The sequence below is a fragment of the Mesorhizobium sp. M0500 genome (assembly GCF_040321165.1).
In the GTDB taxonomy this organism is placed as follows: domain Bacteria; phylum Pseudomonadota; class Alphaproteobacteria; order Rhizobiales; family Rhizobiaceae; genus Mesorhizobium.
The window spans coordinates 57672-169363 of sequence record NZ_JAMYRB010000009.1 but is presented as its reverse complement, the minus strand read 5'-3'; the positions used below and the strand labels follow the sequence as shown (position 1 = coordinate 169363).

The 111692-nt window shown below is 61.8% G+C and carries 114 protein-coding genes, 2 tRNA genes and 2 pseudogenes (1 of these 118 only partly in view); 72 read left to right on the top strand and 46 right to left on the bottom strand.

Annotated elements, in window-relative coordinates:
- Positions 1 to 179 precede the first annotated feature (179 nt).
- Entirely contained in the window at positions 180 to 1295 is a 1116-nt protein-coding gene (ald, locus tag NKI70_RS18710; RefSeq protein WP_352698825.1) for an alanine dehydrogenase, read from the bottom strand.
- Positions 1296 to 1452: 157 nt separating this feature from the next.
- Between ald and NKI70_RS18705 the strand changes: the two genes are divergently transcribed.
- The gene (locus NKI70_RS18705; RefSeq protein WP_023675099.1) at positions 1453 to 1926 is read left to right on the top strand and encodes an Lrp/AsnC family transcriptional regulator; all 474 of its coding nucleotides are present in this window, start codon (positions 1453 to 1455) and stop codon (positions 1924 to 1926) included.
- A gap of 13 nt (positions 1927 to 1939) precedes the next feature.
- On the opposite strand, the gene NKI70_RS18700 is transcribed toward NKI70_RS18705, so the two are convergent.
- Positions 1940 to 2596 carry a 5-formyltetrahydrofolate cyclo-ligase gene (locus tag NKI70_RS18700; protein ID WP_352457505.1) on the bottom strand — a complete coding sequence of 219 codons (657 nt, stop codon included), beginning with the start codon at positions 2594 to 2596 and terminating at the stop codon, positions 1940 to 1942.
- Positions 2597 to 2776: 180 nt separating this feature from the next.
- On the opposite strand from NKI70_RS18700, the gene NKI70_RS18695 reads away from it, so the two are divergent.
- From NKI70_RS18695 to NKI70_RS18665, 7 genes are all read left to right on the top strand, one after another.
- On the top strand, positions 2777 to 4042 hold the full coding sequence (locus NKI70_RS18695) for an NAD(P)/FAD-dependent oxidoreductase (RefSeq protein WP_352698827.1): 1266 nt from the start codon (positions 2777 to 2779) through the stop codon (positions 4040 to 4042).
- Positions 4043 to 4173: 131 nt separating this feature from the next.
- The gene (locus tag NKI70_RS18690; protein WP_352636696.1) at positions 4174 to 6153 is read left to right on the top strand and encodes a bifunctional 2',3'-cyclic-nucleotide 2'-phosphodiesterase/3'-nucleotidase; all 1980 of its coding nucleotides are present in this window, start codon (positions 4174 to 4176) and stop codon (positions 6151 to 6153) included.
- Between the two features lie 368 nt (positions 6154 to 6521).
- Positions 6522 to 6656, top strand: a complete 135-nt coding sequence (locus NKI70_RS18685) for a hypothetical protein (RefSeq protein ID WP_352577845.1) — start codon at positions 6522 to 6524, stop codon at positions 6654 to 6656.
- Between the two features lie 102 nt (positions 6657 to 6758).
- Positions 6759 to 7046 (top strand): Dabb family protein, encoded by a 288-nt coding sequence (locus tag NKI70_RS18680; protein ID WP_352698829.1) that lies wholly within the window; start codon positions 6759 to 6761, stop codon positions 7044 to 7046.
- Between the two features lie 96 nt (positions 7047 to 7142).
- Positions 7143 to 8030 carry a VOC family protein gene (locus NKI70_RS18675; protein WP_352699025.1) on the top strand — a complete coding sequence of 296 codons (888 nt, stop codon included), beginning with the start codon at positions 7143 to 7145 and terminating at the stop codon, positions 8028 to 8030.
- The gene (gene kdsA, locus NKI70_RS18670; RefSeq protein ID WP_352698831.1) at positions 8027 to 8878 is read left to right on the top strand and encodes a 3-deoxy-8-phosphooctulonate synthase; all 852 of its coding nucleotides are present in this window, start codon (positions 8027 to 8029) and stop codon (positions 8876 to 8878) included. The genes NKI70_RS18675 and kdsA overlap by 4 nt, the downstream gene beginning before the upstream one ends.
- 122 nt (positions 8879 to 9000) lie before the next feature.
- Positions 9001 to 9366 (top strand): PRC-barrel domain-containing protein, encoded by a 366-nt coding sequence (locus tag NKI70_RS18665; protein ID WP_023675091.1) that lies wholly within the window; start codon positions 9001 to 9003, stop codon positions 9364 to 9366.
- A 76-nt stretch (positions 9367 to 9442) separates the two neighbouring features.
- On the opposite strand, the gene NKI70_RS18660 is transcribed toward NKI70_RS18665, so the two are convergent.
- Complete coding sequence (locus NKI70_RS18660; protein ID WP_084642452.1) at positions 9443 to 9565, bottom strand: hypothetical protein; 123 nt, start codon at positions 9563 to 9565, stop codon at positions 9443 to 9445.
- Between the two features lie 202 nt (positions 9566 to 9767).
- Here NKI70_RS18660 and eno point away from each other — a divergent pair, with 202 nt between their 5' ends.
- The 11 genes from eno (at position 9768) to NKI70_RS18605 (ending at position 19985) form a co-directional block, all read left to right on the top strand.
- The gene (gene eno / locus NKI70_RS18655; RefSeq protein ID WP_352698833.1) at positions 9768 to 11042 is read left to right on the top strand and encodes a phosphopyruvate hydratase; all 1275 of its coding nucleotides are present in this window, start codon (positions 9768 to 9770) and stop codon (positions 11040 to 11042) included.
- 134 nt (positions 11043 to 11176) lie between these two features.
- Entirely contained in the window at positions 11177 to 11497 is a 321-nt protein-coding gene (locus tag NKI70_RS18650) for an FtsB family cell division protein (protein WP_023675088.1), read from the top strand.
- A 222-nt stretch (positions 11498 to 11719) separates the two neighbouring features.
- Positions 11720 to 12709, top strand: a complete 990-nt coding sequence (pdhA, locus tag NKI70_RS18645; RefSeq protein ID WP_245274631.1) for a pyruvate dehydrogenase (acetyl-transferring) E1 component subunit alpha — start codon at positions 11720 to 11722, stop codon at positions 12707 to 12709.
- 15 nt (positions 12710 to 12724) lie between these two features.
- The gene (locus NKI70_RS18640) at positions 12725 to 14128 is read left to right on the top strand and encodes a pyruvate dehydrogenase complex E1 component subunit beta (protein ID WP_352698835.1); all 1404 of its coding nucleotides are present in this window, start codon (positions 12725 to 12727) and stop codon (positions 14126 to 14128) included.
- 18 nt (positions 14129 to 14146) lie between these two features.
- Entirely contained in the window at positions 14147 to 15523 is a 1377-nt protein-coding gene (locus NKI70_RS18635) for a pyruvate dehydrogenase complex dihydrolipoamide acetyltransferase (RefSeq protein WP_352698837.1), read from the top strand.
- Positions 15524 to 15540: 17 nt separating this feature from the next.
- The gene (locus NKI70_RS18630; protein ID WP_352698839.1) at positions 15541 to 15960 is read left to right on the top strand and encodes a hypothetical protein; all 420 of its coding nucleotides are present in this window, start codon (positions 15541 to 15543) and stop codon (positions 15958 to 15960) included.
- Positions 15957 to 16595, top strand: a complete 639-nt coding sequence (locus NKI70_RS18625) for an SGNH/GDSL hydrolase family protein (protein ID WP_352698841.1) — start codon at positions 15957 to 15959, stop codon at positions 16593 to 16595. The genes NKI70_RS18630 and NKI70_RS18625 overlap by 4 nt, the downstream gene beginning before the upstream one ends.
- 11 nt (positions 16596 to 16606) lie before the next feature.
- Positions 16607 to 18052, top strand: coding sequence for a dihydrolipoyl dehydrogenase (gene lpdA / locus NKI70_RS18620; RefSeq protein ID WP_352507415.1), 1446 nt, complete (start codon positions 16607 to 16609; stop codon positions 18050 to 18052).
- Between the two features lie 98 nt (positions 18053 to 18150).
- The gene (locus tag NKI70_RS18615; RefSeq protein WP_352724815.1) at positions 18151 to 18408 is read left to right on the top strand and encodes a GlsB/YeaQ/YmgE family stress response membrane protein; all 258 of its coding nucleotides are present in this window, start codon (positions 18151 to 18153) and stop codon (positions 18406 to 18408) included.
- 137 nt (positions 18409 to 18545) lie between these two features.
- Positions 18546 to 19511, top strand: coding sequence for a lipoyl synthase (gene lipA, locus NKI70_RS18610; protein WP_352457494.1), 966 nt, complete (start codon positions 18546 to 18548; stop codon positions 19509 to 19511).
- Between the two features lie 12 nt (positions 19512 to 19523).
- The gene (locus NKI70_RS18605) at positions 19524 to 19985 is read left to right on the top strand and encodes a type II toxin-antitoxin system RatA family toxin (RefSeq protein WP_352577850.1); all 462 of its coding nucleotides are present in this window, start codon (positions 19524 to 19526) and stop codon (positions 19983 to 19985) included.
- Here NKI70_RS18605 and NKI70_RS18600 read toward each other — a convergent pair.
- Positions 19961 to 20470, bottom strand: a complete 510-nt coding sequence (locus NKI70_RS18600; RefSeq protein ID WP_352577851.1) for a CinA family protein — start codon at positions 20468 to 20470, stop codon at positions 19961 to 19963. The two genes, NKI70_RS18605 and NKI70_RS18600, sit on opposite strands and share 25 nt — an antisense overlap.
- A complete protein-coding gene (locus NKI70_RS18595; RefSeq protein WP_352457491.1) occupies positions 20467 to 21687 on the bottom strand; it encodes a bifunctional 2-C-methyl-D-erythritol 4-phosphate cytidylyltransferase/2-C-methyl-D-erythritol 2,4-cyclodiphosphate synthase in 1221 nt (406 codons plus the stop codon). The genes NKI70_RS18600 and NKI70_RS18595 overlap by 4 nt, the downstream gene beginning before the upstream one ends.
- Before the next feature lie 180 nt (positions 21688 to 21867).
- Between NKI70_RS18595 and dusB the strand changes: the two genes are divergently transcribed.
- From dusB to hflX, 8 genes are all read left to right on the top strand, one after another.
- The gene (gene dusB / locus NKI70_RS18590) at positions 21868 to 22893 is read left to right on the top strand and encodes a tRNA dihydrouridine synthase DusB (RefSeq protein WP_352698844.1); all 1026 of its coding nucleotides are present in this window, start codon (positions 21868 to 21870) and stop codon (positions 22891 to 22893) included.
- Complete coding sequence (locus tag NKI70_RS18585) at positions 22890 to 24032, top strand: two-component system sensor histidine kinase NtrB (protein ID WP_023675075.1); 1143 nt, start codon at positions 22890 to 22892, stop codon at positions 24030 to 24032. The genes dusB and NKI70_RS18585 overlap by 4 nt, the downstream gene beginning before the upstream one ends.
- A complete protein-coding gene (ntrC, locus tag NKI70_RS18580) occupies positions 24029 to 25489 on the top strand; it encodes a nitrogen regulation protein NR(I) (protein ID WP_023675074.1) in 1461 nt (486 codons plus the stop codon). The genes NKI70_RS18585 and ntrC overlap by 4 nt, the downstream gene beginning before the upstream one ends.
- Positions 25490 to 25617: 128 nt before the next feature.
- Positions 25618 to 27903 (top strand): sensor histidine kinase NtrY-like, encoded by a 2286-nt coding sequence (locus tag NKI70_RS18575; RefSeq protein ID WP_352502927.1) that lies wholly within the window; start codon positions 25618 to 25620, stop codon positions 27901 to 27903.
- Positions 27893 to 29254 carry a nitrogen assimilation response regulator NtrX gene (ntrX, locus tag NKI70_RS18570; RefSeq protein WP_352724814.1) on the top strand — a complete coding sequence of 454 codons (1362 nt, stop codon included), beginning with the start codon at positions 27893 to 27895 and terminating at the stop codon, positions 29252 to 29254. The genes NKI70_RS18575 and ntrX overlap by 11 nt, the downstream gene beginning before the upstream one ends.
- Positions 29255 to 29342: 88 nt before the next feature.
- On the top strand, positions 29343 to 30206 hold the full coding sequence (locus NKI70_RS18565; RefSeq protein ID WP_352448933.1) for a D-amino-acid transaminase: 864 nt from the start codon (positions 29343 to 29345) through the stop codon (positions 30204 to 30206).
- A gap of 145 nt (positions 30207 to 30351) precedes the next feature.
- Positions 30352 to 30597, top strand: coding sequence for an RNA chaperone Hfq (gene hfq, locus NKI70_RS18560; RefSeq protein ID WP_006202172.1), 246 nt, complete (start codon positions 30352 to 30354; stop codon positions 30595 to 30597).
- Positions 30598 to 31989, top strand: coding sequence for a GTPase HflX (hflX, locus tag NKI70_RS18555; RefSeq protein ID WP_352724813.1), 1392 nt, complete (start codon positions 30598 to 30600; stop codon positions 31987 to 31989).
- Between the two features lie 6 nt (positions 31990 to 31995).
- Here the strand turns inward: hflX and mazG are convergent, their stop codons facing one another.
- Positions 31996 to 32820 (bottom strand): nucleoside triphosphate pyrophosphohydrolase, encoded by an 825-nt coding sequence (gene mazG, locus NKI70_RS18550; RefSeq protein ID WP_352724812.1) that lies wholly within the window; start codon positions 32818 to 32820, stop codon positions 31996 to 31998.
- Positions 32821 to 32956: 136 nt separating this feature from the next.
- The gene (locus NKI70_RS18545; RefSeq protein WP_352724811.1) at positions 32957 to 34141 is read right to left on the bottom strand and encodes an amino acid aminotransferase; all 1185 of its coding nucleotides are present in this window, start codon (positions 34139 to 34141) and stop codon (positions 32957 to 32959) included.
- Positions 34142 to 34359: 218 nt separating this feature from the next.
- Here NKI70_RS18545 and NKI70_RS18540 point away from each other — a divergent pair, with 218 nt between their 5' ends.
- The 4 genes from NKI70_RS18540 to NKI70_RS18525 are packed head-to-tail and all read left to right on the top strand — an operon-like array spanning position 34360 to position 36982.
- Entirely contained in the window at positions 34360 to 34893 is a 534-nt protein-coding gene (locus NKI70_RS18540) for a sigma-70 family RNA polymerase sigma factor (protein WP_502896622.1), read from the top strand.
- Positions 34890 to 35663: an anti-sigma factor family protein gene (locus tag NKI70_RS18535; RefSeq protein ID WP_352724810.1), complete on the top strand. Its 774-nt coding sequence runs from the start codon at positions 34890 to 34892 to the stop codon at positions 35661 to 35663. Before NKI70_RS18540 ends, NKI70_RS18535 begins: the two co-directional genes overlap by 4 nt.
- Before the next feature lie 24 nt (positions 35664 to 35687).
- Positions 35688 to 36395 (top strand): Bax inhibitor-1/YccA family protein, encoded by a 708-nt coding sequence (locus NKI70_RS18530; RefSeq protein WP_352448927.1) that lies wholly within the window; start codon positions 35688 to 35690, stop codon positions 36393 to 36395.
- Between the two features lie 32 nt (positions 36396 to 36427).
- Positions 36428 to 36982: a DUF2076 domain-containing protein gene (locus NKI70_RS18525; RefSeq protein WP_352724809.1), complete on the top strand. Its 555-nt coding sequence runs from the start codon at positions 36428 to 36430 to the stop codon at positions 36980 to 36982.
- Between the two features lie 102 nt (positions 36983 to 37084).
- On the opposite strand, the gene NKI70_RS18520 is transcribed toward NKI70_RS18525, so the two are convergent.
- The 9 genes from NKI70_RS18520 to NKI70_RS18480 all read right to left on the bottom strand — a co-directional run bounded on the left by NKI70_RS18520 (position 37085) and on the right by NKI70_RS18480 (position 46629).
- Positions 37085 to 37672: a hypothetical protein gene (locus NKI70_RS18520; RefSeq protein ID WP_352724808.1), complete on the bottom strand. Its 588-nt coding sequence runs from the start codon at positions 37670 to 37672 to the stop codon at positions 37085 to 37087.
- A gap of 202 nt (positions 37673 to 37874) precedes the next feature.
- Positions 37875 to 38693, bottom strand: a complete 819-nt coding sequence (locus NKI70_RS18515) for an MBL fold metallo-hydrolase (RefSeq protein WP_352724806.1) — start codon at positions 38691 to 38693, stop codon at positions 37875 to 37877.
- A 3-nt stretch (positions 38694 to 38696) separates the two neighbouring features.
- Positions 38697 to 39491, bottom strand: a complete 795-nt coding sequence (locus tag NKI70_RS18510; protein WP_352456774.1) for a TatD family hydrolase — start codon at positions 39489 to 39491, stop codon at positions 38697 to 38699.
- A complete protein-coding gene (gene metG, locus NKI70_RS18505; RefSeq protein WP_023675060.1) occupies positions 39491 to 41041 on the bottom strand; it encodes a methionine--tRNA ligase in 1551 nt (516 codons plus the stop codon). Before metG ends, NKI70_RS18510 begins: the two co-directional genes overlap by 1 nt.
- Before the next feature lie 153 nt (positions 41042 to 41194).
- Positions 41195 to 42250, bottom strand: a complete 1056-nt coding sequence (locus NKI70_RS18500) for a DNA polymerase III subunit delta' (protein WP_352646063.1) — start codon at positions 42248 to 42250, stop codon at positions 41195 to 41197.
- Positions 42247 to 42921 (bottom strand): dTMP kinase, encoded by a 675-nt coding sequence (gene tmk / locus NKI70_RS18495; RefSeq protein ID WP_352448921.1) that lies wholly within the window; start codon positions 42919 to 42921, stop codon positions 42247 to 42249. The genes NKI70_RS18500 and tmk overlap by 4 nt, the downstream gene beginning before the upstream one ends.
- Before the next feature lie 64 nt (positions 42922 to 42985).
- Positions 42986 to 44146, bottom strand: a complete 1161-nt coding sequence (locus tag NKI70_RS18490; RefSeq protein WP_352698861.1) for a D-alanyl-D-alanine carboxypeptidase family protein — start codon at positions 44144 to 44146, stop codon at positions 42986 to 42988.
- Between the two features lie 101 nt (positions 44147 to 44247).
- Positions 44248 to 45471 (bottom strand): septal ring lytic transglycosylase RlpA family protein, encoded by a 1224-nt coding sequence (locus tag NKI70_RS18485; protein WP_352698863.1) that lies wholly within the window; start codon positions 45469 to 45471, stop codon positions 44248 to 44250.
- Between the two features lie 273 nt (positions 45472 to 45744).
- A complete protein-coding gene (locus NKI70_RS18480) occupies positions 45745 to 46629 on the bottom strand; it encodes a GNAT family N-acetyltransferase (protein ID WP_352593883.1) in 885 nt (294 codons plus the stop codon).
- A gap of 307 nt (positions 46630 to 46936) precedes the next feature.
- Here NKI70_RS18480 and NKI70_RS18475 point away from each other — a divergent pair.
- From NKI70_RS18475 to rimO, 4 genes are all read left to right on the top strand, one after another.
- Positions 46937 to 47026: transfer RNA gene (locus NKI70_RS18475), tRNA-Ser, on the top strand.
- Between the two features lie 282 nt (positions 47027 to 47308).
- Positions 47309 to 47716 (top strand): DUF930 domain-containing protein, encoded by a 408-nt coding sequence (locus NKI70_RS18470; protein WP_352456770.1) that lies wholly within the window; start codon positions 47309 to 47311, stop codon positions 47714 to 47716.
- Between the two features lie 171 nt (positions 47717 to 47887).
- The gene (locus NKI70_RS18465; RefSeq protein WP_023675054.1) at positions 47888 to 48547 is read left to right on the top strand and encodes a TerC family protein; all 660 of its coding nucleotides are present in this window, start codon (positions 47888 to 47890) and stop codon (positions 48545 to 48547) included.
- A gap of 152 nt (positions 48548 to 48699) precedes the next feature.
- Positions 48700 to 50013, top strand: coding sequence for a 30S ribosomal protein S12 methylthiotransferase RimO (gene rimO / locus NKI70_RS18460; RefSeq protein WP_352698865.1), 1314 nt, complete (start codon positions 48700 to 48702; stop codon positions 50011 to 50013).
- 63 nt (positions 50014 to 50076) lie between these two features.
- On the opposite strand, the gene NKI70_RS18455 is transcribed toward rimO, so the two are convergent.
- From NKI70_RS18455 to NKI70_RS18420, 8 genes are all read right to left on the bottom strand, one after another.
- Entirely contained in the window at positions 50077 to 51144 is a 1068-nt protein-coding gene (locus NKI70_RS18455) for a BMP family ABC transporter substrate-binding protein (RefSeq protein ID WP_352568622.1), read from the bottom strand.
- Positions 51145 to 51191: 47 nt separating this feature from the next.
- The gene (locus NKI70_RS18450) at positions 51192 to 52166 is read right to left on the bottom strand and encodes an ABC transporter permease (protein ID WP_352698867.1); all 975 of its coding nucleotides are present in this window, start codon (positions 52164 to 52166) and stop codon (positions 51192 to 51194) included.
- Positions 52166 to 53278, bottom strand: coding sequence for an ABC transporter permease (locus NKI70_RS18445; RefSeq protein ID WP_352568624.1), 1113 nt, complete (start codon positions 53276 to 53278; stop codon positions 52166 to 52168). Before NKI70_RS18445 ends, NKI70_RS18450 begins: the two co-directional genes overlap by 1 nt.
- Positions 53275 to 54867: an ABC transporter ATP-binding protein gene (locus NKI70_RS18440; RefSeq protein WP_502897766.1), complete on the bottom strand. Its 1593-nt coding sequence runs from the start codon at positions 54865 to 54867 to the stop codon at positions 53275 to 53277. The genes NKI70_RS18445 and NKI70_RS18440 overlap by 4 nt, the downstream gene beginning before the upstream one ends.
- A 151-nt stretch (positions 54868 to 55018) precedes the next feature.
- Positions 55019 to 55996, bottom strand: a complete 978-nt coding sequence (locus tag NKI70_RS18435) for a quinone oxidoreductase family protein (protein WP_352698871.1) — start codon at positions 55994 to 55996, stop codon at positions 55019 to 55021.
- 18 nt (positions 55997 to 56014) lie between these two features.
- A complete protein-coding gene (gene pcsA / locus NKI70_RS18430; protein ID WP_502894951.1) occupies positions 56015 to 56791 on the bottom strand; it encodes a phosphatidylcholine synthase in 777 nt (258 codons plus the stop codon).
- A gap of 35 nt (positions 56792 to 56826) precedes the next feature.
- Positions 56827 to 57441: a DUF1326 domain-containing protein gene (locus tag NKI70_RS18425; RefSeq protein WP_352698874.1), complete on the bottom strand. Its 615-nt coding sequence runs from the start codon at positions 57439 to 57441 to the stop codon at positions 56827 to 56829.
- A gap of 13 nt (positions 57442 to 57454) precedes the next feature.
- Complete coding sequence (locus NKI70_RS18420; RefSeq protein WP_352456764.1) at positions 57455 to 58351, bottom strand: DUF2182 domain-containing protein; 897 nt, start codon at positions 58349 to 58351, stop codon at positions 57455 to 57457.
- Positions 58352 to 58454: 103 nt separating this feature from the next.
- On the opposite strand from NKI70_RS18420, the gene NKI70_RS18415 reads away from it, so the two are divergent.
- Together NKI70_RS18415 and hspQ are read left to right on the top strand one after the other, a co-directional pair.
- Positions 58455 to 59663 carry a UbiH/UbiF family hydroxylase gene (locus NKI70_RS18415; RefSeq protein ID WP_352698878.1) on the top strand — a complete coding sequence of 403 codons (1209 nt, stop codon included), beginning with the start codon at positions 58455 to 58457 and terminating at the stop codon, positions 59661 to 59663.
- Between the two features lie 221 nt (positions 59664 to 59884).
- On the top strand, positions 59885 to 60208 hold the full coding sequence (gene hspQ / locus NKI70_RS18410) for a heat shock protein HspQ (protein WP_023675043.1): 324 nt from the start codon (positions 59885 to 59887) through the stop codon (positions 60206 to 60208).
- A gap of 124 nt (positions 60209 to 60332) precedes the next feature.
- On the opposite strand, the gene NKI70_RS18405 is transcribed toward hspQ, so the two are convergent.
- Complete coding sequence (locus NKI70_RS18405; RefSeq protein ID WP_023675042.1) at positions 60333 to 60962, bottom strand: invasion associated locus B family protein; 630 nt, start codon at positions 60960 to 60962, stop codon at positions 60333 to 60335.
- Positions 60963 to 61193: 231 nt separating this feature from the next.
- On the opposite strand from NKI70_RS18405, the pseudogene NKI70_RS18400 reads away from it, so the two are divergent.
- Positions 61194 to 63014, top strand: a pseudogene (locus tag NKI70_RS18400) (extracellular solute-binding protein).
- A gap of 23 nt (positions 63015 to 63037) precedes the next feature.
- Positions 63038 to 63715, top strand: coding sequence for a DsbA family oxidoreductase (locus NKI70_RS18395; RefSeq protein ID WP_023675040.1), 678 nt, complete (start codon positions 63038 to 63040; stop codon positions 63713 to 63715).
- A 6-nt stretch (positions 63716 to 63721) separates the two neighbouring features.
- Here the strand turns inward: NKI70_RS18395 and NKI70_RS18390 are convergent, their stop codons facing one another.
- Positions 63722 to 64156: a hypothetical protein gene (locus NKI70_RS18390; RefSeq protein WP_023675039.1), complete on the bottom strand. Its 435-nt coding sequence runs from the start codon at positions 64154 to 64156 to the stop codon at positions 63722 to 63724.
- A gap of 627 nt (positions 64157 to 64783) precedes the next feature.
- Between NKI70_RS18390 and NKI70_RS18385 the strand changes: the two genes are divergently transcribed.
- Together NKI70_RS18385 and mgtE are read left to right on the top strand one after the other, a co-directional pair.
- Positions 64784 to 66673: an ABC transporter ATP-binding protein/permease gene (locus NKI70_RS18385; protein ID WP_352456759.1), complete on the top strand. Its 1890-nt coding sequence runs from the start codon at positions 64784 to 64786 to the stop codon at positions 66671 to 66673.
- 272 nt (positions 66674 to 66945) lie between these two features.
- The gene (mgtE, locus tag NKI70_RS18380) at positions 66946 to 68310 is read left to right on the top strand and encodes a magnesium transporter (RefSeq protein WP_352724805.1); all 1365 of its coding nucleotides are present in this window, start codon (positions 66946 to 66948) and stop codon (positions 68308 to 68310) included.
- A 57-nt stretch (positions 68311 to 68367) separates the two neighbouring features.
- Here the strand turns inward: mgtE and gor are convergent, their stop codons facing one another.
- From gor to rpiA, 3 genes are all read right to left on the bottom strand, one after another.
- On the bottom strand, positions 68368 to 69756 hold the full coding sequence (gor, locus tag NKI70_RS18375) for a glutathione-disulfide reductase (protein ID WP_352646081.1): 1389 nt from the start codon (positions 69754 to 69756) through the stop codon (positions 68368 to 68370).
- A 117-nt stretch (positions 69757 to 69873) separates the two neighbouring features.
- Entirely contained in the window at positions 69874 to 70452 is a 579-nt protein-coding gene (locus tag NKI70_RS18370) for a DUF2059 domain-containing protein (RefSeq protein WP_352568635.1), read from the bottom strand.
- Positions 70439 to 71170 (bottom strand): ribose-5-phosphate isomerase RpiA, encoded by a 732-nt coding sequence (gene rpiA, locus NKI70_RS18365; RefSeq protein ID WP_352448900.1) that lies wholly within the window; start codon positions 71168 to 71170, stop codon positions 70439 to 70441. The genes NKI70_RS18370 and rpiA overlap by 14 nt, the downstream gene beginning before the upstream one ends.
- 144 nt (positions 71171 to 71314) lie before the next feature.
- Here rpiA and NKI70_RS18360 point away from each other — a divergent pair, with 144 nt between their 5' ends.
- Both NKI70_RS18360 and NKI70_RS18355 read left to right on the top strand, forming a co-directional pair.
- Positions 71315 to 71998 carry a phosphoglycolate phosphatase gene (locus NKI70_RS18360; RefSeq protein WP_352593585.1) on the top strand — a complete coding sequence of 228 codons (684 nt, stop codon included), beginning with the start codon at positions 71315 to 71317 and terminating at the stop codon, positions 71996 to 71998.
- A 103-nt stretch (positions 71999 to 72101) separates the two neighbouring features.
- Positions 72102 to 72176 (top strand) — tRNA-Val (locus NKI70_RS18355).
- A gap of 277 nt (positions 72177 to 72453) precedes the next feature.
- Here the strand turns inward: NKI70_RS18355 and NKI70_RS18350 are convergent.
- Positions 72454 to 73119, bottom strand: a complete 666-nt coding sequence (locus NKI70_RS18350; protein ID WP_352724804.1) for a hypothetical protein — start codon at positions 73117 to 73119, stop codon at positions 72454 to 72456.
- Between the two features lie 175 nt (positions 73120 to 73294).
- The gene (locus NKI70_RS18345; protein ID WP_352724803.1) at positions 73295 to 73507 is read right to left on the bottom strand and encodes a hypothetical protein; all 213 of its coding nucleotides are present in this window, start codon (positions 73505 to 73507) and stop codon (positions 73295 to 73297) included.
- Positions 73508 to 73765: 258 nt separating this feature from the next.
- Here NKI70_RS18345 and NKI70_RS18340 point away from each other — a divergent pair, with 258 nt between their 5' ends.
- Together NKI70_RS18340 and NKI70_RS18335 are read left to right on the top strand one after the other, a co-directional pair.
- Positions 73766 to 74017, top strand: a complete 252-nt coding sequence (locus NKI70_RS18340) for a PepSY domain-containing protein (RefSeq protein ID WP_023675031.1) — start codon at positions 73766 to 73768, stop codon at positions 74015 to 74017.
- A gap of 124 nt (positions 74018 to 74141) precedes the next feature.
- A complete protein-coding gene (locus NKI70_RS18335; RefSeq protein ID WP_352724802.1) occupies positions 74142 to 74618 on the top strand; it encodes a hypothetical protein in 477 nt (158 codons plus the stop codon).
- A gap of 11 nt (positions 74619 to 74629) precedes the next feature.
- On the opposite strand, the gene NKI70_RS18330 is transcribed toward NKI70_RS18335, so the two are convergent.
- Both NKI70_RS18330 and NKI70_RS18325 read right to left on the bottom strand, forming a co-directional pair.
- Positions 74630 to 76522: a L,D-transpeptidase family protein gene (locus NKI70_RS18330; RefSeq protein WP_352724800.1), complete on the bottom strand. Its 1893-nt coding sequence runs from the start codon at positions 76520 to 76522 to the stop codon at positions 74630 to 74632.
- 219 nt (positions 76523 to 76741) lie between these two features.
- The gene (locus NKI70_RS18325; RefSeq protein WP_352724799.1) at positions 76742 to 77488 is read right to left on the bottom strand and encodes a 3-oxoacyl-ACP reductase family protein; all 747 of its coding nucleotides are present in this window, start codon (positions 77486 to 77488) and stop codon (positions 76742 to 76744) included.
- A gap of 98 nt (positions 77489 to 77586) precedes the next feature.
- On the opposite strand from NKI70_RS18325, the gene NKI70_RS18320 reads away from it, so the two are divergent.
- Entirely contained in the window at positions 77587 to 78201 is a 615-nt protein-coding gene (locus tag NKI70_RS18320) for a TetR/AcrR family transcriptional regulator (protein ID WP_023675027.1), read from the top strand.
- A gap of 34 nt (positions 78202 to 78235) precedes the next feature.
- On the opposite strand, the gene NKI70_RS18315 is transcribed toward NKI70_RS18320, so the two are convergent.
- Positions 78236 to 79144 (bottom strand): alpha/beta hydrolase, encoded by a 909-nt coding sequence (locus NKI70_RS18315; protein ID WP_023675026.1) that lies wholly within the window; start codon positions 79142 to 79144, stop codon positions 78236 to 78238.
- 47 nt (positions 79145 to 79191) lie between these two features.
- Here NKI70_RS18315 and NKI70_RS18310 point away from each other — a divergent pair, with 47 nt between their 5' ends.
- Positions 79192 to 79644, top strand: a complete 453-nt coding sequence (locus NKI70_RS18310; protein ID WP_352448891.1) for a MarR family winged helix-turn-helix transcriptional regulator — start codon at positions 79192 to 79194, stop codon at positions 79642 to 79644.
- Positions 79645 to 79671: 27 nt separating this feature from the next.
- Here NKI70_RS18310 and NKI70_RS18305 read toward each other — a convergent pair whose 3' ends face one another.
- A complete protein-coding gene (locus NKI70_RS18305) occupies positions 79672 to 80283 on the bottom strand; it encodes a pyridoxamine 5'-phosphate oxidase family protein (RefSeq protein ID WP_352636725.1) in 612 nt (203 codons plus the stop codon).
- A 159-nt stretch (positions 80284 to 80442) separates the two neighbouring features.
- On the opposite strand from NKI70_RS18305, the gene NKI70_RS18300 reads away from it, so the two are divergent.
- Entirely contained in the window at positions 80443 to 80871 is a 429-nt protein-coding gene (locus NKI70_RS18300) for a nuclear transport factor 2 family protein (RefSeq protein ID WP_352724798.1), read from the top strand.
- 23 nt (positions 80872 to 80894) lie between these two features.
- Here the strand turns inward: NKI70_RS18300 and NKI70_RS18295 are convergent, their stop codons facing one another.
- Entirely contained in the window at positions 80895 to 81248 is a 354-nt protein-coding gene (locus tag NKI70_RS18295) for a gamma-butyrobetaine hydroxylase family protein (protein ID WP_023675022.1), read from the bottom strand.
- A gap of 199 nt (positions 81249 to 81447) precedes the next feature.
- Between NKI70_RS18295 and moaA the strand changes: the two genes are divergently transcribed.
- Positions 81448 to 82443, top strand: coding sequence for a GTP 3',8-cyclase MoaA (gene moaA / locus NKI70_RS18290; RefSeq protein ID WP_031211306.1), 996 nt, complete (start codon positions 81448 to 81450; stop codon positions 82441 to 82443).
- A gap of 55 nt (positions 82444 to 82498) precedes the next feature.
- Positions 82499 to 82972: a hypothetical protein gene (locus tag NKI70_RS18285; RefSeq protein ID WP_023675020.1), complete on the top strand. Its 474-nt coding sequence runs from the start codon at positions 82499 to 82501 to the stop codon at positions 82970 to 82972.
- A 51-nt stretch (positions 82973 to 83023) separates the two neighbouring features.
- On the opposite strand, the gene NKI70_RS18280 is transcribed toward NKI70_RS18285, so the two are convergent.
- Positions 83024 to 83752 carry a DUF1579 family protein gene (locus tag NKI70_RS18280; protein WP_198023531.1) on the bottom strand — a complete coding sequence of 243 codons (729 nt, stop codon included), beginning with the start codon at positions 83750 to 83752 and terminating at the stop codon, positions 83024 to 83026.
- Positions 83753 to 83950: 198 nt separating this feature from the next.
- Between NKI70_RS18280 and NKI70_RS18275 the strand changes: the two genes are divergently transcribed.
- The 11 genes and pseudogenes from NKI70_RS18275 to NKI70_RS18225 all read left to right on the top strand — a co-directional run bounded on the left by NKI70_RS18275 (position 83951) and on the right by NKI70_RS18225 (position 92026).
- A complete protein-coding gene (locus tag NKI70_RS18275; RefSeq protein ID WP_352724797.1) occupies positions 83951 to 84307 on the top strand; it encodes a hypothetical protein in 357 nt (118 codons plus the stop codon).
- Between the two features lie 122 nt (positions 84308 to 84429).
- Entirely contained in the window at positions 84430 to 85350 is a 921-nt protein-coding gene (locus NKI70_RS18270; RefSeq protein ID WP_352698895.1) for a DMT family transporter, read from the top strand.
- Between the two features lie 58 nt (positions 85351 to 85408).
- Positions 85409 to 86038, top strand: a complete 630-nt coding sequence (mobA, locus tag NKI70_RS18265) for a molybdenum cofactor guanylyltransferase MobA (protein WP_023675016.1) — start codon at positions 85409 to 85411, stop codon at positions 86036 to 86038.
- A complete protein-coding gene (gene mobB / locus NKI70_RS18260) occupies positions 86035 to 86544 on the top strand; it encodes a molybdopterin-guanine dinucleotide biosynthesis protein B (protein ID WP_023675015.1) in 510 nt (169 codons plus the stop codon). Before mobA ends, mobB begins: the two co-directional genes overlap by 4 nt.
- Positions 86545 to 86757: 213 nt before the next feature.
- Positions 86758 to 87540 carry an ABC transporter substrate-binding protein gene (locus tag NKI70_RS18255; protein ID WP_023717637.1) on the top strand — a complete coding sequence of 261 codons (783 nt, stop codon included), beginning with the start codon at positions 86758 to 86760 and terminating at the stop codon, positions 87538 to 87540.
- A 118-nt stretch (positions 87541 to 87658) separates the two neighbouring features.
- A complete protein-coding gene (locus tag NKI70_RS18250) occupies positions 87659 to 88372 on the top strand; it encodes an ABC transporter permease (RefSeq protein ID WP_352568649.1) in 714 nt (237 codons plus the stop codon).
- Positions 88369 to 89196, top strand: a complete 828-nt coding sequence (locus NKI70_RS18245) for an ABC transporter permease (RefSeq protein WP_023675012.1) — start codon at positions 88369 to 88371, stop codon at positions 89194 to 89196. The genes NKI70_RS18250 and NKI70_RS18245 overlap by 4 nt, the downstream gene beginning before the upstream one ends.
- A 58-nt stretch (positions 89197 to 89254) precedes the next feature.
- A pseudogene (locus NKI70_RS18240) lies at positions 89255 to 90130 on the top strand (NAD(P)-dependent oxidoreductase); the annotation flags it as partial.
- 9 nt (positions 90131 to 90139) lie between these two features.
- On the top strand, positions 90140 to 90844 hold the full coding sequence (locus tag NKI70_RS18235) for a DNA alkylation repair protein (protein ID WP_254817259.1): 705 nt from the start codon (positions 90140 to 90142) through the stop codon (positions 90842 to 90844).
- Complete coding sequence (locus NKI70_RS18230; RefSeq protein WP_352568650.1) at positions 90804 to 91385, top strand: GNAT family N-acetyltransferase; 582 nt, start codon at positions 90804 to 90806, stop codon at positions 91383 to 91385. Before NKI70_RS18235 ends, NKI70_RS18230 begins: the two co-directional genes overlap by 41 nt.
- Positions 91386 to 91453: 68 nt before the next feature.
- A complete protein-coding gene (locus NKI70_RS18225; RefSeq protein ID WP_352724796.1) occupies positions 91454 to 92026 on the top strand; it encodes a DUF3299 domain-containing protein in 573 nt (190 codons plus the stop codon).
- Between the two features lie 11 nt (positions 92027 to 92037).
- Here the strand turns inward: NKI70_RS18225 and NKI70_RS18220 are convergent, their stop codons facing one another.
- The 4 genes from NKI70_RS18220 to NKI70_RS18205 form a co-directional block, all read right to left on the bottom strand.
- Positions 92038 to 92529: an Lrp/AsnC family transcriptional regulator gene (locus NKI70_RS18220; RefSeq protein WP_023675006.1), complete on the bottom strand. Its 492-nt coding sequence runs from the start codon at positions 92527 to 92529 to the stop codon at positions 92038 to 92040.
- Positions 92530 to 92730: 201 nt separating this feature from the next.
- The gene (locus NKI70_RS18215) at positions 92731 to 93348 is read right to left on the bottom strand and encodes a uracil-DNA glycosylase family protein (RefSeq protein ID WP_502894617.1); all 618 of its coding nucleotides are present in this window, start codon (positions 93346 to 93348) and stop codon (positions 92731 to 92733) included.
- Between the two features lie 13 nt (positions 93349 to 93361).
- A complete protein-coding gene (locus NKI70_RS18210; RefSeq protein WP_352724795.1) occupies positions 93362 to 93973 on the bottom strand; it encodes a glutathione S-transferase in 612 nt (203 codons plus the stop codon).
- A gap of 41 nt (positions 93974 to 94014) precedes the next feature.
- Positions 94015 to 94638, bottom strand: a complete 624-nt coding sequence (locus NKI70_RS18205; RefSeq protein ID WP_352698901.1) for a thermonuclease family protein — start codon at positions 94636 to 94638, stop codon at positions 94015 to 94017.
- Between the two features lie 75 nt (positions 94639 to 94713).
- Here NKI70_RS18205 and NKI70_RS18200 point away from each other — a divergent pair, with 75 nt between their 5' ends.
- Positions 94714 to 96228 (top strand): sensor histidine kinase, encoded by a 1515-nt coding sequence (locus tag NKI70_RS18200; RefSeq protein WP_352698903.1) that lies wholly within the window; start codon positions 94714 to 94716, stop codon positions 96226 to 96228.
- A 4-nt stretch (positions 96229 to 96232) separates the two neighbouring features.
- Here NKI70_RS18200 and NKI70_RS18195 read toward each other — a convergent pair whose 3' ends face one another.
- Entirely contained in the window at positions 96233 to 97231 is a 999-nt protein-coding gene (locus NKI70_RS18195; RefSeq protein WP_023675001.1) for a nicotinate-nucleotide--dimethylbenzimidazole phosphoribosyltransferase, read from the bottom strand.
- Between the two features lie 197 nt (positions 97232 to 97428).
- Here NKI70_RS18195 and NKI70_RS18190 point away from each other — a divergent pair, with 197 nt between their 5' ends.
- Both NKI70_RS18190 and NKI70_RS18185 read left to right on the top strand, forming a co-directional pair.
- The gene (locus tag NKI70_RS18190; RefSeq protein WP_031193575.1) at positions 97429 to 97662 is read left to right on the top strand and encodes a DUF1289 domain-containing protein; all 234 of its coding nucleotides are present in this window, start codon (positions 97429 to 97431) and stop codon (positions 97660 to 97662) included.
- 13 nt (positions 97663 to 97675) lie between these two features.
- Positions 97676 to 98380, top strand: coding sequence for a TIGR02281 family clan AA aspartic protease (locus tag NKI70_RS18185; RefSeq protein WP_352724793.1), 705 nt, complete (start codon positions 97676 to 97678; stop codon positions 98378 to 98380).
- 8 nt (positions 98381 to 98388) lie between these two features.
- On the opposite strand, the gene dusA is transcribed toward NKI70_RS18185, so the two are convergent.
- Together dusA and NKI70_RS18175 are read right to left on the bottom strand one after the other, a co-directional pair.
- Positions 98389 to 99381: a tRNA dihydrouridine(20/20a) synthase DusA gene (dusA, locus tag NKI70_RS18180; RefSeq protein ID WP_352724792.1), complete on the bottom strand. Its 993-nt coding sequence runs from the start codon at positions 99379 to 99381 to the stop codon at positions 98389 to 98391.
- Positions 99382 to 99577: 196 nt separating this feature from the next.
- Complete coding sequence (locus NKI70_RS18175; RefSeq protein ID WP_023674997.1) at positions 99578 to 100249, bottom strand: GntR family transcriptional regulator; 672 nt, start codon at positions 100247 to 100249, stop codon at positions 99578 to 99580.
- A gap of 140 nt (positions 100250 to 100389) precedes the next feature.
- Between NKI70_RS18175 and NKI70_RS18170 the strand changes: the two genes are divergently transcribed.
- The 8 genes from NKI70_RS18170 (at position 100390) to NKI70_RS18135 (ending at position 109210) form a co-directional block, all read left to right on the top strand.
- On the top strand, positions 100390 to 100977 hold the full coding sequence (locus tag NKI70_RS18170) for an amino acid synthesis family protein (RefSeq protein WP_023674996.1): 588 nt from the start codon (positions 100390 to 100392) through the stop codon (positions 100975 to 100977).
- Entirely contained in the window at positions 100970 to 102769 is a 1800-nt protein-coding gene (locus tag NKI70_RS18165) for an alpha/beta fold hydrolase (RefSeq protein WP_352698986.1), read from the top strand. The genes NKI70_RS18170 and NKI70_RS18165 overlap by 8 nt, the downstream gene beginning before the upstream one ends.
- Positions 102770 to 102774: 5 nt before the next feature.
- On the top strand, positions 102775 to 103833 hold the full coding sequence (locus NKI70_RS18160) for an LLM class flavin-dependent oxidoreductase (protein WP_352698988.1): 1059 nt from the start codon (positions 102775 to 102777) through the stop codon (positions 103831 to 103833).
- Positions 103830 to 105305: an aldehyde dehydrogenase gene (locus NKI70_RS18155; RefSeq protein ID WP_352698990.1), complete on the top strand. Its 1476-nt coding sequence runs from the start codon at positions 103830 to 103832 to the stop codon at positions 105303 to 105305. Before NKI70_RS18160 ends, NKI70_RS18155 begins: the two co-directional genes overlap by 4 nt.
- Positions 105306 to 105388: 83 nt before the next feature.
- Positions 105389 to 106408, top strand: a complete 1020-nt coding sequence (locus tag NKI70_RS18150) for an ABC transporter substrate-binding protein (protein ID WP_352698992.1) — start codon at positions 105389 to 105391, stop codon at positions 106406 to 106408.
- Positions 106409 to 106474: 66 nt separating this feature from the next.
- Complete coding sequence (locus NKI70_RS18145; protein WP_352699033.1) at positions 106475 to 107335, top strand: ABC transporter permease; 861 nt, start codon at positions 106475 to 106477, stop codon at positions 107333 to 107335.
- A 1-nt stretch (position 107336) separates the two neighbouring features.
- Complete coding sequence (locus NKI70_RS18140; protein ID WP_352698994.1) at positions 107337 to 108137, top strand: ABC transporter permease; 801 nt, start codon at positions 107337 to 107339, stop codon at positions 108135 to 108137.
- The gene (locus tag NKI70_RS18135) at positions 108134 to 109210 is read left to right on the top strand and encodes an ABC transporter ATP-binding protein (protein WP_352698996.1); all 1077 of its coding nucleotides are present in this window, start codon (positions 108134 to 108136) and stop codon (positions 109208 to 109210) included. Before NKI70_RS18140 ends, NKI70_RS18135 begins: the two co-directional genes overlap by 4 nt.
- A gap of 584 nt (positions 109211 to 109794) precedes the next feature.
- Here NKI70_RS18135 and NKI70_RS18130 read toward each other — a convergent pair.
- Together NKI70_RS18130 and NKI70_RS18125 are read right to left on the bottom strand one after the other, a co-directional pair.
- Entirely contained in the window at positions 109795 to 110832 is a 1038-nt protein-coding gene (locus NKI70_RS18130) for a phosphatidylglycerol lysyltransferase domain-containing protein (protein ID WP_352698998.1), read from the bottom strand.
- A gap of 275 nt (positions 110833 to 111107) precedes the next feature.
- Positions 111108 to 111692: the 3' portion of a glycosyltransferase gene (locus NKI70_RS18125; RefSeq protein ID WP_352448862.1), read on the bottom strand. It continues 138 nt past the right edge of the window; the window shows 585 of its 723 coding nt (coding positions 139–723); the start codon falls outside the window, past its right edge; its stop codon occupies positions 111108 to 111110.

Below are 111692 nucleotides of genomic sequence, written 5' to 3'. Positions count from 1 at the left end.
ATCGATTTGCCGACCGCGGATGAACCGGCGGGAATTTTCGACAACCGAGGAAGCGGGGCTTTGGCTCCGCTTTTTTGTTGTCCGGTTATTCCGCGCGCCCGACACTTTTCAGTTTTTCGACATAAGAAAAAACCCGTCGGACGAATCCGACGGGCACTGGAGAGGCAGATTCGGACAGCTCAGGCGGCGAGAACGGCCTTCGGCTCGACCAGGTCGTAACCGAGCGCTTCGGCCACTGCGCGATTCGTGATCTTGCCCTTGTGGACGTTCAGCCCGTTGCGCAGATGGTGGTCGTCTACCAGCGCCTTGAGGCCCTTGTCGGCGAGCTGCAGGCCATAATGCAGCGTCGCATTATTGAGCGCGTGGGCCGAGGTGACCGGCACCGCACCCGGCATGTTGGCGACGCAATAGTGGATGACGCCATCGACCTCATAGGTCGGCTCGGCATGGGTGGTGGCGTGCGAGGTCTCGAAGCAGCCGCCCTGGTCGATGGCGACGTCGACCAGCACGGCGCCTTTCTTCATGCCCGACAGCATTTCGCGCGTCACCAGCTTTGGCGCTGCTGCCCCCGGGATCAGCACGGCGCCGACGACGATGTCAGCCGAAAAACATTCTTCCTCCAGCGCCTCGACGGTCGAGTAGCGGGTGTGGACGCGGCCGCCAAAGATGTCGTCGAGCTGACGCAGGCGCGGGATCGAGCGGTCAATGATGGTGACGTCGGCGCCAAGGCCGGCGGCCATCCGTGCAGCATGCAGGCCGACGACGCCGCCGCCGAGCACAGTGACCTTGCCGGGGAGCACGCCGGGCACGCCGCCAAGTAGCACGCCGCGGCCACCATTGGCCTTTTGCAGCGCCATTGCCCCCGCCTGGATCGACAGGCGGCCGGCGACTTCCGACATCGGTGCTAGCAGCGGCAGGCCGCCGCGCTCGTCGGTGACGGTCTCGTAAGCTATTGCGGTCACGCCGGAGGCCAGCAGACCCTTGGTCTGCTCCGGATCCGGAGCAAGATGCAGATAGGTATAGAGGATCTGGCCGTCGCGGAGCTGAACCCATTCGTTGGGCTGCGGCTCCTTGACCTTCACGATCATGTCAGACTTGGCAAAAACGTCGGCGGCCGTTTTGGCAATCGTGGCGCCGGCGGCGCGATACGCGTTGTCATCGGCGCCGATGCCGGCGCCGGCGCCGGTCTCGATCAGCACTTCATGGCCATGCGCGACATATTCACGGACCGAACCCGGTGTCAGGCCGACGCGGTATTCATGGTTCTTGATTTCCCGGGGGCAACCGACGCGCATCTTTTTCTCCTGATCCGGCCCTTTTAGGACCTGTTCCCTGTCTAGAGATAGTGAACCACGAATCGTTCGGTAAGTGTTTGCGAATGCGCTTGCCAGAGAGGCCACTGTTCGATAATCGTTGCGCAAAACATTAGAATTCTCGCAGGAACCCGCAAAAATGCCGCTCGACAGGATTGATATCGCCATTCTCGAGACGTTGCAGAAAGACGGGCGGATACCCAACGCAGCGCTCGCCGAGAAGGTTGGCCTGTCGCAGTCGGCCTGTTCGCGGCGGCTGGACAATCTGGAGAAGTCCGGAACCATCCGCGGCTATCACGCACGGCTGTCCAACGCTGCACTTGGGCACCAGATGACGGCGATCGTGCATATATCGCTGTCCGGGCAATTCGAGAAGACGTTGTCGGATTTCGAGGCAGCGATAAAGCGCTGCCCGAACGTCCTGTCCTGCCATTTGATGTCGGGCGAATATGACTACATCCTGCGCATCGCAGCAAAGGATCTCGTCGACTACGAACGCATCCACAAGGAGTGGCTGTCGGCAATGCCGCATGTGACGAAGATCAATTCGTCTTTTGCCTTGCGCGAAATCGTCGATCGCACGGCCGTGGGAATGAAACCTGAACTCGCCTAGGCCCCGAACTCGCCTAGGTGTTGACTGCCTCGGTCACCACACGGTCCATCGGAATGTCGTGCGGCTGCGGGTAGATGGTGACGATGCGCTGCAGTTCGTAGCCGACGCCGATGACCAGCGGTTTGAAGGGCATCGCGGCAAGCGTGCGATCGAAGAAGCCGCCGCCATAACCCAGGCGAAACTGCCCGGGATCGATGCCGACGATCGGCGAAATGACGATGTCGGGCAACACCGGATCACCCTCGGCCGGTATCGGGATATTCCAGACGCCCTTCTCCAGCCGGTCTCCGTGGGCATAGGCGCGAAAGACAAGCGGCCGGTCTTTCTCGACGACGACGGGCATCGCCGTGCGCCCGCCCCGCGCGTTAACGGTTTCCATCCACGGGCGCAGGTCCGGCTCGCCGCGAAACGGCCAATAGAGGCTGACCATGCGGCCGGCGATGTCGCCGATCACCGCGTCGAGCCCTTCGGCAATGCGCTGCGACATGGCTGTGCGCGTGTCGGCCGAAACGGCAAGGCGGGATACGATCAACCGCTCGCGCTCGGCCTTGCGCCAGCGCCTTACGTCGGTCCAGTCGGATAGCGGCGCTTGGAACTCCGGATCGAGCTCGTGCATAAAACAAGGCGGCGAGGCGTACTGCGCTGGGTCTTCATCTTCATTCCTAGCCATGCTTCACCTGCAATGTACTATTCCAACCAAGTCGTATCTGGGACGTAAGCTATATCCGGGAATGAGTCTGCAGCATGCGTATTCACGACATCAAGAGACGAGTCCCAGGCAGTTGCAGCGCAGGCATTGCTGCACTGCACAACGATACTTACATCAGCCTTGGCGAGAGGGATGAGTGAGATGAACATAGCCAACCATCACGTCGTCGTCGTAGGCGCCGGTTTCGGCGGCCTCGAATTCACCCGCGCACTTGCCGGCGCGCCGGTGCGCATCACCATGATCGACAGGCGCAATCATCACCTTTTTCAGCCGCTGCTCTACCAGGTGGCGACGACGGCCCTGGCCACCTCCGAAGTGGCTTGGCCGATCCGCCATCTCCTGCGCAGGCGCAAGGACGTGACGACGCTGCTTGCCACCGTGACTGGCATCGACCGCACCGGCAAGCGGGTGCTGCTGCAGGACGGCGGCACGGTCGCCTACGACACGCTGGTGCTGGCCACCGGTGCGCGGCACGCCTATTTCGGCCATGACGAATGGGAGCCGTTCGCGCCGGGCCTGAAGACACTGGAGGACGCCACCACCATTCGACGGCGTATTCTTTTGGCTTTCGAGCAGGCCGAGCGGGAAACCGATCCCGCCAAGCGCCAGGCACTGCTGACGCTGGCGATCGTCGGCGGCGGGCCGACCGGCGTGGAATTGGCCGGCACCATTGCCGAACTGGCGCATGACACGCTGCGCGGCGAGTTCCGCAACATCGACACGCGGCAGACGCGTGTGGCGCTGATTGAGGCCGGCGACCGCGTTCTTGCCAATTTCGCGCCGGAACTCTCCGATTATGCAATGAAGGCGCTCGAACGGCTCGGCGTGACCGTCGAACTCGGCCGGGCGGTTACGCGCTGCGATGCCGAGGGTGTCGTCTTCGGCGACAGGCATTTGCCGGCTAGGACAATCCTGTGGGCGGCGGGCGTCGCCGCTTCGCCGGCCGCCGAATGGCTCGGCGCGGCAGCGGACCGCGCGGGCAGGGTGCTTGTCGAGCCCGACCTCACTGTACCGGGAAACCCGGAGATTTTCGTCATCGGTGACGTAGCGCACGTCCTGCGACCGGATGGCCGGCTGGTGCCGGGCGTCGCGCCCGCCGCCAAGCAGCAGGGACGGCACGTCGCCACGGCGATCAAGGCAAGGCTTGCCGGTGACGCGACACCGCGTCCTTTCAGCTACAGGCATGACGGCGATTTGGCGACGATCGGCAAGCGCGCGGCGGCCATCGATTTCGGCTGGATCAAGCTTACCGGCCGGCTTGCCTGGTGGCTATGGGGCTTGGCGCATATTTACTTCCTGATCGGCTTTCGTAACCGGCTTGCGGTTTCCCTGAGTTGGCTATGGATCTACTTCACCGGTCAGCGCAGCGCGCGGCTGATCACCCAGGGCGACGACGATAAGGGCTGATTGTTCGCTGCCGGACATTCATCGGCGCGTCACCTCCTCTTGATGGAATCGGCTTCTGGACTCGGCTGGATTTCGGCGCGAAGCTTTGCTTCGGGCAGGACTTGTCACGTCGTGGAAGGAAGAGAGAACGAATGTCCCAATTGCGCCACCTCGTCTCACGCCGCGATTTCCTCGCCGGCGTTGCCGCCAGCGGAGCGCTGATCATGCTGCACCCGTTCTCCGCCCGGGCTCAAGCCAATCAGGCGCATCTGAGGATTATGGAGACGACCGACATCCACGTGAATGTGCTGCCTTACGACTACTACGCCGACAAAGCTAACGACACGATGGGGCTGTCGCGAACGGCATCGTTGATTGAAGCCGTGCGCAAGGAAGCAACCAACGCGATGCTGATCGATAATGGCGACCTTCTGCAAGGCAACCCGATGGGCGACTACATCGCCTACGAGAGGGGGATGAAGGATGGCGATCTGCATCCGGTCATGAAGGGCATGAACCTGCTCGGCTACGAATGCTCGACGCTCGGCAACCACGAGTTCAACTATGGCCTGTCGTTCATGGACAAGGTGCTGGCCGGTGCCAATTTCCCGTTTGTCTGCGCGAACCTGATCCGCGGCACGGAGCTCGCCGCGAACCCGCGCGACGACAAGCTTTATCTCAAGCCTTACGTCATCCTCGACAGGAACATCAAAGACGGGTCGGGCGCCGAGCAACCGATCAGGATCGGCATCATCGGCTTCGTGCCGCCGCAGATCATGGTCTGGGACCTGAAAAATCTCGAGGGCAGCGTCAAGACGCGCGACATCGTCGAGGCGGCCAAGGCGTGGGTGCCGCAAATGAAGGAAGAAGGCGCCGACATCGTCATTGCGCTCTCCCATTCCGGCATCGATGTGAAGCAAAGCGACATGATGGAGAATGCCTCCTTCTTCGTTGCCGGTGTCGAAGGTATCGATGCGGTGTTCACCGGCCACCAGCATCTGGTCTTCCCCGGCAAGAAGGACTTTCAGTCGCTGGACGCCGTCGATACGGCGAAAGGCACGTTGCAAGGCAAGCCCGCCGTCATGGCCGGCTTCTGGGGCTCGCACATGGGGCTGATCGATCTGTTGCTGGAGCGCGACGGATCGACGTGGAAAATCGTTTCGACGACCTCTGAGGCCAGGCCGATCTTTGAGCGGGTCGACAAGACGAACAAGCCGACCGTCGCGGACGACCAGCGCATCGTCGACGCGCTCAAACAGGACCACGAGGCGACGCTTGCCTATGTGCGCCGGCCGGTCGGCAAAACCTCGGCGCCGCTCTATTCCTATTTTGCGCTGGTCGCCGACGATCCATCGGTGCAGATCGTCAGCCAGGCGCAGACCTGGTACTTGAAGGACATCCTGAAGAACACAGAGTGGAAGGATATGCCGCTGTTGTCGGCGGCGGCACCGTTCAAGGCGGGCGGGCGCAACGGCGCCGACTATTACACCGACGTACCGGTGGGCGATATCGCCATCAAGAACGTCGCCGACCTCTACCTCTATCCAAACACGGTGCGCGCCGTCGAAATCACCGGGGCAGAGGTGAAGGAATGGCTGGAAATGTCGGCCGGCATCTTCAACCGGATCGAACCGGGCAAAGCCGACCAGGCGCTCATCAACACCGACTTCCCGTCTTATAATTTCGACGTGATCGACGGCGTCACCTACCGGATCGACCTGTCGCAGCCACCGAAATATGATTCGAAGGGCGGGCTGGTGAATGCTGGCTCGACCCGCATCATTGACTTGATGTTCGACGCCAAACCAATTGGTCCCAAGCGGAAATTCGTCGTCGCCACCAACAACTACCGAGCCGGCGGCGGCGGCAATTTCCCGGAGATCAATGCCTCGAAGATCATCTACGAAGCGCCCGACACCAACCGCGACGTGATCGTGCGCTATATCGTCAGCGAAGGCACCATCAACCTGTCGGCGGATGCCAACTGGTCGTTTGCGCCACTACCGGGAACCAGCGTCGTGTTCGAGACCGGCGCCAAGGCGAGAGAGTTTATTGCGCAAGTGAAGTCGCTGACGATCGAGCCGGCGGGCGAGGGCGAAGCGGGGTTTTCCAAGTACCGCATCACGCTTTGAGGCAAGGATTTGAGCGTCGGCTCGAAACTGTCTCAGCGTTAAGATACTGTCCCGATACGGCCAATCCGTTTGAGACAGGGGGCCTCTTCAAGCAAGTGGTGCGAAACGCCGCTTGACGGCGGCATGACCAGATCCAGCGTGTCCGTCGAAATCCCACCGGAATAATCGTGTGGCAGTTGGTCGATCGAGGCGGGAAGCGGTCGTCGAAGCCGAGCGGGGTTATCTTTCCAAGGCGCCCTGCAGCGGTAGCGCCATTCTGGCCAGCAAGCATCGCAGCGGACAGACCAAAGGCCGTTAAAATTCGGGGAGGGTCCCAGCAGGGCCGGAATCACTATGGTTGCAAGCATCCATATGCGCTAGTTTTAGCCATGCGTTATGTCATCATCATCACGACCGTCACCTTTTTCCTGATCTGGGACGGCATTTACAACCAAGGCCGCTACCTCGACAGGATCATCAGGGAGGTGACCCGCGTCGTGCACTATGTAACCAGCATGGTGTAGTTTCTCTTTTTCGCCACGGTTCGCCGACGCGACATCCTGCCGATTGACGGCACGCTCCCGCTGACACAAAAGAACGCCGGTCCAACGGTCCAGGAGGCTGGGTTGATCCGGCATATCGTTTTCTTCAGCGCACGGCGTAAAGTGGACGTCGAGGCAGTGCGTACGGGTCTGCTGGCGCTCGGCAAGATACCCCACTCGCGCCATTTCGAGGTGATGCTCAACACCAAGGTCGACCCGCTCTCGGATGAAATCGATGTGGTCGTCTATGCCGAGTTCGAGGGCGAGGCAGCGCTCGCCGCCTACAAGGCGCATCCGCTCTATGCAGAGACCACCAGCCGGGTCAAACCTCTGCGCGAATTGCGTTATTCGGCCGACATCGTTGCAAGTTGACGAGCCGCCGTCCCCTACGCGCTGATGTGGTCTTTCCGCTGAGGCGTCGGCCAAGCCCTTGAACCATTTTCAGGAATGAGGCACATCGCGCGGGACATGACAGAGAACACCCCCGCAAGCCCTCATCCGCTCGATCACCTGGTGCTGCCGACCGCGAGCCTCGATGTTGCGCGGGCGCGCTTGACCTTGCTCGGCTTTACCGTTGCGCCGACAGGTATCCACCCTTTCGGAACCGAAAACTGCTGTGTCTTCCTCACCGACGGCACCTATCTCGAGCCGCTCGCGGTCGCTGACCGGCAGGCCGCGGCAACGGCGATCGCGAACCGCAATGTCTTTGTCGTGCGTGATCGCACGTATCGCGAAGAAAACGGCGATGAAGGATTTTCTGCCGTGGCGCTGGGCACCGAAAGCGCCGCCGCGGACCACGCGCGCTTCATCGAAGCCGGTCTGTCGGCGGGAGACGCGCTAAGCTTTTCGCGCGCCTTCACCGATGCGACGGGAAAGAGCGACACCGCATCGTTCAAACTGGCCTTCGCGGCTACAGGCAAGCCAACGGACGCTTTTCTCTTCGCCTGCGGGCGGATCAATGCGCCGAACGTCGACCGCACTGCGTTGCAGGCCCACGCTAATGGCGCAACCGGCATTGTCGAAATCGTGGCAGTCAGTGGCGAACCCTTCGAACAAGGCCGTTTGATTTCGATCGCAGCCGGAATCGAGGCGCAGGGCGGCGGCACTGTCTATGAGCTGCCGAATGCCGTCGTGACCGTTCTGGATCCTGCAGCCTATTCGGCACGCTTCGGCATTCCTGCCGGCGCGCCATCTGAACTCCGCTTTGCTGGGATCGTCTTTTCGATTAGGCACGGCGACGCCGTCGCCAAGTTGCTTGCAGCCAGTTCCGTCGAGCACCACATGCGCGGCGGTGATATCATCGTGCCGCCGGCGCCAGGGCAGGGCGCAGCCTTCATCTTCCGGGAGATCGCATGAACAAGCTCAATCCACTGATGCCAAACTCCTCCGTTGCGGTCGGCAAGGTCATTTTCGGCAACAGCGCGCCCCTATCGCTGATCGCCGGTCCATGCCAGCTGGAATCGCGGCAGCACGCTTTCGACATGGCTGGTGCGCTAAAGGAATTGACTGAAAGGCTCGGCATCGGACTCGTCTACAAGACCAGCTACGACAAGGCCAATCGCACCTCGCTCGGCGGCACGCGCGGTGCCGGACTTGAAGCGGCAATGCCGATCTTCGACGATTTGCGCAACAATTTTTCGCTGCCGATCCTGACCGACGTCCACACTGAGGAACAATGCGCGATCGTCGCGCCGCATGTCGACATTCTGCAGATTCCTGCCTTCCTCAGCCGGCAGACCGATTTGCTGATTGCTGCGGCAAGAACCGGCAAGGTGGTCAATGTGAAGAAGGGGCAATTCCTCGCGCCGTGGGACATGAAGAACGTCGTCGCCAAAATCATCGGCTCCGGCAACGCCAATGTCTTGGTCACCGAGCGCGGCGCATCCTTTGGTTACAACACCCTGGTGTCCGACATGCGGGCGCTGCCGATCATGGCCGAGATCGGCGCGCCAGTGATTTTCGATGCCACCCATTCCGTGCAGCAGCCGGGTGGGCAGGGCGGTTCGTCCGGAGGCGACCGGCGCTTTGTCGAGACGCTGGCGCGCGCGGCCGTCGCGGTTGGCGTCGCCGGCGTCTTCATCGAGACGCACCAGGACCCCGACAACGCGCCTTCCGACGGTCCCAACATGGTGCCGCTAAAGGATCTTCCCGCATTGCTTGAACGGCTGATGGCGTTCGATCGCATTGCCAAAAGCGTGGGTTGAACCAGCAGTTGCGCCACAGCAGCGCGGCCAAGAAAACTTTGAAGAATTTCGAACCCGCCTGGAACCTTAGCCCGCGGCCCTCATTGTCAAAATCTAATGTCAACGACGACGAGGAGCACACCATGACGACCCAGACGGGACACACCGAAGCCATCGCCGCTTCGCGGGTTATCGGCACATCGGTCTACAATACGGAAGGCACTCATATCGGCGACATCGAGGATGTCATGCTCGACAAACTGTCGAACGGAATCATGTTTGCCGTGATCGGTTTTGGCGGATTTCTCGGCATCGGCGAGAAATACCACGCCATTCCGTGGGCGAGCCTTGACTATGATGAGAACAAGGGCGGCTATGTCGTGCCGTTCACCAAAGACCAGCTGATGGCCGCTCCTTCCTATTCGATCAACGAGCTGACCGGCGCCGACGGCGAGGCCGCGCGTGACGCCTCATACAACTACTACAAGGTCGAGCCTTACTGGCACTGACCTTACTGGCACTGACTAAGTCTCCTGGAATCAAAAAGGCCCCCGGGAAATCGGGGGCCTTCGATGTGGCGGGATGCTACTGCGCAATCTGCAGGGCCGGCAAAGGCGACGATCCCTGCGGGGGTTGCTGATTGTCGCACGACGTCAGGAACGCAGCCGCGATCAGGAACAAACTCACAATACCGCTCAACTGGGACATGGCGAAACTCCTCCTGTTTCGCCCCGCGCGACAACAGCCATAAACCAGAAACCGGCATGCCGCGTATGACAAATGATGACAGCGCTTCGTGCTTCGTGAATCCGTAGCGCACGGGCAATATTTGCAAGTGCCCCGATTGCGTTTTGCGGCGCTTTGGCTAAGAGGTGCGCGACGCTTCAATCGATCAATCGGGGACATCGCAATGACGGCCATCATCGACATTGTCGGGCGTGAAATCCTGGACAGCCGCGGAAATCCGACCGTCGAGGTCGACATCGTGCTCGAAGACGGCTCGATGGGTCGCGCCGCGGTGCCGTCCGGCGCCTCGACCGGCGCGCATGAGGCGGTCGAACTGCGCGATGGCGGCCCCCGCTATCTCGGCAAGGGCGTGCTCACGGCGGTCGAGGCGGTGAACGGCGAGCTGTTCGAGGCGATCGGCGGCATGGAGGCAGAGAATCAGATCCATATCGACCAGACCATGATCGAGCTCGATGGTACGCCCAACAAGAGCCGGCTCGGCGCCAATGCCATCCTCGGCGTGTCGCTGGCTGTGGCCAAGGCCGCGGCCGAAGCGGCCGACCTGCCGCTCTATCGTTATGTCGGCGGCACCAAGGCCCATGTGCTGCCGGTGCCTATGATGAACATCATCAATGGCGGCGCGCATGCCGACAACCCGATCGATTTCCAGGAATTCATGATCCTGCCGATCGGCGCGCCGACGCTACGCGACGGCGTGCGCTGGGGCTCGGAGATCTTTCATACGCTGCGAAAGAAGCTGAAGGACGCCGGCCATAACACCAATGTCGGCGACGAGGGCGGCTTTGCCCCCAACCTGAAGAGCGCGCCGGCCGCGCTCGACTTCATCATGGAATCGATCGAGCAGGCTGGCTTCAAGCCCGGCGAGGAGGTTGCGCTAGGCCTCGACTGCGCGGCGACCGAATTCTTCAAGGATGGCAACTACGTCTATGAAGGCGAGAGGAAAACCCGCGACCCGAAGGCGCAGGCCAAATATCTAGCCAAACTCGCTGCCGACTACCCGATCATCACCATTGAGGACGGCCTGGCCGAGGATGACTGGGACGGTTGGAAAATACTGACTGATCTCATCGGCAAGCAAACGCAGCTGGTTGGCGACGATCTGTTCGTCACCAACACGGCGCGGCTGCGCGACGGCATCCGCATGGGTGTCGCCAATTCGATCCTGGTCAAGGTCAACCAGATCGGCTCGCTTACCGAAACGCTCGACGCCGTCGAGACCGCGCACAAGGCCGGCTATACCGCGGTGATGTCGCACCGCTCGGGCGAGACCGAGGATTCGACCATCGCCGACCTCGCCGTTGCCACCAATTGCGGGCAGATCAAGACGGGCTCGCTGTCGCGCTCGGATCGCATGGCCAAGTACAACCAGCTCATCCGCATTGAGGAGGAGCTCGGCAAGCAGGCGCGATACGCCGGCAAGTCGATCGTGAAAAGCTGATTTCGAGAGAAAATCCGTGGCGGCGAGGGCGGGGACATTCCCGCCCTTTTTTGCTTCCAGCCTCTGATTCCAACAGGCTGTAACCGTCCATTAAGCACAATCGGGCGACAAAGGCGGCGTAGAGGATTCGGACCATGTGGACACGCCAGCACAAGCAAAGAAACACCGGCCGGCTGATCATCCCCTCGCTCTGCGTGGTGTTCCTGACTTATTTCGGTTTCCATGCCTATCATGGCGAGTTCGGCATCTATTCCAAGTATCAGCTCGAAGCTGAGACTGCCGAATTGCAGGGCAGGCTCGATGCCGTCAGGGCGCGCCGGATCGATCTCGAGCGCCGCGTTCAGCTGATGCATGAGGGCACGCTGGAGAAGGACATGCTGGACGAGCAGGCGCGCAAGGCGCTTAATCTGTCTCACGCCGACGAGATCACCATCATGCTGCCGGTCGCAAGATAACCTGATCTCAGTTAATCAGCGATATTTGCAATGATTTTAATTGCTTAGATGCATGACAGCCATGCGTTTTCGGCATGGCGAAAGCCTTCCCTGCATGTTAGCCTGCCTCAAATCGGTGGGAGAACTGATCTCCCTCGCTGTCCGCCAAGAGACGCCAACAGGGAGTGATGCATGGCCACCGCCACCAGAAAAGCGCCTGCCAAATCCAAATCAGACGGCAAGATGCCGGGCCTTTCCACCCCGAAGCCTGTTGAATTCACCAAGGACCAGGAGCTTGCCGCCTACCGGCACATGCTGCTCATCCGCCGCTTCGAGGAAAAGGCCGGCCAGCTTTACGGCATGGGCTTCATCGGCGGTTTCTGCCACCTCTACATCGGCCAGGAAGCGGTCGTTACCGGCATGAAGATGGCGCTGATCGACGGCGACCAGATGATCACCGCCTATCGCGACCATGGTCATATGCTGGCCATGGAGTTGTCACCGCGCGGCGTCATGGCCGAACTGACCGGGCGCCGTAGCGGCCTGTCGAGAGGCAAGGGCGGCTCCATGCACATGTTCTCCAAGGAGAAGCATTTTTACGGCGGCCACGGCATCGTCGGCGCGCAAGTGTCGCTCGGCACCGGCATTGCCTTCGCCAACCGCTATCGCGGCAACAACAATGTGACGCTGACCTATTTCGGCGACGGCGCGGCGAACCAGGGCCAGGTCTACGAAAGCTTCAACATGGCCTCGCTGTGGAAGCTTCCGGTGATCTACATCATCGAGAACAACCGCTACGCCATGGGCACCTCGGTCTCGCGCTCGTCGGCCGAGACGGATTTCTCGCACCGCGGCGCGTCCTTCAAGATTCCAGGCATCCAGGTCGACGGCATGGATGTGCGCGCTGTAAAGGCAGCCGGCGACCTCGCCGCCGAATGGTGCCGCGCCGGCAACGGGCCGCTCATTCTCGAAATGCAGACCTATCGTTACCGCGGCCATTCGATGTCGGATCCGGCAAAATACCGCTCCAAGGAAGAAGTGCAGAAAATGCGCTCCGAACGTGACCCGATCGAGCAGGTCAAAGCGCGGCTGCTCGACAAGAAATGGGCAAGCGAGGACGAGCTCAAGGCCATCGACAAGGAAGTCCGCGACGTTGTCGCCGATGCCGCAGAATTTGCCCAGAACGACGCGGAGCCGGATCCGTCCGAGCTCTGGACCGACATCGTACTTTAACGAGAGGGCAAGGACATGCCGATCGAAATTCTCATGCCCGCCCTCTCGCCGACCATGGAAGAGGGTAATGTTTCCAAGTGGTTGAAGAAAGAGGGCGACAAGGTCGCGGCGGGTGACGCCATTGCCGAGATAGAGACGGACAAGGCAACGATGGAAGTCGAAGCCGTGGACGACGGCACGCTTGCCAAGATCGTGGTTCCTGCCGGCACCGAAGGTGTCAAAGTCAACACGCTGATCGCTGTGCTGGCCGTCGATGGCGAAGACATCGACGAGGCAGGCGAAGGTATCGGCGAGGAGGCTATTGAGGCGCAAGCGGAAGCGCCCGCGGCCGCTCCGGCCCCCGCGGCTGCTGCGGCCAAGAGCGAAGCGGCAGCACCTGTTGCCGCTGCGCCCAGGTTGGAAATTGCCGCCGATCCGGACATCCCGGCCGGCACCGAAATGGTCTCGACCACAGTGCGTGAAGCCTTGCGCGACGCAATGGCGGAGGAAATGCGCCGCGACGGCGACGTCTTCGTCATGGGCGAGGAAGTCGCCGAGTACCAGGGCGCCTACAAGATCACACAAGGCCTGTTGCAGGAATTCGGTCCGAGACGCGTGGTCGACACGCCGATCACCGAGCACGGCTTTGCCGGCGTTGGTGTTGGCGCGGCGATGGCCGGCCTGAAGCCGATCGTCGAATTCATGACCTTCAACTTCGCCATGCAGGCGATCGACCAGATCATCAATTCAGCCGCCAAGACGCTCTATATGTCCGGCGGCCAGATGGGCGCCCCGATCGTCTTTCGCGGCCCGAACGGCGCTGCTGCCCGCGTCGCCGCGCAGCATTCGCAGTGCTATGCCGCCTGGTACAGCCATATTCCCGGCTTGAAGGTGGTGATGCCTTATACCGCCGCCGACGCCAAGGGTCTGCTCAAGGCGGCGATCCGCGATCCGAACCCGGTCATCTTCCTCGAAAACGAAATCCTTTACGGCCACTCCTTCGACGTGCCGAAGATGGACGATTTCGTGTTGCCGATCGGCAAGGCGCGCATTCACAAATCCGGCAAGGACGTGACCATCGTCTCGTTCGGCATCGGCATGACCTACGCGCTAAAGGCGGAGGCGGAGTTGCGCGGCATGGGCATCGATGCCGAGATCATCGACTTGCGCACCATCCGCCCGCTCGACTTCGACACCATCATCGCCTCGGTCAAAAAGACCAATCGCCTCGTGGTGGTCGAGGAAGGCTTTCCGCAGAACTCGGTCGGCGACCATATCGCCAATCAGGTCTCGCAGCGCGCCTTCGATTTCCTCGATGCACCGGTCATTACAATTGCCGGCAAGGACGTGCCGATGCCCTATGCGGCGAACCTCGAAAAGCTGGCGCTGCCCAATGTCGGCGAGGTCGTCGAGGCGGTCAAAGCCGTCACGTATCGCTGAGCAGGGCGGGAGGACAAAATGCCGATCAACATCACCATGCCGGCGCTGTCGCCCACAATGGAAGAGGGCAATCTTTCCAAGTGGCTGGTCAAGGAAGGCGATAAAGTTTCGCCCGGCGACGTGATTGCCGAGATCGAGACCGACAAGGCGACGATGGAAGTCGAAGCCGTCGACGAGGGCACGGTCGCCAAGCTGGTGGTTCCGGCCGGCACAGAAGGCGTCAAGGTCAATGCGCTGATCGCGGTGCTGGCTGCCGAGGGCGAGGATGCTGCTTCTGCCGCCAAAAGCGGTGATGGCGCTGCGCCGGCCAAGGCTGAGGCTCCGAAAGCGGAAGCCCCCAAAGCTGAAACATCAAAGCCCGAAGCGTCGAAGCAGGAGCCTGCCGCACCTGCGCCTAAGGCGGAAGCGGTGCCGGTCGCCAACGGCCACGCAAGCGGTGAGCGCATCTTCGCCTCGCCGCTGGCCCGGCGCATTGCCAGGGAAGCCGGCGTCGATGTCGCGGCGCTGACAGGCTCCGGCCCCCGCGGCCGCGTAGTAAAGGCCGATGTCGATGCCGCAATTTCCAGTGGCGGCGCCAAGGCAGCGCCAGCAGCAAAAGCAGCGCCTGCCGGCGCTACGGCACCTGCGGCCGCAGCACCCAAGGCGATGTCGGATGAGCAGGTGCTCAAACTGTTTGCGGAAGGCTCCTACGAGCTGATCCCGCACGACAATATGCGCAAGACCATTGCGAGGCGGCTGGTCGAAGCCAAGACCACCATCCCGCATTTCTATCTGACGCTCGACTGCGAGCTCGACGCACTTCTGGCCCTGCGCACGCAAATCAATGCGGCCGCGCCGGTGAAGAAGACCGAGAAGGGCGAAACGCCGGCCTACAAGCTGTCGGTCAACGACATGGTCATCAAGGCTCTTGCCATGGCGCTGATGGCGGTTCCGGATGCCAATGCGTCGTGGACAGAAAACGCCATGATCAAGCACAAGCACGCCGATGTCGGCGTTGCCGTATCGATCCCCGGCGGCCTGATCACCCCGATCATCCGGCGTGCTGACGAAAAGACGATGTCCGTCATCTCCAACGAGATGAAGGATCTTGCCGGCCGCGCCCGCAGCCGCAAGCTGAAGCCGGAAGAATATCAGGGCGGCAGCACGGCGGTGTCCAATCTCGGCATGTTCGGCATCAAGGATTTTTCTGCCGTCATCAACCCGCCGCATGCGACGATCCTGGCGGTCGGCGCCGGCGAGCAACGCGCGGTGGTCAAGAACGGCGAGATCAAGATCGCCACGATCATGTCGGTGACGTTGTCGACCGATCACCGCGCCGTCGACGGTGCGCTCGGCGCCGAGCTGCTCGTCGCCTTCAAACGCATGGTCGAAAACCCGATGGGCATGCTGGTTTAAGAGAGGGGAACAGGGCGGTGCGGAAATTCTTCACCAGCCTTTTTGCCTTCTTTCTTTCCGGTTTGGCGGGCGGATTGGTGGCGCAGTGGCTCGCCGTCGCCACCAATGCCGACGTAGAGTACATCCTTGTATTCATGATCTCGGCTCTCGTCACCGTCCTCGCGACGCTCGCATTCTTCATCGCACAATTCATGTCGGACCCACGACGGGCAACAAAGCTGACCGCGACCATAGGGGTAGCGTTTTTTGTGCTCGTTGGAGTTTTCCTGATCGGCTGGACTTTCTCCCAGCCCCCAGGCAAGAGCCAGTGGTCGGGCGATCTTCCCATAGTCGCCGGTCTCGTCCTGCCAGGCATCGCTACGGTGCTGGTCCAGTGGCTTTTCGTGCGCTGGCGATTGGCGCGCTCGCAACCAGGTTTCGGCGGGGCAGGCACATGAAGACGGTCCTCTGCTACGGCGATTCGCTTACCTGGGGCTATGACGCGGCAGGCCTTGGCCGGCATCCGCTGGAAGATCGCTGGCCGAGCGTGCTGCAGGCGGCATTGGGCAGCGGCGTCGAGGTCATCGCCGAAGGCCTGAATGGCCGAACCACCGCCTTCGACGATCACTTGGCTGGGGCGGACCGCAATGGCGCAAGGCTGTTGCCAACAATCCTGACGACGCACGCACCGATCGACTTGATCGTCATCATGCTCGGCGCCAACGATATGAAGCCGTGGATTCATGGTAATCCGGTCGCGGCCAAGCAAGGCATGCAACGCCTGATCGATATCGTGCGCGGTCACGATTACCCGTTCGATTGGCCGGCGCCGCAGATCCTGATCGTCGCGCCGCCCGTAGTCAGCCGCACGGAAAACGCCGAGTTCAAGGAAATGTTCGCCGGCGGCGATGACGCGTCAAAGCGGCTGGCGCCGCAATATTCCGCCCTTTCCGACGAGGCCGGCTGCGGCTTCTTCGATGCCGGCACGGTGGCCAAAACCACGCCGCTCGACGGCGTCCACCTGGACGCGGAAAACACGCGGAACGTCGGGCAAGCGCTGGCGCCGCTCGTGCGCCTCATGTTGGAATTGTGAAGGAGAAAGCCGTGGCTGAGAACTACGACGTCATCATCATCGGCTCCGGCCCCGGCGGCTATGTCACTGCAGTGCGTTCGGCCCAGCTTGGCTTCAAGACGGCGATCGTCGAGCGCGAGCACTTGGGCGGCATCTGCCTCAACTGGGGCTGCATTCCGACCAAAGCGCTGCTGCGCTCCGCCGAGATCATGCACTATTCGGATCATCTGAAGGACTACGGCCTGAAGATCGATGGCAAGGTCGGGGTCGACACAGCCGCCGTCGTCGATCGCTCGCGAAAGGTCTCGCTGCGGCTCAACGGCGGCGTCGGCTTCCTGATGAAGAAGAACAAGGTCGACGTCATCTGGGGCGAAGCCAAGCTGACCAAACCTGGCGAGATCGTCGTGTCGAAATCGTCGAAGAAGCCAATGGAGCCGCAGCCGCCGGCGCCCAAGGGCGTCAAGGGCGAGGGCACCTATAGCGCCAAGCACATCATCCTGGCGACCGGCGCCAGGCCGCGCGCGCTGCCTGGCATCGAGCCTGACGGCAAGTTGATCTGGACCTATTTCGAGGCGATGGTGCCGAAAGAGATGCCGAAATCGCTGCTGGTGATGGGCTCGGGCGCCATCGGCATCGAGTTCGCCTCGTTCTACCGCACCATGGGCGCCGAGGTGACGGTGGTCGAACTGCTGCCGGCCGTGATGCCGGTCGAGGACGCCGAGGTCTCGAAATTCGCGCAGAAGCAGTTCGAGAAGCAGGGCATGAAGATCATCCTAGAAGCCAAGGTGACCAAGGTCGAGAAGGGCACTAACTCGGTCACCGCGCATGTCGAGATGAAGGACGGCAAGGTCGAGAAGATCACCGCCGATCGCATGATCTCGGCCGTCGGCGTACAAGGCAATATCGAGAACCTCGGCCTCGAGACGCTGGGCGTGAAGACGGACCGCGGTTGCGTCGTCGTCGACGGCTACGGCAAGACCAATGTGCCGGGCGTCTACGCCATCGGCGACGTTGCCGGACCGCCGATGCTCGCCCACAAGGCCGAGCATGAGGGCGTGGTCTGTGTGGAAAAGATCGCCAATTTCCCCGGCGTGCATGCCATCGACAAGCTGAAGATCCCGGGCTGCACCTATTGCAATCCGCAAGTCGCCTCGGTCGGACTGACGGAAGCCAAAGCGAAAGCCGACGGAAAGGACATCCGCGTCGGCCGCTTTCAGTTCGCGGCAAACGGCAAGGCGATTGCGCTCGGCGAGGACCAAGGCTTCGTCAAGACCATTTTCGACAAGAAGACCGGCCAGTTGCTGGGTGCCCACATGGTCGGCGCAGAAGTAACCGAACTGATCCAGGGCTTCGTCGTGGCGATGAATCTGGAGACCACCGAGGAGGAGCTGATGCACACGATCTTCCCGCACCCGACGCTGTCGGAGATGATGAAGGAGAGTGTGCTCGACGCCTATGGCCGCGCACTGAATGCATGATAAATTAGTTGGGCGAGTCTCACACGGAAGACACAAAGGAACTCGACGGCAGAGCAATTCGTTTCGCAGGCATCATCCATCATACAAGGAGAGGGCATATGGAAATGAACGGCGTGGGCTGGGTTGCAGCCATCATCATCGGAGGCCTGGCGGGATGGCTCGCCGAGATTGTCATGAAGAGCAATACCGGCATCCTCATGAACATCGTTCTCGGCATTGTCGGCGCAATCGTGTTGAACGCCATCTTGCAGGCCCTGAACATCGGCATCTTCGGCGTCGGCTGGATAGCCTATCTGATCACCGGCTTCATCGGCGCCTGCATTCTGATTGCGGTCGGACGACTGGTGCGCCGCTAACCTCTGTCGGCACTTGCTATGCGAAAAAGGCCACCGCGGCATGCGTGATCGCGGCCTTTTTCTTTTCGCCGAAAAGTCCTAGATGACGTGGGTAGAGCGAGCGCTGGACAAGCGCTTGCCAATGAGCCGGGTTTCACATGGTCACCGTCCTCGACACGATTGCCAATGCGCCGCGCCTGCGGCATCCCGAAAAGGCGCACAAGCCGGATCAGGACGTACTGCGCAAGCCTGACTGGATCCGCGTCAAGGCGCCGATGTCGAAAGGCTATGCCGAGACGCGCGAAATCGTGAAGTCTCACAAACTGGTGACGGTTTGCGAAGAGGCGGGCTGCCCCAATATCGGCGAGTGCTGGGAGAAGAAGCACGCCACCTTCATGATCATGGGCGAGATCTGCACGCGGGCCTGCGCCTTTTGCAATGTCGCCACCGGCATCCCGACCGCACTCGATCCCGACGAGCCGGCGCGTGTCGCGCATGCGGTCAAGCAAATGGGCTTGAGCCATGTCGTCATCACCTCCGTCGATCGCGACGATCTCGCCGATGGCGGGGCCCAGCATTTTGCCGATGTCATCCGTGCGATCAGGGCAGCAACCCCGTCGACGACGATCGAAATCCTGACGCCCGATTTCCTGCGCAAGGACGGTGCACTGGAGATCGTCGTGGCGGCCAAGCCGGACGTTTTCAACCATAATCTCGAGACCGTTCCGTCGAACTATCTGACTGTTCGGCCGGGTGCGCGCTATTTCCACTCGATCAGGCTCTTGCAGCGGGTCAAGGAACTCGACCCCTCGATCTTCACCAAGTCCGGCATCATGGTCGGCCTTGGCGAGGAGCGGAACGAAATCCTGCAGCTGATGGACGATTTGCGTTCGGCCAATGTCGACTTCATGACCATCGGCCAATATCTGCAGCCGTCGAAGAAGCACCATCCGGTGATCCGCTTCGTCACGCCGGAGGAATTCAAGTCCTTTGAGACGATCGGCAGGACCAAGGGCTTCCTGCTGGTAGCGTCGAGCCCGCTGACGCGCTCGTCGCACCATGCCGGGGACGACTTTGCCAGGTTGCGCGCGGCGCGCGAAGCGTTTCTCAGGAAGTCCGCCTAACACACTGGTTTCATGCCACAATTCGAAGCCCATCGCCGCGTCGCGCATACGCCGGAACAGATGTTCGCTCTGGTTGCCGATATCGAATCCTATCCGCAATTCCTGCCGCTTTGCGAGGCACTTACGGTTCGTTCGCGCAAGGAACGCAACGGACGCACCCTGCTCATCGCGGACATGAGCATCGGCTACAAGGCGATCCGCGAGACTTTCACCACGCAGGTGCTGCTGAAGCCTGACGAGAACGCCATCGACGTCAAATATATCGACGGCCCGTTCAAATATCTCAGCAATGTCTGGCGCTTCGACCCGGCGGACGGCGGCGGTTGCAACGTCTGTTTCTTTATCGATTATGAGTTCAAGAGCCGCATTCTGGGTGCGCTCATGGGAACCATGTTCGACCGCGCCTTCCGCATGTTCTCCGAGGCGTTCGAGAAACGTGCCGAAATCATCTACGGCGCGCCATCGACAGCCTGATCCGCGGCGAGCGCGCGCAGACCCAGTTCAAGCGCATGTCGGACCGTCTCCCGGCGAATGAAATCACGGCCCTTGTCGGCGAACAGCTGGCATTCGCTGACCACCGGCCGGCCAGCCACGGCAACGCCGAACCAGACCAGGCCGACAGGTTTCTCCGCCGAGCCGCCGCCCGGACCGGCGATGCCAGTCACCGCCAGCGCGAGACCGGCCGGCGAATGCGCCAAGGCCCCGGCCGCCATCTCCACCGCAGTCTCGCGCGAGACCGCGCCGTGCGCTTCGAGCGTAGCGGCCGAGACGCCGAGCATCTCGGTCTTGGCCTGGTTGGAATAGGTGATGAAGCCGCGATCGACCACCGCGGAAGAGCCGGCGATGTCGGTCAGCGCGGCGATGATCATGCCGCCGGTGCAGCTCTCCGCCGTCGCCAGCATGATGCCGCGCTGCTGGCAGGCCTGAAGCAGGGCATCTGCGAGATCGCTATTGCTCACTCGGGGACATCCCCTGGAAATACAACGCTGGCGGTCGCGATGGCCGCTATGCCTTCCTCACGGCCGACGAAGCCGAGCTTCTCATTGGTTGTCGCCTTGATCGAGATGCGGTCGCGCGAAATTCGCAGCATTGCAGAAAGCGTTTCGGTCATGGCCTCGCGATGCGGGCCAACGCGCGGCGCCTCGCAGATCAGGGTGATGTCGGCGTTGGCGATGCGCCCGCCGCCCTCGCGCACCAGCTTCACCGCGTGTTCGACGAAGATGCGTGAAGCGGCCCCTTTCCACTGCGGGTCGGAGGGCGGGAAATGCGTGCCGATGTCACCGGCGCCGCAGGTGGCCAGCAGGGCGTCGGTCAAGGCATGGAGACCGACATCGGCATCCGAATGGCCGGATAACTTCCTGTCGTGTGGAATGGCGACGCCGCACAGGGTGACATGGTCGCCGGGCTCGAACGCATGGACGTCATAGCCATTGCCGGTTCGGATGTCGGGAAAACGTGGGGCGCTGGAAAGCCGCTGATCCGCCATTGCAATATCCCGTGCCCAGGTCAGTTTGACATTGTCCGGCGAGCCGGGAACGATCTTCACCGGAATATGCGCCCATTCGGCGATTGCCGCATCGTCGGTAAAATCCGCCTTGCCCAGATGATGAGCCTTTTCGTGCGCGGCCAGGATCGGCCAGAACGGAAAGCCTTGCGGTGTTTGTGCGGCATGGAGCCCGGCCCTGGACACTGTTTCGCCGATCATGCCTTCGGCCGTTTCGCGCTTCAGCGTATCGGCAACGGGCAAAGCAGGCAGCGCTCCCTGGCGCTCTTCAATGGCGGCGATCGTACGGTCTATCAGTTCCGCATCGACAAACGGCCGAGCCGCATCATGGATCAGGACCCGGCCCGGCGCATGGCTTCTCAACGCCAGCAGTCCAAGCCGGACGGACTCCTGGCGTGACGTACCGCCGATCACCGCGACGACACGGTCGGCGTTCGCGCCGGCGGCGCGGCGGAAAAGCGCGTCGTCTTCGGCATGTATAGCAACGACGACAGCTCCAATTTTCGGATGCGTCAGAAAGGCGTCGAGCGTGCGTGCGATAACGGCGCCGCCGCCAATCTGCTGGTACTGCTTCGGCCCCTTGGCCTGTCCGGCGCGCGCGCCGCGGCCGGCGGCAACGATGACCACCGCGACCTTGTCGTCCGCAGCTTGCTTTTCGTTGACATCTCTCATGCCGAGACGCTTAGCGCATGATCCCGAAAAGTGGTATCGCTTTCGGAAGACCCAGGATTGATGCGGTGCGGCGATCCGTATTTTCCCAAATGCGCCTTAATATCACGACATTGCGCGTTGCACATTGCCATCATTCTGGCTAGAGAATGTGCAGCAACCGAAGGTGCTTGGTTTTTGTGCATGCCTGATGTGACCAAATTGGCTTCGCCGCTGGATGTGGGTGGCGTGAGAATCCGCAACCGCGTGTTTCTCGCGCCGATGTCGGGCATTACCGACGAACCGTTCCGGCAGCGCGCCCATGCGCATGGCGCCGGGCTGGTTGTTTCGGAAATGGTGGCGAGCGGGGAGCTTGCAAAGGGCAGGGCTGGCTCGGGCCTGCGCATCCGTCATTCCGGGCTGCCTGTCCACATGGTCCAGCTTGCCGGCCGTGAGGCGGGGCACATGGCCGAGGGCGCGCGAATCGCAGCCGGCGAAGGCGCCGACATCATCGACATCAACATGGGCTGTCCGGCCAAGAAGGTGACGGGCGGCTATGCCGGTTCGGCACTGATGCGAGACCTCGACCACGCGCTGTCGCTGATCGAAGCGGTAGTCGGCGCGGTCGACGTGCCGGTCACGGTCAAGATGCGGCTCGGCTGGGACGAAGGCGCGCTCAACGCGCCGATGCTGGCGCGACGCGCCGAGCAGGCCGGGGTGAAGATGGTGACGGTACACGGCCGCACGCGTTGCCAGTTCTATCAGGGTAAGGCCGACTGGCGTGCCATCGCACGCGTCAAGCAGGCCGTCTCGATCCCGGTCGTTGCCAATGGCGATGTCGGCTCGCCGGCGGAGGCAGCGTCGATCCTCGACCAGTCCGGCGCCGACGCGGTGATGATCGGCCGCGCGCACTATGGCGCGCCTTGGACGGCCGGCAGCATTGTAGCGGCCGCGCTGGCCGAGCGGGTAGCCGGCATGCCGGCCAGCCCGCAAGCGCTGGGCGACTACGTCATTGGCCATTACGAAGACATGCTGACGCTCTATGGCGTGGAAAGCGGATTGCGCCAGGCGCGCAAGCATCTCGGCTGGTATCTCGACCGCCACGCCGCGACAAGCGACGACCGGCGCAAGGCCATACTCACGTCCTTCGAGCCTGGGCGTGTCGTTGCCTTGCTGCGCGACATGTTCTCAAGCGCTCCCGAGGCGGCAAACCTGCGGAGTGCGGCATGAACGCCACCGTCACACAGAGCACGGATATGGCGGACGCCGCGCATATTGTGCTCAACACCATTCGCCGGCCGGTGATCATGGTCGATCCGCAAGGTTTCATCACCTTCGCCAATGCCGATGCCGAGGATTTTTTCCGGTCGAGCGCCACGATGCTCGCCCGCAACACGCTGCACAAGCTCATTCCTTTCGGCAGCCCGCTGCTGACGCTTGTCGACCAGGTGCGCGAGCGCCGGGCGCCAGTCAACGAATACCGGGTGGACGTGTCGTCGCCGCGGCTCGGCATCGAGAAGGTGGTCGATCTCTACGTCGCGCCTGTGACGGAATTTCCAGGCTCCGTCGTGGTAATGTTCCAGGAACGCTCAATGGCCGACAAGATCGACCGGCAGATGACGCATCGCGGTGCGGCGCGCTCGGTCACCGGCCTTGCCGCGATGCTTGCCCATGAGATCAAGAACCCGCTGTCGGGCATTCGTGGTGCCGCGCAGCTGCTTGAACTGTCGGCGTCCGACGAGGATCGCGCACTGACCAGGCTGATCACCGACGAGACCGACCGCATTGTCTCGCTGGTCGACCGCATGGAGGTGTTTTCGGACGAGCGGCCGATCGACCGCTACCCTGTCAACATCCATGTCGTGCTCGACCATGTCAAGGCAATCGCCAAGAACGGTTTTGCCAAGCGGATCAAGATATTGGAGGATTATGATCCATCGTTGCCTCCGGTTTTTGCCAATCGCGACCAGCTCATCCAGGTGTTTCTCAATCTGGTAAAAAATGCCGCCGAGGCGATCGGCAGTGATCCGCAGGGCGAGATCATGCTGTCGACCGCCTTCCGCCCAGGCATCCGTGTTTCCGTGCCCGGAACGCAGGACCGCGTGTCGCTGCCATTGGAATTCTGCGTGCGTGACAACGGTTCGGGTGTTTCCGAGGATATCCTGCCGATCCTGTTCGATCCCTTCATCACCACTAAGCCGAACGGCTCCGGTCTCGGTCTGGCGCTGGTCGCAAAGATCGTCGGCGAGCATGGCGGCATCATTGAATGCGAATCGACCCCGCGCGGCACCACTTTCCGCATCCTGATGCCGGCGTGGAAAGAAACCCAGTTTGGCACCGACGACGACGGTGAAGGAGACCGCAAATGACCGTTCGCGGCAATATTCTCGTCGCCGACGACGATGCGGCCATCCGCACAGTCCTCAACCAGGCGCTTTCGCGCGTCGGCCACGACGTGCGTGTCACCTCCAACGCTTCGACGCTGTGGCGCTGGGTTGCGGCGGGCGAGGGCGATCTGGTTATCACCGACGTTGTCATGCCTGACGAGAACGCCTTCGACATGCTGCCGCGCATCAAGAAGGCGCGACCGGAACTGCCGGTCATCGTCATGAGTGCGCAGAACACGTTCATGACCGCGATCCGGGCCTCCGAAACCGGAGCCTATGAATATCTGCCGAAACCGTTCGACCTGACGGAGTTGCTCAACATCGTCAACCGCGCGCTTTCCGAACCGCGGCGGCCCAAGATCGATACGCGTGCCGACGAGCCGCCTGAAACGATGCCGCTGGTCGGCCGCTCGGCGGCCATGCAGGACATCTACCGCATGCTGGCGCGCATGATGCAGACCGACCTGACGGTCATGATCAGCGGAGAGTCGGGTACCGGCAAAGAGCTGGTGGCGCGCGCGCTGCATGAATACGGCCGCCGCCGAGGCGGTCCCTTCGTCGCCATCAACATGGCGGCGATCCCGCGCGACCTGATCGAATCGGAGTTGTTCGGGCACGAGAAGGGCGCCTTTACCGGCGCGCAGAACCGCTCCACCGGCCGTTTCGAGCAGGCCGAAGGCGGCACGCTCTTCCTCGACGAGATCGGCGACATGCCGATGGAAGCGCAGACGCGGCTGCTGCGTGTGTTGCAGCAGGGCGAATACACCACGGTCGGCGGCCGCACGCCGATCAAGACCGACGTGCGCATCGTCGCTGCCACCAACAAGGACCTGCGCACACTGATCAATCAGGGGCTTTTCCGCGAGGACCTGTTCTACCGCTTGAACGTTGTGCCGCTCAGGCTGCCGGCGCTGCGCGAGCGGTCGGAGGACATTCCGGACCTCGTCCGCCACTTCTTCAAGCTCGGCGCCAGTGAAGGCTTGCAGACCAAGCGCATTTCCACCGGCGGCATCGAGCTGATGAAGCGCTACCCATGGCCCGGTAATGTGCGCGAACTCGAAAACCTCATCCGCAGGCTGGCCGCACTGTATTCGCAGGACGAGATTTCCGCCGAGATCATCGAGGCGGAGTTGAAGACCGGCGAAAGGCCGGTCGTTCCAGGTGGCGGCAACCTCATTCCCGATGACCTTTCCATCGGCCAGGCGGTGGAGCATTTCCTGCAACGCTATTTTGCCTCGTTTGCCGGCGACTTGCCCCCGGCCGGGCTCTATCAGCGAATCCTCTCCGAGGTCGAATACCCGCTGGTCCTCGCCTCGATGACCGCAACGCGCGGTAACCAGATCAAGGCTGCGGAATTGCTGGGGCTCAACCGCAACACGCTGCGCAAAAAGATTCGCGAACTCGGCGTCAACGTCTACAAATCGTCCAGGCAGGTCTAGACGAATCCCTTTACGAGCGCTTTCCAGGGGATCGATTGCCGAAAGATTTCCGTCTCGGCCACACTTGTTGCATAATCGCCACAATGCGTTGCATACATCCGACGCAATCAATGGCTCTAGACGGCGACATGGCCCTGCACGCACCGACACTGAGCAAATCGCTTTTCAGCAATACGGGCGCGCGAGACGGTCGCCGGCTGCTTGCGCTGCCGGGCGTGATCGCCGTTGCCGGTGCGCTGGTGACGGCGGCGATCTCCTTCGCCATTCTGGTCGGCGCGACGCCGATCACGCCCGACGCGAGGACGACGCTGGCGCTGATTGCGCTTAATGCGGCGTTCGTCCTGTTTCTGATCTTGCTGGTCGGCCGCGAGGTGCATCGCATCCTGATGGCACGACGGCATGGCAAGGCTGCGTCGCGCCTGCATGTGCGCATAGTGGCGATGTTTGCGCTAGTCGCCGCCATCCCCGCGATCATGGTGGCGATCATCGCGTCGATCACGCTCGACATCGGCCTCGACCGCTGGTTCGAGATCCGCACCAAGACGATCGTCAATTCGTCGTTGTCGATCGCTGACGCCTATGTGCAGGAAAACGCGCGAAATCTTCAGGGCACGACGTTGTCGATGGCTTACGACCTCGACGCTTCGCGCACGCTTTACGGCCTCGATCGTACCGGTTTTCTCGACCTCATGAACAAGGAGGCGGTGGGACGCTCGCTGGCGCACGCAGCACTCATCAAGCCCGATGGTTCCTTCGTTATGAGCGCCAAGACCGACGCGGACTTTGCCATGCCGGAGCCGCCTGAGGGCGCCGTGGCAAGCGCTGCCGACGGCAAGCCGGTGCTGATAGAACCGCGCACCCGCAACATCATGGGTGCCATCGTCAAGCTGCGCGAGATCGACGGCCTCTATCTCTACACCATCCGCCTCGTCGATCCCGAGGTGATCAAGGCGCGGCAGATCGTCAAATCCAACACCGCCGAATATCGCGGTCTCGAAGACAATCGCCGCACCTCGCAAGTGGCTTTCGCGCTTCCCTATCTGTCGCTGACGCTGATCATCATCCTGTCCGCCATCTGGACCGGCATTGCGGTGGCCGACCGCCTGGTGCGGCCGATTCGTCAGCTCATCGGCGCGGCCGATGAGGTCGCTACCGGCAATCTCGACGTAGCCGTGCCTGTCCGCCCCTCCGACGGTGACGTCGCCTCGCTCGGCGACACCTTCAACAAGATGCTGATGGAACTGAAATCGCAGCGCAACGAGATCCTGTCGGCCAAGGATTTGATCGACGAGCGGCGGCGCTTTTCGGAGGCGGTGCTTGCCGGCGTCACCGCCGGGGTCATCGGCGTCGATCCATATGGCATCGTCACCATCGTCAACCGTTCGGCCGAAACGATGCTGGCCATATCCGCCACGGCAGCGCTTGGGCAGAACCTTTCGGCCGTGCTGCCGCATGTCGGCCGCGTCTTCGAGATCGGCCGCAAGTCGGGCAAGCCGGTCTATCGCGAACAGGTCACCTTCTATCGTGCCGGCACTGAACGGACCTTCAACGTACAGATCACGATAGAAGCCGGCGACGACGGTTCGGAGGATAAATCCTACGTCGTTACAGTCGATGACATTACCGATCTGGTCCAGGCACAGCGTTCCTCCGCATGGGCCGACGTGGCGCGACGCATCGCCCACGAGATCAAGAATCCACTGACGCCGATCCAGCTTTCGGCCGAGCGTATCAAGCGCCGTTATGGCAAAGTCATCACCGAGGACCGTGAGGTTTTCGATCAATGCACCGACACCATCATCCGGCAAGTGGAGGACATCGGCCGCATGGTCGACGAGTTCTCGGCGTTCGCCCGCATGCCGAAACCGGAAATGAAGGCCATCGATCTGCGCGATTCGTTGCGCGAAGCCTCGTTCCTGGTCGAAGTGAGCCGGGCCGACATCACCTTCGAGCGCGTCTTCGGCAATGAGCCGCTCAAAGGCACGTTCGACAGCCGGCTGATGGCGCAGGCTTTCGGCAACGTCATCAAGAATGCTGCCGAAGCCATCGACGGACTTGATGCAGAGGATCGTCCGCACGGCATAATCCGGATTCAAGCCGGGCGTCAGAATGGCGCGATTCGAATCGACGTCATCGACAACGGCAGGGGCTTGCCGCGCGAAAACCGGCAGCGCTTGCTCGAGCCTTACATGACGACACGCGAGAAAGGCACCGGGCTTGGCCTCGCTATCGTCAAGAAGATCGTGGAGGACCATGGCGGGCGACTCGAATTGCACGATGCACCAGCGGACTTCCACGATGGGCGGGGTGCAATGATCAGCATCATCCTGCCGGTTGCCGCCACCGTTCCGGTACGCGGCGAGGGCAAGACGGAACACGAAAAAGAAACTGAAAAGGTCGGTAATGGCGTCTGATATTCTCATCGTCGATGACGAGGAAGACATCCGCGAACTCGTCGCCGGTATCCTGAGCGACGAAGGTCACGAAACACGCACGGCGTTTGACGCCGACAGCGCGCTTGCGGCGGTTGCCGACCGGGCACCCAGGCTGATTTTCCTCGACATCTGGCTGCAGGGCTCGCGGCTCGATGGCCTTGTCTTGCTTGACGAGATCAAGACGATGCACCCGAACCTGCCGGTGGTGATGATCTCGGGCCACGGCAATATCGAAACGGCAGTCTCGGCCATCCGCCGCGGCGCCTATGATTTCATCGAAAAGCCATTCAAGGCCGACAGGCTGATCCTCATTGCCGAACGGGCGCTCGAAACCTCCAAATTGAGACGCGAGGTTTCGGATCTCAAGCTGCGCAGCGGCGAGACTTTCGACCTCATCGGCATGTCATCGGCAATGAGCCAATTGCGCCAGACCATCGAGCGCGTCGCGCCGACCAACAGCCGCGTCATGATCATTGGCCCCTCCGGCTCGGGCAAAGAACTGGCCGCGCGCGCCATCCACGCGCTCTCAGCGCGCAAGAGTGCACCGTTTGTGACGCTGAGCGCCGCCAACATCACCCCAGAGCGTATGGAGATCGAGCTGTTCGGCACCGAATCGAACGGCGTCGAACGCAAGGTCGGTGCGCTGGAGGAGGCCCATCGCGGCATTCTCTACATCGATGAAGTGGCCGACATGCCGCGCGAGACGCAAAACAAGATCCTGCGCGTGCTGGTCGAACAGCAGTTCGAGCGGGTAGGGGGCACCAAGCGGGTCAAGGTCGACGTGCGCATCGTCTCGTCGACCTCGCAGAACCTGGAAGCCATGATCGCCGACGGCCGTTTCCGTGAGGACCTTTATCATCGCCTGGCCGTGGTTCCGGTCATGGTGCCGGGACTGGCCGAGCGTCGCGAGGACATTCCTTATCTGGTCGACAATTTCATGAAGCAGATCGCTCGCCAGGCCGGCATCAAGCCGCGCCGCATCGGCGACGACGCGCTGGCGGTGCTGCAGGCGCATAACTGGCCGGGCAACGTTCGCCAGTTGCGCAACAATGTCGAGCGGCTGATGATCCTGGCGCGCGGCGACGATGTCGATGCGCCGATCACCGCCGATCTCCTGCCTGCCGAGATCGGCGACGTCATGCCGCGCACTCCAAACAAATCCGATCAGCACATAATGGCGCTGCCGCTGCGGGAAGCGCGCGAACAATTCGAGAAGGACTATCTGATCGCCCAGATCAACCGTTTTGGCGGCAATATCTCGAAGACGGCAGAGTTTATCGGCATGGAACGCTCTGCATTGCACCGCAAGCTGAAGTCGCTGGGCGTCTGACAGCCAAACCAGTCGTGGCCCACCCAATTATCGGTTACGGCGGTCTTGGAATCGCATAGGAAAGCTGGACTTCTTTCAGGGATTAGCCATGCCGCGCATTGCGTATGTGAACGGGCGCTACGTCGCTCACGCCGAAGCTTCCGTGCATATCGAGGACCGTGGCTATCAATTCGCCGACGGCGTCTACGAGGTCTGCGAGGTGGCACGAGGCTTCATCGTCGACATGCCGCGCCATCTCGCCCGATTGAACCGCTCACTTGCCGAACTCTCGATCGATTGGCCGATCACGCGCGGCGTGCTGCCGCTCGTCATGCGCGAGGTGGTGCGCCGCAACCATGTCGTCGACGGCCTGGTCTATGTCCAAGTGACACGCGGCGTCGCCAGCCGCGAGTTTTTCTTCCCGCCGGCGGAGACCAAGCCGTCGCTGGTGGTGACTGCCAAAAAAGCCGATCCTGCAGCTGCCGCGAAGCGGGCCGAGAGCGGGATCCGGGTTATCACGGTGCCGGAGAACCGGTGGGATCGGGTCGATATCAAGTCGGTCGGCCTGCTGCCGAACGTGCTGGCCAAGCAGAAAGCCAAGGAAGCCGGCGCTCAGGAGGCCTGGTTCGTCGATGTCGACGGCACCGTCAAGGAAGGTGGATCGTCGAACGCCTGGATCATCACCGGGGATGGCGTGCTGGTGACGCGGCCGGCCGAGCACGGCATCCTGCGCGGCATCACCCGTACGACGCTGTTCGACGTGGCCGCCAAGCTCGGCCTGAAGATCGAGGAGCGCGGTTTTTCGGTGGCTGAAGCCAAGGCCGCGCGCGAGGTTTTCATCAGCTCCGCGACCACGATTGCCATGCCGGTGGTGGCGATCGATGGCGCTCCCGTCGCCAACGGCCACCCGGGCTCGATAACAGTTTCATTACGGCAGGCCTTTTTTGACGTTGCGGAAAAAAGTCCAGCCTGATAACCGCACAGATGGAATGAACATCAATATATCTCGTTCTGCTTGTCGTTACTGACGGCAAGATGGTGTTTGCGTGCTTGACATGCGCCGGCTAATTTGGCGCATTGGCCTGCAAACCGAAGGGGATCGGCGAAAGACAAGAACAATGGCGGAACGATCGCAAAATCTTCAGGACCTGTTCCTGAATTCAGTTCGCAAGAGCAAAAATCCACTCACCATCTTTCTCATCAACGGCGTGAAGCTGACCGGCGTGGTCACTTCGTTCGACAATTTCTGCGTTCTGCTGCGTCGCGACGGCCATTCCCAGCTTGTCTACAAGCACGCTATTTCCACGATCATGCCGAGCCAGCCGGTTCAGATGTTCGATGGTGAGGAAAGCCAGGGCGCCTGATTGGCACGTGAGAAAGACGCGGACCGCAGCGTTCGCGGAAAACCAGCACATCAGACCGGGACAGAGGCCAACGGCCCGACCCGGGCGGTGGTTATCGTGCCGGTGCTTACCCGGCAGCCTCGTGGCGACGACGACACCAACCGCCCCCGCCTGAGCCGTTCCGCCGAGGCTCGTCGCGACGAGGCCGTCGGCCTCGCCAGCGCAATCGACCTCGACCTGGTCCACACGGCGGTGGTGACCGTCAACGATCCACGCCCGGCGACCTTGCTCGGCAGCGGCAAGGTGGCGGAGTTCGCTGAGATCGTCAAAGAGGGCCACGCGGAAGTGGTCATTGTCGATCATCCGCTGACCCCGGTACAGCAGCGCAACCTCGAAAAAGAGTTGAACGCCAAGGTGCTCGACCGCACCGGGCTGATCCTGGAGATTTTCGGCGAGCGCGCCCGCACCAAGGAAGGCACGCTGCAGGTCGATCTTGCCCATCTCAACTACCAGAAAGGCCGCCTTGTGCGGAGCTGGACCCACCTCGAGCGCCAGCGTGGCGGCGCCGGCTTTCTCGGCGGCCCTGGCGAGACCCAGATCGAGTCGGATCGGCGTGTGCTGCAGGACAAGATCACCAAGCTGAAGCACGAGCTCGAAACTGTGCGCCGCACCCGCGACCTGCACCGCGCCAAGCGCAAGAAGGTGCCATTTCCGGTGGTGGCGATCGTCGGCTACACCAATGCCGGCAAGTCGACTCTGTTCAACCGGATGACCGGAGCAGGGGTGCTGGCCGAAGACATGCTGTTTGCCACGCTCGACCCGACGCTGCGCCGCGTGCGCCTGCCGCACGGCACGCCGATCATCCTTTCCGATACGGTCGGCTTCATTTCCGACCTGCCAACGCATCTGGTCGCGGCCTTCAGGGCGACGCTGGAGGAAGTGGTCGAGGCAGACCTCGTCATTCATCTGCGCGACATCTCCGATCCCGATACGGCCGCGCAGGCCGAAGATGTCGAGCGCATCCTTGCCGATCTCGGCGTCGATGCCCGCGATAGCAAGCGCGTCATCGAAGTATGGAACAAGATCGACCGGCTCGACGAGGGCAACCGGGCGCGGCTGCTTGCCGATGGTGCTGACGGCAAGAAGGCACCGCCGATCGCCATATCGGCGGTAACCGGCGAGGGCATCGATGCGCTGAAGACGATCATCGAGACGATGATGTCGGGCGAACTGGAGACGTTCACCGTCACACTCAAGCCCGACCAACTCGGCGTCGTCGACTGGCTTTACCGCAACGGCGACGTCGTCTCGCGCGACGACAATGAGGATGGCAGCGTGACCGTCGCGCTCAAGGCTACACACAGCGCTCGGCAGGAGATCGAAAGCCGATTGCGCCGTCAAAACAACGGGTAGAGGCGTTTACTTCGCGCTTTTTGCCTGATGCCAGAGCGCTTCCATCTCGTCCAGCGTCGCCTCTTCGAGGCTGTTTCCCGACGCTTGCAGCGTCCGCTCGACATAGTGGAAGCGCGATCGGAATTTTTCGTTGGTGCCACTGAGTGCCGCTTCGGAATCAATTTTGAGGTGCCGGCCGAGATTGACGACCGCAAACAGCATGTCGCCGAACTCGTCCTTGATCGGCGCAGTGTCGCCTTTGGCCAGCGCCTCGCGTAGTTCGCCGATCTCCTCCTCGATCTTGTCGAGGATCGGCGCCGCCTCGCTCCAGTCGAAGCCGACGCGGGCGGCCTTTTCCTGCAGCTTGAGCGCCCGGGTCAGCGCGGGCAGGGCGACCGGCACACTGTCGAGAAAGCCCTTGCCATGGTCTTCCGGGTCGAGCCCACGGGTGAGGCGAGCACTGCGCTTCTCCGCCTTTTCCTCTGCCTTGATCTTTTCCCACATGCCCTTGGCCATGCCGGCGCTGCGCGCCTTGTTGTCGCCGAAGACATGGGGGTGGCGGCGGATCATTTTTGTGGTGATGGCCTGGACTACATCGCCGAATGAAAATTCGCCGGCCTCCTCGGCCATTTGCGCGTGGTAGACCACTTGCAGCAGGAGATCGCCGAGTTCATCCCGCAGATCGTCGAGGTCGCCGCGCGCAATGGCGTCCGCCACTTCGTAGGCTTCCTCGATTGTGTATGGCGCGATTGTCGAAAAGTCCTGCTCGATATCCCACGGGCAACCGGTTTCCGGCGCCCGCAGCGCTGCCATGATCTCGATCAGTCGGGAAATGTCTTTCGAGGGTTTCATCTGGGAAACGCTATCCTGTACACGGCTGTGCGGCCAACGGCTTCAGCCGGTGAGGGCGCCTTGTCCACAGATGGGCCGCCAGACCATGATACGAAAGTGGAAGCCGGTTTCCGGAAGATCCTAGTTAGCAAAAGCATCAGTCGAGCACGGAGACTATCGCCTTGGCGAGCGCATCCATGCCGTCCTCGGGCAGGCCGGCAACGTTGATGCGGCTGTCGCCGACCATGTAGATGGCATGCTCGGCGCGCAGCCGCTCGACTTGCGCTTCCGACAGGCCAAGCCGGGAAAACATGCCGCGATGGCTGGCGACGAAATCGAAACGGTCGGAGTTGGACTGCCGCCGCAGCGCCTCGGCGAACTGGACGCGCAGCCGCAGCATGCGCAGCCGCATCTCTTCAAGCTCTGCCTCCCAGTCGGAACGCAATGCGGGGTCTTCAAGCACGATGCGCACCGCCGCCGCGCCGTGGTCCGGCGGCATCGAATACATGGCGCGCGCCGCCGACAGCATCTGGCCCATCGCCAAATCCGCCTGCGCGCCACCTTTCGCCATGATCAGCGCTGCACCGACTCGGTCGCGATAGACGGCAAAGTTCTTCGAGCAGCTGGAGGAAACGACCATTTCCGGAACTTTTGCCGCCAGAAGGCGCAAGCCGGCGGCATCCGCATCAAGTCCCTCGCCAAAGCCCTGATAGGCGATGTCGACAAAGGGCAGCAGGCCGCGCTCAACGACAAGATCGGCAATGGCAGCCCATTGCGAGATGTCTAGATTGGCGCCTGTCGGGTTATGGCAACAGCCATGCAACAATACGACGTCGCCAGGATTCGCGGTTCTCAATGCATTCAGCATGTCGTCGAAGCGAACCGCACCAGAAGCAGCGTCGAAATAGGGATATTCGCGTGTCTGCAGGCCAGCGGCGCGCATCACCGGCATGTGGTTCGGCCATGTCGGATCCGACAGCCAGACCATCGCGTCGGTGCGGATCCTTTTCAGCAGCTCTGCTACCAGCCGCAGCGCGCCGGAGCCGCCTGGCGCCTGCGCCGCACGAATGCGCGTCATGTCGGCGGCTGGGCCGAACACCAACCTGGCCATCGCCGCGTTGAAGGCGGTATCGCCGGCAAGGCCGAGATAGGTCTTGGTATCCTGGCCCTGCAGCAGCCGCTTTTCGGCTTCGCGCACCGCGCGCATCACCGGCGTCTTGCCGTCGCGATCCCTATAAACGCCGACCCCAAGATCGACCTTGTCGGGACGCGGGTCGGCGCGATAGAGACCGATCAAGGCCAGGATCTTGTCGGCAGGCGCGGGCTGGAGATTTTCGAACATCGATAAGGTTCCGTTGGCGGCGGAGTGATACGCAAACCGGCCGTACTTTGCCAGCAGTTTCATATGCGCCAACTCGGCGCCGGTTTGCCTCGAGGGCGGCCGATACTATCTGGCGGGCGAGAGCGGGCCCGATATCTCCCAGGACGAGAACGCGGCGAGCCGTAAGAAAATTTCGGGGAGAGCGGGATTAACATCCCGACCTGCTCCGTAAACAGGACATGAAACGGCCGATGCCACGCTTCGATATTCTGGGACAGCTCGGTTCGCTGCGCCGCTATGCACGCTCGCTGACGCGCGACAGCGCCGATGCAGAGGATCTGGTGCATGATGCGCTGGTGCGTGCCTATGAGCGACGCGGCAGCTTCCGCTCCGGCGGAAATCTTCGCGTATGGCTGCTGTCGATCGTCCATAATGCATTCATCGACGGTCTGCGGTCCCGCAAATCCGAAGCAATGCGAATCGAACAGGCCGGCTATCTCGCCGAGGCGAATGTCCAGGCTCCGCAGGAACATTCGGTCCGTCTGGCGCAGGTGCGCGAAGCGTTTTTCGAATTGCCGGAGGAGCAGCGTTCGGCGTTGCATCTCGTCGCCATCGAGGGGCTTAGCTACAGCCAGGCCGCTGAGGTGAGTGGCGTGCCGCTTGGCACGCTGATGTCGCGCATCGGCAGGGCGCGTGCGGCCCTGCGCGAGATGGAGGACGCGGTGCCGGCACGCGCGAAAGGCCATCTGAAGATCGTCGGAGGTGGATCATGAACCAACTGCGCGATCCCGTGACCGACGCCGATCTCGACGCCTATGTCGACGATCAGCTGGACGTGGCTCGTCGCATCGAGGTCGAGGCGTTCCTTTCGGCCCGCCCGGACGCGGCCGCGCGGGTGATGTCCGACCTGCGGATGCGTGACGAATTGCGCGTGGCGCTTGCCGGATCGAAAGGCATGGCGCGGCCCGCGACGGCCGATGCTGCACGGCGGCTGGAGCGGGGATTGGCGCGCGGCCGCGTCCTTGGTGCTTTGCAGCGAGCTGCGGCAGTCGCTGTCTTCGTCGCTGCCGGCTGGCTTGCGAACGGGCTCATCGGACCGGTATCGGTGACGGAAGTCGTCGCTTCGACCCATCCGCCCGCCTATGTGGAGGACGCAGTCCGGGCGCATCGGACGACGCTCGTGCGCGAGGCGATGTCGTCACAACTCGAGGCGCCTGACTACAATGCCGACGAAATTCGCGCCGCCACGGCGATCGTGATGCCATCGCTGCCGGCGGACTGGACGGTCCGTGACGTGCAGATCTATCCATCGCAATTCGGACCGAGCGTCGAGATGGCTGTCGAGACGAAAGAGATGGGGCTGGTCTCGTTGTTCGCGATCAGGCCCGGAACATTCGACGTCGTCAAGCCGACCGTCGTTCCCTCGGGCGAAGTTTCCTCGGCTTATTTCCAGATCGGCGAGGTCGCCTACGCGGTCGTCGGACGCAGCGATGTCGGCGGTCTCGACCGCACGGCCGAAGCGCTCGCCAAAACGCTTTACTGATCGACCCGCAAGAAGGAGAACCACATGAACAATCTCGGATATATCGGGGCCGGAGCCCGAGCCGGAGCCGTCTACGATGAAGGCCTGCGCCGGCACATGCTGCGCGTCTATAACTATATGGGCCTTGGCCTCGTCGTTACGGGCGTGATCGCGTTCGTGGTGGCTTCCACGCCCGCCCTTTACGTGCCGATCTTCTCCACACCGCTGAAATGGGTGGTGATGCTGGCCCCGCTGGCCTTTGTGCTCTTGTTCTCGTTTCGGATGCAGGCGATGTCGGCAGCCGGCGCCCAGGCGATGTTCTGGGCATTCTGCGCGGTCATGGGCCTGTCGCTGGCTTCCGTGTTCCTGGTCTTTACCGGCACCAGCATCGCACGCACCTTCTTCATCGCCGCCACCATGTTCGGCGCGACCAGCCTTTACGGGTACACGACCAAACGCGACCTGACGCAGTTTTCGTCGTTCCTGATCATGGGCCTGATCGGCGTGGTGATCGCCAGCATCGTCAATATCTTCCTGGGCTCGACCGCGCTCCAATTCGCGATCTCTGTGATCGGCATCGCCGTCTTCATCGGCCTCACCGCCTGGGATACCCAGACGATCAAGGAGCAGTATGCGGAAAACTTCGGTGCGGAATCACAGCAGAAACTCGCTGTCTTCGGTGCATTCTCGCTCTATCTGAACTTCATCAACATCTTCCAACTGCTGTTGAACTTCACCGGCGAGCGCGAATAGCCGGCGTTGAACCAAGACCGGAGTTGGACATCATGGACAGAAACGATCAGCAAGCGATCGGACAGCTCTTCGAGAAGTTGGCAAGCGCCGAGCGCCAGGCGCCGCCGCGCGATGCCGAAGCAGAGCGCTTCATCCAGGACCATATCACCCAGCAGCCTGGGGCGCCATATTACATGGCCCAGACGATCGTGGTGCAGGAGCAGGCCCTGAACGCAGCTCAGGCGCGCATAGAAGAACTGGAGGAGCAGGCGCGGCAGCCGGCCGGCGGTGGACCGGTCAGCGGCTTCTTCGGCCGCAGCGGCGGCAGGCGCTCAGGCTCGGTTCCGCGGGTAGGGCGCACCGCCTCCGTTGCAACTGAAGGGCCGCAGGACACGCCACAGCGGGCAGGCGGCGGTTTTCTTGCCGGCGCCGCGCAGACCGCGATGGGCGTGGCGGGCGGCGTGCTGCTCGGCAACGCGATCGCCGGCGTGTTTGGCGGCAGCGAAGCGAAGGCAACTGAACAGCCGTCGCCGCAGCCGGACGAAGCCGATCAGGCAGGCGATTCCAGCTCCGATAATGGCGGTGACTTCGGTGATATGGAGTTCTGACGAGCGACCCAGCCTGTGCCTGTACCGGCGCTGGTGACGATTGCGGGTCAGCATAGGCGAGGTGGCGAGGGCAACATCCGGGAAGCGAGCCCTCGCCGGCGGCTAATAGCCCAGGCGCTTCAGTTCAGCCTTGACCGCCGCGATCGTCTTGAAGCGGAAGTGCTTCGTTGTGCCGTCGCGCCAATGGCAGTCGCATGTGGCATCGAACTTCCGGCTCGCTTTCAATTGAGTCAGCGCCTTCTGGCCTGGCTCGGGGCCATCGAAGATGCGAACTTCGTAGAGCGTCCCTTCGACATCGTAGTGCATCTGAGCCCAGGAAAGTATCACGATCAGTTCCTTTGCCGGGTCGTGGTCGGCGTTGGCGAGGCCGAGCGCTATGTCCGGTGTGTCGCCCTCTTGTTCACCGATCGTGACCTGGATTGCGCGATATTTGTTAGCTAGCCGTTGCAGCGCGACGAGCGGGCGTTCCGGATAGTCCTCAGCGGTCTGGTAATCGACGAAGAGTGTCTGGAGGCCGTTCCAGCTCACGGCTGTGGTGTGCGGATCAGCATTGTCGGCGAACCCAACAACACGTTTGGCGAAAGCCAGGTCGTTCTCGTCTGGCGCACGATCAAAGTCCTGCGCTCGCGCGCCAGTGAGCACGCAGGCGAGGGTGAGGGCAAGACTTGCAAGCAGCGGAAGCGTCTTCATGATTCGCAACCCTAGCATGCCCGTTGCCCCACAGCGCTGTTGCGAATGTCTAAGAGTGACCGGCCTGATCTCGCCGCCAACGGATGTTATAGGCGTAGTCGCATAAGATAGATTATGGAACTAGTTGGCCGATTGGATGTGACGTGAAGATAGCACCTCGCGAGATCCAACTCGGGAACCCAGGCGGTAAAAACTTAGTCTTTCACGCTGATTCGTAAGGGATTTCGATCGTCATGCCGTCATAAGCAGGCTCGACGTTGGCCGGCGTCTCGGCCATTACCGTAGCGTAGTCGAGTGGCACATGCATATGCGTCAGCACCGCGTTCTTCGGCGCCAGTCTTTCGATCCAGCCAAGCGCCTGGCCAAGCGACAGATGGCTCGGATGGACGGTGTATTGCAGCGCGTCGATGACCAGCATGTCCAGCCCGCGCAAACGCTTGGCGGTCGGCTCCGGAAAGTCGCTGACGTCAGGGCAATAGGCCAGCCCGCCGATGCGGAAACCCAGCGAGGTGATGTCGCCATGGAGCTGCAGCAGCGGTTCGAGGGTGAGGGCGCCGCCCTCGCCTGCGACCACCACCGGCCTGTGGTGGTCGATGATATGGGCGTTGACGATCGGCGGATACGAACTGCCTTTCGGTGTTTCGAAACAGTAGCGGAACGCCTCGCGTAGGCGCAGCATGGTAGCCTGATCCGCATGGATGTCGATCCGGTGGCGCTGCTCGAGCACGAAGCCGCGCAAATCGTCGATGCCGTGGATATGGTCGGCATGCGGATGTGTATAGACCACCGCATCGATGCGCTTGACCGATGCCAGCAGCATCTGCTCGCGGAAATCCGGGCCGGTGTCGATGACGACCGTGGTCCGGGCGCCACTCGCCGCGATCCGCTCGACGAGCGCTGCGGTGCGCGTGCGCCGGTTCCGGGGGTCCGCGGGATCGCAATTGCCCCAGTCGCCGGTGATGCGTGGCGTGCCCGGCGATGAGCCGCAGCCGAGGACGGTAAGACGTAACCGGTCGCTCATGCGTCAGGCGCCCGGCGCGCTCGGGCGCGGCATTTTCCTGAACAGCCGGAAGAAATTATCCGTGGTGATATTAGCGATCTCGGCCTCGCTGAAGCCGATCGTCTCGGCCAGCACCTTGGCTGTATGCGCGACATAGGCGGGCTCATTACGCTTGCCGCGAAACGGGATCGGCGCAAGGTATGGCGCGTCGGTTTCGACCAGCAGACGGTCGCGCGGCACATCGGCGGCGACGGCGCGCAGCTCGGCGGAGTTCTTGAAGGTCAGGATGCCGGAAAACGAGACGTAGCCGCCGAGCGCCACGCCGATCTCGGCCAGCCGGCGCGCCGACGAAAAACAGTGCAGGATGAAGGGGAAGGCACCCTTCCCCGTTTCTTCTTCGAGGATATCAGCCATGTCGTCGTCGGCGTCGCGCGAATGGATGACCAGCGGCAGACCGGTCACGCGCGCCGCGGCGATGTGGGTGCGAAAGCCCTGCGCCTGTGCGTCGCGCGGCGCATGATCGTAGAAATAGTCGAGTCCGGCCTCGCCGATCGCCACCACTTTGCGATGAGCAGAGAGCCGCACCAGATCATCGACAGTGACATCAAGCTCTTCGGCCGCATTATGCGGATGGGTGCCGACCGAGCAATAGACCTCATCGAAAGTCTCTGCAATCTCAAGCACTTGGTTAAATCGCTTCACCCTCGTCGAGATCGTCACCATTCGGCCGATGCCGGCCGCTAGGGCGCGGGCGACAATGGCCGCCCGCTCTTCGGCGAAATCCGGAAAGTCGAGGTGGCAGTGACTGTCGACCAGCATCAGGCGTTCGCGTCCTGCTTTTCGTAACGCGGAAAGACCGCCTCCGGCGCGGGCAATGCCGTGCCGGGCACCAGCGCATAGTCGGCGTGGACATGCGCAAAGTCACGGTTGTCTGCCGGCACCGCCAGCAGGTCGAGCAGCTTAGCAGCCGACCCCGGAACAAAGGGCTGGCAGAGCAGCGTCACGCGCCGGACGACTTCGATCGTCGTCCACAGAACTGTCTTCATACGCTCTGGATCGCTTTTGCTTAGCGCCCAGGGTTGCTGAGAGGCGAAATAGCGGTCAGCTTCGGCCACCACTCCGAAGATCGCCGCCAGCGCCAAATGGATGCCCTGATCCGCCATCGCCTTTCGCGCGACGGCGAGTGCCCCCACCGCTTGGTCGAGGATGGCGCTGTCGGCTTCGGTCAGTTCGCCGCGCTTTGGCACCGCGCCGCTGCAGTTCTTGGCGACCATCTTCAGCGAGCGCTGCGCCAGGTTGCCGAGGCCATTGGCAAGGTCGGCATTGGTGCGGTTGACGATCGCATCATGGCTGTAGCTGCCGTCCTGGCCGAACGGCACTTCGCGCAGCAAGAAATAGCGCACCTGGTCGAGGCCGTAGTGCTCGATCATCGCGAACGGGTCGATGACGTTGCCGACCGACTTCGACATTTTCTCGCCGCGGTTGAACAAAAAACCATGCGCGAACACGCGCTTCGGCAATTCGATGCCAGCCGACATCAGGAAAGCCGGCCAGTAGACCGCGTGGAAGCGGACGATGTCCTTGCCGATGACGTGCGCGTTTGCCGGCCAGAACGACCATCTCTCATTGGCCGGATCCGGATAGCCGGCGGCGGTGATGTAGTTGGTCAAGGCGTCGACCCAGACATACATCACATGCTTCTCGTCGCCCGGCACCGGGATGCCCCAGTCGAACGTGGTGCGCGAGATCGATAGGTCCTTCAGGCCGGACCTGACGAAGCTCATCACCTCATTGCGCCTCTCGGCAGGACCGACGAAATCGGGCTGGTTTTCGTAAAGTGCAAGGAGCCTGTCCTGATAAGCCGACAGCCGGAAGAAGTAGCTCTCTTCCTCGACCCATTCGACCGGCGTCCCCTGCGGCCCATAGCGGACATTGTCGGCACGCACCTCGGTCTCTTCTTCGCCGTAATAGGCTTCGTCACGCACCGAGTACCAGCCGGCATAGCCGCCTTTATAGACGTCGCCATTGGCGGCCATCGCCTTCCAGATCGCCTGCGAGGCCTTGTAGTGCCGCTTTTCCGTGGTGCGGATGAAATCGTCGTTGGAGGCATCGAGCGCGACGGCCATGCGCTCGAAATCGGCCGAGTTGCGGTCAGCCAGCTCGCGCGCTGAAATACCTTCTCTCTTCGCCGTCTGCAGCATCTTGATGCCGTGCTCGTCGGTGCCGGTGAGAAAGAGGACGTCCTTACCGTCGAGCCGCTGGAAGCGGGCCAGCGCGTCGGTGGCAATCAACTCGTAGGCATGGCCGATATGCGGTTTGCCGTTCGGATAGGAAATAGCCGTCGTGACGTAGTATTTTTCGCGTGCCATGGATGAGCCGTCATGAATGTCTGAATGAAAGATGTCGCGGTGAGATATCGCATCGAAACGGCAATTGCCATCCGACGCCAATGTGGTGGCTTCGAAGTTCCTGCGATTGATTGGGATCAATACTCAGGGGCTTCAAAGCCACGCCAGCGGCCGTCACATTCGCATTGCAGAATTCAGGCGGTCGATCATGGTCAGGGCGTGCTGCTTTTTGTCGAGATTGTAGGTCTCGGTTTCAGATATAGCGTTCAAAGCCTCGTGCCAAGTATCCGACAGCGTTTTGGCCCGCGCGAGATCGCCGGCGAGCGCGGCCTGGCTGGCGCCGGCCGACAGCAGATCAAGCGCGCGGCGATTGAATATCTCGAACGGGATTGCCTGGTCGCGGCCGGCGACCGCCTCGGCAAGACGGTAGGCGCCTGCGACATCTATCTTCTTGGACATCACCAGGGCGTCGAGGGTGGCGGCGATTTCGAGCCCTCCATACTGCGTCAACAGGATCGCATTGCGCGCGCTGCCCCCTGCCCGCTCCGCCAGCGCCGCGCGCGCCCCAGGATCCTCCGGTGGCGGCGGCTCGATGCCTTCCAGAACCGTCATCAAGCTCTCGGCATCTAGCCGCGCCAACCGCACCATCTGGCAGCGCGACCGGATCGTCGGCAGCAGACTGCCCGGCGCATGGACGATGAGGATGAACAAGGTGCGCGCGGGTGGCTCTTCAAGATTCTTCAGCAAGGCATTGGCAGCATTGGTGTTCATGTCGTCGGCGGGATCGACGATAACCACCCGGTAGCTGCCGTCGTGCGAGGTCAGCGACAGAAAACGGCTGACCTTGCGGATTTCGTCGACCGTGACCACTGTCTTGAAGCTCTTGGTCTTGTCGTTCGCCGGGCGTGTAAGATGCAGCACCGAAGGATGCGCGCCGGTGGCGATCTGTCGAAACAGCGACGAAGCCGGATCTGGAACGGCAAGGCTTTCCGGCGCCTGCTCGAAGGCCGGGTGCTTCAACAGATGATGCGCCAGGTGAAAGGCCAGCGTCGCCTTGCCGATGCCAACCGGTCCGGCAAAGATCAGTGCGTGCGGCAGCTTTCCCGAGCGGTAAGCGGTGGCGAGCATGTTGGCCGCCTGCAGGTGACCGACAAGACGCGGCGTCTCGGATGGCTCGGGCACCCCGTCCAGCGTATCGTGCTGTTCGGGCGCGATGCGTTCGAAAATCATGCTGGCGCCGCCTGCCTTCTTTGCGCCGGCATCATCCTCTCGAGAGCCGCGAAGACCGCGGCGGTAACGACATCCTCCACCGCATCTAGGTCGGCTGAGGCATCGACGACAACGCAGCGTTCGGGTTCAGCTGAGGCGATCGCGAGAAACGCCTCGCGCCGGCGTTGGTGGATGGCCAATGTTTCTTTCTCGAAGCGGTCCGGTCCGTCACTGCTGCCCCGCCGGGCGGTAGCGCGCCTCAGGCCCTCGGCGGGGTCGATGTCGAAGATCAGTGTCATGTCCGGCACCATGCCGTTGATGGCGACCTTCTCCAATGCGTCCATGAATGCCGGGTCGAGGCCGCCGGTGACGCCCTGGTAGACGCGCGAGGAATCCATGAAACGATCGCAAAGCACGACCGAACCGCGCTCGACTGCCGGCCGGATGACCTGTTCGACATGGTCGGAACGCGCAGCGGCGAAAAGCAGCGCTTCCATCTTGGGGCCGAACGGCTCGGCTGCGCCTGAAAGCAGGACATGCCTGACCGCCTCCGCGCCCGGCGAGCCACCCGGCTCACGTGTCACCAGCACATCGTATTTCTTGGCGCGCATCTTCTTTGCCAGCCGCTCGATCTGCGTCGACTTGCCTGCTCCTTCGCCGCCTTCAAAAGTGATGAAAAATCCGCGCGCCAAAGCCTTTGTCCATACTTCGGGGACCGTATAGTCCCGGCGGGAAAAAAGGTCCACCGCGACGGTGCTAACGCAGCCAGCCGACGGCCAGTTCCTTGGCGGCGCCCAGCGCGCGCTGCGGCAGCGAACCGACACCGATCGACTCGGCGGCAAACAGCGGCGTCTCCTGGCTCAGCGTATCGCCGATCCAGACGCGCAGCGTACCCACCGGCTGCCCCTCCTCCACCGGCGCTGCCACCGGTCCGTCATAGACGATCCTGGCGGTGAGCTTGTCGCGGTTGGTGATCGGCAGGAAGATCTGCACCGGTCCTTTTGCCTTTAACGCGACACCGGACTTGGCGCCGCCAAAGACCTGGGCTTCGCCAACCACTTCGTCCTTGGCGAATACTTCAGTCTTCTCGAAGGAGCGAACGCCCCAGTCAATCAGCTTTCGCGCTTCCTCAGCACGCTCACGGTCGTTTGCCAGGCCGCTCATCGCCGCGATCACCCTTGTGCCGTTGTGGCTGACCGAGCCGACAATGCCGAACCCGGATTGCTCGCTGGCACCGACCGCGAGCCCGTCGGCGCCTATGTCCATGGCCAGTAGCGGATTGCGGTTCCTCTGGGAAATCTTGTTCCAGGTAAAATCCTTCTGGCCGTAATAGCGGTAGAGATCCGGGTAGTTGCGCCAGATATGCAGCGCCAGAAGCGCGAGTTCGCGAACGCTCGTTTGCTGCCCATCGGCCGGCAGACCGGTGGAATTGACGAAAGTCGATTTCTGCAAGCCGATCTGGCGGGCACGCTCGGTCATCTGCGCTGCGAAGTTTGCTTCGGACCCGGCCATCCCTTCAGCGATGACGATACAGCCGTCATTGGCCGCCTGCACGGTCACGCCCTGGATCAGGTCTTCCAGCCGGATCGTCGACTTGAGCTTGGCGAACATGGTCGATGTCCCCGAAGGAGCGCCGCCTTTGCGCCAGGCGTTCTCGCTCACCACGAAGGTGTCTTCGAGCGTCATGCGCCCTGATTTGATGGCGTCGAAGACCACTTCCATCGTCATCAGCTTGGCCAGCGAGGCCGGCGGGATCAACCTGTCGGCGTCCTTGGAAAACAGCACGGTTCCGGTTTCGGCATCGATCATGAAGGCCTGCGCGGCCTTGGTCTCGAAAAGCTGTGCTGAGGCCGGCACAAGCGAGAGCATCAGCAGGCAGAGCGTTATGAGCCCAGTGAAAGGCTGAAAAAATTTCATCAGGTTCGCCCAGTGAGCCGGCGCTTTTGCAGGTTGGCAGAAGCTATCAGGCTTTTGCCTGGCGTATCAATCGCGCACGAAAAAACCAGGCAGCCCCGAGCTCAGTTGCGTACCGCAAGCGCATCCGGCGCACCATGCGACCACGCTGCCTGCAGCATCTCGTCCAGGCTGCCACGACCGTCGGCAAAGAGGTTGACCGAGTACCAGTCCTTGCCTTCAAGTTCCGAGCGCTGGATCTCGGTCTTGCCGAAGCTGGAAAGCTGGGCCGCCACACGCTCCGCTTCGGCGGCATTCTCGAATGAACCCGCCGCGACATAGTCCGTTGGCGGACCGGCTGGAGGAGCTTGCCGCTTCCACGATTGAAGAATTTCGGCGGGCGACATGCCGGCGCCATCCAGCTCGGCAAACGCGTTGGAGGCGCGTTGCACGCGCTCGTCCGCGTAAGACAGCGACGCCACGGTGAACGGCGATTGCGCCGGCAGGTTGATCTCCGGGCGCTCCGGCACGATCGGGCCGAAATCGGGCAGTACAATGTCTCCCAAAGCAGATGCTTGCACTGCCATGACAGGCCCTGCATCGGATCCCTGCCCGGAATTCGTCAGCTGACCGGGGAACGGCACGGCAGCAGCGCTCACCGGCAGGCTTGGCGACGGCCCATTCATCGCGACCATGACACCGCTGGGCAGGCCGTCCGACGGATCCGGCGCCCTGTTGCCTGGACGATACGAAGCCACAAGATACTGCCCGTCATTGCCTTCGAGCGGCGCACGGCCGACATATTCGACCTTCACCTCGGCCGTACCGATGTTGGCATAATCGAGCATTTCAGCAGCGCGCTTCGACACATCGATGATGCGTCCATCATGATAGGGTCCGCGGTCGTTGACGCGCACGATCACCGAGCTGCCGGTCTTCATGTTGGTGACCCGCGCATAGCTCGGCAGCGGCATGGTCGGATGCGCCGCCGTCAGATCTGCCATGTCGTAGACTTCGCCGTTGGCGGTCAACCGGCCGTGGAAGGCCTCACCGTACCAGGATGCGAGGCCAACCTTGGCGTAACGTTTGTCTTCCTTCGGATAATACCACTTGCCGCGCACCTGATAGGGCTTGCCGAGCTGGTCGCGTCCGCGAGACGTCTTGAACATGACGCGCGGGCTGGCTTTCACGCCGTATTCGGCTTCGGAAAAATATTCCTTGGAGCGAGGTTTCTTGTTGACCATCGCCTTTTGCTGCGGCCCGGCACATGCTGCAAGAAAGGCTGCCGACAAGGCAAACAGCGCGAAAGCGGAAGCGCGACGAAGACGCGGGCGCGCCGTGGTCTGCATATTTTGATTATCCCCTATAGCATCGACGAAGGCACCGCAGCATGAACGTCAGCGATGCCAAAGCACCCACTCCAGAAACGCCGGCGACGCCCTACCCCAATCCTTTTTGTGCGCAGGAATTGTTTATCACCGTATTAACCGATTGTGGTCGGAACCGGGCGAGATTGTGGCACGGACCGCCTCGCTGATCGGCATGAAAATCATCGCTTATCGATCAGAAACGCCGTTCGTGGCGCACTTTGCCCCTGGCTTGGCGTGTCTGCGAGCGCAGATTCAGGGACCGAATATCACAAGTTCGGTGAACGTCAGATCTCCAGGTGCGGGTGGTCTGGGACCTTTGAAGTATTTCAGCCCCTTGTTGGGCCGGTACCATCCCACCAAACCTGGAATCGGCTCCTTGGCGTCGACAAAGCAAACCAGGATTCCGCTTCGCAAGAGAAAGCGCCCCATCGCACCGGCGCAGCGGCTCAAATCCGCAAGCGAGCGGCAATAGATGACCTGATGGCACTGGATAACACCGTGCAACATTCGGCGCGGCATCAATACCAGGGGGAACGCTGCTCCGTCGCAAATGCAGATCAACGACAGGCAGCCCAGCGCGGCGTGTTCCGAGAGTATGTACCTCTCACTCTCGGGCAGCATCGCCAATTCCGGGAGATCGGGACGCACTTCGACTACGCGACATGACCGCTGCGTCAAACTTAAAGCCGGCAAGAAGGTAAATTGTCCGCTGGAGAAGAGCCGAAAGCCTAGCGCCCGGTTGGCTTTCAATGTCGCTTGTGCCGGCGAAATGTTCGTGTAGGTCACGTCCTTCCGCTTGAGAACCGCCACAACCAACATGGCGCCATAAGGACGGAATTCTGCATCGACTGACCAGCTTGAAAGATTGCAGCGGATTTCGTCGCCCTCTGGCCCCTGGTAGCGAGCATAAAGGGTGAGCACAACGCCGACGATCCGACCGGCATGCTCCAAAACAAAGCCATATCGTGGGAACTCGGCAACCGCAGGACGCTGCGACAAACGGGTCAGAGCGTGTATCCAGTAACTCCGGTTACGCGCCGGAAAGCCCCTGCACAGGCAATCAACCACTCCCTCCCAGTCGGTTTCGCGGATTGGTCTACAGCGAAGACCGGGCGGGAGAGCGCCAAGTACGGCCAAAATCAACTCCAGAATACGATTTACTTACATGTGCCTAATGCGCTCCACATATCAGCGCTCAACGATTAATAGTCCGTGCGGGTTTTAAAAACGATTTTCCACACTCAGCACAAACACAGCTCGCCATGACGCTGCTCACCGTCCTGGATCGCGCCGAAAGGTGCGGCCGCCACGGTTGACTTGGCGTTGAATGCGGCTTTACAGGAATGGAGCGCGAACCGGTCGGGGAACGTCCTGGTGCCAATCCGGTACCGACAGCTCGAACCCGCTCCTCTCGCGATATCCTAAGTGATTGAAAAATCACCTTGGAGGGATGGCCGAGCGGTTTAAGGCACCGGTCTTGAAAACCGGCGTGGGTGCAAGCCCACCGTGGGTTCGAATCCCACTCCCTCCGCCATATCCGGCCAATTTCTTCAATCCTGCAGGCATGACGTCGAGTTTTCCGCTCGTCGGATTCTCGACTGCCTGGGTCTAACAGGCCGGTCCGCTTCGGGGAGAACCGCCGCTCTGCCCCATGCAGCGCACCACCTCTCGCGTCGCTGAAATGCGACAGGTGCTGATCGTGGCAACGATACCAAAGTACCGGTGATACTATTGCGTAATCAACAACCTGCCACAAAGCGAAGACTGTCACCCGCCGCGCAGCCGCGCTTCGTCGGGTTGATTTCTCCGCCCGAATATGGTGCTTCTCCCGCCCATGAATAAACTATTTTCTGCGGTCCTCGCATGGACGATAGTGGCTTGGCCGGCCAGCGCAATGGACAGCGCATTGCGCGCCGGCCTGCTGAAACTCGATCCGCAAACCCGGCTGGAGCAGCGATGCGACGCCGAAATTCTCGACCGGATTACCCGCGACGACCACAAATACAAAGCCGATCGTGTCGTCGCCTACGCTTTTGCGACGCCCGAAATGGGCGCCGATGCGATCAAGAGCCCGGGTGCTGCGTTTCGCAGCAAGGGACAGTGGTACCGGCTGAAATTCAAATGCGAAACAGCGCCGGACCATATGGAAGTCCTGCAGCTCCGCTATCGGATCGGTGATGAAATTCCGGAAAGCGACTGGCCCAAATACAATCTCTATAACTAGGCATTCGCGACCTGTGGCCGCATTTTGCCGGTGTTTCGGGCCGATCGTCGCAAACTCTGTATATTGCCGGCCTTGTTCCAACCAGTCCCTTGACGCGCGGGAACCATACACGTTAGGCCCTCCAGGCATTCGACGCGAACGGTCGGCCAACCAGCAAGGGACTTCCAGTCGATGGAAATTTTCACTGCCGCGGGCTTCTCTGCCCTGCTCCAGGTCATCGCCATCGACCTCGTGCTTGCAGGCGATAACGCCATCGTCATCGGCTTGGCCGCGGCGGGCTTGCCGGTCGAGCAGCGCAAGAGAGCGATTCTCATCGGCGTGGTGGCGGCGACGGTGCTGCGTATCGGTTTTGCTGCGATCACCGTCACCCTGTTACAGATTGTCGGCCTGCTGCTGGCCGGCGGCATCTTGCTGCTGTGGGTGTGCTGGAAGATGTATCGCGAGCTGCGCACGTCGTATGCCGACGAGGTGGAGGCGACCGAAGCGCTGTCCAATTCCGATATCAACAGCGATGATATGGTGGCCGGCAAGGCGCGCAAGAAGACCTTGGGTCAGGCGGCATTGCAGATCGTCATCGCCGACGTGTCGATGTCGCTCGACAACGTACTGGCGGTCGCCGGCGCGGCGCGCGATCACTTCCAGGTGCTGGTGATAGGCCTCGTCCTGTCGATCGCGCTGATGGGCCTTGCCGCGAGCTTCATCGCCAAGCTGCTGCACCGCCATCGCTGGATCGCCTATATCGGCCTTTTGATCATCTTCTATGTCGCACTCGATATGATCTACCGGGGCGCGGTGGAAGTCTTGCCGCATGTCAGCAGTGCGGTGAGCTGACACGCCGACTCGAATTCTCATCGGTCGGCCTTTCAGCTTCGGCGAGCCTTCGGCGACGCTGGCGGTTGCGTTTCGCCGCAGCCGCTGCCCATACCAATGCCGCGACAAGTGTGATACTGCGCCGCCAATCCTGAAAATCCGGAAAAGCTTAGATGTCCGCCCCTCGAGTCAGTTTCGTCAGCCTTGGATGCCCGAAAGCCCTTGTGGATTCGGAGCGCATTATCACCCGCCTGCGCGCCGAAGGCTACGAGATCGCCCGCAAGCACGACGGCGCCGACCTGGTCGTCGTCAACACCTGTGGCTTCCTCGATTCGGCTCGCGACGAATCGCTCAACGCCATCGGCTCCGCACTTTCGGAGAATGGCAAAGTTATCGTCACCGGCTGCCTCGGCGCCGAGCCGGACGTCATCCGTGAAAGACATCCGAACGTCCTCGCCATCACCGGACCACAAGCTTATGAAAGCGTGATGGCGGCGGTGCATGAGGCTGCCCCCCCGAGCCATGATCCCCACATCGACCTTTTGCCGCCGCAAGGGGTCAAGCTCACGCCGCGCCACTATGCGTATCTCAAGATTTCGGAAGGCTGCAACAACCGCTGCACCTTCTGCATCATCCCGGCGCTGCGTGGCGACCTCGTATCGCGGCCGGCGGCCGACGTGTTGCGCGAAGCCGAGAAGCTGGCCAAGGCCGGGGTCAAGGAGATCCTCGTCATCTCGCAGGATACCAGCGCCTACGGCATCGATATCAAATACCAGACCAGCATGTTCGGCGATCGCGAAGTGCGGGCGAAATTCCTCGATCTATCGGAAGAACTGGGCAAGCTCGGTGTCTGGGTGCGCATGCACTATGTCTATCCCTACCCGCATGTCGCAGACGTCATCCCACTGATGGCCGAAGGCAAGATCGTTCCCTATCTCGACATTCCGTTCCAGCACGCCTCGCCGCAGGTGCTGAAGAACATGCGCCGGCCCGCTCATGGCGAAAAGACGCTCGAGCGTATTCGCGGCTGGCGCGACATCTGCCCGGACCTTGCCATCCGCTCCACCTTCATCGTCGGCTTCCCCGGCGAGACGGATGACGATTTCGAGATGCTGCTCGACTGGCTGGACGAGGCCAAGATCGACCGCGCCGGCTGTTTCAAATACGAGCCGGTCAGAGGCGCCCGCTCCAACGAGCTCGGCCTCGAGCAAGTGCCGCAGGAGATCAAGGAAGCCCGCTGGCACCGCTTCATGCAGCGCCAGCAGAAGATTTCGGCAACGCAGCTAACCAAGAAAATTGGCAAGCGCCTGCCGGTCCTGATCGACGAGGCGCATGGCAATTCGGCCAAGGGCCGGACGAAATACGACGCGCCCGAAATCGACGGTTCGGTCCATATCCAGTCGCGGCGGCCAATGCGCGCCGGCGACATCGTCACGGTCAAGATCGAGCGCGCCGACGCTTACGACCTTTACGGCTCAGCAGTCTGATATTCCGTCCAAAATGAAAAGGGCGCCGCGCGGCGCCCTTTCGTTCGATATGTTTCCGACCACCTACTGCGGCAGCTTGTCGTCGACGCCCTTCACGTAGAAATTCATGCCGAGCAACGTGGCGTCGTCGGCGACCTCGCCCTCTTTCAGCCAAGGTGTGCCGTCCTGCTTGGCGATCGGCCCGGTGAAGGGGTTCCAGCCGTCGGCGATCTTCTTGGTGGTGGCTTCGGCCATCGCCTTGACGTCGTCGGGCATGTTGGTGAACGGCGCCAGCTTGACGGCGCCGTCCTTAATACCGAGCCAGACATTGTCGGGCTTCCAGGTGCCATCGAGCGCCGCCTGGACCCGGCTGATGTAGTAGGGACCCCACTCGTCGGTCAGCGAGGTCAGCTGCGCGTGCGGCGCGAACTTGATCATGTCTGAGGACTGGCCGAAGCCGTGCAGCTTGCGCTCCTCCGCCACCTGCAAGGCAGCGGTCGAGTCGGTGTGCTGGACGATGATATCGGCGCCCTGGTCGAACAATGCCTTGGCAGCATCGGCCTCCTTGCCCGGATCGAACCAGGAGTTCACCCACACGATCTTCGCCTTGAAGTTCGGGTTGATCGACTGTGCGCCGAGCATAAAGGAATTTATGCCCATCACCACTTCCGGGATCGGGAAGGAAACGATGTAGCCGGCGACGCCCGACTTCGATTGCTTGGCGGCGATCTGGCCAAGCACGTAGCGGCCTTCATAGAAACGCGCATTGTAGATGCCGAGATTTTCGGCCGTCTTGTAGCCGGTGGCGTGCTCGAACATCACCTTGGGGAATTTCTTGGCGATCTTCACTTCCGGGTCCATGAAGCCGAAGGACGTGCCGAAAATGATCTTGCATCCCTCGCGCGCCAGGCGCTCGAAGGCGCGGTCGGCATCGGGGCCTTCGGAGACGTTTTCGAGATAGGCGGTCTCGACCTTGTCGCCGAGTGCCTTTTCCACCTCGAGGCGGCCTTGGTCGTGCTGGTAGGAGTAGCCGAAATCGCCGATCGGGCCGGTGTAGACCCAGCACGCCTTCAGCTTGTCCGCCGCCTGGGCTGATGCCGCCAGCGACAATGCGGCCGTCGTCGCCATCAGGGCAATAAGCAGTTTTTTCATTGTGTTACCTCTCTGAGTTAAGCCTTGGAGCTTCCGTCTTTTTGTTGTCAACGATCCGGAACGAATGGCTGGCCCAAGGAGGCCGGCGTGTTCATCATCGTCAAACGCTTGTTGCGCGAGATTAGAACGAGAACCACGACGGTTGCCAGATAGGGCAGCGAAGAAAGCAGTTGCGAGGGAAACGATTTTAAGAACGCAATTAACTTGTAGAGCAACCAGGGCGCGTCGACGAAGTCCTGCAGATTTATGGCTTGGACGTGAAGCTGGCCAACCCAGATCGCGCCGAAAATATAGGCGCCGGCCAGCACCCGCCATGGCCGCCAGGAGGCGAAGACGACCAGAGCCAGCGCGATCCAGCCGCGGCCGGCGGTCATGTTCTCCACCCATTGCGGTGTGTAGACCAGCGATAGGTGACCGCCGGCGAGGCCGGCACAAGCGCCGCCGAAAATCACTGAGAGATAGCGGTAGCGGATGACGTGGATGCCAAGCGCATGGGCGGATGTGTGGCTGTCGCCGATCGAGCGCAGCGTGAGCCCGGTGCGGGTCTTGAACAGGAACCACATGACGGCGGCGGTCAGCGCGATCGACATGTAGAAGATTGGATCCTGGCCGAACAGCAGCCTGCCAACGACCGGGATTGCGGTCAGGCCGGGAATATCGAGGTTTGGCAGCCTTTCGCCGGGCTGGCCGACAAAATTCGTTCCCATCATGCCGGAAAGGCCGAGGCCGAGCAGTGTCAGCGACAGGCCGGTGGCCACCTGATTGGTGGCCAGCGAGAGCGTCATGACGGCGAACAGCAGCGAGAACACTGCCCCCATGGTGATTGCCGCCAACAGCCCTATCCAAGGCGAGCCGGTGAGATAGCCGGCGCCGAAACCGCCGACGGCACCCATGATCATCATTCCTTCGACGCCGAGATTGAGCACACCCGAACGTTCGACCACCAGTTCGCCGATCGCCGCGATCAGCAGCGGCGTCGCCGCCGTCGCGATGGTCAAGAGGATGTTGACGGTGATGTCCATCAGCGGGCTTCCTCCAGCTTCGGCGCTGCCTTGAGCTTCGGCGCGGAAAAGCCGGTCAGGCGAATGCGGTAATGGATGAGCGTGTCGCAGCCGAGCACGAAGAACAAAAGCATGCCCTGGAACACGCGCGCCACCTTGTCGGAGATGCCGAGCGCGCTTTGCACTGCCTCGCCGCCCAGATAGGTCAGCGCCAGCACAAGGCCTGCGGCGACGATGCCGAGCGGATTGAGCCGGCCGAGAAATGCCACGATGATAGCGGTAAATCCGTAGCCGGGCGAGATCACCGGCTGCAATTGTCCGATGGCTCCCGAGACCTCCGAAATCCCTGCAAGTCCGGCCAGTGCGCCCGACAGCAGGAAGGCAAAGAAGACCATGCGGTTAAGGCCAAACCCGGCGAAGCGCCCTGCCCTCGGACTTGAGCCGAGCACGCGGACCTCGAAGCCTTTCAGCATACGGCTCATCAGGATCCAGATCAGTATCGCCGCGATCAGCGCGAAGACAAATCCCCAGTTTGCCCGGCCGGATTCCGGGAGGAGTTCCGGCAGTATGGCCGAGTCGTTGAACTGGATGGTCTGCGGGAAACCGTGGCCCTGCGGATCGCGCCACGGCCCGCGTACGAGCCAATCGAGGAAGAGCTGGGCGACATAGACCAGCATCAGGCTGGTCAGGATCTCGTTGGTGTTGAAGCGCGTCTTCAGCAGTGCCGGGATTGCAGCATAGGCGGCCCCACCGACCATGCCGAGCAGAAGCATCAGCGGCAGCACCAATGGGCCTTCGAACTGCGGAAACAGCACGGGGATGATCGAGCCGACAATGCCGCCCAGGATGAACTGGCCTTCGGCGCCGATGTTCCAGATGTTGGCCTTGTAGCAGACCGACAGTCCGACCGCGATCAGGATCAGGGGGGCGGCCTTGATCGCCAGCTCATGCAGCTGCCACACCTGGCTGATCGGTTCGATGAAGTAGATGCGGAACGCAGTCAACGGGTTGACGCCGAGCAGCGCGAACATGATGGCACCGGCAATGATCGTCAAAACGAAAGCGATGAAAGGCGAGAGTGCCGAAAACAGCATCGAGCGCTGCGGGCGTTTTACAAGTTCGAGGCGCATCAAGCCGTCTCCAGCGTATGTTCGGCATGCCCGGGTTCGGCGCCGCCCATCAGCAGCCCGATCTTCTCGAATGTCGCTTCAGCTATCGGCAGCGGCTTCGACAATTCGCCATTGTGCATGACCGTGATCGCATCGGAAATCTCGAACAGCTCGTCGAGGTCCTGGCTGATCACCAGCACCGCCGAGCCGCTGCGCGCCAGTTCGATCAGCGCCTGGCGGATGTGGGCCGCCGCACCCGCGTCGACGCCCCAGGTCGGCTGATTGACCACCAAGACGCTCGGCCGGCGGTCGAGTTCGCGGCCGACGATGAATTTCTGCAGATTGCCGCCCGAAAGAGCCGCAGCCTCCGGATCCGGCGCGCTCTTGCGCACGTCCATCGCCTTTATGATGCGCTGGGCAGCGGTATGGATCGCATCGCCCTTGACCATTCCACCGGCGCCGACAAACATCTTGCCATCGGTGGCGTGGCGCGACAGAAGCAGGTTCTCCGAAAGCTTCATGCGCGGTGCTGCGCCATGGCCGAGCCGCTCTTCCGGGACGAAGGCAGCGCCCATCAGACGCCTGCCGGTGATGGTGAGGCCGCCGGCATCCTTGCCGCGGATGCGGACCGAGCCGGCATCCTGCTGCAGCACCTCGCCGGAAACGGATTCGAAGAATTCGCCCTGGCCGTTGCCGGCGACACCGGCAATGCCGATCACCTCGCCGGCGCGGACTTCAAGATTGATGTTCCTGAGCGGGATCGAGAACGGGGTCGCCGGCTTGCGGGTGAGTTCGCGGATTTGAAGCAGCGCCGGCGCGGTCTCGATACCCTCGGCCGGCGCCCGCACCACGGCCTGCACCTCGTTGCCGACCATCATCCGCGCCAACGAAGACGCGGTTTCCTGGCGCGGATTGCAATGGCCGACCACCTTGCCGTGACGCAGCACGGTGGCGCGGTCGCAGATCCGTTTGACCTCTTCCAGCCGGTGCGAAATGTAGAGGATGGACTTTCCTTCCGAACGCAGCCGTTCGAGCGTCTCGAACAACTTATCGGCCTCCTGCGGCGTCAGCACCGAAGTTGGTTCGTCGAGGATGATGAGTTGCGGCGTCTGCAGCAGGCAGCGGATGATTTCGATACGCTGACGCTCGCCGACCGACAGATCACCGACCAGCGATAGCGGATCGAGAGGCAGGCCGTAACTGTAGGAGAGCGCCCTCGCCTTGGCCGCGATCGTGCTGATCGGCGAGCCGTCATCCAGCGACAGCGCGATGTTCTCCGCCGCCGTCAGCGCTTCGAACAGGGAAAAATGCTGGAAAACCATGCCGATGCCGAGCTTTTTTGCGGTGCCGGGGCTGGTGATCCTGACCGCCTGGCCATTCCAGAAAATCTCGCCGGAATTCGGTTCAAGCGATCCAAACAGCATTTTCACCAGGGTCGACTTGCCGGCGCCGTTCTCGCCAAGCAACGCATGGATCTCGCCCTTGGCGATGTTGAGATCGACATGGTCGCACGCCGTCAACGTGCCGAATATCTTTGTGAGGCCGCGAACCTCAAGCAGCTTTGCGCCGTCCTGATCTGCACTCACGGTGCCTCCATCTGGTTTGCCAGACATGTTCAGTGTTCCCGCAAGCATCGTATGCGCGGGCTGCTCTCTACGGTAAGCGCCTCACGACTTGAAAGAGCTTCAAGAATTTCAGCGGAAACTCAAGCGGTAAAGAGCAGTTCGCAAGAACGGCGGCGTCGGCGGCCCGAAACTGCCGCGCCTAAGGGATAAGTATTGTTGTCCCGGTGGTCCGGCGCCCTTCGAGATCGGAATGCGCCTTGCCGGCCTCGCTGAGCGCGTAACGCTGGTTTATCTTGATCTTGACGGCGCCGCTGAGCACCACGTCGAACAAGGCGGCGGCGGAAACCTCGAGGTCTTCGCGCCTGGCATTATAGACGAACAGCGTCGGCCGCGTTGCGAACAGCGAGCCCTTCTGCGCCAGCAACGAGATGCTGAAGGGCGGGATCGGCCCAGACGATTGACCGAAGCTGACGAAAGTGCCGAGCGGCCGCAGGCAATCGAGCGAGGCTGGAAATGTGTCGTTGCCGACTGAATCGTAGACAACGTCGCATTTCTTGCCACCGGTGATAGCGGCAACGCCGGCCACGAAATCCTGTTCGCGATAGTTGATCACGTGGTCGAAGCCATGCGCCTTGGCGAGCTCGATCTTGTCGGTGGAACTCGCCGTGCCGATCACTGTCGCGCCGAGATGCTTGGCCCATTGGCCGAGGATCAGCCCGACACCGCCGGCCGCCGCATGAAACAGGATCGTGTCGCCGGCTTTCACCTTGAATGTACGGCGCAACAGATATTCGGCGGTCATGCCCTTTAGCATCATGGCTGCGGCCTGTTCGTCGCTGATGCCGTCGGGCACCTCCACCACGCGGTCGGCGGCGATCACACGCTGCCCGGCATAGGCGCCGGTCGTCACGGCGTAGGCGATGCGATCGCCGGGTTTGAGCCAGTCGACATCCGAGCCGACATCCAAGACCACGCCGGCCGCCTCGCCGCCAGGGATCAGCGGAAATCCGCCCTGCGGCGGATAAAGGCCAGAGCGATAATAGACGTCGATGAAATTGAGACCGATCGCGGTATGCTTGACCAGGATCTGTCCCGAGCCCGGCTGCCCGGGATCGGCATCCTCATAGGTCAGGACCTCCGGGCCGCCATGGGCATGGATGCGGATCGCTTTGGACATTTTCTGGCTCTCTTGGGATCAGGCTTTCTTATCCGGCTTGGCGCCGAGATTTGGGAAGAACTGCATGATAGCGCCGATGCAGGCGAGGTAAAGCCCGGTGAACGTAATCCCGAACTTGATGAAATCGCTGACCTGCTCGCCCAGCACGCCGATCTGGTCGTAGAAGGAGGCAAGTGCGGCCTGCGCCAGCGCCAGCGCGCCGAAAGCGCACCAAAGCAGCGTCATGCCGAGATTGATTGGCCGCAGCCGCTTCACCCGCACCGGATGGATGAAATTGATCGGCACGAAGGTGAGAATGGCGGCCACCACGACCACGGCGAAAGAAACCCATTGTCCGGGCTCGATGACGAACAGCGTGAACACCACCATGTTCCAGACGACCGGAAATCCCTTGAAGAAATTCTCCTTCGTCTTCATGCCGGTATCGGCATAGTAGATTGCGCTCGACACCACGATGATCGCCGCCGACAGGAACGACAGGCGCTCGCCCATGAAGCCGCGCTGATAGAGCGCGAAGGCCGGAATCAACACGTAGGTCACGTAGTCGATGATGTTGTCGAGCAGTTCGCCCGACCAAGTCGGCAGGATTTCCTTGACATCGAGCTTCCTGGCGATCGGCCCGTCGATGCCGTCGACGAAAAGCGCCAGCCCCAGCCACCAGAACATTGCCGTCCAGCGCTGCTCGCTTGCTGCCACTAGCGACAGAAACGCCAGGAATGAGCCCGACGCGGTCAAGAGATGGACCGAGAACGCCCGCGCCTGAGGCCATGTGACTTTCTTCTTCGGCCGCGGAATCCGGTCGGCGATTTTCCTGGCCGTCGTCTTCTTGCTCACGGGCCCCGCCAGTCCAGCTTGCAGATTTCGGCCGAACGGCCAGCAAAGTTCCAGTTGCGGCCAAAGGCCCGCATTTTGCTCTTGTCGGATTTGGCGACGATGATTTCCGGCGCAATCCAGTATTCCGAATTGCTGATGACCGTATCCTTGTCGCGATCCTTGCCGGTGATTGGCGTCACCGCACCATCGATGATCTTCGGTATCTGAAAGATGCGTGTTTTCGCACGCGTCTCGTAGGTGATCGGCACCTGCTCGGCGCCGAGGAACTGTCCGACCAGGATGGAGAGCAGCGATGTGGTTCCACCGGCCTTGCCGGTGAATATCTTCGTCAGTCCCTTCACAGCGTAAACCGAGGCGCGCTTGTCGATGAACAGGCCCGCCGTCCAGTTGCCGCGGCTCATATAACCGGGGATTTCCATGACCAGCCCAAGATTGAGACCGGACAGGTCGAACTCGCCGAAATGGCCGGCATCGATCCGGAACCCCGCCCAGGTTTGGCAATAGCCTTCCGTAGGCGGATGATTGCCGAGCGACAGAACGCAAGGGCAAAAAACCGTGCAATTGCAGGAAAGGATGAGCTCTCCCTTCATTGCCCAGTTTTGATCTGTCATCGAATTCTCCCCCTCATGCCGAGACTACTAGTAGCGCGGCTGCCCAGACAAGCAGTATCGCACCGCCCAACCGCGTCGGCAGATTGCCTGCCGTCTGTTTTTCGACCAGGCTGAACAAGCCGATCAGCGCCATCCAGAACACGTTCATCACACCGACGGCAAACATTACCAGCATCAGCGCCCAGCAGCATCCAAGGCACCACAGGCCCTGCTCCATACCGAGCCGGAAAATGCGAATGGGCCTGGCGCTCCAGTTGGCGAACAGGACCGAGAACGGATTTCTGCACTTCTCCAGACAGGCTTCCTTCAGCCAGCTGAACTGATAGAGACCAGCGATCGACAGCGCGGCTGCTCCGGCAATTCCAAGCAGCGGATCGAGCATCTGCCCGGATGACACGAATGCATGGACTGCGAGCGTCAGGGCAGCGAATATTGCCGAGGCGGCAAGCCAGACGCTCAAATATCCAGCGACAAGGATCAGCGGATGGGCAACGGGTTCCCCCTTGATCCTGGCGGTATCTGCGATCTCGCAATAGGTGCGGATCATCGGCGCCGCGGAGGGCAGCATGGTCGCGATGGCCATCAACAGCCACATCGCGGTGAGTGCCCCGCCTTGCGCGCCTACGCTTGCGCGAAGCGGCGCCGGCGCAAGGCAAAGGGCGAAGAAACGCGCAAGGAAATCCGGCAGCGGCAGTTGCGGCAGGTTCCCCAGCATCGTGTCGCCGGGTGCATCGGTGCCCGGGAGCCGGCTTACGGCACCACGAACTGCCATTGCGCCGAGAAGGAGCCAGGCAAGGGCGATGCCCATGCCGGCAACGACGCTCACCGTCAGTCGAGGGCTGCGCGCAACGCTCGCCATCGCGCGGCCGGTGCCGTCGAGGTGGCTGAAATCGTCTTGTTGGCCGGTCATGGCAACCGAATGGGCCGAATCGCCGCGTTGATCAAGCCGCATCACCTGACCTATATGGACCAGCAGGTCGGACGGGCCTCACCTCGCAATCCGGAAGCCGAATTTGAACCATCGGGAAACAGCACGGATACTGGTCGCCGGCAGCGGCCCTGCGGGGCTGATCGCGGCGCTTGGCTTTGCCGAGGCGGGCTTTCCCGTGACGCTCGTCGGACCCGATGCAGCCGGCCCCGACGGCCGTACGACAGCCTTGATGAACCCTGCCCTGAAGATGTTCGAACGGCTAGGGATCTTCGACGGAATCAGGCCGCACGCAGCGCCGCTCAAGGTGATGCGTATCGTTGACGCAACCAACCGGCTGATCCGCAGCCCGACAGTGACCTTTCGCGCCAGCGAGATCAACGAAGAGCAATTCGGGCTGAACTTGCCCAACAGCGTTCTCAACCGCACGCTAGCCGAGGCTGTCGCGCATTCGGGCATCGAATGGCGAAAGTCGATGGTGGAGGCATGGCGCCTCGATGCCGACCATGCCCATGCCGTTCTCGCCGACGGCAGCGAGGTTGAGGCATCGTTGGCAGTTGCCGCCGATGGCCGTCAGTCGCCGGCCCGCGAGGCAGCCGGCATCCGGACCTCGATCCGATCCTATCCGCAGGCGGCGTTGGTGCTCAATTTCGGTCACCGCAGCGACCATGCCTTCACCTCGACCGAATTCCACACCGAGACCGGTCCGTTCACACAGGTTCCCCTGCCCGGCAACCGGTCCAGCCTTGTCTGGGTGCTCGAACCCGATATCGCCAAGGACCTTGCAGCACTCGACGACGCCGAGCTTTCGACGCGGGTCGAACAGCGAATGCAATCGATGTTGGGCCGCGTGTCGGTTGAGCCCGGCCGGCAGATCTACCCACTTTCAGCGGTGAGCCCGTGGCGGTTTGCGCAGCGCCGCGTGGCACTTGTCGGTGAAGCCGCCCACGTGTTTCCCCCAATTGGCGCGCAAGGCCTCAATCTCGGCATCCGGGACATCGACGACCTGATTGGTGCCGCAAGCAGAAACCGCGCGGACCCGGGCGCCGCCAAGGCGCTTGCAGCCTATGATTTCAAGCGGCGGCCGGACATTCTGGCGCGCAGCAGCGCGGTCAACCTGCTCAACATGTCGTTGCTTTCCGACATGCTGCCGGCTCAGATGGTGCGCAGCGCTGGCCTTGGCGCGCTTGAGGGGTTTGCGCCGTTACGGGCGTTTTTCATGCGCGAGGGTCTTCGACCCGGCAGCGGTTTTGCGGCGTTTTTTGGCGGATTGCGAAAACCGGCTGAGCGATAGCGATCTTGGCCACCGCCCTTGATCCGCATCTCGCGATGCTCAACCCGGCATCAAGGGGATCGGGATTGAATTGACGCGGCGTCTGCGCCAAATAATGACGATGTCGACCTTAAGGTCTGGGCCAATCTTTGCCGGACCGGTGCGTAAGAATCTAAAGTCCTGGAGCGTTCCTTGCGTGTTCCAGGATGCGTGGCGTTCAAGAAGTTCAAGTGGTGAGTGCGATGAAGACAGCCAAATTCTCGATCGGACAGGTGGTTCGGCACCGGCTGTTTCCGTTCCGCGGCGTCATTTTCGACGTCGATCCGCAATTCGCCAATACTGACGAATGGTACGAGGCGATCCCCGCTGACGTGCGGCCGCGCAAGGACCAGCCTTTCTATCATCTGCTCGCCGAGAATTCCGAAACGGAATACATCGCCTATGTGTCCGAGCAGAATTTACTCGAGGACCGGTCGGGCGAACCGGTCCGGCATCCGCAGATTGGTGAAATGTTCGACAAGAAGCCGGACGGGCGCTACGAGCCGAAGCACCAATTGAGACATTGACTTAGTCGGAATCTGGCTGGACTGGGACAGGCTTGAGACATGGCTGGACCCGACAAACAGCCGGTCCAAACGAAAAAAGCGGGGTATAAGCCCCCGCTTTTTTGTTGGTTCGAAAACCCGTCGATCAGTTGGCGGCCTTCGCCTTTTCCTGCTCTTCCTTGAGCTTCTTGGCAAAGTCCTGATTGTTCTTGGCGACGAACTCCTGGAGCTTCTTCTGTCGGTCCTCGATGTCCGACTGCTGCAGCGGCGGGCCGTCGAAGGCGCCGCTGAAGCCGGTCAGCGCGATCTTGATCGGGTTCGGCTGGTTCTGGAAATTGACCGAGGTCAGCGTCAGGTTCGAACCTTTCTTGAAGGACGCGACGAGCTGATCGGTCAGCGGCACTTCCGCCACGCAGCGATCCGGAAAACAGATCACATAGTCGAGCTTCTGCGCCTTGCCGCCGTCGATCTGGAGGCCGATGCCGGGAGGAACGAGACGGCCGGTCGGAACCGTCACCTGGAACACCTTGCGGTTCACCTTGCCCTTCAATTCGATCAGGCTGACGCCAGTGATGAGCTGGCCGTTGCCGGCGGTGGTGATGTTCTGGACATTGCAGATGTCGACGTCTTCCTGCTTGGTGCAGGCCTTGAACCAGCCTTGCGGAATCTGCTGTTGCTGCTGCGCGGAAGCAGCGGGAATCCCGGCGCCCAGAATGCCGACTACGCCAGCGGCCATGACCGACAGGCGGTACGCGTTGCTGTTCAGGCTCGTCATGTCGTGCATTCCTCTCAAATGATCCCGGAACCGGCTTTTTTCATGCCGTGTGGTCCAGCTACCTGTTGCCGAAATGAGGCAACAGAATGACTTCGGACGGCGTGTTACACTGCAAGCGGTGCCGAATCCAGCCCGGGTCTCGCGAATCTTGGCCGAGGGATAGGCTCAAGGGGTTGGCCGGTGCACGACCGGCTCATGTATGCTGCGCATCGAATCGGGAAGGAGACAGTCATGGGCCGCGTTGTCGTTTGGCTGATCGCCACAATGTTGTTTGTCGGCCTTTCCCTGCAGCCGGGCCTGTCGGAACCGAAGCACGCGCTTGCCATGCAGGGCGAGCCGGCGCTGCCATCCGACTACAAGCATTTCAACTATGTGAATCCCGACGCGCCGAAAGGCGGCAGCATTACCTAGTGCGTCGTCGGCAGCTTCGACAATCTCAATCCGTTCATCCTGAGAAGCCTGCGCACCACCGCGCGCGGCATGATGGATCAAGCCTTTGGTAATCTTGTCTTCGAGCCGTTGATGCAGCGCAACTACGACGAGGCCTTCAGTCTCTACGGCCTGCTCGCCGATACCGCCGACATGGATCCCGAGCGCAAGAGCATCGAATTCCACCTCGATCCCAACGCCAAATGGTCGGACGGCGAGCCGGTGACGCCGGAAGACGTGTTGTTTACCTATGACGTCTTCACCGAGAAGGGCCGCCCACCTTACAGCCAGCGAATGAAAGCGATTGCCAAGCTCGAAAAGACCGGCGACCGCAGTGTGCGCTTCACCTTCAACGACAAGGCCGACCGCGAATTTCCTTTGATCATTGCGCTGACGCCGATCATCCCGAAACACGCCTTCAACAAGGACACCTTCGACAGGACGACGCTAAAGCCGGTGATCGGCAGCGGGCCTTACACGGTGGCGCAAGTCGTGCCCGGTCAGCGCATCGTGTTCAAGCGCAATCCGGACTATTGGGGCAAGGACGTGCCGTCCAAGCGCGGCTTCGACAATTACGACCAGATCACCATCGAATATTTCCTCAACGCCAACGCCAAGCAGGAAGCGTTCAAGAAAGGCATCTGCGCCATCGACGACGACAGCGACCCGGTCAAACGCGAGCGCGATCTCGATTTTCCGGCCTTCCACAGGGGCGAGGTCATCGCCGAAACTTTCGATACCGGCATTCCGCCGGTGGTCAACGGTTTCCTGTTCAACACGCGGCTGCCGAAATTTTCCAATCCGGTCGTGCGGCGCGCGCTCGGCATGCTCTACGATTTCGAATGGGCCAACAAGAATCTGTTCGGCGGCAAATACACGCGCACGATGAGCTTTTGGCAGAATTCCGAACTGTCCGCGCTCGGCCACCCGGCCAGCGAAAAGGAAAAGGCCCTGCTGGCCCCCTACCCCGGCCGCGTGCCCGCAGATGTCATGGACGGCACCTACAGGCCGCCCGTTACCGACGGCTCCGGCCAGGACCGCAAGGTGCTGAAGGCGGCATTCGAGCTGCTGAAGGGCGCGGGCTATACGGTGCAGGACGGCGCGATGCTCGATCCCGAGGGAAAGCCGTTCGGTTTCGAGATCCTGACCGCCTCGCAGGACGAAGAGCGACTTGCCGCTATCTATCAGCGCACCCTTGAGAAGCTCGGCATCGATGTCGGCATCCGCAGCCTCGACGGTGATCAGATCCAGTCGCGCAAGCAGCGTTTCGATTTCGAGGTGCTGGTCGGCTCGACCGGTTTCAACAACTCGCTGTCGCCCGGTATCGAGCAAACCGGGCGCTGGGGATCCGCTGCCGCCAAGGCCGAAGGATCGTTCAACCTCGCCGGCGTCGCCGATCCGGCGGTGGATGCGGCGATCGAGGCGATGCTGAGAGCTCGTTCGAAGGAGGACTCCGTCGCCGCCGTCCGCGTTCTCGACCGGCTGCTGATCTCCGGCAACTACATGGTGCCGACGCAGCACAACAACCAGCAATGGCTCGCTTATTGGAACTATCTGGAACATCCGCAAAAGACGCCCATATACGGTTATCAGTTGCCGACCTGGTGGCGCAAACCGAAGTGACCTCTTCACAACAGGAGATCAAGATGAACGACGAGAACTCGATTACCGTCGATGTGGTCTCCGACGTCGTGTGCCCCTGGTGCTTTATCGGCCAGAAACGGCTCGACAAGGCGATTGCCGCCGTCGATATCGACGTTCACATACACTGGCGGCCCTTCCAACTCGACCCGACAATCCCGCCCGAAGGCAAGAACCGCCGCGACTATATGGTGGCGAAATTCGGCAGCGAGCAACGCATCCGCGAAATCCATGCCCGGATCGAGCCGCTGGGCGAGGCTGAAGGGATTTCCTTCGCCTTCGACGCTATCAAGGTCGCGCCCAATACGCTGGATGCGCACCGTCTCATTCGCTGGGCCGGGACGGCCGGCGAGGCCATTCAGAACCGGGTGGTGCGTCGGCTGTTCCAGCTGAATTTCGAGGAAGGCGCCAATCTCGGCGATCATGCCGTGCTGATCGAAGCCGCGCGCGAAGCCGGCATGGATGCCTCCGTGGTCGAAACGCTTCTGCCGACCGACGCCGATGTCGAGGCGGTGCGCACCGAAATCGCCACCGCTTCGCGCATGGGCATATCGGGTGTGCCGTGCTTTCTGCTTGAAGGCAAATATGCGGTGATGGGCGCCCAGGACGCCGATACGCTCGCCGATGCACTCCGCCAGGTCGCCGCGGCCAAGGCACGCGGCGAACTGGAAACAGCGAACTGAGTCGGGCTACTTCACCGTCACCTTGGCCTTGCTGATGAAAAAGCCATGGCCATGCTTGCCGGTGCAGGTCAATCCCTTGGTGGATGACTGGCAGGAAAACGGGCCCTTACTCCAGCTGGCGCCGTACGCCAGCCTGGTGACGCCGCCGCAGCAGCCTTGCTCGCCCGGATTCTTGATCAGCGTCGCCGGACCTTTCGGGCCGAGGATGACGGTGACGTAGCTGGGCTCGACGCGCGAACAGCTCAGTTCCGGTCCGCCATCCTGTGGCTCGTAGGTGCTGGTGCCGCCGTTCGGCGTGTAGATGCAGCCAATATTGCCGGACGGCGTGTTGAACTCGATCTGTCCCTCGGCGTTTGCGGGAACGGTCTGGCTGCCGGCATATGTTTGCGGCAGCCAGAAAAATGTTGCGAGCGTCGCGACAAAAAATGTCCGTGCAAGCATGGCGAACTTCCCCCCGGTTCAAACCTGGATGCGTCCGGCAGGTTCAATCCGAAGCGCGTGTTTGTCAAACGCGGTTTGTGCGCGCTCTTAAAAAGGCACGGGCTAATTGATATTGATCTTCATCCTGGACTGTGTCGGCAAAGTCATTGCTTGGCCGACTACGGGTCCTGACAAGGCGGCTTCAACCACGAATCATACGGTCACGTTCTGGCCGCCGACGAGGCCGGACTGGCCGTGAAGGCGAGTCAGGCTGTGAAGATCGACCGCTGGACGGCGCTTCTATGTTCACAAAGCTGTGTGAAGACCTTCCCCAGGGGAAGGTCTCTACTTGCTCCGGCGCAGGCAAGTAACTATTTGAAATTGCGTTGGTATTCCGCCTCTCGAAGCATGACGACATAGCGCCGTGATCATTCATTCTGTTGCTCCACTGCAACGGCCGGCGAGCTAAGCCACCTGCGACTGGTGAAAAGCTAATGGAAAATGATCAATTGGTGTTACTGTCCGTAACAAAAGAAAAATCGTTTGGGCGGGATAGTGATTCGGGTCGATAGACCAACGCGACATTCAATATCGGAAAAATGGCTCCGCGGTGCCGCAAGGCAGTCGCCCCTGACGCCCGTATCGTCGATGCGCAGCTTCTGGGGACTGATGCGGGCCTACTGGTTCTCGGACAAGTGGGTCGAAGCCTGGACGCTCACCTTGGTAATAGGCTTGCTGACAGGGCTCTCTAGCAAAGCCGACGTCTGGTTTACCGTGGCGGCGGCTGAACTATATACCTCAATCGCTTTTTTTCACGACGCCGCGAATACCACGCCGCTCAAAACGTTGCTGACCAATGCCGGCCTGCTCGTGCTGCTGGTCGTGCTCAAGGACATGGGCATTACCAGTACATGCAAGTTTGTATCGGCGACATTGCATCGCAAATGGCGCGGCTGGCTAGATAGCCGCTTCAATGCGGCGCTACTCGACCCCAACCATTCACACTACCACGCCCAGCATGGCTCGTCCGGCACGGCAGCGCCCGACAACATCGACCAGCGCGTGCAGGAATCGATCAAGGACATGACAGGCGGCGCTATTGGGCTTGCCATGGGCGTATTCAGTGTCTTTACCTCGCTCTACTTTGTCGGTGGAGCTTTGTTGGCAAATTCTGTGGAGGTAAAAGGACTCGAGTTCCTCGGCAGCTACGGGAGTGTCGTGCTTGCTCTGCTGGCGGTCGCTCTCTACGTGCCGTTCAACACCTGGATCGCAGTCAAAATCGGCGGAATGCTGGAGTGGCTCAACATCAGGATGCAGAAGGCTGAAGGCAGCTATCGGGGCGAACTGATCACGTTATTGCGCCGCAGCTTTCATGTGGCGGCCTCGCAAGGCGAAGTCGTGCAGAAGACGATACATAGCCGGCTCTATCTCGACATCGATAGGACTTGGTCGAAGTTCAACATCGTCAACACCATCTATTCGGGATTCGAATCGGTCTATAACTTTGTCGGTGCCAAAATTGTCGCCTTCGGGCCTGGCCTTGTGCCGTTCATCCATAACGGCCTCGACCTCAAGGGTTACATAACAGGTTCCGAACAGGTCAACGCGCTGATCAGCAAATGTTCGTGGTTCATCCATGTCATGCCAAGTCTTGCCACGTTGCGCGCCAACAGCTTGCGCGTCATTGAATTGGCGCAGGCGATCGAAAACGTCCAGCACCCGCAGGAATTTTATCAGCAGACCGGCCGCTCCGATTTTCGCTACGACCGCCAAAACCCGGTTTTCGGCCTGACCATCCAGAAGCTCGAACTGGCGCATCAGGGCGAGGACGCAACGCCCTTCCTGAGTGCTGCAAATTTGCGCTTCCGGCGTGGCGAGTGGACTTTCCTCAAGGGCGAATCCGGCTGCGGCAAGACCTCGCTGATTAAGGCGATCAACGGGCTGTGGCCTTATGGCCGCGGTACCATCGTCTTCCCGGAAGGGGTCAGGAGTTTCTACGCCGCCCAGGAGGTGAAGCTGCAGCAGGTCTCGTTGAAGCAACTGGTCTGCCTGCCCGGTTCCGAGCATGATTACGCCGACCTGCAGGTCGCATCCGCCCTGCACAAGGCCGGCCTCGGCGATTTCATCGAGCATTTGGCCGATGAGAGTCGTGAAGGAAAGATCTGGGATCAGGTTCTCTCGGGTGGGCAGAAACAGAAGCTGGTTGTCGCCCGTATCGTGCTGCAGCAGCCGGGATTGCTGTTCCTCGATGAAGCCACCGGCGCGCTCGACCCCGATGGACGGATCGCCTTCCACCAGGCGATCAAGGACAATTGCCCTGATGCAACTGTGATCTCGATCATGCATGAGGCGACGCCGCCGAGATCGCTCGCGGGCACCGAATTCTACCACAGCGTGGTTGCGATCGCCGACGGCGTCGCCACCAAGAAGCCGCTGGTTCCGAGCTTGCCGGTAGAGCTCACCACCATCCTCACGCAGCCGACGCGGCCGGCCGAGGACAAATGGCTGCGCTTTCCCCGCCGGCTGAAGCAGAGATAGCCGCGGGCACCACTGCCGGCATCCAGCCAGCCTGCCACGTCGCCCGATCACAGTCTCGCGATCCAGTCGGTTTGCCGCCGCTTTAACCCGCTCTCGCGATTGACTCGGCAAGGCGCGCTCCTATGTTGCGCCGGCTTGCAGAATCTCAACTCGAACCCGCGAGCAGAAAGGTCACCGCGCCATGCCTGGCGACAGTCACAGTCGAACGCAACCGCCGTCCGCTTGACGTGACCTGACAGGCTCACGTCCTGCCGGACGGCAAGGAGTGAGCCATGAACGAGTTTTCCCCTGTCGCGGGCGGCGATGCCATCGCCATCGCTCGCGTACTTGCCAACGAACACGTCGCCGACATCGTCGAGGCCTTGAACCAGGAGCCCCGCGAGACGGCATCGGAGCTGCTTTGCGAAGTGCCGTTCGAGCGGTTGGTCGAGATCTTCGACCAGCCTGAACTCGACGGCGCATCCGAACTGGTCGAGGCGCTGCCCCGCATCAAGGCAGGCAGACTGCTTGCCGCCATGTCGGTCGACCGCGCCGCCGACATACTGCGCGATCTGAACGAGCCGGCTCGTTCCGAACTGCTTGGTGGCCTGGCGCCACCGCTGCGCGCGACGCTGCTTGCTATTCTCGGCTACCCCGAGGGCAGCGCCGCCTCGCTCATGACGACCGAATATGTCAGCGTGCCGCCGGACTGGAGTGTTGCCCGCACGCTGGATTATATTCGCAAGGTGGAGCGGACGCGCGAAACCGTCTACGCGATCTACATCGTCGATCCGCAAACGCATGTCCTGTTCCGCTCGACCGGCCTGCGTCGACTGATCGCTGGCGAGCCCGACGAGCTGATCATGGCAATAGCGCCGGATCGTGCGCCTGTCACCGTTTCACCGCTGACCGATAGTGAAAAGGTTGCTCAGTTGATCTCGAAATATGATCTGCTCGCCGTTCCGGTCGTGGACAACGGCAAACTGCTCGGCATCGTTACCATCGACGATATTATCGACACGATGATCGAGGAAACGACGGAGGATGTGCATCGTTTCGGCGGCATGGAGGCTCTCGACGAGCCCTATATGAAGATGGGCTTTCTGGCGATGATCCAGAAACGCGCCGGCTGGCTGTGCGCGCTGTTTGTCAGCGAGATGCTGACCGCAAACGCGATGCAAAGTTACGAGGGCGAGCTGGAAAAGGCGATCGTGCTGACGCTATTTATTCCATTGATCATGAGCTCCGGCGGAAATTCCGGCTCGCAGGCGACCTCGCTCGTCATCCGGGCGCTGGCGCTGCGCGAGATCGGCCTTGGCGACTGGTGGCGGGTGGCATTGCGCGAGCTGCCCACCGGCCTGGTGCTTGGCTCGATTCTTGGCGTGGTCGGCGTCTGCCGCATCGCGCTCTGGCAGTATCTCGGCTTCTACGACTACGGCCCGCACTGGCCGCTGATCGCAATGACGATCGGCGCCACGCTGGTTGGCATCGTCACCTTCGGCTCGCTGTCTGGATCGATGCTGCCGTTCGCCCTGAAGCGCATGGGCTTCGACCCGGCCAGCGCATCGGCCCCGTTCGTCGCCACGCTGGTCGACGTCACCGGGCTGGTGATCTATTTTTCTGTGGCGCTGGTGATCCTGCGCGGAACGCTGCTGTAAGAAAACGCACGCACTTCCATCGCGGCAATTTCGTTGCCGCGATGGGTTGATGTCGCCTCAGACGCGCTCACCATCTCTCACCCGGTAAGTCGGCTTGTACATGGTGACGAGTTCTTCCGCGGCGGTCGGATGCACCGCCATGGTGCGATCGAAATCATCCTTGGTCAGGCCGGCCTTCAGCGGTATGCCGAGAAGCTGCGCCATTTCGCCGGCATCCGGCCCGAGGATGTGGGCGCCGAGGACCTTTTTCGAGGCGCCGTCGACGACCAGCTTCATCAGCATCTTTTCGTCGCGGCCGGAAAGTGTGTGACGCATCGGCCGGAAGGTGGCGCGGTAGATTTCGACATCCGAAAAGCGCTTTGCCGCCTCATCCTCCGACAGGCCGACCGTACCGATCTCGGGCTGCGAAAAGACTGCGGTAGCGATCGTGTCATGGTCGGGCGCCGTCGGCTTGTCCTTGAAGGCGGTCTCGACGAAGCACATCGCCTCGTGGATTGCCACCGGCGTCAATTGCACGCGATGGGTGACGTCACCGATTGCCCAGATGTTGTCGATGTTGGTGCGGGAGTATTCGTCGACGTGGATTGCCCCGGTTTTGGTCATCTCGATGCCGACGCCTTCCAGGCCCATGTTCTCGGTGTTGGGAATGCGGCCGATGGCGAGCATGACCTGGTCGACCGTCAGCACCGTGCCGCCGGTGACAAGCGCGTCGAGCCGGTCGTCAGGCCGCTTCCTGACCCACTCGGACACGGCGTGGCAGAGGATTTTTATCCCCTTCTTTTCCATCGTCTCGTGCAGCATGCGTCTGAGGTCCATGTCGAAACGGCTGAGGATCTCCTTGCCGCGGTAGACCAGCGTCGTGTCGACGCCGAGGCCGTGAAAGATGTTGGCGAATTCGACGGCGATATAGCCGCCGCCCTCGATCATGATTGCCTTCGGCAGTTCCTTGAGGTCGAAGGCCTCGTTGGAAAAGATGCAGTGCTCATGGCCGGGCAATGCCGGATGCGGCGCCGGTCGCCCGCCGGTAGCGATCAGGATCTGGTCGGCGGTAACGGTGCGATGCTCACCAAGAAGATGCACCACATGCCGATCGACCAGGGTGGCGCGCGAATGAAAGACCTCGCCGCCGGCGCCCTGCACGTTCTTCTTGTAGATGGCCTCCAGCCGGCTGATTTCGCGGTCCTTGTTGGCGACCAGCGTCTGCCAGTCGAAACGCGCCTCAGGCACCGTCCAGCCATAACCGGCGGCGTCGGCGAAATGCTCGGGGAATTGCGAGGCGTAGACATAGAGCTTCTTCGGCACGCAGCCACGGATCACGCATGTGCCGCCATAGCGGTATTCCTCGGCGATGCCGACCCGCTTGCCGAGTGCGGCCGCGACGCGCGCCGCCCTCACCCCGCCGGAGCCGCCGCCGATGACGAAAAGATCGTAGTCGTAACCGGCCATGGCTGAACTCCTTGCCCCTCAAACCCGGAGACAGGTAGGCTGCCGACTATCAAAAGAAAAGCCCGGATTTGCCGGGCTTTTGGTCCAGTGGCGGTCAGGCGGCTCGGAAGTCCGCAATCAATTCGGTGTAGCGTCCGCGGGAGCTGCGCCATCGGCCGGAGCGGTACCGTCGGCAGGTGCAGCCGGCGCCTTGGCATTCGCCGCTGCACCCAGGGTCTCGCCGACCTGCTGGGCGAGATCGCGAGCCAGGCCGTTCTGCCAGATCTCGGCAGCCTTCACCAGTTCGCGCGTCACGATCGGGCCGTTGTCGAGCAGCTTCTTGCCGGAATCGGAATTGTAGAAGGCGGCGATTTCATTGAGTTCCTTTTCCGAGAACACCTTTGCATAGGCGAGCGCCGCTTCCTTTTCCAGGTCGGCGCGGCGCGATGCCAAGGCCATCGCCTTCTCGTTGATCGTCTTGGCGATCAGTTCCTGCATGTCCGGGTTCTTCTGGATCAGCTGCTGCTCCAGTGCCGCGGCCGCTTGCGGCAGGATGCTGTCGAACGTATCCGTCGCATGGATCGCCGCAACGGCGGCGCGCGCCGCCTTCAAATGCGCATCGGTGACGTCCTGCGAAGACGCAGGCGACGAAAACGCGAAAACGGCCGAGGCCGCCAGAATGGCAAAAAAGCGGCCAACCCGGTTATGCAACATCATGATCGGTAAAACTCCCTGATTTTCGGGCGGCATGGACGGTTTGGATGCCGTCGCCGCCGGCTATGATGGCCGTTGATGCCAGCCCGATGAAAAGACCATGCTCGACCACGCCCGGAATGGCGTGGAGAGCATTCGAAAGCGCTCTTGTATCCGGAATGCGGCCAAAAGATGCATCGAGGATAAAATGGCCGCCGTCTGTAACAAATGGCTGGCTCCCCGTCATCCTCAATGTAACAGGGCCGGAAAGGCCAAGGTTTGCGGCCGCCGCGCCGACCGCAATTTCGGTGGCGCGCAGGCCAAACCGGTTGACTTCGATGGGCAGCGGAAAACGGCCGATCATCTCGACCATCTTGGAGCTGTCGGCGATGACGATCATGCGGGCGGAGGCCGCCGCGACGATCTTTTCGCGCAGCAGCGCGCCGCCGCCGCCCTTGACCAATGTCAGCGCCGGATCGATCTCGTCGGCGCCGTCGATGGTGAGGTCGAGCTCGGGGGTTTCCTCGAGGGTCGATAGCGGCACACCAAGCTCGCTGCAAAGGACGGCGGTGCGCTCCGAGGTCGGAACGCCGATGACAGTCAGGCCGGTGGCGACCTTGTCGGCGAGCAGCCGCACGAACTCGTCTGCTGTGGTGCCGGTGCCGATGCCGAGCCGCATGCCATCCGTGACATGGGCAAGCGCTGCCCGCGCGGCCTCAACCTTCAGTTGCCTCGCATCCATGCCGGGTCCCGAGATTTGTTTCAGCGCTCGTAGCATTTTTGCCGGGCTGGTCAAAGGACCTTGCCCGCGCTGGATAAGCCGTCTTGCCTGAACGGGCCGCAGCGGTTATCGCCTGCCGGCAATCAAATTGTCACAGGACAGGCCATGACCCGACCGATCATCGTGTTCGACCTCGACGGGACGCTGATCGACACGGCGCCGGACCTGCTCGACAGTCTCAACCACAGCCTTGCCGCCAGCCAGCTCGCGGCCGTCGACGAAGCCGGCTTCAAGCGCTTCGTCGGCCATGGCGGCCGGGTGATGATCGAACGCGCTCACGCAGCGCAGCACAGATCGCTGGCAGTCGAGGAGCACGACCGCCTGCTCAAGCTGTTTCTGGACCATTACACCGTTAACATCCCCGGCAAGTCGCGCCCCTACCCCGGCGTCCCCGAGACGATCGCACGGTTCGAGGCAGCCGGTTACCTGCTGGCCATCTGCACCAATAAATACGAGGCCAATTCGGTGGCGCTGATCGAGGCGCTCGGCATGACCAGGCATTTCGCGGCTATCTGCGGTCAGGATAGTTTTCCGTTCCGCAAGCCCGACCCGCGCCATCTCACGCAGACCATCGCGCGCGCCGGCGGCGACCCGCACCGTGCACTGATGGTCGGTGATTCGCAGACCGACATCGACACGGCGAAAGCCGCCGGGATTCCGGTAGTGGCAGTCGATTTCGGCTACACCGACCGCCATGTGCGAGAGTTCGAACCGTCGGCGGTAATCTCGCATTTCGATTCGCTGACGCTCGATCTGGTACAAGGACTGATGGCCGCCGCAGAAGGCTGAAAGCTGCCCATCGGGCGGACCGCCAAATGCCGACCGACAAGTGGTTGACTTAGCAGGCCGGCCTCCCTTATATCGCGGCGCGCTTGGCCTTCGGGCAACGAGCGGGCGATTAGCTCAGCGGGAGAGCACACCCTTCACACGGGTGGGGTCGCAGGTTCAATCCCTGCATCGCCCACCATCTGCTTTCCTGAATCAATTCCAAGTCAGAGCGGCTAGTGGTCAAAATCGGACGCTTGGTGCCGAAGCAGTAGGCCCGCTCTGGGTAAACCTGCCTTTCGCTCCGGTTGCTGAAGCGGCTTTATCGCGCCTACTGCAAGCATATTGCCCATTCGGCAAACTCGCGCGTCGAGGCCGTTTTCAGCGGCGCGAAGCAATCCCCGCCGCCTCGGAGCGGCTGGAGCGCCCGTCGCGGTCATCAAGCGGTCGCTCGCTACGCTCCCGCTACGGACTCGATGTCACCCATTGTGAGGCCGCAGCCCGATCACGGTCCGCGCTAAACCCAACCCGAACCAAAGTGTCCACAGGGACATCACCAGTGATGCCACGACCCAGACGAAGCTGCCCAGGGTGACTCCGAGCCACATGCCCAGGGGCCAACCGAGGAAGGCTCCAATTCCGGCCACGACTGCGATGTACGATGCCCAGACCGGCGTGGCTCGGTGAGTGGTCTGCGCCTCGTTGCCAGCGATCACGGCAACGGCCAACGCCAAAAACATGAAGCCGTTAGCCTTTCCTTCGGAAAATGCCCACCAGGCCTCGAAAGTTGCCGTGTCCCCGGCGGCAGCAGCGGCGGAGACCACGGTGGCCTCGGCCACCGCGGTCGTCATGGTCCAGAGGGCGCCAACAGTCAGCACACCCCAGGCAGACAACGTCCACCACGCCTCGGTGAGGCGCGATCTGGCCGCCAGCACGATCAGACCTGTCAGGACGAACAGTGATAGCGCTACCGCGGAAACCCAATGGATGATCGCCCATCGGACAGGGTCGTCGGTGATGACTCCCATCTGGCGACCCATATCGGGATCGATCGGACCATGGCCGACCAGCGCGCCTGCCAGCAGGATAGAGGCGATCGCAAGCCAAACTCCTGCTACGCGCGTTCCTTCATCTGTGTTTGCCATAGAGACCTCGCGCAGTAATGGTCCCATGTCCCATCTAGCGCCAGATTTCAAACGGTTGCAAGATGGCCAATGATCGGAACGGGTCAACTGACGCCGTAGCATTGCCACGTCTGTACGACCGGAAAGGGTCGGAACAGATAATCCGCATCGGGCACCAAGCGTCAGATTTTTACCACTAGCAGCTGCAGGTCGCCCCCTCGCCGCCAAAATTCTTTTGGGCGAAATTCAAAGCGCTGCTGTAGCTCGTATAGCTTTGGAACTGGCAAACGTTGGAGCCGGCCCGCACCTTCATCTGCTCGATATCCCAGAACGAAACCTTGATGCCGTCGTCGGCGCAATAGACCGTATAGCATTCAGGTTCCAGCGCCTCGGCTTTCTGGACAGGCATCGAAATGGCCGGAATGGAAAATATGAAAAGTACAAATATGATGACATGACGCATTTGCATGTAAAACCCCGAATGACCGCCGGCACTATTATGGCCGCGATGTTGAGGCGACGCATCATGATTTTAAGCAGTCGCCGTGTTCTTTCGGCGGCCATAAGTCAGGCACGGCCGGCGCCTCCTTGTAGCGCAACGGTCCGCTATCCCGGAACAAACCTACATAGAAACGAGTTTCTGCTGATCGAGATGTGAGGGAAAGCCATGTCCAGACTTGTTTTGGCGGCCGCCGTGCTGCTTGTCGGCGGATCGGCCTTTGCCGCGGACGAAAATCCGGTGCCGCCGCAGAATGCCAAGAAGCTGTCGGAAATCATCGCCAAGGTCGAGCAGCGCGACGACTTCCGCTACATCAAGGAAATCGATTGGGACAGCGATGGCTACACCGTCATTTATTACACGAGCGACAAGGCGAAAGTCGAAATCACCTACGATCCGGTGACAGCCGCGCCGAAATAGTCGCTGCCTGCAAAGGTTAGCATTCGAAAAAGGCGCGCCCGGAGGCACCCGGCCTTGGGCATGCACTTGCGCAGATATGACTTTGATGGCTGACTGCGGTGCTATCATTGCGCGCGGGGTGGGCATGGCGACGGTAAAGCACGTATTGAAACGCTTTCTGATGATGCTCGCGGGTTATTTCATAGCGGTACTGGTTGGGCTGATCGCGGTGGCGGCGATCTATGGCGGGCTGAGCTCGCTGCCAAATGCGCCGAATTATTTCGACGTCATGGGTGTCACCCCCATTGCGGTGCTGCTGTTGCCGCCGCTCGGCATGTTCATCTATTTTCTGACGATCGTGCTGACCGGCCTGCAGACGCTGATCTTCGCACTGATTGCCGAGTTTTTCTCGCTGCGCAGTTTTTGGCTGCACATGGTCTTCGGCGCGGCGGCCGCGGTTGGCGGCTTCGCCTTGATCTGGCCCAGTGTACCGGATGACACGAACCCGGAGCGCTGGGCCGATATCGGCATCATTGCCGCCGCAGGCGTTGTCGCGGGCCTGGTCTATTGGCTCATCGCCGGACGCGATGCCGGTTTCCGGCGTCCACTGTTTCAGCGCTAGAACCGCATTCGTCAGCTTGCCGGCGAACGCACCGCTTCCGTGCTGTCGAGCGCCTGCTGCAGCCTTGTATCGCGGCCGTAGACGTCGTTGAAGTATTCGACCTTGCCTGACAGGTCCGGCCATGCGGTGAAATAGGCGACATAGACCGGGATATTGCGTGTCACGTCTTCGGTCGAATGGCCGTGTTTCAGTTTGTCCTCGATGTAGTCGACCGAGGTGCCGAGCACGGCAGCGGCCATGCCGCGCGGATCCTGCAAGCGAACGCAGCCATGGCTGAGCGCGCGCACGTCGCGCTGGAAAAACGACTTCTGCGGCGTATCGTGCATGTAGATGGCATGCTTGTTGGGGAACAGTATCTTCAGCTCGCCCAGCGCATTGGCCTCGCTCGGCAGCTGGCGCACGCCGTAGGGTATCTTTGCGCCGTAGGCGCCCCAATTGACCGAGGACGAGGGAATGCGCTTGCCGCGGGCATTGACCACCTCGTAGCCGGCGCGATCGAGATAGCCAGGATCCCGGCGCAGCCGCGGCAGCATCTCGTTGACCAGGATCGACTGCGGCACGCCCCAGTAGGGATGGAAGTCGACCTGCTCTATCTGGTCATAGAAGAAAGCAGTCTGGTTGGTGGGCCTGCCAACCACGGCGCGGGTCTTCAGCTTCTCCTCGCCATCATCGATATAGCTCGCGGTAAAAGCCGGCTGGTTGATGAAGACGCGCGGGCTGCCAAGGTCGGAAGGCAACCAGCGCAACTCTTCGAGCGCAACCCGAACCTTCTGAATTTTGTCGGCCTTGGACGTTCCGGCCAACGATGCAACGGTACGCGGGCCGATGACGCCGTCGCCTTTCATGCCGGCCCGTTTCTGCACCGCCTTGATCACCGGCACCAGCTCCGGATCGTAGACCTCGCTGGTAGCGAGCCTCGCCAGGACCTCGCCATAGGCGCCGCCCATCTCGTCATCGAGATTGCGCGCGATCTTTGTCAAAAGCTTCGGCAGCTCGGGGCTGGTCTGCCCCGGCTTCAACAGCAGATTGGGATCGATGGTGATTTCGTCTTCGGCGCTGGCCTGGAGCGCTTCCAGTTCGACGCGCAGCGCCTGATACTCGGAATTCTGTGGATGCCGTGACTGGAGATAAGTGCGCACTTGCTGGGTATGGGCCAGCGTCTTCAGCACCCCTTCCATGTCGAGCGGCTTCGGCGGAAAATCGTAGTAGCCGGTCATGCGGTTGGGATCGACGCGGCCGCTTTGTGCGTCACGGGCGTAGCGCAGGACACGCGCCGACAGCGCCATCTCGAAGCGGACCAGCTCTTTCAGCCGTTCATCGGCATTGCCCGCCGATGTGCCTGCTGCCGGAACTTCGACGGTGTAGTCGGCGGGCGTCAGGCCGTAGCTCGCGGCCTCGCCCAGCACCCGCACCGCATCCTGGGCGCGGCTGCTGGGACTGATTCCCGTCACCCAGATGAAATCCGGATTGGCCGAGTAATAGGCGATCAGCGCCTTGGCGATGTCCTTCTCGGCGTAGAGGTCATAGCCGTCGAGGCCGGCAATGGCTTCGCGGAATGCAGCCCCGGTGGCCGCCGGCTCGAAAGCAGCGTCCTGAGGCGTTGCCGGTTCAGGCGCTGCCGACAGTGCCGAAAAATCGACGCGCACCAGCGGATCGCTCTTGTAGGTATAATAGGACGGGCTGCTGATTTGCGCACCATCACCGGAAGCGGCCGGCGCCCTGGGCTTCGGCTTGTATTTTGACGGTGGCGGCGGAAAGTCACCTTTCGGCGGTGCGTGTTTGACGCCGCCGCCGAAAAGCATGTCGAAGAACCCTTGCGCTTCAGCCTTCGGCGCCCCGAAGGCCAGCATTGCCGCGGCCACCGCAAACGGCAGCACGGTTGCTTTGTTTCCAAGGACTTTCATGGATCACCCGCTCCGGTTGAACCGGATCCCGTTCCGCACCGCTTTCACGGTCTCGCCCACCGCATGGCGGATGTAAGGCGTGACTACACTGATTCATACTGATTTCGTTAAGCTTCCATAAATTTCGGAACGTCTGTTGCAGAACGGTTTCACAAGATCGTGACGGGTCGAGTCAATCCGTCATCGCCCCCGATAATGGTAGTGCCCGTGAGCCAAGCCTCAAGCGTTGGCGCCGCCGTCGATGGTCAATGCCGTGCCTGTCACGAAGCGCCCTTCGGGACCGGCAAGCCAAGCGACGATGCCGGCGATCTCGTCGGCCGTGCCGAAGCGAGGCATCGCCATCTTCTGGCGCTGATGCTCGGCGTGCGGGCCGGCTGCCGGATTCATGTCGGTATCGGTCGACCCCGGATGGACGACATTGGCGGTGATGCTGCGCGGACCGAGATCGCGTGCTAAGGCCTTGGTCAGGCCAACCAAGGCAGCCTTGCTGGCCGAGTAGGCGCTCAGGCCGGCGTCCGTGGCACGCTCGGCCAGATTGCTGCCGATCGAGATGATCCGGCCACCCTCGCCCATATGCGCTGCTGCCGCCTTGGCGGCGACGAACGGTGCTCTGAGGTTGACCTCCATCGTCTCGTCGAAGTCGGCAAGCGACAGGGCATCGATCGGCGCAGCGCGCCAGATGCCGGCGCTGTTGACCAGGATGTCGAGCCGTCCGAAGGCTTTTGCTGCCTCATCGACTGCCGCCTCGATCGCCCCAGCATCGCGATTGTCGGCCTTGATGGCAAAGGCCCGCCCGCCGGCCGCCTCGATTTCCCTGACCACCGCACGCGCCCCTTCCTCGCCATTCACATAGGTGATCGCCACGCCTGCGCCGTCGGCCGCGAGCCTTCTTGCGATCGCCGCACCAATGCCGCGGCTGCCGCCGGTAACGAGGGCGGCCTTGCCGTTCAAGCTTCTGGATGACATCTGCTTCTCCATTTTGTAGTGATTGATACATAAATATCTGCCAGCCTTGCTGAACCACGTCAACCGAATTATGTATCGATCAATACAGAAAGGATGCCATGCCGGAACGAGGCCGCCCCCGCACCTTCGATCGAGCCGCCGCCTTGCGGCGGGCAATGGAAGTGTTTTGGGCCAAGGGTTATGAGGGCGCGTCGATAAGCGACCTGACCGCCGCAATGGGCATCAACTCTCCCAGCCTCTATGCCGCCTTCGGCAGCAAGGAAGCGCTGTTTCTCGAGGCAACCGAGCTTTACACGCGGGTCGAGGGAACCGAGATCTGGTCCGCGCTGGACAAGGCGCCGACCGCGCGCCAGGCGGTCGAGCGGTTCCTGCGGCAGACGGCCAGGGCCTATTCACAGACCGGTCGCCCGCAAGGCTGCCTTATCGCGCTCGGCGCTTTGCACCAGGATTCAAGCCGCGGCGCCATCTGCGATGATCTGCGCCGTCGCCGCGCCGAAAACCGCGAAGCCTTGCTGAGACGCCTCGAGAGTGGCGTCGCCGAGGGAGAGTTGCCGGCCGATTTCGACTGCGGTACGGCCGCGACCTTCTACGCGACCGTGCAGCACGGCATGTCGATCCAGGCGCGCGACGGCGCGTCGCGCTCGGCTCTTCTGGCGACGGTGGCCGGGGCGATGGCAGCTTGGATAGCGATGGCCAGCACCGGGGCGGCGTGACGGTCGAAACCGGCTGACAAGAACGATATTCAGGTCACTGCAGAGACGGCTCCAGTCTGCCGGCAACGAAGCCAACGGCACGCTCCGCCACACCCCTGTCGGCGAGAATGCGGCGGTGGCCGAGCCCGTCGGCCCAGTAAAGCCGCACATGGTCGCCGGCGCGCGCGTAGAGCCTTGCATGCTCGGCGGACACTTCGCGGTCGTTCGGCGCGTGGATCACCAGCGTCGGCAGCGGCGTGCTTGCGAGCTGGCGGTCACCGGTGAACTCGTGCAACGGCCGGCCGGCGATGCGCTCGACCCGGTCGGCCATGGCGGCCTGCGAGCGCGAGCCGACATTCAGCATGCGGCTGAAATCAGCGAAGATCGCCGGCAGCGAGCTCGGCGCGGCGATAAGCACCAGCCGCCCGGCCGCCAATCGCGGGATGTTCCTGATCGAACCGGCGACGGCGTTGGCGGCAACGGCACCACCAAAGGAATGGCCGACAATGGCCGCGAACGGGCCGAACCATTCGCCGGCAACCCGTGCCGCATCGACCGCACTGACCAGGGTAAGCCGGCGGCCCTGCGACTGGCCGTGGCCCGGCAGATCGAGCGAGACCACCTTGTAGCCGGCATCGCGATAGGCTTCGATCAGCGCGCGCATGTATTCGGTGCGCGAACGCCAACCATGGATGACGAGCACGGTGCCGGCAGTCGCCCTGCCCGGCTCGGGCCGGAATTCATGCACCATGACGCAGCCGGTTCTGGTCTTTAGCCGGTGATGGCGTGCCTGGGTCATGAAATCGGCGGCGCGATCAATTGCGCTGCGCTCGCCTTTGCTCAAGCTCTTCTCGTGCGGCGTGCGGCAGAACAGCTCGAATGCAGCACGCCCGGTGAGTCGCGGTGCCACATGCTCAGCCACGCCGAACGTGCCGCGGATGACCTTCAGTCCAAATGATGCCATAGTGGCGATCCATTCATTGGTTCAAGCATGAACATAATAGTTCAAACATGAACATTAAGCAAGACCTGCCCTGGGACAACCCGCGTTTTCGCAACTGGGTCGCGGTGGCGCGCGCCTGCCATGTGGTGGAACGCACCCTGGCGGTGAAGCTTGCGCCGCTCGACCTGAAGCCGGCGCAGCTCGACGTGCTGATGAACCTCTACCGTCATCCCGGCATGTCGCAGCACGACCTTGCTCGTCGGCTGCTGGTCGGCCGCTCCAACATCACCATGCTTTTGCCTCAGCTGGAGACCCGCGGCCTGCTGCGCCGCGAGGGCGACGAGAAGGACAAGCGCGTGCTGAGGCTGACCTTGACAGAGGCCGGCGAGGCACTGCTGATGCAGGCGCTGAAGGTCCATATGGCGCTGATCGAGAAGGCGATGAGCCAGTCGACGCCGGAACAATGTGACATGATCGGCGAACAGATGCGTAGGATTGCCGAGGTTTTGAAGACCGCCTGACAGCCCAGTGCTCCACCACCAAATGCTTCACCACATCGATTTTTTCGCGCGCTCGGGCCATTCCTTGTCGTAGACCTCGCCGTCAATGTTCTTGCGGCTGGTGATTTCCAGGATTTGGCCGGGAGTCGGCAGCGATCTCGGGTCGACATGCCTTGCCGGATTCCACAGTTCCGATCGGTGGATGGCGCGGGCGCACTGGAAATAAACCGCATCGATCTCGATGATCGTCACCGAGCGCGCCGGCTTGCCCTCGACGGCGAACGAGGCGCAGAGCCCGGTGTCGGTGGTGATGTGGGCGCGGCCATTGACGCGCAGCGTCGTGCCGGAACCCGGCACGAGGAACAGAAGCGCGACGCGCGGATCGCGAAGGATGTTCCTTAGCGAATCGGCACGGTTGTTGCCGCGCCGGTCCGGCATCATCAGCGTTTTCGGATCGTGGATGCGGACGAAGCCGGCGAGATCGCCGCGCGGCGAGCAGTCCAGCCCTTCTGGCCCGCAGGTTGCGAGCGCGGCAAACGGCGAAGCCTCGATGATAGCTGCGTATTCGCGAATCAGCTGGTCGAGTTCCTTGACCACCGACGCCTCGCCGGGCGGGCCATAGAGCGCTTCAAGCTGTTCGATGCTGGTGATCATGGACATGTTTTCGTCTCCAAAGCTTTGCCGGCGCTACTCCAGATGGATGACGTTTTCACGACAAGTGCCCGTTTGCCGGTCATCAGGAAACGGGTGTCGAGGCAACGCAAACAAGGGCAAACCGCTTTACCTGCATGATCGTGCCAACGGATACGGAGGTCAAAAATGGATAAACCGCTCGACCGGCGACGCACCGCCATGGAACTTATTGAAAACATGTTCAATGTTGAAATGCGTTTCCTGCAATCAGGCTCGGAGAGCCTCGATGTGCTTGCCGGCGCATTTCATGCCGACATTGTCGTGCATGAGCCGCGCTCCCTGCCCTATGCCGGTGACTGGAACGGCCTCGACGGCGTTGGCGCCCTTTTCCGCAAAATGCGGGAAATCTGGAGCGACGTGGCGGTGGAGGACCTTCAGGTCGCCCAAAACGATGACACGGTGTTCATGAGCTGCTCGCTTTCGCTGACATCGCGGGCCAATGGTGCAACCATCAAACAGCCGTTTGCCGAAGTCTTGCGCTTCAAGGATGATCGGCTGATCGAAGGTACGCCGTTTTATCACGACACCAGCGAGATACTGGCAATCCTGCGTTGACCTGAGAGTCCTGCGGGATCCATTCAACGGTCGCGGCTCAGCCCCTTCTCTTCCAGTTCGGCGAGATAGGCGGCCCAGCGTGCATCCTTCTCATGACCCAGCGTATGCAGGTAATTCCAGGTGAAGATGCCGGTATCATGGAAATCGTCGAAGGTGATGCGCACGGCATAATTGCCGACCGGCTCGATCTTCAGAATCGTTACATTGCGCTTGCCGGGAACGGTGACGCGCTGTTCGGGCGAATGGCCCTGCACCTCGGCCGATGGCGAGGCGACGCGCAGCAGCTCGGCCGACAATTCGAACGGCTGATGGCCCGGAAAGGTGACGGAAAGCAGCTTGCGGTCCTTCGAGACCCTGAGTTCTTTTGGCGCTGTCATGCTGATGGATCCTGCGGAATACCACCCTTCCCTACGCCGCTTCGCGTCGAGGGAACAGGCCGTTTCAGAACTTCCGACATGATCTGTCGGCGTCGGAATGTTACCGATGATCGCGAGCTTCTATCTTGAATGCCAAGTTGGCTCGTATCACATAGCCATATATAACGAAGCCGTTCACGCCCACGGGAAGCGCACAAGCATGGATATGATCGATCCTTTCGGTCGCACGATCACCTACCTGCGCGTGTCGGTCACCGACCGCTGCGATTTCCGCTGCACCTATTGCATGGCCGAGGACATGACGTTCCTGCCGAAGAAGGACCTGCTGTCGCTGGAAGAGCTCGACCGGCTCTGCACGGTCTTCATCGAAAAGGGTGTGCGCAAGCTCCGCCTCACCGGCGGTGAGCCGCTTGTGCGCAAGAACATCATGCACCTGGTACGCCAGCTTTCGCGGCATCTCGAGAGTGGTGCACTGGAAGAGCTGACGCTGACCACCAACGGATCGCAGCTTTCCCGCTTTGCCACCGAGCTCGCCGACTGCGGCGTCAAGCGCATTAACGTCTCGCTCGATACCCTCGATGCCGACAAATTCCGCCAGATCACCCGCTGGGGCAATCTGGACAAGGTCATGGACGGCATCGACGCCGCGCAGGCGGCCGGGCTGAAGGTAAAGCTCAACGCCGTGGCGTTGAAGGACTTCAATGACGCCGAATTGCCGGAAATGCTGCGCTGGGCGCATGGCCGCGGCATGGATCTGACGGTCATCGAAACCATGCCGATGGGCGAGATCGACGCCGACCGCACCGACCAGTATTTGCCGCTGTCGCTGCTGCGCGCGGCTCTCGAACGCCAGTTCACGCTAAGCGACATTCCCTACAAGACCGGTGGCCCGGCCCGCTATGTCCAAGTCGCCGAGACCGGCGGACGGCTGGGCTTCATCACGCCGATGACGCATAATTTCTGCGAAAGCTGCAACCGGGTCCGGCTGACCTGCACCGGCACCCTTTACATGTGCCTCGGCCAGGAAGATGCCGCCGACCTGCGCGCGCCGCTGCGTGCGTCGGAAGGCAACGAGCTGGTCGCCGATGCCATCGACGAAGCAATCGGCCGCAAGCCCAAAGGCCACGACTTCATCATCGATCGCCGCACCAACCGTCCGTCGGTGTCGCGGCATATGAGCGTCACCGGCGGCTGATTTTTCGCCGATTTCGTGCAAGAATAATCGCCTTGGTATCGGCGCGAGGCAAAGCGTGCAGCGGTTTTTTGCAGTCCTGACGTTTTTCGGAGTGATGGCGGGGACCACGGCAGTTGCCGCGCCATTTACCTACACGAACGAGCGCTTCGGTACCATCTGCACCTTTCCGGATGAAATCTTCACTCTTCGCCAGCCTGAGCCGGACAATGGCGATGGACAACAATGGCTCACTGCCGATGGCGCCAGCCTGATCTGTTCGGGTATCCTCAACATCGATGATGACACCCCGACAGCCTTCGTCTCCGCCGAGAGGGCCAGCAAGGAACCTGGCTACAGGATCACCTACAGCAAGACCGGCAAGGACTGGGCGGTGCTGTCGGGCATCAAAGGCGGGAACATCTTCTATGAACGCCGCCTGTTCGGAAAAGACGGTGTCATCCGCACGGTCTGGATCGACTACCCGCCAGCCCTGAAATCGAAATACGACCCGCTCGTCGATGCGATCGCCGGCAGCCTCAGGGGACCGTGAGCATCCGGCGACGTCAGAACTTATTGGCAGCCTATTGTTTTTGCTAGCGAGTCACGGTTGTTGGCGCGTGTAGTCATATCGTACGGCAAGCCATTTTTTGCCGCTGCCATTGGCCTGGAGGAAATGTTGCTCGGCCACTTCGTGATTGTCGCCGTCCCTGGAAATGACGAAATCGGAGGCCGTGAACCGCCCTTCGACCTCCGGGCCGAAGCCGACGAAACCAAGCGGCTGGAACAGCAGTGAAATCTTGCCGTCCTCCTCGCCACCAAAACTCCAGGCGGGCATGATCCCTGCCGGGAAACGGGTGTCCATGGAGACATACTTCCAGCGGCCCTCCACCCGGTCATAGCTCAAATAGGCTATCCGCTGGAAGTCCGGCATTTTCGACCCGGGCGCCGGGCGCATCACCTCCTGCATGAAGGGACCGATCATCGTGCGCTCGGCCACCAGCCCCGTCATCACGATCGGCTGGGCGCCGGGCGTTGGCCAGATCGTGTTGACGACGGACCATTTCCCGACGCGGCGAGCGAGCTCATCCGCTTCGTGACCCGGCGTGGACATCCGTTCGACTGCCGACGCCGAAGCGCCGTTCTCGGCGAACGCAGGCGCTATCGCCATGAGGATAACCGCCAGGGCAGAGGAGAACCGGAAAGCCGACGAAACATGCCGCCTGCTGCCTGTGCCAAGCCAGTCCGCATTGCCTCGTGCATTCATCATGGACCATCTCCCCAACACGATCAGAAGCTTACAATGACCAATTTGGTGAATCTTGCCGAGCAAATTTGATCTCGTCGAAAAATTCTCCTCGAGCCGCAGTGTGACAAATTTGCCCTCCGAACCCATCCTTTAGAACGGCACCTTTTTTGGGGTCACACCCAGAAAAGGTCTTGTCCGCAAACGGTCACCGGATTTACCGCAAGCCCATTCGGGCCTAGCCTCTGCTCTGGAGCGGTTCTTCGCCCAGTGGGGGAATACGATATGCGCAAACTCATTCTTTCTCTTGCATTGCTCAGCCTCGCGGCCCTGCCCGCGGGGGCTCAGTCGATCGGCGGCACCTATGCCGTGGCCGGCACCAATTTCGATGGGTCGTCCTATGGTGGCGACGCGACGATCACGCTGACCAGCGAGACGACCTGCACGATCCATTGGGAGACAGGCGGCTCGTCCTCGGACGGTATCTGCATGCGCAACGACGATGCCTTCTCCGCCGGCTATGTCATGGGCAAGGCGGTCGGTCTAGTCGTCTACAAGGTGCAGGAAGACGGCTCGCTGCATGGCCTGTGGACGATTGCCGGCAAGGAAGGCAACGGCACCGAGGTACTGACGCCCAAATAAGCCCTGCCGCTCTTGCGCGGCAGATGTCACGGGCCACAGAAAGGCTGTGGCCCAGCCCTTTGACGTTGCTGTCTTGTGGGTGCCTGCTAGACGCTCGCTGCAGGACTCACCCGGTAATCGCCTTGCCTCTTTCGCCAAACCTCCGCGGCGCGTTGTTCATGATGGTGGCCATGGCTGGTTTCACTCTCAACGATGCGATCACCAAATTCTCATCGGAATCGATGAACATGGCGCAGGTCATGCTGATCCGCGGCGCCTTCGCTTCGCTGTTCGTTGGCCTGCTTGCGTGGCAACGGGGCGCGCTTGCCCGGCCAGGTTCGATGCTGCAGCCGACCGTTGCGCTGCGCGTCGCCGGCGAGGCCGGCGCCACCGTGTCGTTCCTGGTTGCTCTGGCACATCTTCCGATCGCCAATGTCTCCGCCGTACTGCAGGCGCTGCCGCTGGCGGTGACGATGGGCGCCGCGCTTGTGTTCAACGAGGGCGTCGGCTGGCGGCGCTGGCTGGCCATTGCCGCCGGTTTTGCCGGCGTGCTGATCATCGTGCGGCCCGGCTTCGAAGGGTTCAGCGTCTTTTCTCTGCTGGCGCTGGCCAGCGTCGCATGCTGCGCGGTGCGCGATCTCGCTACCAAGCGGATCCCGCAGGCAATTCCAACATTGCTGGTGTCGACCGCCACCGCACTTGCCATGACAGTTCTGGGCGCGGCACTGCTTTCGCCGATGGGCGGCTGGACACCGATGACAGGACAAAGCACGGCGTTCCTGGCGCTGGCGGCGGTGCTCGTGCTCATCGGCTATCACTTCATCATCACGGCGATGCGGGTGGGCGATATCTCCTTCATCGCGCCGTTTCGCTACACCGCCCTGCTCTGGTCGATCTTGCTTGGCTTCACGATCTTCGGCGATGTCCCCGATCTGCCGACGATCCTCGGTGCCACGATCATCATCGCGTCAGGCCTCTATGCACTCTACCGCGAACGGATCGTCGGACGGCGAAAAACAGCCGCCGAAAGCACTGGACCGGACATGGCGCTGGACGGCATATAGAGTGACTGTCGACGACTGTCTGATTTGAAAACTGGATTTTGGGTCTAGGCAGCAAACGATGGGCCGACATATCGCAGGGATCATTCTGGCCGGCGGCCGATCGAGCCGGATGGGTGGCGGCGACAAGACGCTGCTTGCGCTTGGCGACGGTACCCTGCTCGACCGTGTCGTTTCGCGCCTTGGCCCGCAGGTCGGACCGCTCGCGCTAAACGCCAATGGCGATCCGACACGGTTTGCCGCGACGGGGCTTCCGGTGCTTGCCGACACTGTCAAAGGTTATGCCGGGCCGCTTGCCGGGATCCTGACCGGCCTCGAATGGGCTTCCGACACGACCTGCCAGGCGCTGGTCACGGCTGCCGGCGATACGCCTTTCCTGCCCAGGGATATGGTCGAGCGGCTGCTCGCGGCAGCCGACGAACGCCCCGGCTCGATTGCGGTCGCCTGTTCCGGCGGCAAACGGCATCCGACCTTTGCACTCTGGCCGCTAGGGTTAGATCAGGTCTTGCGACAATTTCTCGTCGAGGAAGACAACCGGCGCGTTGCGGCGTTCATCGACCGGCACGGTTTTGTCGAGGTGGAATTTCCCATCCTGAAATCCGGCGGGGCCGAGATCGATCCGTTCTTCAACATCAACACTCCCGACGACCTTGCCCAGGCCGTGCATCTGTTGCAGAGCATCGAGCCATGAAAAGACGTATTTTCGGCATCACCGGCTGGAAGAACTCCGGCAAGACGACATTGACCGAAAAGCTGGTAGCCGAACTCGTCCGGCGCGGCTGGAAAGTGTCGACGGTAAAACACGCCCATCATGATTTCGACATCGACAAACCCGGAGCGGACAGCTTTCGCCACCGGCAGGCGGGAGCGATGGAGGTCGCGGTCGTGTCGGGCAGGCGCTGGGCGCTGATGCACGAATTGCGCGGCGAGGACGAGCCGACGCTAGACGCGATCCTGTCACGGCTGGCACCGTGCGACATCGTGTTGGTCGAGGGTTACAAGCGCGAAGCGCACAAGAAAATCGAGACGAGACGGCTCGAGGCCAAGGACCGGACACCGCTCTCGGCAGGCGATCCACACATTGTCGCCATCGCCTCCGACTTCCCCATTGTCGGCGAAGACCTGCCGGCCTTCGATCTCGACGACACGAATTCGATAGCTGACTTCATCGAGCGCGCCACAAGCCTGTCGCGCTGAAAATGCGGCAGAAGACAGTTTCCGCCCACTTGCTTTCCAATTTAGGCGTCTGACCCAGCGTCATCGCTTTCTGAACATGACCTTCCCTCAAGCGACGGTTTTGCAGTTGCTTTTTCTTGGGAAAGAATGGGAATATCGCATCAGCGGGCGGTCAAAAGCACCGCCCACAGAGCCGTTCGGGAACGACGGCCGGGACCAACAGAGAGGACCATTATGCGTATTGCACTGCGTATCGCGCTTGCCGCTTCGGCTGCGCTGCTGACGCTTGGCGTTGCCCAGGCCCAGGAAAAGACCTTGAGGATCGGCACCGAGGGAGCCTATCCCCCATTCAACAATCTGACAGCCGACGGCCAGCTCGTAGGCTTCGATATCGACATTGCCAAGGCGCTCTGCGACGAGATGAAGGTGAAGTGCACCTTTGTCGCGCAGGACTGGGACGGCATCATTCCCGCCCTTCAGGCAGGCAAGTTCGACGCCATCGTCGCGTCGATGTCGATCACGCCGGAACGCGCCGAGAAGGTCGACTTCACCCACAAATATTACAATACGCCGCCGGCGATTGCCGCGCCCAAGGACACCGACATCAAGGGTGTCACCAAGGAAGATTTGGCCGGCAAGACGATCGGCGTGCAGGCGTCCACCACGCATTTCAACTATTCGACCAAGACTTATACCGACAGCACCGTCAAGCCGTACCCGACCGCACAGGAATACCAGCTCGATCTGGCCAATGGCCGGCTCGATGCCGCCAATGACGACATCGTCGTGCTGCAGCAATGGCTGGATTCGCCGGACGGCGCCTGCTGCAAGCTGGTCGGCACAATCAAGCCGGTCATCGAAATCCACGGTCCGGGCGCCGGCATTGCCGTGCGCAAGGGCGAGACCGATCTGGTCAACCAGTTCAATGCGGCGATCGACGCCATCCGAGCAAACGGAAAGTACAAGGAAATCAACGACAAATACTTCAAATATGATGTTTATGGCGGCGAGTCCTGATCGACCGACATACGAGGACTTGAACGGCGGGAGATTCCCGCCGTTCTTATAAGGATGCCGCGCACGAGGGGTGACGCGGCACGGGTCTCAAAGAGCCTCAAGGAGAACAGGCAGGCGGATGCAGAGCGCACTGACGCTTCTCAGTTGGGGACCCGAAGGCTGGCTCGACGACATCGCCGCGGGTGTGTTTGTCACGGTATGTCTTGCGCTGGCCACTCTGCCCTTCGGGCTGACGCTCGGCTTTTTCGTGGCGCTGGCCAAACAATCGGAAGAGCCGTCGCTGAGACTGGCCGGGAACATCTACACCACGATTTTTCGCGGAATACCCGAGCTGCTCACGCTGTTTCTGATCTTCTTCGGCGTCCCATTGATCCTGCAGTACATTGTCCGGCTGGTGAGCCCCGGAACGTCCGCCGACGTCAACAGCTTCGTCGCCGGCATGATCGCGCTGTGCTTCATTTTCTCCTCTTATTCCAGCGAGGTGTTTTTATCCGCCTTCCGCGCGATTCCAAAAGGGCAATATGAGGGAGGCTATTCGGTTGGCCTGTCCAGCGGCCAGACGATGCGGCTGATCGTGCTGCCGCAGTTGATCCGCATCGCGTTGCCCGGACTTGCCAATCTCTGGCTTATCCTGCTCAAGGACACCGCGCTCGTCTCGGCCGTCGGCCTCAACGAGATCCTCCGGCAGAGCGGGGTTGCCGCTCGCGTCACCAAGCACGCGTTCCTGTTTTACGGTTTCGCCGGCCTCATCTATCTCCTGCTGGCGATCGTCTCCTCCTTCGGCATCAACGCGATCGAACGAGCGGTCGGCGGCAGCGAGGTCAAGAGATGAGCCTTGCCACCGACACGCTGAAAGTCGACCGGCCGCCGCCGCCCGCACGCGGCTGGTCGCGCCAACGCATCCTCGGCCATGTCCTAGTCGGCCTGTGGATCGCTCTCGGCATTGGCATGGTCGTCTACCTGGTCGCTGCGTGGAACCCGGAGTTCTTCCAGAAATATGCACCCGGCTACATATCCGGCCTCGGCATCACCCTGTTGCTGGTTGCCATCTCGATTGTGCTTGGCGCGATCCTGTCCGTGCCGATCGCCTATGCACGCATGTCGAAGAACCCGATCCTTTCGGGGTTCGCCTATGCCTATGTCTATTTCTTTCGCGGCACGCCGCTGTTGGCGCAGACCTTCCTGGTCTACTATGGGGTCGGCTCCTTCCGGCCGGAGCTCGAGATGGTCGGACTGTGGGGCTTCTTCCGCGAAGCGTTCAACTGCGCGATCTTCGCCTTTTCGCTGAATACGGCCGCGTACCAGGCCGAGATTTTGCGTGGCGCGATCGAGAGCGTGCCAAGGGGCCAGTGGGAAGGTGCCGCCTCGCTCGGCCTGCACAAACTGCAGACGATGTGGAAGATCATCCTGCCGCAGGCGCTGATCGTCGCGTTGCGCCCGTATGGCAACGAGATCATCCTGATGATCAAGGGCTCGGCAATCGTCGCCATCATCACGGTCTACGATTTGATGGGCATCACCCGGCTCACCTATGCGCGCACCTTCGACTTCCAGTCGTATATCTGGGCGGCGATCATCTATCTGATCATCGTGGAAACATTGCGCCACGGCGTCGAGTGGATCGAACGGCGCATCACCATCCATCTGCACCGCTGACTCCCATCGCCTTGCCTGATCCGGTAAGAAGACCGCAAAGCAGGCTTCTAAGGGATTCGAAAACATGGCTTCGGTGGCATTTCTTGGTCTTGGCGTCATGGGCTATTCGATGGCCGGACATCTCAAGAACAAGGGCGGTCACGACGTCACCGTCTACAACCGCACCAGGGCCAAGGCCGAGCAGTGGGTTGCCCAGCATGGCGGCAGCTTCGCCGCGACACCAGCAGAGGCGGCCGCGGGCAAGGACTTCGTCTTTTCCTGCGTCGGCAATGACGACGATCTGCGCTCGGTGACGACCGGTGCCGGAGGCGCCTTCAATTCCATGAAGAAAGGCGCCATCTTCATCGACAACACCACGGCATCGGCGGAGGTCGCGCGCGAACTGGCGCAGCAGTCGCAAGCGCTCGGGTTTGCGTTCCTCGACGCCCCGGTCTCCGGCGGTCAGGCAGGCGCCGAGAACGGCATGCTGACCGTGATGGTCGGCGGCGAGCCCGACGCCTTCGACAGGGCCAGGCCAGTCATAGATGCTTATGCCCGCATGGTCGGATTGATGGGATCGGCCGGGGCTGGCCAACTCACCAAGATGATCAACCAGATCTGCATCGCCGGCCTCGTTCAGGGCCTGGCGGAGGGCATCCATTTCGGCAAGAAGGCTGGGCTCGACATCGAAAAGGTAATCGAGGTTATCTCCAAGGGCGCCGCCGGTTCCTGGCAGATGGAGAACCGCCACAAGACGATGAATGCCGGCAAATATGATTTCGGCTTCGCCGTCGACTGGATGCGCAAGGATCTTGGCATCTGCCTCGCCGAGGCCGACCGCAACGGCGCCAAACTGCCGGTGACGGCACTTGTCGACCAGTTCTACAAGGACGTGCAGGCGATGGGCGGCAAGCGCTGGGACACGTCCTCGCTGCTGGCGCGGCTGGAGAAATAGGATTTCACTGTGGCCGAGCTTTCGCCTCAATCCAGCGCCGATGAAATCGTCGCTCATCTGCGCTCGATCGCCTCAGAGGAAAATCGACTTGGCATGCTGCGCTACGGTATCAAGATCGAACGTGCGCTCGGTATCTCGCATGGCGTGCAGCGGCAGATTGCCAAGAAAATCAAGCGCAACCATGAGCGTGCCTTCGAGCTTTGGCAGACAGGCATCATGGAGGCGCAGTTCATCGCTTCCGTGACAGCCGATCCGGAGCGGTTCTCCGCCGCGGATGCAAGACGATGGGCGGCGACTTTCGACTCGTGGGATATCGTCGACGGGGTCTCCGATCTCTTTGTCGATACGGATTGCTGGAAGGAATTGATCGCCGAATTCGCGGTCGACGAACGGGAATTCGTTCGACGCACGGCTTTTGCGATGATGGCCTGGTCGGTGGTCCACCGGAAGAAGGAACCCGAGACGACCTTCCTCGAATTCCTGCCGATCATCGAAGCGCATGCGACCGACGGCCGCAATTTTGTGAAGAAGGCCGTGAACTGGGCGCTTCGTTCGATCGGCAAGCGATCGATGAATTTGCACGGCCCTGCCCTTGCCGTGGCGCTAAAACTGGCGGCCTCGACAGACAGGACCGCACGCTGGATCGGCAAGGACGCCGTGAAGGAACTTTCCGATGCCAAGACGCTCGAGCGGCTCGCCGCCAGAAAAGCTTGACCTGAGCGAAGTGCGCTTCACGGAGGTGACGCAATCGACGCGCGCCGATTTCGAAAACCTGTTCGAGCAACCCGGCGGGCCGAAATACTGCTGGTGTATGGCTTGGCGCAATCTCGACCGCCGCGAGCATGTCGAGAACGACGAGAAGAAACGCGCGATGATGACGCTGATCGACGCCGGCACGCCGGTCGGCATTGTCGCCCAGATCGATGGCCGGACCGTCGGCTGGTGCTCGATTGCGCCGCGCGAGACCTACCGCAAGCTGTCACGGCAGCAGGACGATAGCGAGATGGGCATCTGGTCGATCGTCTGCTTCTATGTACCGAAAGCGCTGCGCGGCGGCGGGCTGGCAAGCGCATTGCTCGACGCGGCCATCGATCACGCCTTTGCCAAAGGCGCCAGGACGATCGAAGCCTATCCCGTCGACCAGGCTTCGCCGAGCTACAGCTTCATGGGTTTTCGCGACATGTTCGTCGCCCGCGGCTTTCGCGAGATCGGCATGACCGGCTCGCGCCGGCATGTGATGCGGCTTGAGCGTTGACCTGTGGGGCAGCGGCAGCTTTACTTGCTGGCATAGGCCGCAGATCAAGGCTCAACAATGGAGCAGCAATGAGCAACCGTCTCAAATCAGGAGCGATCCTGGCGGCCGCGGTGTTCGTGTCCATTGTGGCAGACAGTGCTTGCGCCGGGACGATGCATATTTTCTGGAAGGATCTGCGCCCGGCGACCCAGGCAGCCGCCGAAAGCGTCGGACTGCCGATGATCGCGGCCAAAATGCCCGATCATGGCGAGACGCTGTCTCTCAATCTGCAGGACAAGATCGTGCAGCTCGCGGGCTATGCGCTGCCAGTCGATCGCGACGGCGATCTCGTCTACCAGTTCCTGCTGGTGCCGTGGACGGGAGCCTGCAGCCACATGCCGACGCCGCCGCCCAACCAGATCGTCCTCGTCACGCCTGCACACCCTTACAGGATGTCCGAGGCCTACCAGCAGGTTTCGGTGACCGGCGCCTTGCAACCGGGTATGGAGAAGAGCCAGCTTTTCATTCTTGACGGCGTCAGCGTCATCCAGTCGGGTTACACCGTGCACAAGGCCGAGGTGGTCAACGTCGATACGGTGCCGGACACGATCACGCTGCCGGTCAACTCGCCATGGACTTTCCTGAACAAAAAGAAGAACTAAACAGACGAATCTCAGGCGGCGTTGGCGCCGGATTCCTTGTCGAGCATCATGTAATCCAGCGGCATCTCGGTCGTGTATTTGATCTGCTCCATGGCGAAGGAAGACGACACGTCGCGGATCTCGATCTTGGCGATCAGCCGCTTGTAGAAGGCGTCGTAGGCGGCGATATCGGGCACCACGACGCGCAAGAGATAGTCGACGTCGCCGCTCATGCGATAGAATTCGACCACTTCCGGGAATTCCTGGATGACCTCCGAAAAGCGCCGCAGCCATTCATGGCTGTGCGAATTGGTGCGGATCGAGACGAACACCGTGACCCGCACATTGACCTTTTCATGATCGAGGATGGCGACGCGCCGCTTGATGACGCCCTCTTCCTCGAGCTTCTGGATGCGCCGCCAGCACGGCGTCGTCGACAGGCCGACCTTCTTGGCGACGTCGGCGACTGCAAGCGTCGCATCCTCCTGCAGGAGGCGGAGAATTTTTCTATCAAGGCGGTCCATTGGGTGCTCCCCTGATGCAAGTCGTCCAAGTGCGCAGCGGCCTTGGCACAACGACATGCATAAAAACAAGAATTTAACGCGCGTCCCCTCATGCGCGACGCGCTTCGAGGAATGGATTACCATAATCCCTCTTGCTCGAGCCTATTACAAGAAAGAAATTCTGCCGCATAGTGCGAAAGCGAGTGATTTCTTGCTGAATGCCTAGCCGAGGCGATAGCGGATTTCCGATCTCAGGAAGGGCAGCAAATCCATTTCAAACCATGGATTGCGCTTCAGCCAACCGGTGTTGCGCCAGGACGGGTGCGGCAGCGGCAGGACTTTCGGGTCGATTGCCGCCGCCCAGATGGCACGCCAATCCATGACCGTTTCCGTCAGCGAGGGACGGCGCGCCGCGCCCATATGCCAGCTTTGCGCGTAGATGCCGATCGTCAGCACCATATCGACTTGCGGCATCAGCGCCATCAGCGATGTGCGCCAGGCCGGCGCACATTCGCGGCGCGGCGGCAGGTCGGCGCCCTTGGCGTCCTGGCCGGGAAAGCAAAAGCCCATCGGCACGATGGCGAATTTGTCCGTGTCGTAAAATTCCTCGCTGCCGACGCCCAGCCAGCTTCGCAGCCGGTCGCCGGAGGCGTCGGTGAACGGCATCCCTGTAATGTGAACCTTGGTACCCGGCGCCTGGCTGGCGATCAGGATACGCGCACTCGACGATGGCCTGAGCACCGGACGCGGCTGGTGCGGCAACGGCCTGCCGGCCGGGTTATCGACGCAGATGCGGCAAGCGCGTACTCGCGCCGTCAAGGCTTCCAACTCTTCGCTCATTCGGAATTCATTGTCAGGCGGCGGCACTCGGCCGGCTGGAGATTTCTCGATACCAGCGCAGCACGTTGGTGCACTCTTCAGGTACCTTGATGCGAGCCGGCTTCATGAAGTCGATGGCGACCAGCCCGGTGATGTCGGCGATCGAATAGGCATCGCCGGCGACGAATTCCCTGCCGGTGAGCTCAGCGTCCAGAAACCTCAGGAATTCGATCGCCTTCGGCTTGTTGGCCTCGCCCCATTCGGGGATTTGCGGGATCTCCCATTCCCTCATTGCGGGGTGGATATGCCGGAACGCCGCGGCGACGCAGCCGAACAGATTGAACTCCACACGTCTTTGCCACATCTCGACGATTGCCTTGCCGAGCGCCCCATCCCCGAACAAAGCCGGCTTGGGGTGCAGTTCCTCGAAGTAACGACAGATTGCGACGGATTCGGTGATGATGGTGCCGTCATCGAGCTCGAGCACCGGCAGACGCTTCAGCGGATTGCGCGAGCTGACCGGCTGCTCTTTGTGCTCCAGCGCGCCCATGTCGACGGGCACCAGCGGAACCTGAAGTCCCTTTTCGGCCAGAAAAATCCGAACCCGGCGTGGATTGGGCGCGCGCCCGCCGTCGAACAGCTTCATCTCTATCCTCCTCGTCCGTCCCGACGAACTATAGGCACAACTCACCAGAAGCGAATAATTTCACGCAAGGCATCGCCGATCGACGCCAAGGTGCCGTGCTTTCTTTCGACCAGCTCGTGGCCGTGGCTCTCGCGCCAGTTCTTCGGCTCGTCGAAAGTTCCGCCCCAGATGCCGGCTTTGCCCGCGCGCGCAGCAGCTTCCTCGGTCTCGAAATCGCCAAAGGCGACCGCCCAGCCGGCCTCGACCTGCGCGCGGTTGAGATCCTTGCCGCCGGCCTTGCAGTCGCCGAGCAGCCTGCCGTAGCGGTCGCGCTGCCAGCCGCTGCAGGAGACGGCTTTGCCGCCGATCAACCGCACCAGGGACTGCCGCGCGAGCTTGCCGCAAGGATAGTCGGCACCGTCCTTGCGACAGATCTGCGAATATTCCGGCGCGTCGATGCCACGCATGCGGACACGCTCGCTGCCGAGGGTGATGCTATCGCCGTCATTGACGGTGGCCGCGCCCTCCGTCTTGCGCGTCTCGATCCGGTCGAGGCGCGCCGCCAGGAGGATCGCCAGGCCGAGCACGATGAGTGTCAGCCCATAGTCCATTACTCGGCGCCACAGGCTTCGCGGACGTGGCGCATAGTATCGCTGGCGCGGCCATCGCGACCACGAACGGCTCATATGGCAAACCGTTGGTTAATCATTCGAACGTAGCTTAACGATTTGAAATTGCTGCCCGCGTAAATTGAAGACTTCATGCCCCTGCAACGCTCGACCACGGCGGACAAGTTTATTGTGGACCGCAGGAAACGCCATCGCAACAGCGATGTCGCGCGCGCGGTGCGCAAGACGCGCGACCGTCTTTCGCAGCAAGCCGGAAATCCCGACTTCGACCGCGAGCTGTTGAAGCTCCACGCGCTTTCGATGACCGGCGGCGTGATCGTCATTCCGCTGCTCGTTCTGGCAACGGCCGCGGCAGGCCTGTTCGCGGGCATCGGCAAGGAGATCGGCGTCTGGGCGCTGTTCACATTCATCTGCTATACCATCGTTGCATTCATGGCCAGACGCGTCACTCAAGCGTCCGAACTCAACCCGCTGGAAACGCATAGGGATTTCCTGATCGGCCATTTTCTGTGCGGGCTTGGCTGGGCTTGGTTCGCATGGCTCGGCTGCGAAACTTGCCAAATGGATCAGTTCCAGGTCGCCAAGGCGGTGGTGCTGCTGCTCGCCATGTCGGCAACCGCGATCCTGGCCTCGTCCCTGCGCGGTGCGCTGTTGGCGACCTTCGCCCTCCCGGTCGCCATCTATGCTTATGCCAGTGCGAAATTATGGATGCCGGTCGAAGTGATCATGGCAGGCTTGCTGATCGCCTCGTTGCCTTTCTTCGCCTATGTAGCGCGCCAGCTCAACCGTTCCTCGCTGATGCTGCTGTCGTTCCGCTCCGAAAAGGATGCGCTGATCGCCGAACTGGAGACGGCGAAATCGATGTCGGACGAGGCACGGCGGCGGGCGGAAGACGCCAATCTGGCGAAATCGCGTTTCCTGGCCTCGATGAGCCACGAACTGCGCACGCCGCTCAACGCCATTCTCGGCTTTTCCGAAGTGATGGCCAACGAGGTGCTCGGCCCGATGAGCAACCCGACCTATCGCGACTATGCCCGTGACGTGCACGACTCCGGACAGCATCTGCTCGACCTGATCAACGAAATTCTCGATTTGTCGCGCATCGAAGCGGGCCGCTACCAGCTCAACGAGGAGCCGATGATGCTGCTCTCCGTCGTCGAGGATTGCTGCCACATGATGGAGCTGAAGGCGCGCAACAAGGACATCCGCATCGTCCAGGATTTCGAAAACGCCTTGCCGCGCTTGTTCGCCGACGAACGCGCGGTGCGGCAGATTGCGCTCAACCTGTTGTCCAATGCCATCAAGTTCACCGCCACCGGCGGCGAAATCCGCGTGCGCGTCGGCTGGACGGCGGGCGGCGGGCAATATCTCTCCGTCAAGGACAATGGGCCGGGCATACCGGAAGACGAGATTCCGATCGTGCTTTCGGCCTTCGGCCAGGGCTCGATCGCCATCAAGAGCGCCGAACAGGGCACCGGGCTTGGCCTGCCGATCGTGCAAGGCCTGCTGGCCATGCATGGCGGCGAATTCCAGCTCCATTCCAGGCTGCGCGAAGGCACCGAGGCGATCGCCATCTTCCCGCTGAGCCGGGTGATGGAGGAACTGCCGGCGCTGCCGACCAAGGCGGTTGCCTCGCGCCGGCGCTGAATGCTTAACCGCGGACCGCGGCTGCCATGCCGGAGCTGGTCAGCGCGGCCGCCTTGACCAAGCCGGCGGCAAGCGCCGCCCCTACCCCCTCGCCTTGACTGACGCCCAGATCGAGCAGCGGGCGAAGGCCGAGGCGCTCGGCGGCCTTGGCATGACCAGACTCTGGCGACAGGCTTGCGAGGAGACAATGATCGAGCGCGGCGGGGTTGGCGGTATGTAGGACACCAGCGGCCGCAGTCACCGCAAACCCATCGAGCAGCACCGGGATCTTCTGCATCCGCGCCGCCAGAATGGCGCCGCAGATCGCGGCGAATTCCCGCCCGCCGACCCGGCGCAGCGCTTCCAGCGGGTCCTTGAGGCTCGCGCCGTGAAACGCGACCGCGGCATCGACCACCTCCGCCTTGCGCCTCTGCATCGCCGCGTCCGCCCCTGATCCAGGGCCGACCCAGTCGGCGCTGGTGCCGCCGAACAGTGCCGTGCAAAGGGCCGCGGCGACAGTCGAATTGCCGACGCCGAGGTCGCCAAGGCAAAGCAGGTCGGTACCGCCGGCAATCGCTTCCATGCCGAAGGCCATGGTAGCGGCACAACCGCGCTCGTCCAGTGCCGCATCCTCCGTAATGTCGGCTGTCGGAATGTGCAGGGCCAGATCGAACACCTTCAAGCCGAGATCGTTGGCGATGCAGATCTGGTTGATTGCTGCACCGCCGGCGGCGCAGAGCTCGACTGCATTTGCCGTGGCGGCGGCGGGGCGCGGCGAAATGCCGTGGCGGGTGACGCCATGATTGCCGGCAAAGATCGCCACCAATGGCCGCGTCACCGCCGGCGGCGCGCGGCCGCTCCACCCGGCAAGCCAGGCGGCGATGTCCTCGATGCGGCCAAGCGAGCCTTTGGGCTTGTCTGCCTTGGCAAACAACTGACGCACGCGGGCCTTGGCCGCCATATCTCCCGGCGGCAGGCTCACCAGGAGGTCGCGAAAATCGTCGAAAGGCAGCGCGCTGGTCATGTCGATGGCGATCGTCCGTGTGAATTGGTGAGCGGCATAGCCGCCTTGGCCAGCCGGCACAACCTCAAGCCGGCACAACCTCCAGGCCCGGTACAACTTGGCGGAATTGACGCGAAAGCATTCGTTGGCGGCGCTTCCCGGAGGGCTTGCATTGACTTTGTCGTTGCACCATGTGGAGGCTAGCCAAGGAAATCCTTATGACGGCCATTGAATCCCCGTGCATCCTGGTCTGCTCGATCGATATGAAAACCGGCTTCTGTTTCGGTTGCGGGCGCACGCGCGAGGAAATCGCCGCCTGGATCGACATGACCCCGCAAACCCGCCGCAGCGTCATGGCCGAGCTGCCGGCAAGGCTGGAAACGGTCGAGCGACGCCCCCGCCGGGAAACCCGTCGCAGCCGCATGGCACGCGAACGCGACGCCCTCTCGTGAACCGGCCGCAGAGATGAACCGACTGTTGTGGATTCTGATCGTCGCGATCGGGGTGGGTGTGCTCCTGCTCATGCTCAACGATTCCGCCGGCAGTACGTTCGGCATTGAGAATTACGATTTCAGCCAGCTGATCTGGCTTGGCGCTTTAGCGGCGCTCGTCGGCGCCGGCCTGCTCAGATCGGGCAGGCCGTTAGGCACCATGGTCCGCAGCCTCGGCGCCTGGGGTGCCATCGTGCTGGCGCTGATCGCCGGCTATCAGTACCGCTATGAGTTGCAGGATTTCGCCAGCCGCGTCACCGCCGGCCTTGTTCCCGGCAGTCCGCTGGCGCTGGGCGTGGAAGAAGGCCATGCCACCGTCACCCTGGACAAGGCCGGCAGCGGCCATTTCGAAGCGCGCGTCAAGATCAACGGCACGCCGATCCTGACGGTTGTCGATACCGGCGCGACCAGCACCGTGCTGACCGCCGAGGACGCTCTGGCGGTCGGGTTCAATTCGGCGGCTCTCCGCTTCACCATACCGATCTCTACCGCCAACGGCATGACACGCGCGGCGGCGGTGCGAACCGACGAACTGTCGATCGGCGGCATCGTGCGCAAGGACATGCCCATCATGATCGCCGCACCAGGCACGCTCGGCCAGAGCCTTCTCGGCATGAATTTCATCGGCTCGCTATCGGGCTTCGACGTCCGTGGCGATCGCATGATTTTGCGGGATTAAGTTTTTCCTCAGGCCGCCTCCGCGGTCCGGCCGAAATCGACCTCTGCGAAGGCTGACTTCAGCACCTCCGGTCCGGCACCCGGCCGTGTCGCATCGGTGGAGAGGATCTGCCGGTAGCGGCGTGCACCGGGCAGGCCGTGAAACAGCCCGACCATGTGCCGGGTGACATGCCCGAGGCGTCCGCCCTGCTCGATATGGCGTGACGCGTAATCCGCCATGGCATCGATCAGTGCGGCAAAATCGAACGACTCAGCAGTGCTGCCGTAAAACGCGGCATCGATGCCGGTCAGTATCCCTGGCGTGTGATAGGCGGCGCGGCCGAGCATGGCGCCATCGACATGGTCGAGATGCGTCAGCGCCTCTGCGCGAGATTGAATGCCACCGTTGATGCCGATGAATTTGTTTTGTTTTCTGGCTTTCAGCCGATAGACGCGGTCATAGTCGAGCGGTGGGATGTCACGATTTTCCTTTGGGCTCAGTCCTTCCAGCCAGGCCTTGCGGGCGTGCACCCACAGCGCGTCGGCGCCGGCCGCGAAAACAGCATCGGCCAACGCATCGAGTGCCGGTTCCGGATCCTGCTCATCGACGCCGATGCGGCACTTGACGGTAACCGGTATTTTCACCGCCGCCTTCATTGCCGCGACGCAATCCGCGACGAGCACGGGCGTCTTCATCAGGCAGGCGCCGAAGGTGCCCGACTGGACGCGGTCGGACGGGCAGCCGACATTGAGGTTGATTTCATCATAGCCGAAGGTTTCGCCGATGCGCGCCGCCTCGGCCAGCTTTCCCGGATCGGCGCCGCCGAGTTGCAGCGCCACCGGATGTTCGCTGTCGACGAAGCCGAGCAGCCGCTCGCGTGCGCCGTGGATGACCGCATCGGCCACCACCATCTCGGTGTAGAGCAGCGCCTCGCGCGTCAGCTGGCGATGGAAGAACCGGCAGTGCCGGTCCGTCCAGTCCATCATCGGCGCCACGGCAACTTTGTGGCGTAACATATTCATTTTACTATTTTTTCTGTCTCAGTCCGTCCGATACTCCGTTCGAATGACAGAGCAATTTGGCAAGAGATGCACACCTAACTGACCCGATATACGATTTTGCCGCCGCAACTGAAAGCAAATTGGCATGTCACACATGTCACTGTACGCACCAGTTAGATGCCTGCCGTGGAACGATGGACCGCCGGCGGCATACCAGTCAGCCAAGGCGAAGCGTGTTGCGGGCGATCTGCCACGCGGATTCGACATGCCGCCGCGCCGCCTCCTCCGCCTCGTCCGGCTTGCGCGACCGGATTGCATCCATGATTTCGGTCATTTCGGCGATCGCCGGCTCGCGGCGGTTCTCCGACGCGATCGTCATTGAGCGGAGCTGGTTGATGCGGACATTCAGCCCCGTCACGATTTCCCAGGCAATGCGCTTGTCCGCCGCCTCGAACAGCGTTTCGTAGAACTTGGTCGTTGCCCGCATCACCTCGACAGGCGCACCGGACGCCCACGCCTCAAGCAGGTTCGTCAAGGCGGCATCGAGCGAGGCGATCTGCGCGTCCGTGGCTGTCAGGGCGCAAGCCCGCGCCGCGATGCCCTCGAGCAGCGCCCGCAATTCATAGATTTCGTCGGTGCGGCCGAGATCCGGTTTGGCCACGGCGGGTCCGTGGCCCGGTATCATCTGCACCAGGCCTTCCGCCTCCAGCTGCCGCAGCACCTCGCGCACGACGGAACGGCTTACCCCGAGCTGATCGCATAGCGGCCGCTCGACCAGCCTTTCACCAGGCTGGAAATGGAAGCCCATGATCGCCTCACGCATGCGCTCCAGCGCCAGCGTCCTCAGCGTCTTGGCAGAGCGGTCGATCCGCAGCGTATCGCCTGACATTTTCTCTCCCTACCCCGATCCGGCCACAAAACAGATTCCATAGCCGATTGACAAGGCTTCTGGTGCTCCATAGTATGGTATACCATAAGATGATGTAAAGATTTCGGCGTTGCACAGCGCCGTGGCGACCGAGGACTTTCATGAAACCAGCCATTCGAAAGATCGTCACGTACATCGAGAACACGTTAATCGAGGGCGGCAAGGAAGCCCCAAAACCGCTGCGTCTGATCGGTGTCGCGGCTGTGCTGACAAATCCCTGGGCCGGCCGCGGTTTCACCGACGACCTGTCGCCGGAGATCCGCGCTATTGCTCCCGTCCTCGGTGAACTGCTGACCCGCGAGATTATCGCCGTCGCCGGTTCCGGCGAGGCGATAGAGGGTTATGGCAAGGCCGCGGTCTGCGGCACGGCGGGCGAGATCGAGCATGCATCGGCGCTGATCCATACGCTGCATTTCGGCAACCATTACCGTCGCGCCGTCGGCGCCAAGACCTATCTCGCCTTCACCAATCTGCGCGGAGGGCCGAACACCCCGATCATGATCCCGCTGATGGACAAGAACGACGAAGGCCGCCGCTCCCACTATCTGACCGTACATTTCCAAATCGGCGACGCGCCAGCGCCCGATGAGCTGGTAGTGGCGCTTGGCGCTTCGATTGGTGGCCGCCCGCACCATCGTATCGGCGACCGCTATCAGGACCTCAAGGAGGTCGGAGACCTGCATGGCTGACGTCGCTGCCACCGCATGGGTCCGGGACACGGCTCCGGACGGCACCGGCTTCATCCGCGCCGGCTCCGGCGCGCCGGTTCTGCTCATTCACGGTGTCGGCATGAACGCCGCGATCTGGCACGATCAGATCGCGGCGATGAAAGACCATCATGACCTGATCGCCATCGACATGCTCGGCCACGGCGTTTCACCGCTGCCGCCGGAAGAAGCCAGCCTGTCGGATTTCGCCGATCAGGCGGTTCGCCTGCTCGACCATCTTGGCGTGGCGTCGGTGTCGATCGTCGGCCATTCGATGGGCGCGCTGGTCGCACTGGAAATCGCCCTTCGCGCCCCTTTGCGCGTTCGCGCCATCGTGTGCCTCAACGCGGTGTTCCGCCGCCCCGCGGCCTTGACGCAGGCCGTGCGCGAGCGGGCGGCCGCGCTTGGCCCTCGTGGCAACCCTTCCGCCATTGCGGCTACGCTTGCCCGCTGGTTCGGCGACCCGCTGCCGGCGAACCTTATCGGGGCGGCCACCACAGCGCGCGCCGCCCTTGAAAGGGTCGAACCCGAAGGCTACGCGCGCACCTATCGCCTCTTTGCCCGTGCCGATGCCGAGCATGCCGATGCTCTCCCCGGTCTTGCCGCACCAGCCCTGTTCATGACCGGGTCGCAAGACAGCAATTCGACCCCGGCCATGTCGGCGGCGATGGCGAGGCTTGCGCCGCACGGTCAATGCCTCGTGCTCAATGGAGAAAGGCACATGATGGCAATGGCTTCACCTGAAAAAGTGACCAAACACATCATGGAATTTCTCGACACGGAAGGAGACGCTGGCGTGAAGCCGGAGACGGATGCAGTCTTTGACAGCGGCGAATTCCGGCGCGCACTCGGCTCGTTCCTGACCGGCGTCACCATCGTCACCACGATCAGCGCGGAAGGCGAACCGCGCGGCTTCACCGCCAACTCCTTCACCTCGGTCTCGCTCGAGCCGCCGCTGGTGCTTGTCTGCATCGCCAAGAGGGCGCTGGGGCACAGTGCTTTTTCGACGTCGAGAGGTTTCGCCATCAACATCCTGTCAGAGGACCAGAAGGCCCATTCCGGCATCTTCGCTTCCAAAGCAGCGGACAAGTTCGCGGCCGTGAGCTGGCAACCGGGCCGAACCGGCAATCCGCTGATCGACGGCTCCGTTGCGATGTTCGATTGCGGCATGGAGCAGCTGGTCGATGCTGGCGATCACTCGATCCTCATCGGCCGCGTCCGCGACTTCAGCCACAACGGAGCCCAGCCCCTCGGTTATTGCAGAGGCACCTACGTCACGCCTGGCCTCAGCCAGGAGGCGCTGGCGGCGGCGCCCCCCGATACGGAGGTCGGCGCCATTCTCGAGAACGAGGGCCGTGTGCTGTTCGTCGAAACGGCCGACGGGATTTGTGAATTGCCTGCGGGGCGCGGACTGGGCACGCCCAACGATGCGCGCAGCCTCAAGGGGCGCCTTGCCGCCAGGGCCATAGACGCCCAGCTCGGCTTCCTGTTCGCGGTGTGGGACGATGCCGCCGAACCCTGGCGCACGCATGTTTATTATCGCGGAACGGTCGAGGGATCCAATTCCGACGATCGCCAGATGCGGCTTGTCGACATCGAGAAGATCGCGGATCTGAAGATCGCCGATCCCGCAGTGCGTTCGATGCTTGCCCGCTATGCGCGCGAACGTACGGAAGATGCATTCGGCGTCTATGTCGGCAACGAGGTCGAAGGCGAAGTCCGGCCGCTCGCCAAGCCCTCGCCTTCTCAAATTCCTCTTTCCGGCCGCGGGTGAAACCGATGAAGTTTTCGCTTTTCGTGCACATGGAGCGATCGGATCTGACAAAGCCGCATTCCGAGCTTGTCGGCGAGCTGGAGGAGCTGGTTCTGCAGGCGGAAGAGGCAGGATTCGAGACTGCCTGGATCGGCGAGCATCACGGGATGGAATTCACCATCTCGCCGAACCCGTTCATCAACATCGCCTGGCTCGCCGCCAAAACCAGGCGCATCCGGCTCGGAACAGGAACCATCGTCGCGCCGTTCTGGCACCCGATCAAGCTTGCCGGCGAAGCAGCGATGGCCGACGTCGTCACCGGCGGCCGTCTCGACATCGGCATTGCGCGCGGCGCCTACGCTTACGAATACCAGCGACTTTTCCCAGGCCTCGAGGCCTGGGGTGCCGGCCAGCGTATGCGCGAGATGGTGCCGGCGATCCGGGGCCTTTGGGATGGTGATTTCGAACTCGCCGGCGAGTTCTGGTCGTTTCCTTCAACCACCTCGTCGCCCAAGCCGCTGCAAAAGCCTTATCCGCCGATCTGGGTGGCCGCACGCGATCCGAACTCGCACGACTTTGCGGTTTCCAGCAAATGCAACGTCCAGGTGACGCCGCTTGCCTCCGGCGATGGCGAAGTGGCCAGCCTGATGGAGCGTTTCAATGCAGCGTGTAATGCCCACTCCGACGTACCAAGGCCGGAGATCATGCTGCTGATGCATACTTTCGTCGCCGAGGATGCCGCGGAGGCTGACCGGCTCGCGCAGGATCTATCGCAGTTCTACTGCCAGTTCGGCGCCTGGTTCCAGAACAAGAAGCCGGTGCACCAGGGCATAATGGAGGCGCTGACCGAAGACGAGATCGCGGCCATGCCGCAATATGCGCCTGACAAGATCAAGCAGAACCTGGTCATTGGCGAAGCCGACGAGGTGATCGCCAGGCTGAAGGCCTACGAAGCGCTCGGCTACGATCAGTATTCGATCTGGATCGACAGCGGCCTTTCCCATCGGCGCAAGAAGAAATCGCTGCAGCTCTTCATCGACAGGGTGATGCCGGCCTTTTCCGAGCCGAAAGCTGGATTGCGATGAGCACCACTCAATTCAGGAACTATATTGACGGCAGCTTCGTCGAAGTGGCGGCGACCTTCGACAGCATCGATCCCTCGACGGGCGCGCCATGGGCGAAGATGCCCGCTGCATCGTCTGATGACGTCGACCGCGCCGTCGAAGCTGCTCACCGGGCGCTTGGCTCCGGCACGTGGCCGGCAATGACGGCAACGGCACGCGGCAAGCTTCTGGTGCGGCTCGGCGATCTGGTGGTCGCCAATGCCGACCGGCTGGCGGAACTCGAGACACGCGATACCGGCAAGATCATCCGCGAGACCCGCGCCCAAATCGCCTATGTCGGCGACTATTACCGCTATTATGGCGGGCTGGCCGACAAGCACGAGGGCTCGTTTGTCCCCATCGATAAGGCCGACATGGAAGTGACCATCCGGCCGGAGCCAATTGGCGTCGTCGCCGCCATTGTGCCGTGGAACTCGCAGCTCTTCCTGTCCGCCGTCAAGCTCGGGCCGGCGCTGGCGGCCGGCTGCACCATCGTTCTGAAAGCATCGGAAGACGGCCCTGCCCCGTTGCTGGCCTTCGCCGAACTCGTCCATGAGGCGGGATTTCCCGCCGGGACCGTGAACATCCTGACCGGCTTCGGCCACGATTGCGGTCACCGGCTGACCAGTCATCCGCTCGTCGCCCGCGTCGCCTTCACCGGCGGTCCCTCGACCGCTCGGCAGATCGTCAGGAATACGGCGGAAAACCTCGCCTTCACGACGCTCGAGCTCGGCGGCAAAAGCCCGGTCGTGGTGTTTGCCGATGCCGATCTGGACAGCGCCGCCAACGCGGTCGTTGCCGGCATCTTCGCTGCCACCGGCCAGAGCTGCGTCGCCGGCTCGCGGCTGCTGGTCCAGCGCTCCGTCAAGGACGAATTCCTCGCCCGGCTCAAGCGCAAGGCCGAGGCGATCAGGATTGGCGATCCGCAGGATCCCGCGATCGAAATGGGACCGCTCGCCACCTCGCGCCAGCGCGAATGGATAGAGAAGATCATTGCTGAAAGCCTGGCCGCGGGCGGGCAACTGGTCACCGGCGGCATTCGCCCCGCGGGCATGGCGGACGGCTTCTATTACGCGCCGACGATTATCGACGCGCCTGATCAGACCCTTGCCTGCGTGCGCGAAGAGCTCTTCGGCCCGGTGCTCTGTGTGCTAGCCTTCGACGGCGAAGCTGAAGCGCTTTCGCTCGCCAACGACACGAAGTTCGGTCTGGCGTCCGGCGTGTTCACCACCAATCTGGCAAAAGCCCACCGCATGGCGCGCGGCATCCATGCCGGCGTGGTCTGGATCAACACCTATCGGGCGGTCTCGCCGCTGGTTCCGTTTGGCGGCTACGGCCAATCCGGGCTCGGCCGCGAAGGGGGCCTCGATGCGATCCGCGACTACACGCGTTCGAAATCGGTGTGGATACGCACCTCCGACGACCCGATTCCCGATCCTTTTGTCATGCGGTAGCCGCCGCTGGCCGGAGATGCGCGATCAAGGCGAAAACGACCGATCGCGAACAGACAACAACGAAAACAACAGAGGAGAACGACATGAAACTGATCATCACCGGCTTCCTTGCCGGATTTATTGCAACGACAGTTCTGGCAACGACGGCCGCAAAGGCCGAGGACATGGTGTTCACCAGCTGGGGCGGGACGACCCAGGAAGCGCAGACCAAATCCTGGGCCGAGCCGTTCACCGCTGCATCCGGCATCAAGGTCATGCAGGACGGCCCGACCGACTACGGCAAGCTGAAGGCGATGATCGACAGCGGCAGTGTCAACTGGGACGTCGTCGACGTCGAGATGGATTTCGCCATCAAGGCGGCCAAGGACGGTCTGCTCGAGCCGATCGACTTCAAGACCGTGCCGAAGGCCGACCTCGATCCGCGCTTCACCACCGATCACGCCGTCGGCAGTTTCTACTATTCCTTCGTGCTCGCCTGGAACAAGGGCGCCGTTTCGGGTGAACCGGCCGGCTGGGCCGACATGTTCGACCTGACGAAGTTCCCGGGCAAGCGGACCTTCTACAAATGGTCGGCGCCCGGTGTCATCGAGATCGCGCTGCTGGCCGATGGTGTTCCGGCGGACAAGCTCTATCCGCTGGATCTCGATCGCGCCTTCAAGAAACTCGACACCATCAAGTCGGACATCGTCTGGTGGGGCGGCGGGGCGGAGTCGCAGCAATTGATCGCATCCGGCGAAGCAACGTTCGGCCAGCTGTGGAACGGCCGCGTCTTCGCACTGGACAAGGATGGCGCCGATGTCGGCGTCTCCTGGAACCAGAACCTGACCGCAGCCGACGTTCTGGTGGTACCGAAGGGTGCCAAGAACAAGGATACGGCGATGAAATTCCTCGCCGCGGCGAGCAGCCCCGCCGGTCAGGCCAAATTTGCCGAAGCCAGCGGTTATGCGCCGATCAACACCAAGGCCAAGGCAGAGATGCCGACCGATGCCGTGAAATCGCTGCCGGACGCTCATGTCGACGGACAGATCAATCTCGACATGAACTACTGGGCCGCCAATCGCGACACCATCGCCGCGCGCTGGTATGCCTGGCAGGCGAAATAAGCCCGCTCTTGAACCGCAATGGACGAGACGGTTCGCGCCGTCTCGTCCCGTAGCCGGGTCGCTGTCATGTCGGTCGAAACACGCCGGAACTTTGGAACGGTGCGGGTGCCGGCAGGTCTCAATGGCCTGCTGCCGGCCCTGATTCTGATTATGCTGTTCTTCATCGTCCCCGTGCTGGCGCTGCTTTTGCGCAGTGTCACGGAGCCCGAGCCAGGCTTGCAGAACTATGCTGCCCTGCTTGGTGACGGCACCTATGCGCGGGTGTTCTTCAACACATTCCTGGTCGCGGCGTTGGTCACCATCGTCACGGTCCTTGTCGCCTTTCCGGTCGCCTGGATGCTGGCGATCATGCCTTCGGGACTGGCCTCGATCATCTTCGGCATCATCATTCTGTCGATGTGGACGAACCTGCTCACCCGCACCTATGCCTGGATGGTGCTCCTGCAGCGTACCGGCGTGATCAACCGGACGCTGATGACCATCGGCGTCATCGACCAGCCGCTGCCGCTCATCAACAATCTCACCGGCGTCACTATCGGCATGGTCTATATCATGCTGCCCTTCATGATTCTGCCGCTGGTCGGCACGTTACGGGCGATCGATCCGATGACGCTGCGTGCGGCGTCGCTGTGCGGCGCAAGCCCTTTCCAGGCGTTCCACCGCATCCTCGTGCCGCTGTCGCTGCCCGGTGTCGCGGCCGGCGGCCTGATGGTCTTCGTCATGTCGCTCGGCTACTTCGTAACGCCGGCACTGCTCGGCGGCACGTCGAACATGATGCTTGCCGAAATGATCGCGCAGATGGTCCAGTCGCTGCTCAACTGGGGGCTCGGCAGCGCCGCTGCCTTCATCCTGCTTGTCGTCACCATGGTTCTCTACGCACTGCAGCTGCGCCTTGTCGGTGCCAGGCGCACGAGCGGAGGCATCTGAGATGCTGCTCGACTATGACCGCATGGGTTGGCTGCGGGTTGCCCTGCTCGGCTTCACCGCGCTGGTCGCTGGCTTTCTTCTGTTGCCGGTGGTCTTCATTGTCCTGCTCTCCTTCGGCTCGTCGCGCTGGCTGGCTTTTCCGCCGCCCAGCTGGACGCTCAAATGGTACCAGGAGCTTTTTGCCGATCCGGCCTGGCTCGACGCCGCGCTGACCAGCGCTCGGATCGCCACCATGACGGCGATCCTGGCAGTAGCGATCGGCCTGCTCGCCTCCTTTGCCCTGGTTCGCGGAAGGTTTGCCGGACGTGAGATCCTGCGCGGCCTGCTGCTGACGCCGATGGTGCTGCCCGTCGTTGTCTTCGCCATCGCCATCTACGCCTTCTTCCTTCGCCTTGGCCTCGGCGGCACCACCATCGGCTTCGTCATCGCCCACACCGTGCTGGCGCTGCCCTTCGCCATCATTCCGATCGCCACCGCGCTCGAAGGGTTCGACAAGTCGATCGAGGACGCGGCAATCGTCTGCGGGGCAAGCCCGCTCGAGGCCAGGCTCAGGATCACCTTGCCGTCGATCCGGATCGGCATCTTCTCCGCCGCGATCTTTTCCTTCCTCGCCTCGTGGGACGAAGTCGTGGTGGCGATCTTCATGGCCAGCCCCAGCTTGCAAACCTTGCCCGTCAAGATCTGGGGCAGTCTGCGGTCGGACCTCAGTCCGGTGATCGCCGCTGCCTCCAGCCTGCTGGTCGGGCTGACGCTTGCCCTGATGGTGATGACGGCGCTGCTGCAGCGAAAGTTCCGGACATGACCCACCCTTTCCTCTCCATCCGCAATCTGCGCAAGGCGTTCGGGGCGATCGTCGCCGTGCACGACGTCACGCTGGACATTCCCAGGGGCGAGTTCCTGACCTTCCTCGGGCCCTCCGGTTCGGGAAAATCGACGACGCTCTACGCGATCGCCGGCTTTCAGGACCCGACTTCCGGCGATGTCTTGCTGGAAGGAAAGTCGCTGCTTGCAGTGCCTTCGCACAAGCGCAACATCGGCATGGTCTTCCAGCGCTACACGCTGTTTCCGCATCTGACGGTGGCCGAAAACGTCGCTTTTCCGCTGCGGGTTCGCCGCCGGCCGGACGCCGAGGTGAAGAAAAAGGTCGCCGACATGCTGGCCCTGGTGCGGCTCGAAAGCTTTGCCGGACGCTTACCCGGTGCGCTGTCGGGCGGCCAGCAACAGCGCGTCGCGCTGGCCCGGGCGCTGGCCTACGATCCTCCGATCCTTTTGATGGACGAGCCATTGTCGGCGCTCGACAAGAAGCTGCGCGAGGAAATCCAGGGCGAAATCCGCCGCATCCATCGCCAGACCGGCGTCACCATTCTCTACGTCACCCACGATCAGGAAGAGGCGCTGCATCTGTCGGACCGAATCGCCCTGTTCAAGGATGGCCGCATCGAGCAGACCGGCACCGGCGAGGATCTCTATCTCAGGCCGGCGACCGATTTCGTCGCCGGCTTCATCGGCAATTCGAATTTCCTCGCCGCCGAACATCTCGGCACCACCAACGGCACGACAACGATCCGCATGACAGACGGTTCGGTCATATCCGGAGTCAGGGCCAACGGCACGTTCGGCAAAGGCCAGAAGACCAAGCTGATGATCCGGCCCGAAGCCTTTAGCATGGAGCGGAGCCCGGCGAGCGCGGAACTGAATGTCGAGATCGTCGACATCGCATTTTACGGCGAGCGCCGGCGGATCGTCGCGCGCATCGCCGCTGGACAGGAGGTTGACATCAGGCCGACCTCCGCCGCCATGCAATCGCAGGATGTGTGGCCCTGCAGCCGGCAGGTCTTTTTCGATCCCGCTGCTGCATTCCTGTTTCCGGCCTGACTAAGCCGCGGTGGATCGCCGCCCTTCAACGCTTCGCAGCGATGGAAGCGTGCTTGGGACAAGCTGTGGTTAGGTCCATCATCAGCTTCGGTCAGCAAGCGCGCAACGTGATCGACGCTGCAGTCGGCTGATTGGATGGCGGGCGCAACTCCTGTACCCATTGACAGTCGTCATGCTCGGTTGGAAGATGAAGAAGGTCCGCGGCGATAGCCATACGGGAAGGCAATGGTCCAACCGCCAGATACCGGACACCATCCTGGCAGCGTCGTCGCGGTCATCGTCATTTGTTTGATCATCGTTGCTTTGTTCTTCATAGGCTTCAGATACTCAAGGCCAGGCCAGGGTACCCTCGTTATTCCTGGCGGTACGCTGCAGCAACCGTGAATCCGACCCCTTGGCGCTGACGCGGAGCCGTTCTCAGGCCAAAGTGCCCCGGCGGGACTGGTGGACGCCGCAGAATGGGCCGGCGGTTCGCAGCCGGTCTTTTGCTTCCCGCCGCGGCATTCCTTTCCCACCTAAACAACCGAGCCTGACCGTGTGAGGTCGACCATACTAGGAGACGACGAGCGCTCAGCCACTAGGCACTAGACGGCCCTGATCAGCCGGAGCAGAGAAAGCGCTTCGAAAAAGGTCCCCTTGCGAAAGGCAAGATAGGTCGGCTCTTCGACACCATGGAACCGGCGCTTGAAGGCCGCCTGCCCCTGCAGATTGAAGCGGGTGCGATTGACCCAGGGGGAGTCATAGGCACGCTGGAAGGCGTGCCGCCAGAAATCGCTTTCGGCAAACCCGCTAGGTCCGATTTCGACAAGCGGCGACAGGCCTAGGGTGACGACGGAAACACCTTCATCGCGAAAGCGGTCGACCGCGAATTTGGTCAGGCCGATCTCGGCATGCGCCGAGGCATCGATGTGCTTGCGCTTGAACGAGGTGGTGTAGCCGATGACCTTGCCGTCGCTGAACAGCGGATCGAAATCCAGCAAGGCCACGAGCTCCCCATCCGGACCGTGCAGGACGAAACGGCGCATATCGACGCCAAGGTGATCGGCAAACGGCCTGTTGAGAAATCTCATCTCCCAGCGCTTGACGATGCGGTCGCCCCGCCAATTCTGGGAGAGCCTGGCAATCTCGTCGAGGAAGACAGTCCCGTTGTCCTCCGCGAAGGAAAAACCCTTCTTCAAGAGCCAGCGTTCGGAATAGCGCACTGTCTCATTGCGCTTTCCGGAAAAGTCGTGTCTGGGCAGGACAAGCCTGGTGTCGACGCCGAGGCGGTTGACCTGATAGCCAAGCCCGGCAAGCACGCGCGCCGTCTGGTCGCCGATCTGCACGAACCACGGGCTGCCGGCAACCTCGATGAAACGTCTGATATAGTCGCGCCGATCGGCCGGGGCAGCCACTGGATCACCGAGCGCGAAATGATGTCGCGTTTTGCTGCCGTAAGCGATGTAGCCCTGGGCATCGCCGAAGTAGTGAAGCCCCTTCTGCACGGCGGTCGAATAGGCAAGGGAAAAATCACCATGGCGACGGACCAGCGCCAGGCGCTCGACATGGTTCAGCTGCAGCCGCGGTATTTTAGGCCCGCGGTTCTCCAGGAAACGATCGAGGCGTCTTCGCAGTGACGGCATGGTCGACTTTCGCGTGCCGGCTAGGCCGATGAAAGAGCTGACGGACCCAAAAAACCGATCATATTGCCGCGAGCTGATCCTTATCTCAGCGCGGCATGTTTACCCGGCCGGAGCCGCCAGATTCGTAGGCGCAATCTGCCCCGGTCCCGCCCCCAGGCGGCAACACGCATTGTTGTCGACGCCCCGCGCCTGACGGCTGGTTGCTGCGCCCTTGGCGACACGAAAATCAATGCCACTTTCGGAAGCGCCCAGGTCACCTGCCAAACACGATGTTCTTATCGAACGGCGCTCTGAGAAGATTCCGCTTGATCGGAAGCCAGGAACTCGTCGCGTTCTGCTATCCACAAATCGGCGTAGTCGACATTCTGCCATTCGGCAAACCACGGGCCGCCGCTGGTATAGTGGACCGCCTTAGGTGTGCCGACTGCAGGCTTTTCATTCCAACCTTCGAGCCAATTCCACTCTACCGGCAATGAGCCCAAATCTTTGTCGGCAACCCACTGCATTCGGTGAAGATAGGCGCCACTTTCCTGATTCACGACCTCTGGCGTGAGCGATCTGACCGAAGGATGCGCGCAATTGAACAGCATCAGCGACGACCAGTTTTTCCGAGGATAGGACGTCTGGACCACACCATCCATCTTGGTTGTGGCCTTCGGCGTATAGTCATGCTGGACGCAATAGACCGCCTTGTCCGAGTCCGTATATTTCAGCAGGCCTGCGACGTCACCAAGCCACAGGAAATCGCAATCGCAAAACAGGGCCCAACCCGTGTAGTCGGCGAGAAAGGGCGTGAGGAAGCGCGTGTAGGTGAACTCCGTTGAGGCGAGCGGATCTTTTTCCCGCCAATATAGCCCGCG

Excerpts from the sequence above, each read along its gene's own strand:
- ald (WP_352698825.1), bottom strand. The coding sequence starts at position 1,295 with ATGCGCGTCGGTTGCCCCCGGGAAATCAAGAACCATGAATACCGCGTC.
- NKI70_RS18705 (WP_023675099.1), top strand. The coding sequence starts at position 1,453 with ATGCCGCTCGACAGGATTGATATCGCCATTCTCGAGACGTTGCAGAAA.
- NKI70_RS18700 (WP_352457505.1), bottom strand. The coding sequence starts at position 2,596 with ATGGCTAGGAATGAAGATGAAGACCCAGCGCAGTACGCCTCGCCGCCT.
- NKI70_RS18695 (WP_352698827.1), top strand. The coding sequence starts at position 2,777 with ATGAACATAGCCAACCATCACGTCGTCGTCGTAGGCGCCGGTTTCGGC.
- NKI70_RS18690 (WP_352636696.1), top strand. The coding sequence starts at position 4,174 with ATGTCCCAATTGCGCCACCTCGTCTCACGCCGCGATTTCCTCGCCGGC.
- NKI70_RS18685 (WP_352577845.1), top strand. The coding sequence starts at position 6,522 with ATGCGTTATGTCATCATCATCACGACCGTCACCTTTTTCCTGATCTGG.
- NKI70_RS18675 (WP_352699025.1), top strand. The coding sequence starts at position 7,143 with ATGACAGAGAACACCCCCGCAAGCCCTCATCCGCTCGATCACCTGGTG.
- kdsA (WP_352698831.1), top strand. The coding sequence starts at position 8,027 with ATGAACAAGCTCAATCCACTGATGCCAAACTCCTCCGTTGCGGTCGGC.
- NKI70_RS18665 (WP_023675091.1), top strand. The coding sequence starts at position 9,001 with ATGACGACCCAGACGGGACACACCGAAGCCATCGCCGCTTCGCGGGTT.
- NKI70_RS18660 (WP_084642452.1), bottom strand. The coding sequence starts at position 9,565 with ATGTCCCAGTTGAGCGGTATTGTGAGTTTGTTCCTGATCGCGGCTGCG.
- eno (WP_352698833.1), top strand. The coding sequence starts at position 9,768 with ATGACGGCCATCATCGACATTGTCGGGCGTGAAATCCTGGACAGCCGC.
- NKI70_RS18650 (WP_023675088.1), top strand. The coding sequence starts at position 11,177 with ATGTGGACACGCCAGCACAAGCAAAGAAACACCGGCCGGCTGATCATC.
- pdhA (WP_245274631.1), top strand. The coding sequence starts at position 11,720 with ATGCCGGGCCTTTCCACCCCGAAGCCTGTTGAATTCACCAAGGACCAG.
- NKI70_RS18640 (WP_352698835.1), top strand. The coding sequence starts at position 12,725 with ATGCCGATCGAAATTCTCATGCCCGCCCTCTCGCCGACCATGGAAGAG.
- NKI70_RS18635 (WP_352698837.1), top strand. The coding sequence starts at position 14,147 with ATGCCGATCAACATCACCATGCCGGCGCTGTCGCCCACAATGGAAGAG.
- NKI70_RS18625 (WP_352698841.1), top strand. The coding sequence starts at position 15,957 with ATGAAGACGGTCCTCTGCTACGGCGATTCGCTTACCTGGGGCTATGAC.
- NKI70_RS18615 (WP_352724815.1), top strand. The coding sequence starts at position 18,151 with ATGGAAATGAACGGCGTGGGCTGGGTTGCAGCCATCATCATCGGAGGC.
- lipA (WP_352457494.1), top strand. The coding sequence starts at position 18,546 with ATGGTCACCGTCCTCGACACGATTGCCAATGCGCCGCGCCTGCGGCAT.
- NKI70_RS18605 (WP_352577850.1), top strand. The coding sequence starts at position 19,524 with ATGCCACAATTCGAAGCCCATCGCCGCGTCGCGCATACGCCGGAACAG.
- NKI70_RS18595 (WP_352457491.1), bottom strand. The coding sequence starts at position 21,687 with ATGAGAGATGTCAACGAAAAGCAAGCTGCGGACGACAAGGTCGCGGTG.
- dusB (WP_352698844.1), top strand. The coding sequence starts at position 21,868 with ATGCCTGATGTGACCAAATTGGCTTCGCCGCTGGATGTGGGTGGCGTG.
- NKI70_RS18585 (WP_023675075.1), top strand. The coding sequence starts at position 22,890 with ATGAACGCCACCGTCACACAGAGCACGGATATGGCGGACGCCGCGCAT.
- ntrC (WP_023675074.1), top strand. The coding sequence starts at position 24,029 with ATGACCGTTCGCGGCAATATTCTCGTCGCCGACGACGATGCGGCCATC.
- NKI70_RS18575 (WP_352502927.1), top strand. The coding sequence starts at position 25,618 with ATGGCCCTGCACGCACCGACACTGAGCAAATCGCTTTTCAGCAATACG.
- ntrX (WP_352724814.1), top strand. The coding sequence starts at position 27,893 with ATGGCGTCTGATATTCTCATCGTCGATGACGAGGAAGACATCCGCGAA.
- NKI70_RS18565 (WP_352448933.1), top strand. The coding sequence starts at position 29,343 with ATGCCGCGCATTGCGTATGTGAACGGGCGCTACGTCGCTCACGCCGAA.
- hfq (WP_006202172.1), top strand. The coding sequence starts at position 30,352 with ATGGCGGAACGATCGCAAAATCTTCAGGACCTGTTCCTGAATTCAGTT.
- mazG (WP_352724812.1), bottom strand. The coding sequence starts at position 32,820 with ATGAAACCCTCGAAAGACATTTCCCGACTGATCGAGATCATGGCAGCG.
- NKI70_RS18545 (WP_352724811.1), bottom strand. The coding sequence starts at position 34,141 with ATGTTCGAAAATCTCCAGCCCGCGCCTGCCGACAAGATCCTGGCCTTG.
- NKI70_RS18540 (WP_502896622.1), top strand. The coding sequence starts at position 34,360 with ATGAAACGGCCGATGCCACGCTTCGATATTCTGGGACAGCTCGGTTCG.
- NKI70_RS18535 (WP_352724810.1), top strand. The coding sequence starts at position 34,890 with ATGAACCAACTGCGCGATCCCGTGACCGACGCCGATCTCGACGCCTAT.
- NKI70_RS18530 (WP_352448927.1), top strand. The coding sequence starts at position 35,688 with ATGAACAATCTCGGATATATCGGGGCCGGAGCCCGAGCCGGAGCCGTC.
- NKI70_RS18525 (WP_352724809.1), top strand. The coding sequence starts at position 36,428 with ATGGACAGAAACGATCAGCAAGCGATCGGACAGCTCTTCGAGAAGTTG.
- NKI70_RS18520 (WP_352724808.1), bottom strand. The coding sequence starts at position 37,672 with ATGAAGACGCTTCCGCTGCTTGCAAGTCTTGCCCTCACCCTCGCCTGC.
- NKI70_RS18515 (WP_352724806.1), bottom strand. The coding sequence starts at position 38,693 with ATGAGCGACCGGTTACGTCTTACCGTCCTCGGCTGCGGCTCATCGCCG.
- NKI70_RS18510 (WP_352456774.1), bottom strand. The coding sequence starts at position 39,491 with ATGCTGGTCGACAGTCACTGCCACCTCGACTTTCCGGATTTCGCCGAA.
- metG (WP_023675060.1), bottom strand. The coding sequence starts at position 41,041 with ATGGCACGCGAAAAATACTACGTCACGACGGCTATTTCCTATCCGAAC.
- NKI70_RS18500 (WP_352646063.1), bottom strand. The coding sequence starts at position 42,250 with ATGATTTTCGAACGCATCGCGCCCGAACAGCACGATACGCTGGACGGG.
- NKI70_RS18490 (WP_352698861.1), bottom strand. The coding sequence starts at position 44,146 with ATGAAATTTTTTCAGCCTTTCACTGGGCTCATAACGCTCTGCCTGCTG.
- NKI70_RS18485 (WP_352698863.1), bottom strand. The coding sequence starts at position 45,471 with ATGCAGACCACGGCGCGCCCGCGTCTTCGTCGCGCTTCCGCTTTCGCG.
- NKI70_RS18470 (WP_352456770.1), top strand. The coding sequence starts at position 47,309 with ATGGTGCTTCTCCCGCCCATGAATAAACTATTTTCTGCGGTCCTCGCA.
- NKI70_RS18465 (WP_023675054.1), top strand. The coding sequence starts at position 47,888 with ATGGAAATTTTCACTGCCGCGGGCTTCTCTGCCCTGCTCCAGGTCATC.
- rimO (WP_352698865.1), top strand. The coding sequence starts at position 48,700 with ATGTCCGCCCCTCGAGTCAGTTTCGTCAGCCTTGGATGCCCGAAAGCC.
- NKI70_RS18455 (WP_352568622.1), bottom strand. The coding sequence starts at position 51,144 with ATGAAAAAACTGCTTATTGCCCTGATGGCGACGACGGCCGCATTGTCG.
- NKI70_RS18450 (WP_352698867.1), bottom strand. The coding sequence starts at position 52,166 with ATGGACATCACCGTCAACATCCTCTTGACCATCGCGACGGCGGCGACG.
- NKI70_RS18440 (WP_502897766.1), bottom strand. The coding sequence starts at position 54,867 with ATGTCTGGCAAACCAGATGGAGGCACCGTGAGTGCAGATCAGGACGGC.
- NKI70_RS18435 (WP_352698871.1), bottom strand. The coding sequence starts at position 55,996 with ATGTCCAAAGCGATCCGCATCCATGCCCATGGCGGCCCGGAGGTCCTG.
- NKI70_RS18425 (WP_352698874.1), bottom strand. The coding sequence starts at position 57,441 with ATGACAGATCAAAACTGGGCAATGAAGGGAGAGCTCATCCTTTCCTGC.
- NKI70_RS18420 (WP_352456764.1), bottom strand. The coding sequence starts at position 58,351 with ATGACCGGCCAACAAGACGATTTCAGCCACCTCGACGGCACCGGCCGC.
- hspQ (WP_023675043.1), top strand. The coding sequence starts at position 59,885 with ATGAAGACAGCCAAATTCTCGATCGGACAGGTGGTTCGGCACCGGCTG.
- NKI70_RS18405 (WP_023675042.1), bottom strand. The coding sequence starts at position 60,962 with ATGACGAGCCTGAACAGCAACGCGTACCGCCTGTCGGTCATGGCCGCT.
- NKI70_RS18395 (WP_023675040.1), top strand. The coding sequence starts at position 63,038 with ATGAACGACGAGAACTCGATTACCGTCGATGTGGTCTCCGACGTCGTG.
- NKI70_RS18390 (WP_023675039.1), bottom strand. The coding sequence starts at position 64,156 with ATGCTTGCACGGACATTTTTTGTCGCGACGCTCGCAACATTTTTCTGG.
- NKI70_RS18385 (WP_352456759.1), top strand. The coding sequence starts at position 64,784 with ATGCGCAGCTTCTGGGGACTGATGCGGGCCTACTGGTTCTCGGACAAG.
- mgtE (WP_352724805.1), top strand. The coding sequence starts at position 66,946 with ATGAACGAGTTTTCCCCTGTCGCGGGCGGCGATGCCATCGCCATCGCT.
- gor (WP_352646081.1), bottom strand. The coding sequence starts at position 69,756 with ATGGCCGGTTACGACTACGATCTTTTCGTCATCGGCGGCGGCTCCGGC.
- NKI70_RS18370 (WP_352568635.1), bottom strand. The coding sequence starts at position 70,452 with ATGATGTTGCATAACCGGGTTGGCCGCTTTTTTGCCATTCTGGCGGCC.
- rpiA (WP_352448900.1), bottom strand. The coding sequence starts at position 71,170 with ATGGATGCGAGGCAACTGAAGGTTGAGGCCGCGCGGGCAGCGCTTGCC.
- NKI70_RS18360 (WP_352593585.1), top strand. The coding sequence starts at position 71,315 with ATGACCCGACCGATCATCGTGTTCGACCTCGACGGGACGCTGATCGAC.
- NKI70_RS18350 (WP_352724804.1), bottom strand. The coding sequence starts at position 73,119 with ATGGCAAACACAGATGAAGGAACGCGCGTAGCAGGAGTTTGGCTTGCG.
- NKI70_RS18345 (WP_352724803.1), bottom strand. The coding sequence starts at position 73,507 with ATGCCTGTCCAGAAAGCCGAGGCGCTGGAACCTGAATGCTATACGGTC.
- NKI70_RS18340 (WP_023675031.1), top strand. The coding sequence starts at position 73,766 with ATGTCCAGACTTGTTTTGGCGGCCGCCGTGCTGCTTGTCGGCGGATCG.
- NKI70_RS18335 (WP_352724802.1), top strand. The coding sequence starts at position 74,142 with ATGGCGACGGTAAAGCACGTATTGAAACGCTTTCTGATGATGCTCGCG.
- NKI70_RS18330 (WP_352724800.1), bottom strand. The coding sequence starts at position 76,522 with ATGAAAGTCCTTGGAAACAAAGCAACCGTGCTGCCGTTTGCGGTGGCC.
- NKI70_RS18325 (WP_352724799.1), bottom strand. The coding sequence starts at position 77,488 with ATGTCATCCAGAAGCTTGAACGGCAAGGCCGCCCTCGTTACCGGCGGC.
- NKI70_RS18320 (WP_023675027.1), top strand. The coding sequence starts at position 77,587 with ATGCCGGAACGAGGCCGCCCCCGCACCTTCGATCGAGCCGCCGCCTTG.
- NKI70_RS18315 (WP_023675026.1), bottom strand. The coding sequence starts at position 79,144 with ATGGCATCATTTGGACTGAAGGTCATCCGCGGCACGTTCGGCGTGGCT.
- NKI70_RS18310 (WP_352448891.1), top strand. The coding sequence starts at position 79,192 with ATGAACATTAAGCAAGACCTGCCCTGGGACAACCCGCGTTTTCGCAAC.
- NKI70_RS18305 (WP_352636725.1), bottom strand. The coding sequence starts at position 80,283 with ATGTCCATGATCACCAGCATCGAACAGCTTGAAGCGCTCTATGGCCCG.
- NKI70_RS18300 (WP_352724798.1), top strand. The coding sequence starts at position 80,443 with ATGGATAAACCGCTCGACCGGCGACGCACCGCCATGGAACTTATTGAA.
- NKI70_RS18295 (WP_023675022.1), bottom strand. The coding sequence starts at position 81,248 with ATGACAGCGCCAAAAGAACTCAGGGTCTCGAAGGACCGCAAGCTGCTT.
- moaA (WP_031211306.1), top strand. The coding sequence starts at position 81,448 with ATGGATATGATCGATCCTTTCGGTCGCACGATCACCTACCTGCGCGTG.
- NKI70_RS18275 (WP_352724797.1), top strand. The coding sequence starts at position 83,951 with ATGCGCAAACTCATTCTTTCTCTTGCATTGCTCAGCCTCGCGGCCCTG.
- mobA (WP_023675016.1), top strand. The coding sequence starts at position 85,409 with ATGGGCCGACATATCGCAGGGATCATTCTGGCCGGCGGCCGATCGAGC.
- mobB (WP_023675015.1), top strand. The coding sequence starts at position 86,035 with ATGAAAAGACGTATTTTCGGCATCACCGGCTGGAAGAACTCCGGCAAG.
- NKI70_RS18255 (WP_023717637.1), top strand. The coding sequence starts at position 86,758 with ATGCGTATTGCACTGCGTATCGCGCTTGCCGCTTCGGCTGCGCTGCTG.
- NKI70_RS18250 (WP_352568649.1), top strand. The coding sequence starts at position 87,659 with ATGCAGAGCGCACTGACGCTTCTCAGTTGGGGACCCGAAGGCTGGCTC.
- NKI70_RS18245 (WP_023675012.1), top strand. The coding sequence starts at position 88,369 with ATGAGCCTTGCCACCGACACGCTGAAAGTCGACCGGCCGCCGCCGCCC.
- NKI70_RS18230 (WP_352568650.1), top strand. The coding sequence starts at position 90,804 with ATGCCAAGACGCTCGAGCGGCTCGCCGCCAGAAAAGCTTGACCTGAGC.
- NKI70_RS18225 (WP_352724796.1), top strand. The coding sequence starts at position 91,454 with ATGAGCAACCGTCTCAAATCAGGAGCGATCCTGGCGGCCGCGGTGTTC.
- NKI70_RS18220 (WP_023675006.1), bottom strand. The coding sequence starts at position 92,529 with ATGGACCGCCTTGATAGAAAAATTCTCCGCCTCCTGCAGGAGGATGCG.
- NKI70_RS18215 (WP_502894617.1), bottom strand. The coding sequence starts at position 93,348 with ATGAGCGAAGAGTTGGAAGCCTTGACGGCGCGAGTACGCGCTTGCCGC.
- NKI70_RS18210 (WP_352724795.1), bottom strand. The coding sequence starts at position 93,973 with ATGAAGCTGTTCGACGGCGGGCGCGCGCCCAATCCACGCCGGGTTCGG.
- NKI70_RS18205 (WP_352698901.1), bottom strand. The coding sequence starts at position 94,638 with ATGAGCCGTTCGTGGTCGCGATGGCCGCGCCAGCGATACTATGCGCCA.
- NKI70_RS18200 (WP_352698903.1), top strand. The coding sequence starts at position 94,714 with ATGCCCCTGCAACGCTCGACCACGGCGGACAAGTTTATTGTGGACCGC.
- NKI70_RS18195 (WP_023675001.1), bottom strand. The coding sequence starts at position 97,231 with ATGACCAGCGCGCTGCCTTTCGACGATTTTCGCGACCTCCTGGTGAGC.
- NKI70_RS18190 (WP_031193575.1), top strand. The coding sequence starts at position 97,429 with ATGACGGCCATTGAATCCCCGTGCATCCTGGTCTGCTCGATCGATATG.
- NKI70_RS18185 (WP_352724793.1), top strand. The coding sequence starts at position 97,676 with ATGAACCGACTGTTGTGGATTCTGATCGTCGCGATCGGGGTGGGTGTG.
- dusA (WP_352724792.1), bottom strand. The coding sequence starts at position 99,381 with ATGAATATGTTACGCCACAAAGTTGCCGTGGCGCCGATGATGGACTGG.
- NKI70_RS18175 (WP_023674997.1), bottom strand. The coding sequence starts at position 100,249 with ATGTCAGGCGATACGCTGCGGATCGACCGCTCTGCCAAGACGCTGAGG.
- NKI70_RS18170 (WP_023674996.1), top strand. The coding sequence starts at position 100,390 with ATGAAACCAGCCATTCGAAAGATCGTCACGTACATCGAGAACACGTTA.
- NKI70_RS18165 (WP_352698986.1), top strand. The coding sequence starts at position 100,970 with ATGGCTGACGTCGCTGCCACCGCATGGGTCCGGGACACGGCTCCGGAC.
- NKI70_RS18160 (WP_352698988.1), top strand. The coding sequence starts at position 102,775 with ATGAAGTTTTCGCTTTTCGTGCACATGGAGCGATCGGATCTGACAAAG.
- NKI70_RS18155 (WP_352698990.1), top strand. The coding sequence starts at position 103,830 with ATGAGCACCACTCAATTCAGGAACTATATTGACGGCAGCTTCGTCGAA.
- NKI70_RS18150 (WP_352698992.1), top strand. The coding sequence starts at position 105,389 with ATGAAACTGATCATCACCGGCTTCCTTGCCGGATTTATTGCAACGACA.
- NKI70_RS18145 (WP_352699033.1), top strand. The coding sequence starts at position 106,475 with ATGTCGGTCGAAACACGCCGGAACTTTGGAACGGTGCGGGTGCCGGCA.
- NKI70_RS18140 (WP_352698994.1), top strand. The coding sequence starts at position 107,337 with ATGCTGCTCGACTATGACCGCATGGGTTGGCTGCGGGTTGCCCTGCTC.
- NKI70_RS18135 (WP_352698996.1), top strand. The coding sequence starts at position 108,134 with ATGACCCACCCTTTCCTCTCCATCCGCAATCTGCGCAAGGCGTTCGGG.
- NKI70_RS18130 (WP_352698998.1), bottom strand. The coding sequence starts at position 110,832 with ATGCCGTCACTGCGAAGACGCCTCGATCGTTTCCTGGAGAACCGCGGG.